108 protein-coding genes and 3 pseudogenes (2 of these 111 cut by a window edge) are annotated in these 113830 nt (G+C 64.7%); 48 read left to right on the forward strand and 63 right to left on the reverse strand.

Annotated elements, in window-relative coordinates:
* The 6 genes from FLG15_RS17835 to FLG15_RS17860 all read right to left on the reverse strand — a co-directional run.
* On the reverse strand, window positions 1-767 hold the 5' portion of the coding sequence (locus FLG15_RS17835) for an ABC transporter permease (RefSeq protein ID WP_057679552.1). Its footprint begins 52 nt before the window's first position; only the first 767 of its 819 coding nucleotides appear in the window; it begins with the start codon at window positions 765-767; its stop codon lies beyond the left edge, outside the window.
* Window positions 760-1974, reverse strand: a complete 1215-nt coding sequence (locus FLG15_RS17840) for a cystathionine gamma-synthase (protein ID WP_057679551.1) — start codon at window positions 1972-1974, stop codon at window positions 760-762. The genes FLG15_RS17835 and FLG15_RS17840 overlap by 8 nt, the downstream gene beginning before the upstream one ends.
* Before the next feature lie 99 nt (window positions 1975-2073).
* The gene (locus FLG15_RS17845; RefSeq protein WP_017157251.1) at window positions 2074-3444 is read right to left on the reverse strand and encodes a pyridoxal-phosphate dependent enzyme; all 1371 of its coding nucleotides are present in this window, start codon (window positions 3442-3444) and stop codon (window positions 2074-2076) included.
* Between the two features lie 236 nt (window positions 3445-3680).
* A complete protein-coding gene (locus tag FLG15_RS17850; protein ID WP_003484103.1) occupies window positions 3681-3899 on the reverse strand; it encodes an HP1242/YdcH family protein in 219 nt (72 codons plus the stop codon).
* Window positions 3900-4250: 351 nt separating this feature from the next.
* Complete coding sequence (locus FLG15_RS17855; protein ID WP_057679550.1) at window positions 4251-5141, reverse strand: OmpA family protein; 891 nt, start codon at window positions 5139-5141, stop codon at window positions 4251-4253.
* Window positions 5138-5521 carry a DUF4398 domain-containing protein gene (locus tag FLG15_RS17860; protein WP_057679549.1) on the reverse strand — a complete coding sequence of 128 codons (384 nt, stop codon included), beginning with the start codon at window positions 5519-5521 and terminating at the stop codon, window positions 5138-5140. The genes FLG15_RS17855 and FLG15_RS17860 overlap by 4 nt, the downstream gene beginning before the upstream one ends.
* A 98-nt stretch (window positions 5522-5619) precedes the next feature.
* Here FLG15_RS17860 and FLG15_RS17865 point away from each other — a divergent pair, with 98 nt between their 5' ends.
* The gene (locus FLG15_RS17865) at window positions 5620-6753 is read left to right on the forward strand and encodes a PilT/PilU family type 4a pilus ATPase (RefSeq protein ID WP_017157249.1); all 1134 of its coding nucleotides are present in this window, start codon (window positions 5620-5622) and stop codon (window positions 6751-6753) included.
* Window positions 6754-7197: 444 nt separating this feature from the next.
* Here FLG15_RS17865 and maiA read toward each other — a convergent pair whose 3' ends face one another.
* Together maiA and FLG15_RS17875 are read right to left on the reverse strand one after the other, a co-directional pair.
* On the reverse strand, window positions 7198-7860 hold the full coding sequence (maiA, locus tag FLG15_RS17870) for a maleylacetoacetate isomerase (RefSeq protein WP_057680005.1): 663 nt from the start codon (window positions 7858-7860) through the stop codon (window positions 7198-7200).
* A 31-nt stretch (window positions 7861-7891) separates the two neighbouring features.
* Entirely contained in the window at window positions 7892-8950 is a 1059-nt protein-coding gene (locus tag FLG15_RS17875) for a fumarylacetoacetate hydrolase family protein (protein WP_170922358.1), read from the reverse strand.
* Between the two features lie 308 nt (window positions 8951-9258).
* On the opposite strand from FLG15_RS17875, the gene FLG15_RS17885 reads away from it, so the two are divergent.
* The 3 genes from FLG15_RS17885 (at window position 9259) to FLG15_RS17895 (ending at window position 11666) form a co-directional block, all read left to right on the forward strand.
* Window positions 9259-10647, forward strand: coding sequence for a DEAD/DEAH box helicase (locus tag FLG15_RS17885; protein WP_057680004.1), 1389 nt, complete (start codon window positions 9259-9261; stop codon window positions 10645-10647).
* A 135-nt stretch (window positions 10648-10782) separates the two neighbouring features.
* Window positions 10783-11136: a 6-carboxytetrahydropterin synthase QueD gene (queD, locus tag FLG15_RS17890; protein WP_057680003.1), complete on the forward strand. Its 354-nt coding sequence runs from the start codon at window positions 10783-10785 to the stop codon at window positions 11134-11136.
* Between the two features lie 194 nt (window positions 11137-11330).
* Complete coding sequence (locus FLG15_RS17895; protein WP_017157246.1) at window positions 11331-11666, forward strand: phasin family protein; 336 nt, start codon at window positions 11331-11333, stop codon at window positions 11664-11666.
* Between the two features lie 115 nt (window positions 11667-11781).
* Here FLG15_RS17895 and bioD read toward each other — a convergent pair whose 3' ends face one another.
* The gene (gene bioD / locus FLG15_RS17900) at window positions 11782-12456 is read right to left on the reverse strand and encodes a dethiobiotin synthase (RefSeq protein WP_057687048.1); all 675 of its coding nucleotides are present in this window, start codon (window positions 12454-12456) and stop codon (window positions 11782-11784) included.
* A 119-nt stretch (window positions 12457-12575) separates the two neighbouring features.
* Between bioD and FLG15_RS17905 the strand changes: the two are divergent.
* The 3 genes and pseudogenes from FLG15_RS17905 (at window position 12576) to FLG15_RS17915 (ending at window position 13697) form a co-directional block, all read left to right on the forward strand.
* A pseudogene (locus FLG15_RS17905) lies at window positions 12576-12810 on the forward strand (hypothetical protein).
* 9 nt (window positions 12811-12819) lie between these two features.
* The gene (gene msrC, locus FLG15_RS17910; RefSeq protein ID WP_005920832.1) at window positions 12820-13302 is read left to right on the forward strand and encodes a free L-methionine (R)-S-oxide reductase MsrC; all 483 of its coding nucleotides are present in this window, start codon (window positions 12820-12822) and stop codon (window positions 13300-13302) included.
* Complete coding sequence (locus tag FLG15_RS17915; protein WP_150146946.1) at window positions 13299-13697, forward strand: TfoX/Sxy family protein; 399 nt, start codon at window positions 13299-13301, stop codon at window positions 13695-13697. The genes msrC and FLG15_RS17915 overlap by 4 nt, the downstream gene beginning before the upstream one ends.
* Before the next feature lie 291 nt (window positions 13698-13988).
* Here the strand turns inward: FLG15_RS17915 and gph are convergent, their stop codons facing one another.
* Together gph and dinB are read right to left on the reverse strand one after the other, a co-directional pair.
* Window positions 13989-14639: a phosphoglycolate phosphatase gene (gene gph, locus FLG15_RS17920; protein WP_057680000.1), complete on the reverse strand. Its 651-nt coding sequence runs from the start codon at window positions 14637-14639 to the stop codon at window positions 13989-13991.
* A 143-nt stretch (window positions 14640-14782) separates the two neighbouring features.
* Window positions 14783-15862, reverse strand: coding sequence for a DNA polymerase IV (gene dinB / locus FLG15_RS17925; protein ID WP_150146949.1), 1080 nt, complete (start codon window positions 15860-15862; stop codon window positions 14783-14785).
* Between the two features lie 346 nt (window positions 15863-16208).
* On the opposite strand from dinB, the gene fabA reads away from it, so the two are divergent.
* Complete coding sequence (fabA, locus tag FLG15_RS17930; protein WP_017174020.1) at window positions 16209-16724, forward strand: 3-hydroxyacyl-[acyl-carrier-protein] dehydratase FabA; 516 nt, start codon at window positions 16209-16211, stop codon at window positions 16722-16724.
* Window positions 16724-17932 (forward strand): beta-ketoacyl-ACP synthase I, encoded by a 1209-nt coding sequence (gene fabB, locus FLG15_RS17935; protein ID WP_057679250.1) that lies wholly within the window; start codon window positions 16724-16726, stop codon window positions 17930-17932. The genes fabA and fabB overlap by 1 nt, the downstream gene beginning before the upstream one ends.
* A gap of 215 nt (window positions 17933-18147) precedes the next feature.
* Here the strand turns inward: fabB and FLG15_RS17940 are convergent, their stop codons facing one another.
* From FLG15_RS17940 to FLG15_RS17955, 4 genes are all read right to left on the reverse strand, one after another.
* Window positions 18148-18804 carry an SH3 domain-containing protein gene (locus FLG15_RS17940; RefSeq protein WP_057679251.1) on the reverse strand — a complete coding sequence of 219 codons (657 nt, stop codon included), beginning with the start codon at window positions 18802-18804 and terminating at the stop codon, window positions 18148-18150.
* 165 nt (window positions 18805-18969) lie between these two features.
* Window positions 18970-19716 carry an SH3 domain-containing protein gene (locus FLG15_RS17945; protein WP_057679252.1) on the reverse strand — a complete coding sequence of 249 codons (747 nt, stop codon included), beginning with the start codon at window positions 19714-19716 and terminating at the stop codon, window positions 18970-18972.
* 167 nt (window positions 19717-19883) lie between these two features.
* Window positions 19884-21908: a M3 family metallopeptidase gene (locus FLG15_RS17950; protein WP_057679253.1), complete on the reverse strand. Its 2025-nt coding sequence runs from the start codon at window positions 21906-21908 to the stop codon at window positions 19884-19886.
* Between the two features lie 198 nt (window positions 21909-22106).
* Entirely contained in the window at window positions 22107-23210 is a 1104-nt protein-coding gene (locus tag FLG15_RS17955; protein WP_057679254.1) for a PLP-dependent cysteine synthase family protein, read from the reverse strand.
* Between the two features lie 91 nt (window positions 23211-23301).
* Between FLG15_RS17955 and FLG15_RS17960 the strand changes: the two genes are divergently transcribed.
* The 6 genes from FLG15_RS17960 to FLG15_RS17985 all read left to right on the forward strand — a co-directional run bounded on the left by FLG15_RS17960 (window position 23302) and on the right by FLG15_RS17985 (window position 30524).
* Complete coding sequence (locus FLG15_RS17960) at window positions 23302-23760, forward strand: CopL family metal-binding regulatory protein (RefSeq protein WP_057679255.1); 459 nt, start codon at window positions 23302-23304, stop codon at window positions 23758-23760.
* Window positions 23761-23848: 88 nt separating this feature from the next.
* Window positions 23849-25654, forward strand: coding sequence for a copper resistance system multicopper oxidase (locus FLG15_RS17965; protein WP_057679256.1), 1806 nt, complete (start codon window positions 23849-23851; stop codon window positions 25652-25654).
* Window positions 25651-26760: a copper resistance protein B gene (locus tag FLG15_RS17970; protein ID WP_057679257.1), complete on the forward strand. Its 1110-nt coding sequence runs from the start codon at window positions 25651-25653 to the stop codon at window positions 26758-26760. Before FLG15_RS17965 ends, FLG15_RS17970 begins: the two co-directional genes overlap by 4 nt.
* 163 nt (window positions 26761-26923) lie before the next feature.
* Entirely contained in the window at window positions 26924-27448 is a 525-nt protein-coding gene (gene gloA / locus FLG15_RS17975; RefSeq protein ID WP_057679258.1) for a lactoylglutathione lyase, read from the forward strand.
* A gap of 345 nt (window positions 27449-27793) precedes the next feature.
* The gene (locus tag FLG15_RS17980; protein WP_057679259.1) at window positions 27794-28552 is read left to right on the forward strand and encodes a hypothetical protein; all 759 of its coding nucleotides are present in this window, start codon (window positions 27794-27796) and stop codon (window positions 28550-28552) included.
* A gap of 106 nt (window positions 28553-28658) precedes the next feature.
* Window positions 28659-30524 (forward strand): XVIPCD domain-containing protein, encoded by a 1866-nt coding sequence (locus tag FLG15_RS17985; protein WP_150147736.1) that lies wholly within the window; start codon window positions 28659-28661, stop codon window positions 30522-30524.
* 131 nt (window positions 30525-30655) lie between these two features.
* Here FLG15_RS17985 and FLG15_RS17990 read toward each other — a convergent pair whose 3' ends face one another.
* From FLG15_RS17990 to glmS, 3 genes are all read right to left on the reverse strand, one after another.
* Window positions 30656-31795, reverse strand: coding sequence for a hypothetical protein (locus FLG15_RS17990; protein WP_057679261.1), 1140 nt, complete (start codon window positions 31793-31795; stop codon window positions 30656-30658).
* A gap of 233 nt (window positions 31796-32028) precedes the next feature.
* Window positions 32029-32502: a hypothetical protein gene (locus tag FLG15_RS17995; protein ID WP_005914723.1), complete on the reverse strand. Its 474-nt coding sequence runs from the start codon at window positions 32500-32502 to the stop codon at window positions 32029-32031.
* Between the two features lie 350 nt (window positions 32503-32852).
* On the reverse strand, window positions 32853-34682 hold the full coding sequence (gene glmS, locus FLG15_RS18000; protein ID WP_057679262.1) for a glutamine--fructose-6-phosphate transaminase (isomerizing): 1830 nt from the start codon (window positions 34680-34682) through the stop codon (window positions 32853-32855).
* A 205-nt stretch (window positions 34683-34887) separates the two neighbouring features.
* Here glmS and FLG15_RS18005 point away from each other — a divergent pair, with 205 nt between their 5' ends.
* From FLG15_RS18005 to FLG15_RS18035, 7 genes are all read left to right on the forward strand, one after another.
* Window positions 34888-36159, forward strand: a complete 1272-nt coding sequence (locus tag FLG15_RS18005) for an efflux RND transporter periplasmic adaptor subunit (RefSeq protein WP_057679263.1) — start codon at window positions 34888-34890, stop codon at window positions 36157-36159.
* A 48-nt stretch (window positions 36160-36207) separates the two neighbouring features.
* Window positions 36208-36927, forward strand: coding sequence for an ABC transporter ATP-binding protein (locus FLG15_RS18010; protein ID WP_057679264.1), 720 nt, complete (start codon window positions 36208-36210; stop codon window positions 36925-36927).
* Window positions 36928-36938: 11 nt separating this feature from the next.
* Window positions 36939-38240, forward strand: coding sequence for an ABC transporter permease (locus FLG15_RS18015; RefSeq protein ID WP_057679265.1), 1302 nt, complete (start codon window positions 36939-36941; stop codon window positions 38238-38240).
* Window positions 38241-38295: 55 nt separating this feature from the next.
* Window positions 38296-39522, forward strand: coding sequence for an ABC transporter permease (locus tag FLG15_RS18020; protein WP_017155229.1), 1227 nt, complete (start codon window positions 38296-38298; stop codon window positions 39520-39522).
* Window positions 39523-39732: 210 nt separating this feature from the next.
* Window positions 39733-40047 (forward strand): hypothetical protein, encoded by a 315-nt coding sequence (locus FLG15_RS18025; protein WP_057679266.1) that lies wholly within the window; start codon window positions 39733-39735, stop codon window positions 40045-40047.
* A gap of 164 nt (window positions 40048-40211) precedes the next feature.
* A complete protein-coding gene (locus FLG15_RS18030) occupies window positions 40212-41555 on the forward strand; it encodes a sigma-54-dependent transcriptional regulator (protein WP_033478207.1) in 1344 nt (447 codons plus the stop codon).
* Window positions 41556-41563: 8 nt separating this feature from the next.
* Window positions 41564-42910, forward strand: coding sequence for a sensor histidine kinase (locus tag FLG15_RS18035; RefSeq protein WP_057679267.1), 1347 nt, complete (start codon window positions 41564-41566; stop codon window positions 42908-42910).
* A gap of 104 nt (window positions 42911-43014) precedes the next feature.
* On the opposite strand, the gene glmU is transcribed toward FLG15_RS18035, so the two are convergent.
* On the reverse strand, window positions 43015-44385 hold the full coding sequence (gene glmU / locus FLG15_RS18040; RefSeq protein WP_150146952.1) for a bifunctional UDP-N-acetylglucosamine diphosphorylase/glucosamine-1-phosphate N-acetyltransferase GlmU: 1371 nt from the start codon (window positions 44383-44385) through the stop codon (window positions 43015-43017).
* A gap of 145 nt (window positions 44386-44530) precedes the next feature.
* On the opposite strand from glmU, the gene FLG15_RS18045 reads away from it, so the two are divergent.
* On the forward strand, window positions 44531-44914 hold the full coding sequence (locus FLG15_RS18045; RefSeq protein WP_017155234.1) for a GtrA family protein: 384 nt from the start codon (window positions 44531-44533) through the stop codon (window positions 44912-44914).
* Window positions 44915-45428: 514 nt separating this feature from the next.
* Here the strand turns inward: FLG15_RS18045 and FLG15_RS18050 are convergent.
* The 10 genes from FLG15_RS18050 to FLG15_RS18095 form a co-directional block, all read right to left on the reverse strand.
* Window positions 45429-45998 carry a chorismate mutase gene (locus FLG15_RS18050; RefSeq protein WP_150146954.1) on the reverse strand — a complete coding sequence of 190 codons (570 nt, stop codon included), beginning with the start codon at window positions 45996-45998 and terminating at the stop codon, window positions 45429-45431.
* Between the two features lie 231 nt (window positions 45999-46229).
* Entirely contained in the window at window positions 46230-46652 is a 423-nt protein-coding gene (locus FLG15_RS18055; protein WP_003484011.1) for a F0F1 ATP synthase subunit epsilon, read from the reverse strand.
* Window positions 46653-46821: 169 nt separating this feature from the next.
* The gene (gene atpD, locus FLG15_RS18060) at window positions 46822-48228 is read right to left on the reverse strand and encodes a F0F1 ATP synthase subunit beta (protein WP_017155237.1); all 1407 of its coding nucleotides are present in this window, start codon (window positions 48226-48228) and stop codon (window positions 46822-46824) included.
* Between the two features lie 144 nt (window positions 48229-48372).
* Window positions 48373-49236, reverse strand: coding sequence for a F0F1 ATP synthase subunit gamma (atpG, locus tag FLG15_RS18065; RefSeq protein WP_150146957.1), 864 nt, complete (start codon window positions 49234-49236; stop codon window positions 48373-48375).
* Between the two features lie 183 nt (window positions 49237-49419).
* Window positions 49420-50967 carry a F0F1 ATP synthase subunit alpha gene (atpA, locus tag FLG15_RS18070; RefSeq protein ID WP_057679271.1) on the reverse strand — a complete coding sequence of 516 codons (1548 nt, stop codon included), beginning with the start codon at window positions 50965-50967 and terminating at the stop codon, window positions 49420-49422.
* 47 nt (window positions 50968-51014) lie between these two features.
* A complete protein-coding gene (locus FLG15_RS18075; RefSeq protein WP_057679272.1) occupies window positions 51015-51542 on the reverse strand; it encodes a F0F1 ATP synthase subunit delta in 528 nt (175 codons plus the stop codon).
* Window positions 51543-51545: 3 nt separating this feature from the next.
* Entirely contained in the window at window positions 51546-52016 is a 471-nt protein-coding gene (locus FLG15_RS18080; protein ID WP_003483999.1) for a F0F1 ATP synthase subunit B, read from the reverse strand.
* Between the two features lie 113 nt (window positions 52017-52129).
* Window positions 52130-52432 (reverse strand): F0F1 ATP synthase subunit C, encoded by a 303-nt coding sequence (atpE, locus tag FLG15_RS18085; RefSeq protein WP_002814105.1) that lies wholly within the window; start codon window positions 52430-52432, stop codon window positions 52130-52132.
* 72 nt (window positions 52433-52504) lie between these two features.
* Entirely contained in the window at window positions 52505-53305 is an 801-nt protein-coding gene (atpB, locus tag FLG15_RS18090; RefSeq protein WP_005914709.1) for a F0F1 ATP synthase subunit A, read from the reverse strand.
* A 26-nt stretch (window positions 53306-53331) separates the two neighbouring features.
* Window positions 53332-53697: a hypothetical protein gene (locus FLG15_RS18095; protein WP_005920882.1), complete on the reverse strand. Its 366-nt coding sequence runs from the start codon at window positions 53695-53697 to the stop codon at window positions 53332-53334.
* Window positions 53698-54219: 522 nt separating this feature from the next.
* Here FLG15_RS18095 and FLG15_RS18100 point away from each other — a divergent pair.
* Complete coding sequence (locus FLG15_RS18100) at window positions 54220-55032, forward strand: hypothetical protein (protein WP_057679273.1); 813 nt, start codon at window positions 54220-54222, stop codon at window positions 55030-55032.
* Between the two features lie 138 nt (window positions 55033-55170).
* Here FLG15_RS18100 and FLG15_RS18105 read toward each other — a convergent pair whose 3' ends face one another.
* From FLG15_RS18105 to FLG15_RS18130, 6 genes are all read right to left on the reverse strand, one after another.
* Complete coding sequence (locus FLG15_RS18105; protein WP_017155243.1) at window positions 55171-55458, reverse strand: hypothetical protein; 288 nt, start codon at window positions 55456-55458, stop codon at window positions 55171-55173.
* A gap of 58 nt (window positions 55459-55516) precedes the next feature.
* Window positions 55517-57340: a dihydrolipoyl dehydrogenase gene (lpdA, locus tag FLG15_RS18110; protein ID WP_057679274.1), complete on the reverse strand. Its 1824-nt coding sequence runs from the start codon at window positions 57338-57340 to the stop codon at window positions 55517-55519.
* A 16-nt stretch (window positions 57341-57356) separates the two neighbouring features.
* Window positions 57357-58004: a hypothetical protein gene (locus FLG15_RS18115; RefSeq protein WP_017155245.1), complete on the reverse strand. Its 648-nt coding sequence runs from the start codon at window positions 58002-58004 to the stop codon at window positions 57357-57359.
* Window positions 58001-59734 (reverse strand): dihydrolipoyllysine-residue acetyltransferase, encoded by a 1734-nt coding sequence (locus tag FLG15_RS18120; protein ID WP_057679276.1) that lies wholly within the window; start codon window positions 59732-59734, stop codon window positions 58001-58003. Before FLG15_RS18120 ends, FLG15_RS18115 begins: the two co-directional genes overlap by 4 nt.
* A 129-nt stretch (window positions 59735-59863) precedes the next feature.
* Complete coding sequence (locus tag FLG15_RS18125; protein ID WP_057679277.1) at window positions 59864-60628, reverse strand: DUF2884 family protein; 765 nt, start codon at window positions 60626-60628, stop codon at window positions 59864-59866.
* 222 nt (window positions 60629-60850) lie between these two features.
* Window positions 60851-61411, reverse strand: coding sequence for a DNA-deoxyinosine glycosylase (locus tag FLG15_RS18130; RefSeq protein ID WP_057679278.1), 561 nt, complete (start codon window positions 61409-61411; stop codon window positions 60851-60853).
* Window positions 61412-61551: 140 nt separating this feature from the next.
* On the opposite strand from FLG15_RS18130, the gene FLG15_RS18135 reads away from it, so the two are divergent.
* Complete coding sequence (locus tag FLG15_RS18135; RefSeq protein WP_150146960.1) at window positions 61552-62244, forward strand: OmpW/AlkL family protein; 693 nt, start codon at window positions 61552-61554, stop codon at window positions 62242-62244.
* 277 nt (window positions 62245-62521) lie between these two features.
* Here FLG15_RS18135 and FLG15_RS18140 read toward each other — a convergent pair whose 3' ends face one another.
* Window positions 62522-63079, reverse strand: coding sequence for a CcdC protein domain-containing protein (locus tag FLG15_RS18140; RefSeq protein WP_017157469.1), 558 nt, complete (start codon window positions 63077-63079; stop codon window positions 62522-62524).
* A gap of 216 nt (window positions 63080-63295) precedes the next feature.
* The gene (locus FLG15_RS18145; protein ID WP_081022966.1) at window positions 63296-63583 is read right to left on the reverse strand and encodes a hypothetical protein; all 288 of its coding nucleotides are present in this window, start codon (window positions 63581-63583) and stop codon (window positions 63296-63298) included.
* 45 nt (window positions 63584-63628) lie between these two features.
* On the opposite strand from FLG15_RS18145, the gene xopAK reads away from it, so the two are divergent.
* Entirely contained in the window at window positions 63629-64312 is a 684-nt protein-coding gene (gene xopAK, locus FLG15_RS23575; protein WP_280514385.1) for a XopAK family type III secretion system effector, read from the forward strand.
* Between the two features lie 32 nt (window positions 64313-64344).
* On the opposite strand, the gene FLG15_RS18155 is transcribed toward xopAK, so the two are convergent.
* The 4 genes from FLG15_RS18155 to FLG15_RS18170 form a co-directional block, all read right to left on the reverse strand.
* Window positions 64345-65148 carry a MetQ/NlpA family ABC transporter substrate-binding protein gene (locus FLG15_RS18155; protein ID WP_057679279.1) on the reverse strand — a complete coding sequence of 268 codons (804 nt, stop codon included), beginning with the start codon at window positions 65146-65148 and terminating at the stop codon, window positions 64345-64347.
* A gap of 144 nt (window positions 65149-65292) precedes the next feature.
* Window positions 65293-65988, reverse strand: coding sequence for a methionine ABC transporter permease (locus FLG15_RS18160; protein ID WP_057679280.1), 696 nt, complete (start codon window positions 65986-65988; stop codon window positions 65293-65295).
* Window positions 65985-66992, reverse strand: a complete 1008-nt coding sequence (locus FLG15_RS18165; protein WP_057687050.1) for a methionine ABC transporter ATP-binding protein — start codon at window positions 66990-66992, stop codon at window positions 65985-65987. The genes FLG15_RS18160 and FLG15_RS18165 overlap by 4 nt, the downstream gene beginning before the upstream one ends.
* 132 nt (window positions 66993-67124) lie before the next feature.
* Window positions 67125-68021, reverse strand: a complete 897-nt coding sequence (locus tag FLG15_RS18170; RefSeq protein WP_057658974.1) for a DMT family transporter — start codon at window positions 68019-68021, stop codon at window positions 67125-67127.
* Between the two features lie 106 nt (window positions 68022-68127).
* On the opposite strand from FLG15_RS18170, the gene FLG15_RS18175 reads away from it, so the two are divergent.
* The 6 genes from FLG15_RS18175 to FLG15_RS18200 all read left to right on the forward strand — a co-directional run bounded on the left by FLG15_RS18175 (window position 68128) and on the right by FLG15_RS18200 (window position 73699).
* Window positions 68128-68613, forward strand: coding sequence for a YajQ family cyclic di-GMP-binding protein (locus FLG15_RS18175; protein WP_057658976.1), 486 nt, complete (start codon window positions 68128-68130; stop codon window positions 68611-68613).
* A gap of 145 nt (window positions 68614-68758) precedes the next feature.
* A complete protein-coding gene (locus FLG15_RS18180) occupies window positions 68759-69220 on the forward strand; it encodes a hypothetical protein (protein WP_057679533.1) in 462 nt (153 codons plus the stop codon).
* On the forward strand, window positions 69213-70949 hold the full coding sequence (locus FLG15_RS18185) for an ATP-binding response regulator (RefSeq protein ID WP_057679534.1): 1737 nt from the start codon (window positions 69213-69215) through the stop codon (window positions 70947-70949). The genes FLG15_RS18180 and FLG15_RS18185 overlap by 8 nt, the downstream gene beginning before the upstream one ends.
* The gene (locus FLG15_RS18190; protein ID WP_150146963.1) at window positions 70936-71763 is read left to right on the forward strand and encodes an alpha/beta hydrolase; all 828 of its coding nucleotides are present in this window, start codon (window positions 70936-70938) and stop codon (window positions 71761-71763) included. The genes FLG15_RS18185 and FLG15_RS18190 overlap by 14 nt, the downstream gene beginning before the upstream one ends.
* Before the next feature lie 155 nt (window positions 71764-71918).
* The gene (locus FLG15_RS18195) at window positions 71919-72479 is read left to right on the forward strand and encodes a DUF1415 domain-containing protein (RefSeq protein ID WP_150146967.1); all 561 of its coding nucleotides are present in this window, start codon (window positions 71919-71921) and stop codon (window positions 72477-72479) included.
* A 413-nt stretch (window positions 72480-72892) separates the two neighbouring features.
* Complete coding sequence (locus FLG15_RS18200; protein ID WP_057679537.1) at window positions 72893-73699, forward strand: SDR family oxidoreductase; 807 nt, start codon at window positions 72893-72895, stop codon at window positions 73697-73699.
* A 27-nt stretch (window positions 73700-73726) separates the two neighbouring features.
* Here the strand turns inward: FLG15_RS18200 and FLG15_RS18205 are convergent, their stop codons facing one another.
* The 6 genes from FLG15_RS18205 to FLG15_RS18230 form a co-directional block, all read right to left on the reverse strand.
* A complete protein-coding gene (locus tag FLG15_RS18205; protein ID WP_057664334.1) occupies window positions 73727-73936 on the reverse strand; it encodes a hypothetical protein in 210 nt (69 codons plus the stop codon).
* 84 nt (window positions 73937-74020) lie between these two features.
* Window positions 74021-74644, reverse strand: coding sequence for a hypothetical protein (locus FLG15_RS18210; RefSeq protein WP_057679546.1), 624 nt, complete (start codon window positions 74642-74644; stop codon window positions 74021-74023).
* A 20-nt stretch (window positions 74645-74664) separates the two neighbouring features.
* Complete coding sequence (locus FLG15_RS18215; RefSeq protein WP_209228177.1) at window positions 74665-77799, reverse strand: RHS repeat-associated core domain-containing protein; 3135 nt, start codon at window positions 77797-77799, stop codon at window positions 74665-74667.
* Complete coding sequence (locus tag FLG15_RS18220; protein ID WP_237377054.1) at window positions 77796-80594, reverse strand: RHS repeat protein; 2799 nt, start codon at window positions 80592-80594, stop codon at window positions 77796-77798. Before FLG15_RS18220 ends, FLG15_RS18215 begins: the two co-directional genes overlap by 4 nt.
* 232 nt (window positions 80595-80826) lie before the next feature.
* Entirely contained in the window at window positions 80827-81543 is a 717-nt protein-coding gene (locus tag FLG15_RS18225; RefSeq protein WP_150146970.1) for a pseudouridine synthase, read from the reverse strand.
* Entirely contained in the window at window positions 81540-82607 is a 1068-nt protein-coding gene (locus FLG15_RS18230; RefSeq protein WP_057679538.1) for a class I SAM-dependent methyltransferase, read from the reverse strand. Before FLG15_RS18230 ends, FLG15_RS18225 begins: the two co-directional genes overlap by 4 nt.
* 286 nt (window positions 82608-82893) lie before the next feature.
* Here FLG15_RS18230 and FLG15_RS18235 point away from each other — a divergent pair, with 286 nt between their 5' ends.
* Entirely contained in the window at window positions 82894-83412 is a 519-nt protein-coding gene (locus tag FLG15_RS18235) for a hypothetical protein (protein ID WP_244665205.1), read from the forward strand.
* Between the two features lie 280 nt (window positions 83413-83692).
* Window positions 83693-83953: a hypothetical protein gene (locus FLG15_RS18240; RefSeq protein ID WP_074053337.1), complete on the forward strand. Its 261-nt coding sequence runs from the start codon at window positions 83693-83695 to the stop codon at window positions 83951-83953.
* 437 nt (window positions 83954-84390) lie between these two features.
* Here FLG15_RS18240 and FLG15_RS18245 read toward each other — a convergent pair whose 3' ends face one another.
* The 5 genes from FLG15_RS18245 to FLG15_RS18265 form a co-directional block, all read right to left on the reverse strand.
* Window positions 84391-85728, reverse strand: coding sequence for a PQQ-dependent sugar dehydrogenase (locus FLG15_RS18245; RefSeq protein ID WP_150146973.1), 1338 nt, complete (start codon window positions 85726-85728; stop codon window positions 84391-84393).
* An 88-nt stretch (window positions 85729-85816) separates the two neighbouring features.
* The gene (locus tag FLG15_RS18250; RefSeq protein ID WP_057679540.1) at window positions 85817-86125 is read right to left on the reverse strand and encodes a DUF3247 family protein; all 309 of its coding nucleotides are present in this window, start codon (window positions 86123-86125) and stop codon (window positions 85817-85819) included.
* Window positions 86126-86456: 331 nt separating this feature from the next.
* Window positions 86457-88490: a PAS domain-containing hybrid sensor histidine kinase/response regulator gene (locus tag FLG15_RS18255; protein WP_057679541.1), complete on the reverse strand. Its 2034-nt coding sequence runs from the start codon at window positions 88488-88490 to the stop codon at window positions 86457-86459.
* Window positions 88491-88595: 105 nt separating this feature from the next.
* Window positions 88596-88886, reverse strand: coding sequence for a hypothetical protein (locus FLG15_RS18260; protein WP_057679542.1), 291 nt, complete (start codon window positions 88884-88886; stop codon window positions 88596-88598).
* Entirely contained in the window at window positions 88873-89319 is a 447-nt protein-coding gene (locus tag FLG15_RS18265) for a hypothetical protein (RefSeq protein ID WP_017157450.1), read from the reverse strand. Before FLG15_RS18265 ends, FLG15_RS18260 begins: the two co-directional genes overlap by 14 nt.
* Window positions 89320-89568: 249 nt before the next feature.
* Between FLG15_RS18265 and FLG15_RS18270 the strand changes: the two genes are divergently transcribed.
* Complete coding sequence (locus tag FLG15_RS18270; protein ID WP_057679543.1) at window positions 89569-90144, forward strand: DUF3016 domain-containing protein; 576 nt, start codon at window positions 89569-89571, stop codon at window positions 90142-90144.
* A gap of 219 nt (window positions 90145-90363) precedes the next feature.
* Here FLG15_RS18270 and alr read toward each other — a convergent pair whose 3' ends face one another.
* Together alr and FLG15_RS18280 are read right to left on the reverse strand one after the other, a co-directional pair.
* Window positions 90364-91461, reverse strand: a complete 1098-nt coding sequence (gene alr, locus FLG15_RS18275; protein ID WP_150146976.1) for an alanine racemase — start codon at window positions 91459-91461, stop codon at window positions 90364-90366.
* Window positions 91461-92750 carry a D-amino acid dehydrogenase gene (locus FLG15_RS18280; protein WP_057679545.1) on the reverse strand — a complete coding sequence of 430 codons (1290 nt, stop codon included), beginning with the start codon at window positions 92748-92750 and terminating at the stop codon, window positions 91461-91463. Before FLG15_RS18280 ends, alr begins: the two co-directional genes overlap by 1 nt.
* Before the next feature lie 148 nt (window positions 92751-92898).
* Between FLG15_RS18280 and FLG15_RS18285 the strand changes: the two genes are divergently transcribed.
* A complete protein-coding gene (locus tag FLG15_RS18285) occupies window positions 92899-93378 on the forward strand; it encodes an Lrp/AsnC ligand binding domain-containing protein (RefSeq protein WP_007963043.1) in 480 nt (159 codons plus the stop codon).
* Window positions 93379-93511: 133 nt separating this feature from the next.
* On the opposite strand, the gene FLG15_RS18295 is transcribed toward FLG15_RS18285, so the two are convergent.
* On the reverse strand, window positions 93512-93940 hold the full coding sequence (locus FLG15_RS18295; protein WP_017157446.1) for a hypothetical protein: 429 nt from the start codon (window positions 93938-93940) through the stop codon (window positions 93512-93514).
* Between the two features lie 240 nt (window positions 93941-94180).
* Here FLG15_RS18295 and msrB point away from each other — a divergent pair, with 240 nt between their 5' ends.
* The 6 genes from msrB (at window position 94181) to FLG15_RS18325 (ending at window position 98758) form a co-directional block, all read left to right on the forward strand.
* The gene (msrB, locus tag FLG15_RS18300; protein WP_057686955.1) at window positions 94181-94645 is read left to right on the forward strand and encodes a peptide-methionine (R)-S-oxide reductase MsrB; all 465 of its coding nucleotides are present in this window, start codon (window positions 94181-94183) and stop codon (window positions 94643-94645) included.
* Between the two features lie 346 nt (window positions 94646-94991).
* A complete protein-coding gene (locus FLG15_RS18305) occupies window positions 94992-95501 on the forward strand; it encodes an MliC family protein (RefSeq protein ID WP_150146981.1) in 510 nt (169 codons plus the stop codon).
* Between the two features lie 97 nt (window positions 95502-95598).
* On the forward strand, window positions 95599-96453 hold the full coding sequence (gene motA, locus FLG15_RS18310) for a flagellar motor stator protein MotA (RefSeq protein WP_003489127.1): 855 nt from the start codon (window positions 95599-95601) through the stop codon (window positions 96451-96453).
* A 10-nt stretch (window positions 96454-96463) separates the two neighbouring features.
* Complete coding sequence (gene motB, locus FLG15_RS18315) at window positions 96464-97621, forward strand: flagellar motor protein MotB (RefSeq protein ID WP_057679305.1); 1158 nt, start codon at window positions 96464-96466, stop codon at window positions 97619-97621.
* 241 nt (window positions 97622-97862) lie between these two features.
* A complete protein-coding gene (locus FLG15_RS18320; RefSeq protein ID WP_150146984.1) occupies window positions 97863-98465 on the forward strand; it encodes a hypothetical protein in 603 nt (200 codons plus the stop codon).
* 8 nt (window positions 98466-98473) lie between these two features.
* Complete coding sequence (locus FLG15_RS18325; RefSeq protein WP_057679307.1) at window positions 98474-98758, forward strand: DUF4031 domain-containing protein; 285 nt, start codon at window positions 98474-98476, stop codon at window positions 98756-98758.
* A 313-nt stretch (window positions 98759-99071) separates the two neighbouring features.
* On the opposite strand, the gene FLG15_RS18330 is transcribed toward FLG15_RS18325, so the two are convergent.
* Window positions 99072-99623 carry a DUF6630 family protein gene (locus FLG15_RS18330; RefSeq protein ID WP_057679308.1) on the reverse strand — a complete coding sequence of 184 codons (552 nt, stop codon included), beginning with the start codon at window positions 99621-99623 and terminating at the stop codon, window positions 99072-99074.
* A gap of 165 nt (window positions 99624-99788) precedes the next feature.
* Here FLG15_RS18330 and FLG15_RS18335 point away from each other — a divergent pair, with 165 nt between their 5' ends.
* The gene (locus FLG15_RS18335) at window positions 99789-100055 is read left to right on the forward strand and encodes a DUF3297 family protein (RefSeq protein ID WP_057679309.1); all 267 of its coding nucleotides are present in this window, start codon (window positions 99789-99791) and stop codon (window positions 100053-100055) included.
* 528 nt (window positions 100056-100583) lie between these two features.
* Here the strand turns inward: FLG15_RS18335 and FLG15_RS18350 are convergent.
* The 3 genes and pseudogenes from FLG15_RS18350 to FLG15_RS18360 all read right to left on the reverse strand — a co-directional run bounded on the left by FLG15_RS18350 (window position 100584) and on the right by FLG15_RS18360 (window position 104402).
* Complete coding sequence (locus FLG15_RS18350; protein ID WP_011348694.1) at window positions 100584-101345, reverse strand: ABC transporter permease; 762 nt, start codon at window positions 101343-101345, stop codon at window positions 100584-100586.
* Window positions 101342-102286, reverse strand: a complete 945-nt coding sequence (locus FLG15_RS18355) for an ABC transporter ATP-binding protein (RefSeq protein WP_150146987.1) — start codon at window positions 102284-102286, stop codon at window positions 101342-101344. The genes FLG15_RS18350 and FLG15_RS18355 overlap by 4 nt, the downstream gene beginning before the upstream one ends.
* Before the next feature lie 439 nt (window positions 102287-102725).
* Window positions 102726-104402: pseudogene (locus tag FLG15_RS18360) on the reverse strand (Na+/H+ antiporter).
* A 648-nt stretch (window positions 104403-105050) separates the two neighbouring features.
* Between FLG15_RS18360 and FLG15_RS18370 the strand changes: the two are divergent.
* Complete coding sequence (locus FLG15_RS18370; protein WP_017157435.1) at window positions 105051-105608, forward strand: fasciclin domain-containing protein; 558 nt, start codon at window positions 105051-105053, stop codon at window positions 105606-105608.
* Window positions 105609-106124: 516 nt separating this feature from the next.
* Here the strand turns inward: FLG15_RS18370 and FLG15_RS18375 are convergent.
* The 4 genes from FLG15_RS18375 to FLG15_RS18390 all read right to left on the reverse strand — a co-directional run bounded on the left by FLG15_RS18375 (window position 106125) and on the right by FLG15_RS18390 (window position 110768).
* The gene (locus tag FLG15_RS18375; protein ID WP_150146990.1) at window positions 106125-107561 is read right to left on the reverse strand and encodes a UdgX family uracil-DNA binding protein; all 1437 of its coding nucleotides are present in this window, start codon (window positions 107559-107561) and stop codon (window positions 106125-106127) included.
* A 497-nt stretch (window positions 107562-108058) separates the two neighbouring features.
* Complete coding sequence (locus FLG15_RS18380; RefSeq protein ID WP_057679976.1) at window positions 108059-109303, reverse strand: putative DNA modification/repair radical SAM protein; 1245 nt, start codon at window positions 109301-109303, stop codon at window positions 108059-108061.
* A 206-nt stretch (window positions 109304-109509) separates the two neighbouring features.
* Window positions 109510-110328 carry a dioxygenase family protein gene (locus FLG15_RS18385; RefSeq protein ID WP_150146993.1) on the reverse strand — a complete coding sequence of 273 codons (819 nt, stop codon included), beginning with the start codon at window positions 110326-110328 and terminating at the stop codon, window positions 109510-109512.
* A 29-nt stretch (window positions 110329-110357) separates the two neighbouring features.
* On the reverse strand, window positions 110358-110768 hold the full coding sequence (locus FLG15_RS18390; RefSeq protein WP_057679977.1) for a DoxX family protein: 411 nt from the start codon (window positions 110766-110768) through the stop codon (window positions 110358-110360).
* A 106-nt stretch (window positions 110769-110874) separates the two neighbouring features.
* On the opposite strand from FLG15_RS18390, the gene FLG15_RS18395 reads away from it, so the two are divergent.
* The 4 genes and pseudogenes from FLG15_RS18395 to FLG15_RS18410 form a co-directional block, all read left to right on the forward strand.
* A complete protein-coding gene (locus FLG15_RS18395; RefSeq protein ID WP_150146995.1) occupies window positions 110875-111771 on the forward strand; it encodes a LysR family transcriptional regulator in 897 nt (298 codons plus the stop codon).
* 230 nt (window positions 111772-112001) lie between these two features.
* The gene (locus FLG15_RS18400; protein ID WP_057679979.1) at window positions 112002-112571 is read left to right on the forward strand and encodes a flavodoxin family protein; all 570 of its coding nucleotides are present in this window, start codon (window positions 112002-112004) and stop codon (window positions 112569-112571) included.
* Between the two features lie 138 nt (window positions 112572-112709).
* Window positions 112710-113705 (forward strand): aldo/keto reductase, encoded by a 996-nt coding sequence (locus FLG15_RS18405; RefSeq protein WP_005926742.1) that lies wholly within the window; start codon window positions 112710-112712, stop codon window positions 113703-113705.
* Window positions 113706-113711: 6 nt separating this feature from the next.
* Window positions 113712-113830, forward strand: a pseudogene (locus FLG15_RS18410) (hypothetical protein) (its annotated part continues 120 nt past the right edge of the window); the annotation flags it as partial.

The raw sequence follows: 113830 nt of genomic DNA on the forward strand, positions 1-113830 counted from the left end.
AGGTAGGCGAGTACCACGCTTCCGATGAAGTACTTCAACAGCCCGGACCAATCAGGCGGCAAGCCCCACATCAGCACGTTTCGCGATTGTTCGATAATGAAAGTGAGCGGATTGAGGTAAATCAGCTTCTGCATGCTAGGCGGCAACGAAGAGACCGGATACAACGCTGGGCTCATGAACAACAACACGGTAGCCAATAGCCCAGTGATCTGCCCGATATCGCGGTAATACACGCCTAGTGCCGCAAAGAACCAAGTGACACCAGCCGAGACCAGCACCAGTGGGAAAATAACCAATGGGAAATACAGCACGGTCAGCGGCAGTCGCCCAAGCAGAAAATATTGCGCGATAAGCAAGACTGCCAAGGTAATCAGCATATGGAAGAACGCCGATGCCACTGCAGACCAAGTCAGAATTTCAAGTGGAAACACCACCTTCTTTACGTAACTCGCGTTACCGAGCACCAAATTGGGCGCCTTACTGATGCACTCGGTAAGAAAAGCATGAACCATGATGCCGGCAAACAAGACTATCGCGAACTCGGCGCGACTACCCTGCGCCGCCCCTGCCCAGCGTGCATTGAACACGTAGGAAAAGACGAAGGTGTACACGGCGAGCATCAGCAACGGATTAAAAAATGACCAAGCGAGGCCAACGATGGACCCACGGTAACGCCCAAGCACCTCACGCTTGGCCAATTGGTAGATAAGCTTTCGGTGCTGTCGCAGACTGTGAACAGCCGACAGCACGGACAAGGGATTACGCATTTTGATCCGTTCCCTCTACAGCTGCACCCAGCGCCCGCTCCAAATCCGCCCGCAAATCCCCTAAATCCTCAATTCCCACGCTCAACCGCACCAGCGCATCGCTGATGCCGAGCTGCTCGCGGCGGGGCACGGGAATGGAGGCGTGGGTCATGACGGCGGGATGGTTGACCAGGCTTTCCACGCCGCCGAGCGATTCGGCCAGGGTGAACAATTCGGTCTTTTCGCAGAAGCGCTTGGCTGCGTCGAAGCCGCCCTTGAGGACGATGGAGACGATGCCGCCGAAGCCGGACATCTGGCTCTGCGCGAGCGCATGCTGCGGGTGCGAGGCAAGGCCGGGGTAAATGACCTTTTCGATCGCAGGGTGGGTTTCCAGCCATTGCGCAAGCGCCAATGCGTTTTCGCAGTGGGCGCGCATGCGCAGCGGCAAGGTTTTCAATCCGCGTAGCGCGAGGAAACTATCGAACGGGCCTTGCACGCCCCCGATGGAGTTCTGCAGGAACGCCATCTGCTCGGCGAGCTCGGCGTTGTCACCGACCACGGCGATGCCACCGACCATGTCCGAGTGGCCATTGAGATACTTGGTAGCCGAATGCACGACGATATCGGCACCCAGGCTGAGCGGGCGCTGCAGCATCGGGGAAGCAAAGGTGTTGTCGACCACGATCAGCAGGCCGTGCTTGCGCGCGATCGCGGCAATGGCCGCGATATCGACCAGCTTGAGCATCGGGTTGGTCGGGGTTTCGATCCACACCATCTTGGTGTCGGGGCGGATCGCCGCCTCGAACGCGGCCGGGTCGGTCAGGTCCACGAAGCTGAAATCCAGGCCGGCGGTGCGACGACGCACGCGCTCGAACAGGCGGAAGGTGCCGCCGTACAGGTCGTCCATCGCCACCACGTGGCTGCCGGCATCCAGCAACTCCATCACCGTCGAGGTGGCAGCCATGCCGGAAGCGAATGCAAAGGCGCGCGTCCCGCCTTCCAGCGCGGCAACGCAACGCTCGTAGGCAAAGCGCGTGGGGTTGTGGGTGCGCGAATACTCGAAACCCTGGTGCTCGCCGGGGCTGGACTGCGCATAGGTGGACGTCGCATAGATCGGCGGCATCACCGCGCCGGTGCTTGGATCTGGCGACTGCCCTCCATGGATCGCCAGCGTTGCGAGCGACAGCGCGCGCTCGCCGTCATGGCCATGAGTGGTGCGATTGGACATGGAGGTTCCCGAAAAAGTGGGCGATTGTAACAAGCAGGTCTGAATGGCCCGTGCCGCGCGTCTCATCCGAGCGCGCGGCGGTGCCGGATGACTGCACGATCACTGCACGCGACGGCGCAGGTAGTTGAGCAGGTCGATGCGGGTGATCAAACCAAGGAATTGCGTGCCGTCCATGACGATGGCGACCTGGCCACGGTCGAACACCGGCAGCAGCGCTTCGATCGGCGACGCGACGTCCAGACGATCCAGCTTGCTGACCATGGCAGTGGAAATCGGGTCGCGGAAACGGGCTTCGTCGCCATAGACATGCAGCAGCACGTCGCTTTCGTCCACGATGCCCACCAGCTCGCCGTCGTCGATCACCGGCAACTGCGACACGTCGTACAGTTTCATGCGCTGGTAGGCGGTGGTCAGCAGATCCTTCGGGCCCACCACCACGGTGTCGCGCTTGTTGTACGGGCGCAGGATCAGGTCGCGCAGGTCGCCGTGTTGCGGACGCTCCAAAAAGCCGTTGTCGAGCATCCAGTAGTCGTTGTACATCTTCGACAAATACTTGTTGCCGGTATCGCAGACGAACACCAGCACGCGCTTGGGCGTGGTCTGCTCGCGGCAGTACTTCAGCGCCGCCGCCAGCAGGGTGCCGGTGGACGAGCCGCCGAGAATGCCTTCTTTGGCCAGCAGCTCGCGCGCGGTATGGAAGCTTTCCGCGTCGCTGATGGAATAGGCCTTCTTGACCCGCGAAAAGTCGGAGATATCCGGCAGGAAATCCTCGCCGATGCCTTCGACCAACCAACTGCCGGACTTTTCGCTGACCGTGCCCTCTTCGATGTACTGGGTCAGGATCGAGCCGACCGGGTCGGCCAGCACCAATTCGGTGTGCGGCGAGGCGCTGGCGAAAGCGCGCGACAGGCCGGTCATGGTGCCGGAGCTGCCGCAGCCGAACACGATGGCGTCCAGTTGGCCATCCATCTGCGCCAGGATTTCCGGGCCGGTACCGAATTCGTGCGCGGCCGGATTGTCCGGGTTGCCGAACTGGTTGATGAAGTAGGCGCCGGGGGTCTCGGCTGCGATCCTGGCGGCCAGGTCCTGGTAGTACTCGGGGTGGCCCTTGGCCACGTCCGAGCGGGTCAGCACCACATTGGCACCCATGGCCTTGAGATTGAAGATCTTCTCGCGACTCATCTTGTCCGGAACCACCAGGATCAGCTGGTAGCCCTTCTGCTGCGCCACCAGGGCCAGACCCAGGCCGGTATTGCCGGCGGTGCCTTCCACCAGGGTGGCGCCGGGCTTCAGGTCGCCGCGCTGCTCGGCCGCTTCGATCATCGACAGGCCGATGCGGTCCTTGATCGATCCGCCAGGATTATTCGCCTCCAGCTTGAGGAACAGCTCGCAGACGCCGGTGTCCAGGCGCTGGGCCTTGACGATCGGCGTGTTGCCAATCAGTTCGAGTACGGAGGAATGAATCGCCATCGGGATATCGTCGCTGCGCCACGCGGGCTAGACCGGTCATTATCCGACGAACCGCCGGGGAATGCTCATTCAGCATTGAACCGATTGCACAGGCCGGTGAACAAACAGGCTCAACCGGCAGCCGATCTGCCCTCCGCCAGGAACCGTGGCGCCAAATAAAGACGCGGACGGTGGCAAGCCGACGAGGAGGCCGCCACCGCCCGCGACGGTGAACTTGTTCTAGCAGTGGGGAAGGATCAGTGGGTGAGCTGGTCGTACATGCGGGTGAGCTTTTCTTTTGCCTGCAACTTCTCGCGCTTCATCTGGCCCAAGGTCACGTCGTCGATCGGGAGCACCCCGAGTTCGGCATCCATGCATTTCTTGTTCAATAGCTTGTGGCGTTGGTAGAGCTGCTTGAACTGGGGATCGGACTTCATCAATGCGTCGATTTCGGTCTGCGGTTGCCCTTCAAACATGGCGTTACCTCCTTCACTTAAAACAAGAACGCCCCGGCCAGCGAAGGCACGGGGCGCAGCTTGGGGATGGAAGACCAACGCGTTGCAAAGGCCGACACACCGGCGGAACCACCAACAACCACTCCACCAATGTGTCTCGTTGCGTGCCTCTGCATCACTGGCCCGGCCCTCCGTACTTCCCGGGCCGCGGAGTTGCTGCCCGGAGGTACGACCCTACGCCGGTCGCGAAGGGGGTTCAAGACCGAAACGGCCGCATTTGCCGTTCCCTGCCTCAATCAGTGACCGCGGTTCAACCGGGCGTCATGCACGGGTTAAAAGACCTTAACTTCCAACCACTTGCAACAATTGCAATCAGGGGGCGACAACGACCTCGGCCGCGCGGGTCTTGCTGACCGCGCCCTTGGTGCCGGTGACCTGCAGCCGCGAGGCAGACACCCCACCGGCCACCAAGGCATCGCGCAGCGCTTCGGCACGCTTCTTGGCAATGGCGGCATCGGTATCGAAGCCGACGATGCTGACCCGGCCCTTCTTGCCGATGTTCAGGTACTCGGCCAATGCCTTGGCCTGCCCGGCGGCATCCCCGGACAACGCCGCCTTGCCACCGAAGGCGCCACTGCCGAGGGAAAACACTTCGCCCCGGCTGTCGAACTTGGCGGGCGGCAGCTTGGCCCCGGCCACCAGCTCGGCCTCTTCATGCGCCAGCTGCACGGCCTTCTGCTGGGCCGCGTTGAGCTTGGCGGTCTGCTTGCCGGCCACGCTGGTCAACGCCAGCTCGGCGTCCTGGCGGGCGAGTGCTTCCTGTTCGGCAGCCTGGCGTGCCTGCTCGGCAGCCTCGGCCTGGATCTGCGCCTGTACGCGCAGGCGCTCGGCCTCCTGGCGCGCCCGCGCCGCGTCGCGGCGGCTGGCTTCGATCAGCAAGTCGTTGCGCGTGCCTTCCAGGCGGTCCAATTCGCGCCGCGCCAGCGCGGTACGGGCGGTGAGTTCGGCGATTTCGACCCGGCGGTCGGCCAGGAACACCAGCTCGTCGCGGTCGCGGCGCTTGGCCTCGGCCAGCGCAGCCACGCTTTGCTGCGCCTGCAACCGCTCAAAGCGCGCCAGATCGTTGGTCTGCGGGTCGTTCTGTAGCGCGGCCAGGCGCCGGTTGAGCGCGTCGGCCTGCGGGTCGTCCTTGGCCGCCATCGCCAGCGGCGGCAACGTCGCCAGGCTCAAGGCACCGAGATACAGCAAGGGGCGCAGGTTCATCGGCCGCCCTCCCCGGTATTGAGGGTGTTCTGCAACTGCGCCACTTCCTTCCTGCGCTGTTCCAACTGAGCAGTGATTACCGCTTCTTCGCTGCGGGCCTTGGCCAGGTCGGCGTCGGCGGCTGCACGCAAGGCGATCTGGGGCACCTGCTTGCGCTGGCGCTTGTCCAGTTGCGCCTGTTGGGCCTGCATCAATTCCTGGCGGGCCAGGTTGACCAAATCCGGTGCGTATTGGTCGGCATCGGCCTGGGTAGCGCGTTGCACGGCCTGTTCGGCGGCGGTGAGCTCCGGTGCCACCTGGGCGGCGGCCGGAGAGGAAAGAACCATGAAACAGGCGATGCCATACAGGGATCGCCGCAAGTATGCGAAGCTAGCCGTCATTAGGGGAGCCGTAGCGAGAAGTCTCGAGCACGGCCATTGTCGGAAGCCTGCGGCGGACTTGCAACGAGACGCTGCTGTTTGTTGGGGAACCATTGCGCATGGATATCGGCTACTTCCTGAAGCTGATGACCGAAAAGAATGCCTCGGACATGTTCTTGACCACCGGCGCGCCGGTGTACATCAAGATCGAGGGCAAGCTTTACCCGCTCGGCAATACGGGGTTGCCGCCGGGGATGGTCAAGAAAATCGCCTACTCATTGATGGACGAAGGCCAGGTGCCGCAGTTCGAGCGCGAGCTCGAGCTCAACATGGCCATCGCCCTGCCAGACGCCGGCCGCTTCCGCGTGAACGTGTTCAAGCAGCGCGGCGAAGTGGGCATGGTGATCCGCGCCATTCGCAGCCGGATTCCCAGCATTGAAGAGCTGAACCTGCCGCAGGTGCTCAAGGACGTCATCATGACCCCGCGCGGGCTGGTGTTGGTGGTGGGTTCGACCGGTTCGGGCAAGTCGACCTCGCTGGCCTCGATGATCGACCACCGCAACAGCACCACCACCGGGCACATCCTCACCATCGAGGACCCGATCGAATACCTGCACAAGCACAAGATGTCGATCGTGAACCAGCGCGAGGTCGGCCTGGACACCCACGCCTTCCAAAGCGCGCTGAAGAACGCCATGCGCGAGGCGCCGGACGTGATCCTGATCGGCGAAATCCTGGATGCCGAAACCATGGAGGCGGCCATTGCGTTCGCCGAAACCGGCCACCTGTGCCTGGCGACGCTGCACTCCAACAATGCCGACCAGACCATCGAGCGCATCCTCAACTTCTTCCCGGAAAGCGCGCACAAGAACGTGCTGATGAACCTGGCGCTGAACCTGCGCGCGGTCATTTCCCAACGTCTGGTCAAGGGCGTGGACGGCCGTCGCCGACCGGCCACCGAAGTGCTGCTCAACACGCCGATGATCCGCGACCTGCTGCGCCGCGGCCAGGTACACGAGGTGAAGGCAGCGATGGAAGAGTCGCTGGAAGAAGGCATGCAGACCTTCGACCAATGCCTGTTCCGGATGGTCAAGACCGGCGAGATCGAGCAGGAAGAAGCGTTGCGCGCGGCCGATTCGCGCGACGGCCTGGCGCTGAAGTTCCGCCTGTCCGAAGGCGGTTCCGGCGAACACGACCCATACGCGGACTACGAAGCGGCCGCGGCACCGAAGATCAGTCACGGGTTCATCTGATCGGTTGGGCGGCGACGACCGGCGACCTTGCGGCGCCGGGGGCTGCTGGATCCTGGTCATTCAGGGCGGGCTCTGCGGCGCGCTCCTCGATGCGACCCGCGCCCTCATCCGGCGCTGCGCGCCACCTTCTCCCGCTTGCGGGAGAAGGAAGATCGGCGGCCTCCCGCTTGCGGGAGAAGGGAGAGATCAGCGGCCTCCCGCTTGCTGAGAAGGGAGCGATCGGCGCTCGCACGGTGCTTTTAGGCCCCGGTGCCGACGCTCTCAAACTTACGTTCCGATGTCGCCTTGCGTGGCGCCATCTGCCGGATCAGGTAACTGCCTGCCTGCCCTTCTCTCGCGCCGCCGGAGAAGATGCCCAAGTGCCGCCGAGCGGTTGATTGACCTTCTCCCGTGCCTACGGGAGAAGGTGCCCGAAGGGCGGATGAGGGCCGCAACCTTTTGCCCTCACGCCACCGCATCCACCTGCATTTCCGGCCGTGCCGCATCGAAGGCCGGCAACTGCAGGCAGGCCTGCTCGATGCGCCGCAGGGTCGGATACGGCGCCAGATCCACCTCGAACCGGTGCGCGTTGTAGAGCTGGGGGATCAGCACGCAATCGGCCAGGCCCGGCGCATCGCCGTGGCAGAAGCGCCCGGTCTGCGCATCGCGCGCCAGCTGTGTTTCCAGTGCCGCAAAGCCGCGTTCCATCCAGAGCCGTGTCCACTGCTGGCGTTGCGGAGCCTCCAGTGCGAACTCGCGCTCCAGCACCTGCATGACGCGCAGATTGTTGAGCGGGTGCACATCGCAGGCGATGAGCTGCGCCAGTGCGCGCACCCGGGCGCGTTCGGCAGGCGCGCGCGGCAGCAACGCCGTGCTATCGGCGAATGCCTCTTCCAGGTACTCCAGAATCGCCAGCGACTGCGCGATCACCACATCGCCATGCCGCAACGTCGGCACCAGTTCCTGCGGATTGAGTTGCGCGTAGGCCGGCGCGTGCTGCTCGCCGCCATCACGCACCAGATGCACCGGGTGGGCGATGTAATCCAGCGCCTTCAACCCAAGACCGATGCGCACGCGATAGGCCGCGCTGGAGCGCCAGTACGAAAACAGCTCCAGGGCCGCGTTCATACGCAACCGCCCGCCGTCGCTGCGCCGCACGTCATGGCAGCGGCTGCCGCTCGACGCGCTGCTCGATCGCACCGAAGATGCTGGCGCCACTGGCATCGAACATCTCGATCCGCACCACGTCGCCGAAGGCCATGAACGGCGAGCTCGGCTTGCCGTCGCGCAGGGTCTCGACCACGCGTTGCTCGGCAAAACACGAGGCACCCAAGCTGGTGTCCTGATTGGCGATGGTGCCCGAGCCGACGATGGTGCCGGCCGACAGCGGACGGGTCTTGGCGGCGTGGGCGATCAGTTGGGCGAAGTCGAACTGCATGTCGTTGCCGGCTTCGGGAGCACCGAACCAGGCGCCGTTGACGTGCGTGACCAGCGGCAGATGCAGCTTGTTGTCGCGCCAGGCATCGTCCAGCTCGTCGAGGGTGACGAACACCGGCGACAGCGCCGAACGCGGCTTGGATTGCACGAAGCCAAAGCCCTTGGCGAGCTCGGCCGGGATCAGGTTGCGCAGCGAGACATCGTTGACCAGCCCCACCAACTGGATGTGCGCAGCTGCCTGCTCGGGCGAGGCGCCCATCGGCACATCGTCGGTGATGACCACGATCTCCGCTTCCAGGTCGATGCCGTAGTCCTCGCTGATCACCTTGATGGCATCGCGCGGGCCATAGAAGCCGGCGCTGGTGGCCTGGTACATCAGCGGGTCGGTGTAGAAGCTTTCCGGCACGTCGGCATTGCGGGCGCGGCGCACCCGTTCTACGTGCGGCAGGTAAGCGCTGCCGTCGACGAACTCATAGGCGCGTGGCAACGGCGCGGCCAAGGCGTGCATATCCAGATCGAACACGCCATCGGCACTGCCATCGTTGAGCGAGGCCGACAAGGCATTCAGGCGCGGCGCCACATTGCTCCAGTCCTCCAGCGCGCGCTGCAGCGTCGGCGCAATGCCGGTGGCGCGCACGGCGGTGCGCAGGTCGCGCGAGACCACGACCAGGCTGCCGTCGCGGCCGCCTTCCTTCAGGGAACCTAGCTTCATGACCATCCTGTGCTGTGGCTGATCGGGCGATTGTACGGCCTGCCGCAACAGTGGTTGCACCTGAAACAACTGACCGTCACCACAACCGCGAAACCGCGATTTTGTGCAGCGCGCCAAACGCGAGTACACTTGACCGGTCTGCATGCGGCCGTCCGTTTCCCTTAGGGACAGCCGGCGAGGCCAGGATCGATCGATCCGCTCGCCCGCCCCACCCGACGCCTTTCGTGGTGCCGACAAACCCATGGCTTCTTGATCGGGTTGATCCACCATCTCGCAGCGCGGTTCACGGGAACGCTCCGAGCCTCACCTTCTTGCATCTGCAATGCGTTTGCGCTCCGGGCTTGGCTTGGCGGCGACGCTTTACTTGGAGCTTCCTGATGTCGTTTGAATCCCTGGGCCTTGCGCCCTTCCTGCTGCGCGCGTTGGCCGAGCAGGGCTACGAAACCCCCACCCCGATCCAGCAGCAGGCGATCCCGTTGGTGCTGGCCGGTCACGACCTGCTGGCCGGCGCGCAGACCGGCACCGGCAAGACCGCTGCCTTCGGCCTGCCGCTGCTGCAGCACCTGGGCACCGCGCCGCAGACCGTCAACGGCCCGCGCAAGCCGCGCGCGCTGATCCTGACCCCCACCCGCGAACTGGCCACCCAGGTACACGACAGCCTGCGCGGCTACAGCAAGTACCTGCGCATCCCCAGCGCGGTGATCTATGGCGGCGTGGGCATGGGCAACCAGCTCGATGCGCTGCGTCGTGGCGTGGACCTGCTGATCGCCTGCCCGGGCCGCCTGATCGACCATATCGAGCGTCGTAGCGTGGGCCTGTCCGGCATCGAAGTGCTGATCCTGGACGAAGCCGATCGCATGCTCGACATGGGCTTCTTGCCGTCGATCAAGCGCATCCTGACCAAGCTGCCGCGCCAGGACCGCCAGACGCTGCTGTTCTCGGCAACCTTCGAAGAGAACATCAAGCAGTTGGCGCTGGAGTTCATGCGCAACCCGATGCAGATCCAGGTCACCCCGAGCAACACCGTGGCCGAGAGCATCACCCACCGCGTGCACCCGGTCGACGGCGCGCGCAAGCGCGATCTGCTGCTGCACCTGCTGGCGCAGGACAGCCGCGAGCAGACCCTGGTGTTTGCGCGTACCAAGCACGGCAGCGACAAGCTGGCGCTGTTTTTGGAGAAGTCCGGCATCAAGACTGCGGCGATCCATGGCAACAAGAGCCAGGGCCAGCGCATGCGCGCGCTGAGCGACTTCAAGGCCGGCCGCGTGACCGTGCTAGTGGCCACCGATATCGCCGCGCGCGGGATCGATATCGATCAGCTGCCGAAGGTCATCAACTACGACCTGCCGATGGTGGCCGAAGACTACGTGCACCGCATCGGCCGCACCGGCCGCAATGGCTCCACCGGCGAGGCGATTTCGCTGGTGGCGCAGGACGAAGCCAAGCTGCTGCGCCAGATCGTGCGCATGCTGGGCCGCGATGTGGAAATCCGCGACGTGCCGGGCTACGAGCCGCAGACCCCGATCCGTTGGGGCAACAGCGCGCCGGGCCGTGCCGAGCAGCCGGGTGGCGAGCGCGCCCCGCGCAAGAGCCACGCCCGTCGTCCGCACGGCGATGCACCGCGTCAGGCGCATGCGCATGCCGGCCCCAAGAAGCCGGGCGGCCAGCGCAGTGGCGGGCCGCGTCAGGCCAACGCTGGCGCGGGTGCAGGCCGCCGCGATGGTGGACGTGGCGGCAATGGCCGTCCGGCCAACCGCGGCGCCTGAGCGCTGGGTTTGCGCTGAGAACAAGGGCCGCGATGCGGCCCTTGTTCTGTCCGTCCCGGCCTGCCCGGGCTCTTGCGGGATCCTGCACTGCGCAGTCCCGCATCCTTCCCTCTTCCTGCTTGCCGAATCACCATCATGGACATCTTCAAGGTCTTCACCCTGGAAGCCGCGCACCGGCTTCCCAACGTGCCGCCTGGGCATAAATGCGCACGCCTGCACGGCCATTCGTTTCGCGTCGAGCTGCATGTCAGCGGCGAACCCGGCGCCGAGACCGGCTGGATCATGGATTTCGGCGACATCAAGGCCGCCTTCCAGCCGATCTACGACCGCCTGGACCACCATTACCTCAACGACATCGAAGGGTTGGAAAACCCCACCAGCGAACGCCTGGCGATCTGGATCTGGCAGCAGCTCAAGCCGGTGCTGCCGCAGCTGAGCGAGATCGTGGTGCATGAGACCTGCACTTCCGGCTGCCGCTATCGCGGCTGAGCGGTGGCGCAGTGGTGTGACCTGAAGCCGCCAGTTGGCGGTTTCTGTCGTTTGGGGGGGGGCTGGCTAATCTATTGATAAAAAAGCGCTTTTTCAGCCATTTGGAAAATCTTCAGGAAACGTGTTGCATCGCAGCAGCATCGGCGTATGTTGCAACGCAACAAACGGTCACGGCTTTCCCCGAGGGGTTCGCAATGTCGGCGCAGTTCGAAAACAGCTTCACCAGTCAGTTCGCGTCTGCTGCAGCACGTGCCAACCAGCTGGCGTTGGAGACGCTGGAACGCAACGTCAACGCGACCAGCAGCTTCTTCGGCGAGTTTGCGCAGGCGCGCGACCTGGGCGCCTACCAGACGCTCTGGCCGAAAGGCCTGCAGGTAGCGCGCGACAACCTGGAACGTCTGGCCTCGGTCAACCAGGAAGTAGTCGGGTTGGGACTGAAGATGTCCAGCGAGCTTGGGCAGTTTGCCAAGCAGCAGTTCGAAAACGGCAGCGATCAGGCCGGCGCATCAGGCAAGCCCCGGCGCAAGTAAGACCGCCAATCAAATTCAGCGTCTTTGCATGGGTCCCTCCCCCCGTGCAATCCGGCCCGACAGATCCCTCCCTCTGTCGGGCTTTTTTATTGCCTGCGCAGGCGCGCCGTGCGAGCTAGCGCGGCACCTGCAGCCCGTGTGCCTGGGCGGCAGCGTCGGCGCCCGGTCGCCACGGGATCCGGCCCCAGCACGGCATGGCCAGACGCTGGCGCAGCATGCCGATGTTTTCTTCGATGCGCTCCATCTGCGGATCGATTTCATTGGCGATCCACCCGATGCATTGCAGCCCATCGGCAGCGATGGCCGCTGCAGTGAGCCGCGCGTGGTTGATGCAGCCCAGCCGCACGCCCACCACCAGCACCACCGGCAGCTGCAACGCGCGCACCAGATCGGCTTGATCCAGGGTCGCGCTCAGCGGCGCGGCCCACCCGCCCACGCCCTCCACCACCACCATCTCGGCCTGCGCGCGCAATTGCGCGAATGCGTGCGCGATGGGCTCCAGCGCCAGCGTCACGCCAACATCGGCTGCCGCCAGCTCCGGTGCCAGCGGCGCCGGCAAGGCGTAGGGATTGAGCGTGGCGTAATCGGGCCGAGGGTCGCTGGCCGCCTGCAGCGCCAGCGCGTCTTCGTTACGCCAGCCCTGCGGTGTGTGCTCGCAGCCGCTGGCCACCGGCTTCATGCCGACGGCGCGATGGCCGCGTGCGCGCAAGGCGTGCAACAGCGCGGTGCTGCCCATGGTCTTGCCGATGCCGGTATCGGTGCCGGTGACATAAAAAGCTGGATGCTGCATACGCCTGATCCTGCGGCCGCGCCGCCATTGCCGTGAGGGCGCGCAGCATAACGTGCGCGCTGCGCGTGCGGCTGAGGCCGGTTGATTGGTTGTCGTTTGTCGGCCAGGCCACGCTGCCGATGTGCTCGGTCCTGGTTGCCTGGGCCGATGATGGCGATTCAACGGTGGAGTCGGTGAGAGCAGGTGCCGATGTGCGCGGTCGGGCGCGCGCGATTCGCGCGGTGTCGGACATGCCGTACCGCTTACGGCGAATTCTGCAGGTGTGTGGTGCCGGCGGCTCGGCGGCCCTGCGGATGGCAGCGCTTGCGCATTCCCTTCCCGATCGCAACCACGCTGCAAGACGGCCACTGCTAAACTTTGCCGATGTTCGCCACCTCTTCGCTGACCGGCAGCAAGCCGGAACAATATGCCCAGCTCACCGCCCAGGCCCAGGCACTGGTGCACGGCGAGCCGGACCGGATCGCCAATGCCGCCAACCTGGCCGCACTGATCTTCCATTCGTTGCCATCGCTCAACTGGGCCGGCTTCTACTTCTACGACGGCCGCGAGCTGGTGGTGGGGCCGTTCCAGGGCCTGCCGGCGTGCGTGCGCATTCCGCTGGACAAGGGCGTGTGCGGTGCGGCTGCCAGTACCCGGCAGAGCCAACGCATTGCCGATGTGGACGCGTTCCCTGGGCATATTGCCTGCGATTCGGCATCGCGCTCGGAGCTGGTGATTCCACTGGTCAAAGGCGATGCGCTGATCGGCGTGCTGGACCTGGACAGCCCGGAGCTGGACCGCTTCGATGCCGACGACCAACGTGGCCTGGAAGCCATTGCGCAACTGTTCGTAGACGCGCTGGCGTGACCACCGAGCGGATGCGCAACATCGGGCCGAAAAGCGCGGCGTGGCTGCGTCAGGTCGGGCTGCGCACGCAGCAGGACCTGCAAGCGGTGGGTGCAGTAGGCGCGTTCGTCAAGGTGCGCCGCGCCGGCTTCAAGCCCAGCCTCAATCTGCTGTATTCATTGGAAGGCGCGTTGGCCGATTGCCATTGGCAGGACGTGCCGGAAGCGCGTCGCCATGCCTTGCTCGCCGAATACGAGGCGGCCAGCGCGCTGCTGCCGGTGCGCGGCCGCGCCGTCGGCGGGCCGGTGGAAACCGTGCATTATGCGCACGCCGACAATGACGACACGCATGGCGATTCGGATACGGCGGCCGACCTCTACGACGCTGCGGATGCAGAGCGAGTACGCGACGAGTGAGTCGGCCGGCAGCGCTCGGCAATCGGCGGATCGATGCAGCTGGCGCATGCGCGCACTCATGCATGCAACTTTACGTCGCAAAATGCGTGGCCCGTTTTAGAGCCTGAAGCGCAAGGTCCTGCGACGAGACACGCACCGGTCGGCAGACGCGGCTCACCACGGTGTCACCGGTGCTGGCTGCCCAGCGGAACAGGTGGCGGTGAATAGCTATCGGCTTCAGCGCCGACGCCTGAGCATGCGGCCGTCACGCACGCTGCCGTCGCATCGGTTGAGCCATCGTGCGCTCGCAAGTCACCGCAACGCGAGCAGTTCACGCATGTCGTCGACGATGGCCACGGCACCGGCGCGTTGCACATCGAAACCGCGCAGGTAGCCGTAACGCACCATCGCCAGCGGCATGTTCGCGGCGTTTGCGGCGGCGGCATCGGTGGCCGAATCGCCGACCATCAAACACTGTTGCGGGCTGCGCTGGAAGTGACTGGCAAGCTGCAGCAGCGGTGCCGGGTCTGGCTTGCGCTGCTGCAACGAATCGCCGCCGAGCACACGGCTGAAATGCGCGGCGATACCCAGATGCTCCAGCAACGGCGCGATAAAACGCGCAGGTTTGTTGGTGCACAAGGCCAGCGTGGCGCCCGCATCGCGCAAGCCGACCAGCGCCTCGGCAACACCTGGGTACAACTGCGGGTCGTGCAGCAGGCTCGCCTGGTAATGGCGCATCATCACCGGCATTTCCGCATCGGCATCGCGCGTGCTGCCGGCTTCGCGCAATGCGGTGGCAAGCAACACCTTGACGCCTTCGCCGATCCAGCTGCGGATCGTGGCTTCGCTGAACTGCTGTAGTCCCAGCTCCTGCAAGGTACCGTTGAGCGCTTCGGCAATATTGGGTGCGCTGTCCACCAGCGTGCCATCCAGGTCGAAGATCACCAGCGGATACGGAAACATTCGGACGGCCTCGTGGGTGGGAGAGCCGCAGTGTACGCAGTGCAAGATTCAGCGCATGTCACTGCCGAACGCCGTGGATTGCTCGCCGCCTGCGCTAGATGCAGTCATCGCCGCATGCCCACACGCGGTGCAGCATGGAACGCTTACTCCAACGGCGGCATCTGACCGAACAACTGCCCCTGCACCGCGCCCTCCTCGATAGCGCTGAAACCGCTCAAACCCACACTGACCAGGCGATAGCGCGTCTGCGCGGGCAGCTCCACGCGGCGGGTCAATGCCAGGGCGATCTGCGCCAGCGCCTCCTGCGAGGTAGGCGGCTGCTCGGGCGTGTAGGACCGCGTCAGGATGCGAAAATTCGAGGTCTTCAATTTCAGCACCACCGTGCGCCCGATGCGTTCGGTGCGGCGCGTGGCGAGCCAGGTTTTTTCGGCCAGCCGCAGGATGTGCGGATCCAGTGCATCAAGCGCCAGATCTTCGCTGAAGGTGTCTTCCGAGGACACCGATTGCACTTCCTGATCCGGCTCGACCGGGCGCTCGTCGATACCGCGCGCGCGGCGATACAGGCTCTGACCGAAACTGCCGAAATGCGCCTGCAATTCTTCCAAAGGCCGCTGGCGCAGATCGGCCACGGTGACGATGCCCAGTGCCGCCAACTTGCCATCCATCACCTTGCCTACGCCGGGAATGCGATTGACCTTGAGCGGCAGCAGAAAAGCGTCCACGCGACTGGGCGCAATCACGAACTGGCCATCGGGTTTGCGCCAATCCGACGCGATCTTGGCAAGGAACTTGTTCGGCGCGATGCCGGCCGATGCGGTGAGCTGGGTTTCTTCGCGGATCTGCGTACGAATCAACTGCGCGACCTCGGTCGCCAGCTGCATGCCGGTTTTGGCGTGCGTGACGTCCAGATATGCCTCGTCCAGCGACAACTGCTCCACCAAGTCGGTGTGACGATGGAAAATCTCGCGCACTTGCCGCGACACCGCCTTGTAGCGTGCAAAATCCGGCGGCACGAAGATCGCGTCTGGGCACAGGCGCTCGGCACGCACGGCCGGCATCGCCGAGCGAATACCGAAGGTCCGCGCTTCGTAGGAGGCCGCGCACACCACCGAGCGCGCGCCGCGCCAGGCCACCACCACCGGCTTGCCGCGCAGGCCAGGGTCGTCACGCTGTTCCACGGACGCGTAGAACGCGTCCATGTCCACGTGCACGATCTTGCGCATCAAGCGGGGTTCTCTGTCGCAGGCTGATGCTCATGATAAGCCAGCGCCGTCTCACACTTTGCGTCCAGAGACATCACCGCGCATTGGCGAAGCGAGCACGAGCGCACACTGAAGGCCGAGGTTAAGCAGCCGACGACAGCGCCTGCACGGCCGACCATGCAGGCCTGCCACGCAGGTGCCGACGGCAGGCCTGAGCGGCGTGATTTCACATGCAGCAGTGCATCTGCGCACTGCGCAATCAGCGAAAAACAGCATGCATGCGTACGGATAAAACGTTTGATTGAACCGCGCGACCTCATGCACCCTTGCCCGCCTCGCCTCTCGCTCCTTGCAGGAAACGTTCGTCATGATTCGTCAAAGTACGTACTCGCGCGACCAATTGCTGGCCAGCGCGCGTGGGGAATTGTTTGCGCCCGACAGCGGCCGTCTGCCCAACGATCCGATGCTGATGTTCGACCGCATCACCGAGATCAGCGACGCCGGCGGTGCACATGGCAAGGGGCTGATTCGTGCCGAACTGGATATTCGCCCGGACTTGTGGTTTTTCGGCTGCCACTTCATCGGCGACCCGGTGATGCCAGGCTGCCTGGGCCTGGATGCGATGTGGCAGCTGACCGGCTTTTTCCTGACCTGGATCGGCGCGCCGGGCCGTGGTCGCGCGTTGGGCTGCGGCGAGGTCAAGTTCACCGGCCAGGTGCTGCCCAGCGCCACGCTGGTGCGCTACGAGATCGATGTCAGCCGCGTCATCAACCGCAAGCTGGTGATGGCGCAGACCGATGCACGCATGCTGGTGGATGGGCGCGAGATCTACACCGCCAAGGATCTGCGTGTGGGCATGTTCACTTCAACGGAGAATTTCTGATGCGTCGCGTCGTCATTACCGGCATGGGCATCACCTCATGCCTGGGCAACGATCTGGACACCGTCTCCAGCGCACTGCGCGAGAGCCGCTCCGGTATCACCGCGCTACCCGATCACGCCGAAGCAGGCCTGCGTAGCCAGGTCGGCGGCGCGGTAGCGCTGGATCTGGACAGCCTGATCGACCGCAAGCTCAAGCGCTTCATGGGCGATGCCTCGGCCTATGCATACCTGGCAATGCGCGAGGCGATCGTCGATGCGGGCCTGGATGCCGAGCAGGTCAGCGGCCTGCGTACCGGCGTGATTGCCGGCTCCGGTGGCGGCTCCAGCCAATGGCAGGTGGAAACCGCCGATCTGCTGCGCAACCGTGGCGTGCGCAAGGTGGGCCCGTACATGGTGCCGCGCACGATGTGTTCGTCGGTGTCCGCATCGCTGGCCACCGCGTTCAAGATGCGCGGGCTGAGCTACTCGCTGTCGGCCGCGTGCGCGACTTCTGCGCACTGCATCGGTGCGGCGGCAGATCTGATCCGGCATGGCGCGCAGGACGTGATGTTCGCCGGTGGCGGCGAAGAACTGCACTGGACCATGAGCGTGATGTTCGATGCGATGGGTGCGCTGTCCACCGGTTTCAATGATCGCCCCGCCGTGGCCTCGCGCCCGTACGATGCGCAGCGCGATGGCTTCGTCATCGGCAGCGGCGGCGGCATGCTGGTGCTGGAGGACTACGACCACGCCATCGCACGCGGTGCGCGCATCCATGCCGAACTGCTCGGCTATGGCGTGACCTCCGACGGTGCCGACATGGTCGCGCCCAGCGGCGAAGGCGCCGTGCGCTGCATGCACATGGCCATGCAGGGGCTGGATCGCCCGATCGATTACCTCAACACGCATGGCACTTCCACGCCGTTGGGCGATGTCACCGAACTGGGCGCGGTGCGCGAGGTCTTCGGCGACAACGTGCCGCCGCTGTCGTCGACCAAGGGGCTCTCCGGGCACTCGCTGGGTGCGGCCAGCGTGCACGAGGCGATCTACAGCCTGCTGATGCTGCGCGATGGCTTCATGGCCGGCTCGGCGCATATCGAAGAACTCGACCCGCGTGCCGAAGGCTTTCCCATCCTGCGGCAGACACAGGACGCGACCTTGAACACGGTGATGTCCAACAGCTTCGGCTTTGGTGGCACCAACGCGGCACTGGTGTTCGGCCGGGTGTGACGGCAGCCCGTCATCGCCACCGCACGGCGGCCGTCGTGTGGCGGCGATGACGACAACGCAGTACCAACTAGCGCAACGACAGCCATGGCCTGGTGTTCAGGCTGCTCGGACGGTATGCCACTGCGGCACGCACATGGTGTGCGATGGACGCCCGGCACATGCCGTGTTCCAGGCGTATGTGTTCCGGCAGCCTAGCGGTCGTCCCGGGCACGAGACTATCGGCCGCGCATCCTGTGTTCGTATTCGGCACGAGACTCTCGCTCCCGAATTGCTGCGTCGTAATCTCTCTGTGCGCCGGAGATACAACTCTGCACATCACTGGACTGACGTCCAGAACGTTCGCATCTTTTTATCTTATCGTCCCGCCTGTCGCGGTCTAGCCGATTGAACGCGGCGCGATCAATCTCGGCCGTTTCACGTTTGATGCGCTCGTTCTCTGCACGTATGTGCTCATTGCGACGGGGCTCCATCATCTCCCGGCTCAGGGAATCGCCGGGCGAATGCTGGCGCCACAGCACACGTTCGCTTTCGACCGTCCATTCCCGGCCCCGATAATGCGCGTCCCAATACGCATCCAGCGCGAACGTGACCTTCGGGACCAACCTTGTCACTGCACCACGACCGGACACGATTGCCTGCGCCGGTATCCAGCCGCGCGCATCGGGCCCGCGCACATCGCACCACCTGCCGCCCTCCACGCAGCCATAGACGGTGACCGGATTGCCGGCCTTGGCCTCGCCCACCAGCCGGTATTCATCGCCCGGGCCGGCGCGCAGACGGGCCAGGCTGTCGACGTGCCCGGTTTGCTGCGCCGCGACCGGCGTGGCCATTGCGATCAACACCATCAAGCTCAGTGACTGAATTGCCGGCATTGCACTCTCCTTGACGTGCCGACTCCCTGCGCAGCCGGCCGCTGCAGTGATCGCACTGCTGCGCTTGGAACTTGAGTCGGCCTGCCTCACTGCGCGGCGAACGCGGCGCCGCTATGCCACCGCAATCCGTCGATGCTGGCTGCACTACCACCGGGGAGCGGCCGGCTAGCGATCGTCACGGGCACGAGACTCTCGCTCCCGAATCGCGGCGTCGTACTCTCGCTGCGCGCCGGAGAGACAACTCGTAGCGCTACTGTCCTGGCTTTGTGCGCTATTGCACCTGCTCCGAACCGAGTCGTAGTAATCCCGTTTTGCACTGAGGACGCAATCCTGTACGGCATCGCCTTCGCCTCCTGCGCGTTTGCACCCGTTTATCCTATCGTCCCGCGTGTTGCGGTCCCGCCGACTCAGCTCGAAACTTGTTTTTTCGCGCCATTGCCGTTCGGTGCGTTCGTTCTCTGAACGTGTGTCGTCCTTCAGACGCTTGGCGATGGTGGGCTCGCCCACCGACGGACCATTACCAGGTGCCATCAGGTCCAGGCTCAGGGATTCGCCGGGCACATGCGCGCGCCAGAGCGCACGTTCGCTTTCGGCAGTCCATTCGCGGCCACGATAATGGGCGTCCCAGTACGCATCCAGGGCAAACGTGACCTTCGGGACCAGTGTCGTCACGCCGCCACGACCGGACGCGATTGCCTGTGCACGCATCCAGCCGCGTCCATCGGACCCGCGCACATCGCACCAACTGCCGTTCTCCAGGCAGCCATATACGGTGACCGGATTGCCGGCATGGGCTTCGCCCACCAGCCGGTATTCATCACCCGGCCCGGCACGCAGACGGGCAAGGCTGTTGACGTGACCGGCTTGCTGCGCCGCAAGCGGCGCGGCCACCACCATCAGCAACCACGCCACCTTCCATGCGAGAACTCGCCGCATTGCCTGCTCCTTCCGAGTGACGATCCAGTCGCGCGATCGCCTTCCTGCAACGCGCGCGCCGGATTCCTTGCTAAGGCAGCCCGGCTGAATGCATGCAAAAGCAGCGCGCGTTTCCATGCGGCTGCTGGCAGACAGACTGCGCCTTATCCGGCCATGCCGTTATGTCGCAGCAGCGCATCGATGGTCGGGGCGCGACCGCGAAAAGCGCGGAAGTTCTCCGCCGCCGGACGACTGCCGCCACGCGCAAGCACCTCGGCGCGGAAGCGTGCGCCGGTCTGCTCCAGTTGGTCGGGCGCTTCTTCGAATGCGGCGTAAGCATCGGCGCTGAGCACTTCGGCCCACTTGTAGCTGTAATAGCCGGCCGCATAGCCGCCGGCAAAAATATGGCTGAATTGATGCGGGAAGCGATTCCATGCCGGCGGCCGATTGACCGCCACTTCGTCGCGCACGCGCTCGATCAAGTGCAGCACGCTGTCCTGTGCCGGGTCGTAGGTGCTGTGCAGTTGCATGTCGAACAAGGCAAATTCCAGCTGACGCACGGTGAACATGCCGCTCTGGAAATTGCGCGCCGCCAGCAGGCGGTCGAACAGGTTACGCGGCAACGGTTCGCCGGTCTGCACGTGCGCGGTCATCGCCTGCACCCGCTCCCATTCCCAGCAGAAGTTTTCCATGAACTGGCTGGGCAGCTCCACCGCGTCCCATTCCACGCCATTGATGCCGGCCACGCCCAGCTCGCCAATGCGCGTGAGCAACTGATGCAGGCCGTGGCCCATTTCATGGAACAGCGTGGTGACTTCGCCGTGGCGGAAGGTGGCCGGTGCATCGCCGCTGCCGCGGCCGAAGTTGCACACCAGATACACCAGCGGCGTCTGCACGCCGTTGGCGGTGTTGCGGCGATTGCGGCAATCGTCCATCCACGCGCCCCCGCGTTTGCCTTCGCGCGCGTACAAGTCCAGATAGAACTGGCCAACCAGGGCGCCTTGCGCATCTTCCAACCGGTAAAACCGCACATCCGGGTGCCACACCGGCGCGCTGTCGGGTTTGACGGTGAGCCCGTACAAGCGATGGATCACATCGAACAGGCCGGCCAGCACCTTCGGCTCGGTAAAATACTGCTTCACCTCCTGCTCGGAAAAGCTGTAACGCGCCTGCTTGAGTTTTTCCGAGGCATAGGCCAGATCCCAGGCCTGCAGTTCATACAGGCCCAACTCGTCGCGCGCAAAGGCTTCCAGTTCGGCGCGGTCGCGCTGTGCATGCGGCCTGGCACGCGCGGCCAGGTCGCGCAGGAAGCCCATCACCTCGTCGGGGCTCTGCGCCATCTTGGTGGCAACCGAATAGTCGGCGTAACTGGCAAAGCCGAGCAGCTGTGCCAACTCGGCGCGCAGGGCCAGGATGCGATCGATGTTGGCACTGTTGTCCAGCGCGGCATCGCCGAATTCGGACGCGCGCTCGGCATTGGCGCGATACAGCCGCGCGCGCAGGTCGCGGCTGTCGGCATCGCTCTGCACCGGCAGATAGCACGGCATCTGCAAGGTGAATTTCCAGCCCGATACGCCGTCCTTTTCGGCAGCCGCGCGCGCGGCGGCAATCACTTCGGCCGGCAGCCCCGACAGCTGGGTTTGGTCTTCGGTCACGTACGACCATGCATCGGTGGCGTCGAGCACGTTCTGCGAGAACTTGGCTGCCAACGCCGAGAGTTCTTCCTGGATCTGCGCGAACCGCGCCTTGGCGGCATCATCGAGTTCGGCGCCGCCCAAGCGGAAATCGCGTAGCGCATTTTCCAGCACCTTGCGACGCGCCTCATCGAAGTGTGCGGCTTCCGGCGATTGCGCCAGCGCCTTGTATTGCGCATACAGCGCCAGATTCTGCGCCAGCGCGCTGCCGAAGCGGCTCACCTTGGGCAGGTTGCTGTTGTAGGCCTCGCGCAGTTCGGGCGTGTTGACCACCGCCTGCAGATGCCCCACCTGCCCCCACGCACGCCATAGCCGCTCGGTGGCATCGTCCAGCGGGGTGACGAAGCTGTCCCAACGCACCGGGCTGACCTGCTCGGCTGCCTTCACCGCCGCCTCGGCCTCGGCGAGCAATTGGTCGATCGCCGGGCCCACGTGTTCGGGGCGGATCGCATCGAAGGACGGCAGTCCGGACAGATCGAGCAGCGGGTTGGTCATGGAGCGCTCCGGCAATGGACTGGATGAGTGGATTCAAAGATCGGCAAACGTGGCAGGCACACCGTGGCGCGCAACCGTCAGCAGGGTGAGCCCGCAACCGAGGCACGGTGCCCACCTGTACCTGCCGACTGCGGACACCGAACGCACCGGCGTGGCGGTGGGCGCAGCGCCTTGATGCCTACGTCGTGGATATGGCGATCATTCCAGCGCCGCACAAGGCAGGGCAGGCAGATCGCCGCCGTTCACGGCCAGCGCAATGGCGGCATCGCTGTCGCTGACATCGATCGCGCGCGCCTCGTACCAGGCCGGGTCGTAATAACTGTGCGCGTAGCGTTCGCCGGCATCGCACAGGATGGTGACGATGGAGCCCTGCCGGCCTTTGTCGCGCATGCGCCGGGCAGCCTGCAGCACGCCGACGAAGTTGGTGCCGGTGGAGCCGCCGACGCGGCGGCCCAGCGTGGCGCTGACGTGGCGCATCGCCGCCAGGCTCAGCGCATCGGGCACCTTGATCATCACATCCACGCAGCTGGCGATGAAGCTCGATTCCACCCGCGGGCGGCCGATGCCTTCGATGCGCGAGCCGCCGGTGATGGCCAGCTCCTTGGGGCATTGGCCGTCCACCGCGCGGCAATAGCCGTCGAAGAACACCGACACTTCCGGATCGGCGCACAGGATGCGGGTGGCATGGCGCCGATAGCGCACATAGCGGCCCAAGGTGGCGCTGGTACCGCCGGTGCCGGGGCTGCACACGATCCAGTCCGGGATCGGGTGCGGCTCCTCGGCCAGTTGCTTGAAGATCGATTCGGCGATGTTGTTGTTGGCGCGCCAGTCGGTGGCACGCTCGGCGTAGGTGAACTGGTCCATGAAGTGCCCGCCGGTCTCGCGTGCGAGCTGGTGCGAGGCGCTGTCCAGATCGCAGGCGCGCTCGACCAGGTGGCAGCGGCCGCCCTGGAATTCGATCGCGGCGATCTTCTCCGGCGAGGTCGAGGCCGGCATCACCGCGATGAAGGGCACGCCGAGCAAACGCGCGAAATACGCTTCGGAGATGGCCGTGGAGCCACTGGACGCCTCGATCACCGGGCGCCCGGCGCGCAGCCAGCCATTGGTCAGCGCGTACAGAAACAGCGAGCGCGCCAGGCGGTGCTTGAGGCTACCGGTCGGGTGGCTGGACTCGTCCTTGAAGTACAGGTCGATACCCGGATAGCCCGGCAGTTCCATCGGAATCAGGTGGGTGTCGGCCGAACGATTGAAATCGGCCTCGATCTTCTGGATGGCGGCGGCCACCCACTGGCGCTGCGACATGGCAGGACTTGGCTGCAAAAGTAGCCTTGATTCTACCGCCCTCGCCTGCCCGCCTACGCAGCCCGTGCATCCGGCGGACAGCCGGGGGCCGATGCTATGCTCGCTGCACCTGTCACTGCCTCGACTGTCCGTGCTGCATCGCCTGCTCCGCCTGCTGCTATGCCTGTGCCTGGTTGCCAATACGGCCACCGGCGCGTGGGCGTCGGTGGGCATGGCCATGCCGGCAATGACGACGGGCGCGATGCCTGCCGCGGCCATGGCAGCAGGCACCGCCGCAACCACGCACAGCGAGTCACCGGCAGCGCTGCCGTGCCATCAGGCCATGCATCCGCCCACTGCCATGCAGTTGCACGACAAGGCCACGCATGCGCACGCGCCCGACTGCTGCAAGCTGGGCAGCTGCGATTGCCTGCAGCACGCCAGCCTCGCCTTGTTGACCTTGCCTGGCGTCGCCGCGGGCCTGCCCGGCCACCCGGCGTTGCCGGACACCTTGACCGAGGGGCGCGGCAGCCCGCTGCCCGACCAACCGGTACGACCTCCCATCGCCTGAGCGCCGACGGCCCTGCCTTGGCTGTCCTCGGCCCTGCGCGTGCTTGCGCGGGATCTCTTACGTTGTGCGCTGCGCCCATCTCTTGCCGATGGAGCGCGCAGGAGATGTCATGTCTTTCGATTCCTCGTTTTCCCACGGCTCGACCGCCAGCGGCCTGAGCCGGCGCCGTTTCGTTCAGGGCCTGGCCCTGGGCGGCGTCGCTGCCGCCAGCGGCCTGTGGCGCAACGATGCGTGCGCCGCCGCCCAGGCCAACCCGCCTGTGCTGCGCGGAAGCAGCCAGTCGCTGCAGATCGGCCGCCTGCCGGTGAACTTCACCGGCCGCCCCCGCTCCGCAATCACGGTCAACCAGAGCCTGCCGGCGCCCACCCTGCGCTGGCGCGAGGGCGACACGGTAAGCGTGCGCGTGCGCAACGCGCTGACCGACCAACCCACGTCGGTGCATTGGCATGGCCTGTTGCTGCCGGCCAATATGGACGGTGTGCCGGGCATGAGTTTCGACGGAATCGCGCCGGGCCAGGAGTATCACTACCGCTTTGCGCTGCGCCAGTCCGGCACCTACTGGTACCACAGCCATTCGATGTTTCAGGAGCAGTCCGGGCTGTATGGCGCCATCGTCATCGACCCGCTGACGCCGCCGCCGTACCGGCACGATCGCGAACATGTGGTGCTGCTCTCGGACTGGACCGATCTGGACCCGGCCGCCCTGTTCCGCCGGCTCAAGCAGATGCCCAGCCACGACAACTACGCACAGCGCACCGTCGGCGATTTTCTACGCGATGCGCGAGAAGACGGCCTGCGTGCCACCCTGGCCGACCGCGGCATGTGGGGGCGCATGCGCATGACCCCGACCGATCTGTCCGACGTCAACGCCAACACCTATACCTACCTGCTCAACGGCGTCGCCCCGGCCGGCAACTGGACCGGGTTGTTCAAGCCAGGCGAAAAGGTGTTGCTGCGCTTCATCAACGGCGCGTCGATGACCTATTTCGACATCCGTATTCCTGGCCTGCGCATGACGGTGGTGGCCGCCGACGGGCAGTACGTGCATCCGGTCAGCGTGGACGAACTGCGCATCGCCGCGGCCGAGACCTTCGACGTGATTGTCGAACCGCTCGGCCAGGATGCGTTTACGTTGTTCGCGCAGGACATGGGCCGCACCGGCTTTGCCTGCGGTACGCTGGCAGTGCAACCCGGCTTGCAGGCGCCGATTCCCGCACTGGATCGGCGCGCCATCCTGACCATGCAGGACATGGGGCATGGCGAGGGGATGCACCACGCGCTGCCCGCAATGCACGGCGTGCCCGGGATGCTGGCGGCGCATGGGATGCACACCATGCACTCGCACGACGATGCCCAGGCGCCCGACAAGGCGCCGCATCATCCGGCCAGCGAAACCGGCAACCCGCTGATCGACATGCGCAGCAATGCCACTGCACCGCGCCTGGACGACCCCGGCGTGGGCCTGCGCGACAACGGCCGCCGCGTGCTGTGCTACGCCGATCTGCATAGCCTGTTCGAGGATCCGGATGGACGCGAACCCGGGCGCGACATCGAGTTGCATCTGACCGGGCACATGGAAAAATTCGCCTGGTCCTTCGATGGCATCGCGTTCGCTTCCGCGCAGCCCTTGCGGCTGCAATACGGCGAGCGGCTGCGCATCGTGCTGGTCAACGACACCATGATGCAGCACCCCATCCATTTGCATGGCATGTGGAGCGACCTGGAGGATGCGCGCGGCAACTTCCAGGTACGCAAGCACACCATCGACATGCCGCCGGGCACCCGCCGCACCTACCGCGTGCGTGCCGATGCGCTCGGCCGCTGGGCGTATCACTGCCATCTGCTGTACCACATGGAAGCGGGGATGATGCGCGAAGTGCGGGTGGAGGCATGAGCCGCTTTCGCACAACGGCCTGGTTGGCTGCTGCGTTCCTGGCGAGCGCATCTGCGGTTGCACAGGAGCATCAGCACGATGCGATGGAGGACGCATCGCGGGACATGCAGGACCAGGCGATGCAAATGACCGATGGCGCGCATACGAGCCCTGCGTCATCTCAGGCCGCCCACATGGACCACGCTCACATGTCGCACGCTGACATGGGCACTGGCGCCATGGACGATGAATCGATGAAGCATGGGTCCATGGGCGATGGATCGATGGGCGCTGCGGCCACGCACCACCAAGCGATGGATCACGCTTCGATGGATCACTCGAAGATGCACCACACGCAGTCCACACACCCTGCACAACCTCCTGCATCACCCACCGGGATACCCAATCACCCACTTCCACGCGACCCCATTCCCCCACCCACGGCGGACGACATCGCCGCTGCATTCGCACCATTGCACACGCATGCGATGCACTCGGCAGGGATCAACCACTATGTCCTGCTCGATCGGCTGGAGGCTTCCAACACCGATCGCGGTAGCGGCCAGGCCTGGGAGTCACGTGCATGGATCGGCGGCGACATCGACCGGCTCTGGCTGCACAGCGAGGGCGAACGACACGACGGACGCACCGAATCCGGCTCGCTGGAAGCGTTCTATGGCCATGCCATGTCACCATGGTGGGATCTGCTTGTGGGCGCGCGCCAGGACATCGGCGCAGGCGCACATCGCAGCTGGGCGGCTTTCGGCGTGCAAGGCCTGGCGCCCTACAAGTTCGAAACCGAAGCAACGCTGTATGTAGGCACTGGCAGCCGCGCGGCGTTGCGGCTGGAAGGCGAATACGAGGTCCTGCTGACCAACCGCCTGATCCTGCAGCCGCGTGCGGAAGCCGACATCGCGCTCACCGACGACAACCGCCGCGGCATTGGCAGCGGCCTGGAAGAGGTGGAACTTGGCTTGCGCCTGCGCTACGAGATCACCCGCCGCTTCGCGCCGTACATCGGCTGGGTGCACAGCCGCAGCTTTGGCGATAGCGCACAGCGCGCCGCGATGGACGCTGCCCCCGCACGCGACAGCCGCTTCGTTGCCGGTGTGCGCGTGTGGTTTTGAGACAGTGGCATCGTGCACGGGCAGCTGCAGGTGGCGCCCTCCTTCAACGCCGGCGCATTCAAACCGCTGCCATTGGCCCATGACACGCCGACAACCCTGCCCTGGCTAACATCGCCCATTCGCGCAACACGCCGCATCCGCAATTCACACTCAGGAGACCGCCATGCCTTTGAACGATCTGCAACACGTACCAGGCGCCAATGCCGCGCCCGCCGACACGCACGGCTTCGTGTTCAACCACACCATGTTGCGCGTCAAGGACGCAGCACGGTCGCTGGATTTCTATACGCGCGTCCTGGGCTTCCGCCTGCTCGACGCACGCGATTTTGCCGACGCAAAATTCAGCCTGTATTTTCTCGCGCTGCTGCCCGAAGGCACGGCCATTCCCGATGACGACGCACAGCGTCGCCTGTGGATGGCCGGCATCCCCGGCGTGCTCGAACTCACCCACAACCACGGCACCGAAACCCAGGACGGCCCGGTCTACCACGACGGCAACAGCGACCCGCGCGGCTTCGGCCATATCTGTATTTCGGTGCCGGATATCCATGCTGCCTGTGCACGCTTCGACAGCCTCGACGTGCCATACCAAAAACGCCTGGAAGACGGCCGCATGAAGCACCTGGCCTTCATCAAGGACCCGGACGGTTACTGGGTGGAGATCATTTCCAACACGCCGTTGGCGTAAGTCCGCCGCCCAGCGGCAAGCTGGGCGTCGACGGGCACGGCAATGGCAACCGGCGGATGCGCAGGCCGAACGCAACGCATCCGCGACGTCAAAGCCCCGCGCCACGACGGCGTACGGGGAACCGCCGGTCCCGGTGCGACGACTGGACACAACGGCTGGCTGGAGTAGACTTTCGCCGCCCTCCGCAATGGATGCACCCCAATGCTCGTCAGGAAGATTTCACTGGTCCTTGCGCTAGCAACGATCGCCGCCTGCACGCAGGCGCCACCGGACGCCACCGCTCCGAAGACCGCCGCGGCCGCGGCCGGCACTCCCCAAAAACCGTCACAAAAGGATGCATCTCCCATGCAGGACGCAACCCAGGGATCGACCCAGCAATTGCAACCGCCGCGGACCGACAGCGTGTTGTATTTCATCAGCAACGTGGACGGCGATGGCGCAACCTCCTACGAGGTCGCCAACGGCAGCTGGATCCATTATTGGTACGGCTTTCAGTTCGAACTCGGCGGTACGCGGTATTACACCGGCTTCGCCTGGGAAACGCCCGAGCGCTTCGGCACAGAAAGCGAGGACCACTCTCCCGCGCCCGGCACCAAGGTGACGTTGGCCCATGCCACTTTCGTGACCAGCGAACCGGGGAGCAAGACGCCATGGAAGCTGCTCGGCGCAGAGCCCTACATCGGCGAATTCGGTGGCATGGAACAGGGCAACACGGTCGACACGACGCGTCAACCGCAGACCTTTGTCACCGACGACAGCCGGCTGGTGCTGGCCGTGCCGACCTGGAGCCTGCAGTCGGGCGTACGCATCCTTTCCTACGACGCACTCGTGTTCAACCCCAAGGAAACCGAGAACGTCAACGACAAGCATTGGACCTATATCGGCAACATTCCCGCGGGTGAGGACAACAGCGCCAACTGTGGCGAAGATGCACCCGGGAAGATTGCCTGCGTCAAGAACAGCAGCACGCTTGCGTTCGTCAAGCAGCCGGGCCTGCCCGCGCTGCGGGTCACCGTCTCTGCCAATCCGCCGACCAGCGGGGGTGACGCGACGGTCGAATATCGCTACGATGCGGCCAGCAAATCGTATTTGCCGACCCCTTAATACAGGACCAAAGGAATTGGTTCGGGCGGCGTACCGCTGCAGCCGCGTGGCTGCAGCACTCAATCAAGGACCTTGAGCGATGCCGACGAACTACTCACGAGCCCAAGTGCTCGACATCATCGAACGCGAAGCGGCCGAGCGGAATATTCCGCGTGACGACTTCCTGCGTTTTGCCCACGTAGAGACTGGCGGCGCCTTCGACGAGTTGGCCAACCGCGGCCCCGGTGGTGCGAAAGGACTGTTCCAGTTCACGCCGCCAACCGCCCAGCAGTACGGTATTGCCGGACGCGAGCTGGACGCAGTGGTCAACACCGATGCAGCAGCGCGGCTGTATCTGGATAACCGGACGAGCCTGGTCAATCGACACGAACGCGATGGGCGGCCGTATCTTTCGGGCAAGCCGGAACCCGATGGCCTGGATATGTACCTGGCCCATCAGCAGGGCGCCGGTGGCTACCGCTCTCTGCAGACCGCGATCGCCACGGGATCTTTTGGCCTGGACAGCACGCGCGCCAACATTCTCAACAATGTCGGCGAGAAAGAGCTGAAGTCCTTGACCGGCGTCGATGCGGCGACGTTCCGGCGCATGTCCGACAAGGACATGGCACAGACCTTCGTGCAGTACTGGGATACGAAGATGGACCGTATCCGTATTCCTGAAAAAGGCATCGAGCCGATTTCGGCCGCGCAGCAGGCCCCCTCGCACGCTGCTCCGGCGCATTCCGCACCTGCCCAGCCGGAAAAACCTGCGGCGCAAGGCATCGCGCTCCACGCGGCGTATGACCTCACCAATAAATACGACCACGTCAAATACGGCCTGGGCGCGAAAGATCCGGATAAAGGCAGGGTCGATTGTTCTGGTTGGGTGGTCGAGATGCAGAACGCGACCATGGACGAGATCAACAAGGGCGCCGGCAAGGCCATCTTCACCAAGGACGAAAAGTTCAGCCCCGGTTTCGACAGTGCATCCGAACTGCTGCGCAAGGCGGAGCTGCGCTCCGGCGTGCTGATCCAGGGCAAGGACGTCACTGCCCAGAGCCTCAAAGAAGGCATGATCATCGGCGAGGACAATGGCCCGCAGAGTTGGGACAAGGGGCGCTACAAGGGCATCGACCACATCACGATGGTGGTGCGCGACCCCAAGGATGGTCAGCTCAAAATCAGCCAATCTCGTGGCGGCGAGGGTGTTGAGCTCAGTTCGCTGGATTCCTACCTCGAGCGCAAGCACGCCAAGGGCGTCAAGCTGTATGCGAGCGACCCGCTGTCCGAGGCGCGCGACCTGCTGCAGGAGCGCAGCCAGGACAAGCAGCAATCTCATGCAGCGACCGAGCACAAACCCAGCCAGGCACACGCCGCCGCGGAAGCGCCAGGTGTCCTGCGCGAAAATGCGCGTGGCGCAGAAGTGCGCACGTTGCAGCAGACGCTGCAGCAGCTGGGGTACAAGGACGCAGGCGGTCACGAACTCAAGGCTGACGGTGCCTATGGCCAACGGACCAGCGACGCGGTCAAGGCATTCCAACGAGCGCATGGCTTGCAGGACGATGGCGTGGTGGGCCGCGATACGCAGGCTGCGTTGAAGCAGGCGGAAAAGACGCCACTGCTGTCGGAGAAAACCAACCCCGACCACCCGCTGTTCAATCAGACCGTCAACAAGCTGGAACAGCTCGGTCCGAATGCCTTCGCCAATCGGCAGCAGTTGGTAAATGCGGCCGGCCACATGACCTTCGAAGCCAAGGTCAGCGGCATGCAACGCATCGACATGGTGGCGCAGAGCAAGGATGGCAACGGATTGTTCGCCGTGCAGGGTCAGCCAACCGACCCGGCGCATCAGCGGATCTATACCGAAAAGGCAACCGCTGCGGAACGGCCGCTGGAGCAGAGCAGCAATGCGGTGCGCCAGGAAGCGCAAACGCAAACCCAGGTTCAAGATCAGCACGAGCAGCAACGCAGCCAGGCACGCAGCGTCGGTTGATCTTGGTGCAATAGAAACCCAGAAGGGGCACCGATCGATGGATCGGTGCCCCTTCTGGTTTACGCCTGCATGACTGGATTTTCTCGGATCACCTCAGGCGACGGATATCCGGCACTTACAGGGCTGATCCGTCAGTTGGACGTCGCAACAGCTTCTCTGTCAGGGAACCACTGCGGCAATTGCTCGGCGAATTTCGCTGCGCATTCGTCGCTGTAGGCTTGCGCGGCTTGCTTGACCAGTGCGTAGTCGTTGGCCTCCCATTCTTCCAGCGAGGCGGTGCGCGGTGTCGGCGCACAGTCCATGCTGACCGGGCTCGCCTTGCGCTTCAAAAAGCCGCTGCGCTCCCCACCGATGGTCACCGCGTAGCGCAGTTCGTAAGGCGACTTGGTATCGGCCAGGCTCTGATATACCAGCAGCCAGTCCGACATCAGCACCTGCAAGGGGAACGGTTCTGCCGGTACGGCCCGCGGATGCCCGGTGAAGTAGGTCTTCAAATGCGCGTTGACCGCATCGCGCTGCAATTGATAGCCAGGATTTCCCAAGGCCTGCATTTTTTCGCCTTTTAGCTGATCTTTTCCGAAGGCAGAGACCGCAACACCGCGCGCGAACAGGCTGGTGGCGATCTGCAAGCCGACGACCATCCCGGTATGTCCGCGGCGCACCACACGCAGCATCTCATCACCGTTGGGCAGGCCGTTCGAGCCCACGCGCATGCTGGAATGCAATGGGAGCTGCAGGGCCCAATCTGCCGAGGGCGCCACGACAACGCCTGCATCGGACTGCGTGCTCGGTTGCGCATCTGTTGCGGCGACCGCCACAGTACCTGCAACTGCAGCAGCCGCATACGCAGTTGCAGTGGAGAAATCCCCGCCTGCAAACGCAGGCACCACCGCAGTGGCTTCGCTCACGCGCGCAGCGGTACAGAACGTACCAGCAGCCCGCATCTGCGCTTCATGGAAGCCAATGCCGTTGATCTGGTGCACTACGGCATCCTTGCCGTACTGCTCGACCAGCTTGCCGATCAATGCATCGGACGGCGATTGCTGTGCGCAGACCTTGGCGGCGGCGATGCGCGACCAGGCGAATTGCAGCGCAGGATCCCAGCCCAGCGCATCTTCGCCCACGAATCCGTGGTCGTAGTGATACGCATAAATGGCAGGGTCGATCTCCTGCAGCGTCATTCCGCCCTGGCCGGCATAGCCCAGCGGCACGTCTTGCGCAACAGCAAGCCCCGGCAGTGCCAATAGCACCGCCGCGATACACGTCTTCATGAATCCCTGTCCCTATGGATAAGTACGACGCGCTGCATGTCCCCCATGCAGCGCGACCGATGCGCCACCGCTCGCACACGACGGCTTCCAACATGCAGGGCGCTGATCGACGGGTAATGGCACAACACACCCGGCCGATCGTCCTGCAGGGATAGTGTGCCCGCACACGGCAGCCATCGCAGTCGGGGCGGTCCCCACGCATGTGTGGGGACCGCCCCTCAGATGCTCACTGCTTAGGCATGCAGGATTCCGCCTGGGCCTGGTTGCCAGTCGCGTGGCGTGCGCAAAGCGGCCAATATCCGCACCAGCTCGCGATAGCTCTGGGCCAGTTGCGCGAACAGGCCTGCATCGCTGCAGCGGGTGTCGGCCACTTCGGAATACGCGCCCCTGCCCAGGTCGATGAAGTAATCCACACTCAGGCGCCGGCGTTGCGCCACGCCGGGAAACAGGCCTGCAATCAGCAGGCAGCCGTCGCCCACGTCACGCAATGCGTCGGCCCGCACGCTACCGATCTGGTCCTGCGCATGCAGCCATGCCAGCGCCTGCGTGCGCGAAAGCAGATGCGCATCGCGCTGGAAGCGCAGCAACACGAACACCAGATAGTGCTCGCGCGATTCGTCCAGCGGACGCGCGATCCGCTGCCCCGCCTCGCGCACCAACGCCTGCCACAACTCGGCCGGCGCCCCCTGTTTGAAAGACTCGTGCATACGTCCTCCTGCGTGGTGTGGACCCTCACCAGGAGCTTATGCATAACTTGGGCCACTGCGGCGGCAGAGGCTGTGGTGGAGCGCCAAGGAGCGGCCGCTGGCAGTGCTGTTAACCTTTGCCGGAGGGATACGGCCATTTCGTGGAAGCGGCATCGCTACGTGCAAAGGCACGATGCCGGCAACCGCTTGGCGAGGGACTGAACCTCGCGCATTGCGCACCAGCGCGGCCAGCACGAGGGTGCCAGCAATCGCCATCCTGGAACATGACAGCGACAGAGTGGAATTTGCACTGCGTGCGTGCACCGACTGCACGTAGCTGGCGATGCGTGCAGCTGGCAGTGCGGCTGCGCTTATTCCACCGTCACCGACTTGGCCAGATTGCGCGGCTTGTCCACATCGGTGCCCCGGGCCAGGGCGGTGTGGTAGGCCAGCAACTGCACCGGGATGGTGTGGATCACCGGCGACAGCACGCCGGCATGGCGTGGGGTGCGAATGACATGCACGCCTTCGGAGTCGCTGAAGTGGCTGTCCTGGTCGGCGAACACGAACAACTCCCCGCCACGTGCGCGCACTTCCTGCATGTTGGATTTGACCTTCTCCAGCAGGCGGTCATTCGGTGCGATCACCACCACTGGCATCGCCGCGTCCACCAATGCCAACGGCCCATGCTTCAACTCGCCGGCCGGATACGCTTCGGCGTGGATATAGGAGATTTCCTTGAGCTTGAGCGCGCCTTCCAATGCAATCGGATAATGCAGGCCGCGACCGAGGAACAGCGCATTCTGCTTGGGCGAGAATCGTTCGGCCCAGGCCATGATCTGCGGTTCAAGATTCAACGCATGCTGCACGCTGCCGGGCAAGAAGCGCAGCTGCTCCAGGTACTGCGCTTCTTCGGCGTCACTGATGCGGCCCTGCAATCTGCCCAGCACCATGGTGAGCTGGAACAACACCGCCAGCTGGGTGGTGAAGGCCTTGGTCGAGGCCACGCCGATCTCGGCACCGGCACGTGTGTAGCAGACCAGCTCGCTGGCGCGCGGGATCGCACTTTCCGGCACATTGCAGATCGACAGCGTGTGCAAATGCCCCAGCGATTTGGCGTATTTCAGCGCTTCCATCGTGTCCAGCGTTTCGCCCGACTGAGAGATGGTCACGATCAGATGCTTCGGGTTGGCATACGCGGCGCGGTAGCGGTATTCGCTGGCGATCTCCACGCTGCACGGCAGCCCGGCAATGGCTTCGATCCAGTAACGTGCGGTCATGCCGGCGTAGTAGCTGGTACCGCAGGCCAGGATCTGCACGCCTTCGATGTCGCGCAGCACCGCTTCTGCGTTGTCGCCGAACAGCGATGCCGGGAACCCCTTGGCATCGATCGCCGCCTCGATGGTGTCGGCCAAGGCGCGCGGCTGCTCGTGGATTTCCTTCTGCATGAAATGCCGGAACGGGCCCAGTTCCAGCGAGGCCAGCGACACGTCCGACAGGTGCAACGGGCGCTCCACCGGCGCATCGTTGCCATCGAAGATGCGCACGCCATCGCGGTGCAATTCGGCGGTGTCGCCTTCTTCGAGAAAGATCACCTGGCGCGTGGCCTGCACGATCGCCGACACGTCGGAGGCGACGAAGTTCTCGCCCTCGCCTACCCCGATCAGCAACGGGCAGCCCATCCGCGCGCAAACGAAGCGTTGCGGCTCGGCCTGGCTCATCACCGCCAGCGCGTAGGCACCGGTGAGTTCCTTGACGGTGCGCTGCAACGCGGTGAGCAGGTCGCCGGCGCTGCCCAGATGATGATGGATCAGATGCGCGATGACTTCGGTGTCGGTCTGCGACTCGAAGGTGTAGCCCAGCGCGCGCAATTTTTCGCGCTGCTCCTCGTGGTTTTCGATGATGCCGTTATGCACCAGCGCCACGCCGGCGCTGATGTGCGGGTGCGCGTTGGCTTCGGTGACGCCGCCATGGGTGGCCCAGCGGGTGTGGCCGATGCCCAGCGTGGCGCCCAGCTGTTCGGCCTGCGCGGCCTGTTCCATCTCGGCCACCCGCCCGGTGCGACGCACCCGGCGCACCTGCGCGCCGTCGAGCACTGCAATGCCGGAAGAGTCATAGCCGCGATATTCCAGCCGCTTGAGTCCTTCGATCAGGACCGGGACCACGTCGCGCCCGGCGATCGCTCCGACAATGCCGCACATAAGACAGCTCTCGCAAAAGAAGTCGGACATTTTAGCGTGTCCGCTCTTGTCCGCTGCATGACCATGCCCGGACAGCGTGTCCGCCCGCAGTGTCCGCGGACACTGCGGACACTGGCGATCACGCCGTAAAAACCATATCCATCAATGACTTGAACGTTGGCACGGGTCCTGCTTTATCGCAGTGACGCCACCGAGCCAGCCGACCATGATTCGCGATACCTCTGCCCAGGACCAGGTTCTCCGTACACCCGCCCAGCGCGCGCCGTGGCGCCGCTGGCTGTGGCCTGGCACCGCTGCGGTGGCGGTACTGGCCGGCATCGGCTGGGCCGTGACTGCATGGAGCGCCGGCAGCCGCTCGTTCGACGCCGGCCGCGTGCGCATTGCCACGGTCACCCAGGGCGACCTGGTCCGCGACATCGCCGCCGACGGCCGCGTGATCGCCGCCAACAGCCCGGTGCTGTACGCCATCTCGGCCGGCACGGTGACGCTGAGCGTGGTGGCCGGCGACGTGGTCAAGCAGGGCCAGGAGCTGGCGCGCATCGACAGCCCCGAGCTGCGCAGCAAGCTGGCGCAGGAGCAGGCCACCCTGGCCGGCCTGGAGGCCGAATCCAGCCGCGCCGCCCTGGATGCCACCCTGGCGCGTGCCAACGCCAGCAAACTCACCGACCAGGCCCGGATCGACAAGCAGGCCGCCGCGCGCGACCTGGAGCGCTACCAGCGCGGCTTCGATGGTGGCGCGGTGCCGCAGGTGGAGCTGGCCAAGGCGCAGGACACCTTGAAGAAGACCGACATCGACCTGCAGCACGCCCAGCGCGATGCCGCGTTGAAGAGCCAGGGCGCGGACCTGGATTCGCGCAACAAGCGCCTGCTGGCAGACCGCCAACGCGCCGTGGTGGCCGAGGTGCAGCGCCAGGTGGACGCGCTCACGCTGCGCTCGCCCTTCGATGGCCAGGTTGGCCAGGTGCAGGCGGTGCAGCACACCCAGGTGGCTGCGAACGCGCCGATTCTGGGCGTGGTGGATCTGTCCAAGTTCGAAGTGGAGATCAAGGTGCCGGAAAGTTTCGCCCGCGATCTGGCGATCGGCATGCCGGCCCAGCTCACCAGCGGCAGCGGCGAGCCGTTCGCCGGCGCCATCTCGGCGGTGTCGCCGGAAGTGGTCAACGGCGAAGTCACCGCGCGCATCCGCTTTACCGACAAGCAGCCGCCGGGCCTGCGCCAGAGCCAGCGCATGAGCGCACGCGTGCTGATGGACACGCGCCGCAACGTGCTCAAGGTCGAACGCGGCCCCTTCGTCGAACAATCCGGCGGCAGCTATGCCTACGTAATGGATGGCAACACCGCCGCGCGGCGCCCGGTCACGCTCGGTGTCAGCAGCCTGGGCGAAGTGCAGGTGCTGTCCGGGCTGCAGGTCGGCGACCGCGTGGTGGTCTCCGGCGCAGACAACTTTGGCGACGCGCCGCGCGTCACCGTGCACTGATTCACTCATTCCCACCCGTCGCACACTCTCTTCGCAAAGGAATCGGCAATGCTCAAGATGCAAGCGGTCTCCAAGGTCTTCCGCACCGAACAGGTGGAAACGCATGCGCTGCGGTCGCTGGACCTGCATGTGCGCGAAGGCGAGTTCGTCGCGGTCACCGGCCCCTCCGGTTCGGGCAAGACCACCTTCCTCAACCTGGCCGGGCTACTGGAAACCTTCACCAGCGGGCAGTATTTGCTCGATGGCGAAGACGTCAGCCATCTCTCCGACGACGCGCGTTCGCGTCTGCGCAACCGGAAGATCGGCTTCATCTTCCAGGGCTTCAATCTGATTCCCGACCTCAACCTGTTCGACAACGTCGATGTTCCGCTGCGTTATCGCGGCATGGCGGCAGCCGAGCGCACGCAGCGTATCGAAGAGGCACTGACCAAGGTCGGCCTGGGCTCGCGCCTGCGTCACTACCCCACCGAACTCTCCGGTGGGCAACAGCAGCGTGCTGCGATTGCGCGCGCGCTGGCAGGCAGTCCACGCCTGCTGCTGGCCGACGAACCCACCGGCAACCTCGATTCGCAAATGGCGCGCGGGGTGATGGAACTGCTGGAAGAGATCAACAGCCAGGGCACCACCATCGTCATGGTCACCCACGACCCGGAACTGGCCGCACGCGCGCAGCGCAACGTGCATATCGTCGACGGCCAAGCCACCGACCTGGAACGCAATCCCAGCCTGCTGCGCGCTCCTGCCGCCATTGCAACCCTGGCCGACTGAGGAGCTCACCCATGTTCGGCTACTACTTCAATCTTGCGGTGCGCAGCTTCCGTCGCAACAAGGTCCTCACCGCATTGATGGTGCTGGCCATTGCGCTGGGCATCGGCGCCAGCATGACCACGTTGACAGTGTTCCATGTCTTGTCGGGCGACCCGATTCCGCAGAAGAGCGATCGGTTGTTCTATGTGCAGGTCGATGCGCAACCGAAGTCCGGCTATCAACCGGGAGACGAGCCCGATTACCAGTCCACCCGCTTCGACGCCGAGGCGCTGCTGCGTGGGAAGCGCGCCATGCGTCAGGCGATGATGTCAGGCGGCAGTGTCGCGATCGAGCCACAGCGCAGCGGATTGAGTCCTTTCAAGCTGAACGCTCGTTTCACTTCGGCCGATTTCCTTACGATGTTCGATGTGCCCTTGCTCTACGGCCAAGCGTGGTCCAGCACCAGCGACGAGCGGCACGAACGTGTTGCGGTGATCAGCAAGTCGCTGAACGAAAAGCTGTTCGACGGTGGCAACAGCGTCGGGCGCGACGTGCGCGTGGACAAGAACACCTTCCGTATCGTCGGCGTCCTGGATACCTGGAAGATCAACCCACGCTTCTACGACATCACAGACACCTACGGCTCGAACGAACAGCTGTATGTGCCGTTCAGTACGGCGATGGATCTGAAATTGAGCCACTACGGCGGAACCAACTGTTCCGGCAAGGTCGAAGCAGGCGACACCACCGCGCTGAATGCACCCTGCAACTGGGTGCAGTACTGGGTGGAGCTGGAGAGCGCCAAGCAGGCAAGCGATTACAAGGCCTACCTCGAAAATTATTCCGATCAACAACGTGCCGCCGGGCGCTTTACCCGGCCCAACAATGTGCGCCTGCGCAACGTGATGCAGTGGCTGGACTACAACAAGGTGGTTCCCAGCGACGTCCGCCTGCAGCTGTGGCTGGCCATGGGCTTTCTGCTGGTGTGCCTGCTCAACACGGTCGGCCTGTTGCTGGCGAAATTCCTGCGCCGCAGCGGAGAAATTGGTGTGCGGCGCGCGCTTGGAGCCTCGCGCGGCGCAATCTTTGCGCAGTGCCTGGTGGAGGCAGGGACCATCGGCCTGGCCGGCGGCATCGGCGGACTTGTGCTGGCATGGCTGGGGCTGTGGGCCGTGCGTCAGCAACCGGTGGATTACGCCGCGCTGGCGCACCTGGATCTCACGATGCTGCTGCTGACGTTCGCCATTGCGATCGCGGCGAGCCTGCTCGCCGGCATCCTGCCTTCCTGGCGCGCCATCCAGGTCGCACCGGCGCTGCAGTTGAAGTCGTCCTGAACCTCCTGCCCGCCGCACCGCGGTGAGCCACGCTTCCTATCTTCAAGGTCAGCCCATGGACATCCGACCCATCATCTCCACCTTGCGCCGCCACAAGACGGCCGCCGCACTGATCGTGCTCGAGATCGCACTGGCTTGCGCCATCATCTGCAATTCGCTGTTCCTGATCGGCAATCGCCTGGACACGCTCCAGACTCCCAGCGGCATCGCCGAACAGGAGCTGCTCAGCATCCAGCTGGACGGCATCGGCCCGCAGGCCAATGCCGACGCACGTACTCGGGAGGATCTGGCAGCGCTACGCGCGGTACCCGGCGTACGCAATGCGGTCATCACCAATCAGATCCCCTTCGTCGATTACTCGTCCAACACCGGGCTGACCCTGACCCCGGAGCAGGAACGCCCCACGCTCAATGCCGCGCAGTATCTGGTCAGCGAAGGCAGCCTGGACGCACTTGGCCTGCAATTAAATGCCGGTCGCGACTTCAGCCCCGACGAATACATCAGCCAGGAAAAAGCAGATAACGACGATGAGGTCCGCAAGAAGGGTGCGGCGGTCATTCTGACGCAGGCCGCTGCCGACAAGCTGTTCCCCGACCACGGTGCGCTCGGCAAGACCATCTACTCCGGCGATGTCCCGTTGCGTATCGTCGGAATCGTGCGCACCCTGGCGCGGCCGAACAATGTCAATGGACTGTCGGCAAAGGAATATTCGATGCTGCTGCCTATCCGTCCACCGTATACCGATGGGCAATACGTCGTACGTGTCACCGATCCGTTGCGTCGGGCGGAAGTGCTGAAGGCGGCAGTGGCGGCCTTGATGAAAGTGGACAACAGCCGGCTGGTGCTGAAACAACAGACCTACACCGAAATCCGCGAAAAGTATTTCCGTAATGACCGCGCCATGATTTGGCTGCTTGGAGCGGTGTGCATCGCCCTGTTGATCGTCACTGCGCTAGGCATCGTTGGTCTCGCCAGCTTCTGGGTGCAGCAACGCACCAAGCAGATCGGTATCCGCCGTGCGCTGGGTGCAACGCGCAGCCAGATCCTGCGCTACTTCCAGATCGAGAATTTCCTGCTCGCCTCGATCGGCATCGTGCTCGGCATGCTGATGGCCTACTCGATCAACGTCTGGCTGATGGCACGCTATGAATTGCCGCGACTGCCGGCAATCTACCTGCCGATCGGCGCGCTGCTGCTGTGGATGCTCGGCCAGCTGGCGGTGTTCTGGCCGGCCCGGCGCGCAGCCGCAGTGCCACCGGCTGTTGCCACCCGCAGTGCATGATGGCCGCTTCCCTGTCACTCGGCGGCGGGGAAGCAGCCACGCTCGCCATCCACCGTGCGTTTCCACCATCGTTACGAACCGGATTCCCTCATGCCTTGCTCTCTTGCGACATCCGCACTGATCGCCCTGACGGCCTGCTGTCTCTTTCACCCCGGCCAGGCCCATGCGACAACGCAGGCGCACGCGGCGTCGGCCTCGTCCAGCGCTTCGGTGCAAGAGGCGCTCGCCATCGACGACACCCGGCTGAACTGGCGCCATAACGACCAGATCCTGGAGCTCGTCGCCAGCAGCGACGGATTGCTGGTGACCCAGGCCAGCGCTTCGCTACGCCTGCAGTTGCAACGCGGCGACCGCGTGCGCACGGTGGGCCGGACCCCGATCACCGCAGTCGCAACACTGCTGGCGGCGCTGCACGCCGCGGCAGGCAACCCCATCGCCGTGGATGTCATGCGCGATGGTGTGCAGGTGCATCTGATCTGGACCGCGGCCATGTACACACCACTGTTGCCGCCCACGGCTCCATAACCAAGCGCCCTGCCGGCACACAGCCGGCTCACCCTGCATCGGGCGCTTGAGTCCGCCGCCGTTGCCGCCCGACGATCTGGCCGCGCCCCTGCCTAGCGGCGCGTTGTCGCTGCGTGTTGCCAGTATTCTGTGCCGATCCCTCCCGCGCCCTCTTGAGCAATGCGATGCCGCACATCCTGATCATCGACGACAACACGGCCGTTGCCACTGCGTTGGAGGTGCTGTTTTCGCTGCACGACATCGAGGCGCGGCACGCCCATTCGCCGCAGGCCGGGCTGGCGCTGCTGGACGAGCAGGCGTTCGATCTGGTGATCCAGGACATGAACTTCACCGCCGACACCACCTCCGGCGAAGAAGGCGAGGCGTTGTTTACCCAACTGCGTCAGCGTCACCCGGACCTGCCGGTGATCCTGCTCACCGCCTGGACGCATCTGGGCAGCGCGGTGGGCCTGGTCAAGGCCGGTGCGGCCGATTACATCGCCAAGCCCTGGGACGACACCAAGCTGCTGACCACGGTCAACAACCTGCTGGAATTGTCCGAGGCGCGGCGCGAGCTGGAACGTCGTCGCGAACGCGAATGGCGTGGCCGCGAGCAGCTGACCCAGCGCTACGACCTGCGCGGCGCGGTGTTCGCCGATCCGGCCAGCGAGCGCGCGATCGCCCTCGCCTGTCAGGTCGCACGCTCGGACTTGCCGGTACTGATCACCGGCCCCAATGGCAGCGGCAAGGAAAAGATTGCCGAGATCATCCAGGCCAATTCGACCACCAAACATGGCCCGTTCATTGCACTCAACTGCGGCGCCTTGCCAGGCGAATTGATCGAAGCCGAATTATTCGGTGCCGAAGCCGGCGCCTACACCGGCGCCAACAAGGCGCGCGAAGGCAAGTTCGAAGCGGCCGATGGCGGCACCCTGTTTCTCGACGAGATCGGCAACCTGCCCCTGGCAGGGCAAATGAAGTTGCTGCGCGTGCTGGAAACCGGCCGTTACGAGCGGCTGGGTTCCAACCGCGAACGCCATGCCAAGGTGCGCGTGATCAGCGCCACCAATGCCGATCTGCCGGCGATGATCCGCGACGGCAGTTTTCGCGAGGATCTGTATTACCGGCTCAACACGGTGGAAATCGCATTGCCCGCACTGGCCGAACGCCCCGGCGACATCGGCCCGCTGGCCGAGCACTTCCTTGCCGGTGAAAAGCCGCTGTCGCCGCAGGCGCGCGATGCATTGCAACGGCATGCCTGGCCCGGCAACGTGCGCGAGCTACGCAATGTGCTGCAGCGCGCCGCCTTGCTTGCGCAGGGCGCGCGTATCGAAGCGGGCGATCTGAATCTGCCACGTGCACCCGCGCCACGGCTGGCGGCGCCGGCGGCAGGCGAGCCGGATCGCGCACGTATCGAACAGGCGCTGGCACGCGCGCAAGGTGTGATCGCGCAAGCGGCCGCCGAGCTGGGATTGAGCCGGCAGGCGCTGTATCGGCGCATGGACCGCTACGGCATCAGCTCGGAATGAACCTTCGTATGCGGAACCGCTCTTTCACGTTTTCGCTGTTTCTACGCTTGCTGCCGGTGCTTGCGCTGGCCGCTGCATTCCCATGGTTCATGGCGTACTGGCTGGACCGCGGCTGGCAGGTGGCGGCGATTTCGGTCCTCGTCCTGCTGGCAGCGATGTGGTTCAGCCTCACCCGCGCCACTGCGCCGATGCGCTCGCTGTTTCGCGCGCTGGCCGGCACCACCAGCAGCTACCGCGATGGCGAATACAACTTCGGCGTGTATTGGCGCGGCAACGACGAACTGGCGCAACTGGTGCAGGCGCATGCCGAACTTGGCGATGTGCTGCGTGCCCAGCGTAGCCATTTGGTACAGCGCGAGCTGATGCTCGACACCATGCTGCAGAACACGCCGGTGGCCATGCTGCTGGTGGTCGCTGGCGGCGATGGCCTGCGGCGGATCGGGTTTTCCAACAATGCCGCACGCAAACTGCTGTACGACGGACGCAAGCTGGAAGGCCAGCACCTGGACGATGTGCTCGACCGCATGCCGGCCGAATTGCGCGACGCCCTGGCGCGTGGCGGGGACTGCCTGTTCGCGGTACGCGAAGATGGCGACGACGAAGAAGACGAGCAGATCTATCACCTGTCGCGGCGTAGCTTTCACATCAACGGACGCGGGCACGAGCTGTTGTTGATCCGCACCTTGACCACCGAATTACGCCGCCAGGAAGTGCAGACCTGGAAAAAAGTCATCCGCGTGATCAGCCATGAATTGAACAATTCGCTGGCACCGATCGCCTCGCTGGCGCATTCGGGTGCCGAGCTGCTGCGCCGCGAACGCACCGATCGCCTGGGCACGGTATTCGAGACCATCGAAGAACGCGCGCGTCACCTGGAAGGCTTTATCCGCGGCTATGCGCGCTTTGCCAAATTGCCGCAACCGCAGCTGCAGACCATCGAATGGGCGCCATTTCTGCAGCGCTTGCAGCAACAGATTCCGTTCCAGGTGCAGGGCATGCTCACCGATGTCTCCAGCCGCATCGATGCAGCGCAGATCGAGCAGGCGCTGCTGAATCTGCTGAAAAACGCCCACGAAGCCTGCAGCGAAGCGCAGCCACCCAACAGCGATGTCGCCCTGCGCGTCACGCGCGTGCCGCAATGGCTACGCATCGAAGTGCTCGACCGCGGCAACGGCATGAACGAAGCGGTACTGCACAACGCGCTGATGCCGTTCTATTCGACCAAGCGCAATGGCACAGGTCTTGGCCTTGCCCTGACGCGCGAAATCGCCGAAGCGCACGGCGGCCGCATCTCGCTGCACAACCGCGAACACGGCGGACTGTGCGTGACCTTGCTGTTGCCGCTGGCGGCGTGAACACGGCGGGACCGGCGCCTTCCTTCAAGGGTGCGTGACATCCGGCGCGTGGGCAAATGCTGCGCACGCGCGCCAGATTGCACCACGCAGCACACCCCGCGGCACTACGGCGACTTCTTGGTCGGCCGCTTCCAGCCTTCGATCACGGTCTGACGCGCACGCGTCACGGTGAGTTGGCCCGCTGGCGCATCGCTGGTGACCACCGACCCGGCGCCGATGGTGGAATTGGCGCCAATCTCGATCGGCGCCACTAGTGCGCTGTTGGAGCCGACAAACGCACCATCGCCGATGGTGGTCTGCGACTTGTTCACCCCGTCGTAGTTGCAGGTGATGGTGCCGGCGCCGATGTTGACCTTGCTGCCGATCACCGCATCGCCCAGATAGGTCAGATGGTTGGCCTTGCTGCCGACGCCCATGGTGACCTTTTTGGTCTCCACGAAATTGCCGATATGCACGCCATCAGCCAACACGGTGCCGGGGCGCAGACGCGCGAACGGACCGATCTGCACCGCGCCTTCGGTGACCACGCCTTCCAGATCGCTGTGCGCACGCACATGCGTGCCGGCACCGAGCGTCACGTCGCGCAAGCGCACGAACGGCCCGATCACCACGTCATCGCCCAAGGTGACCTCGCCCTCCAGGATCACGTCGATATCCAGCTGCACATCGCGGCCCACCTGCACGCTGCCACGCTGCTCCACACGCGCCGGGTCGGCCATGCGCACGCCTTGCAGGCAAAGCGTGTGCGCGGCGCGCAGCTGCCAGGCACGTTCGAGCTGGGCGAGTTGCCACGGGTCGTTGGCACCTTCCACCTCCTGCGGGTCGGCCACGTGCACCATGTCGGCCGGCGTGAAATCGGCTGCGGCGCTGGCGAACACGTCGGTGAGATAAAACTCGCCCTGCGCATTGTCGTTGGACAAGCCGGCCAGCCAACGGCGCAGTGCGGTGGATTCAGCGGTGAGGATGCCGGTATTGATGGTGCGAATGCGGCGCTGCTCGTCATTGGCATCCTTCTGCTCGACGATCGCGGCCACCTTGCCCTCCGCGTCGCGCAGGATGCGCCCATAGCCGGTGGGATTGGCCAGTTCGGCGACCAGCACCGCCATGCGGCCCGGTGCATGCAGCAACTGCAACAGGCTCTCGCTGCGGATCAGCGGCACATCGCCATACAACACCAGTACCGTTGCCGCATCGGGAATCGCAGGCATGGCCTGCTGCACGGCGTGTCCGGTGCCCAACTGCTCGCGCTGTTCGGCCCACTGCAGATCGTCTTGATCGGCGAAGGCTGCCTGCACCTGATCGCCGCCATGCCCGTACACGACATGGATCGCCGCCGGCTGCAGCTGCCGTGCAGTGGCGATCACATGCGCCAGCATCGGCTGGCCCGACAGCGGCTGCAGCACCTTGGGCAGGGACGAGCGCATGCGCTTGCCTTCGCCCGCGGCCAGGATCACAACGTGCAGGGGCAGGGTCATCAAGACATTCCAGGCAGAGAGATGTCCAAATTCTAGTCGCTGCGCCAGCGTCGCGTCGTTGTCCGGATGCCGCGTTCGCCCGCGCTAACGACGTTTGCGCCTGGCAGCCGCTAGGATGGGCGCCCCGTTCCCGTCCCCTGCACGCATGAGTCTGTTCCGCCAAGGCAGCCAGTTCATGATCATTGGCGCGCTGCAACTGGCCGTGGATTGCGGCATCTTCATCGCCGCCACCGCCGCAGGCATGCCTGCAGTGCCCGCCAATCTGCTTGGGCGCATCGGCGGCGCCATGCTCGGCTTCTGGCTCAACGGCCGCTATACCTTCGCCCAGCAAGGCGATGCGCGGCTGGGTTGGCGACGCTTCCGCCGCTTCGCGGTGATGTGGCTGACGCTCACGCTGATCAGCACCTGGCTGCTCGCGACCACGGTCGACCTACTCGGCCTGCGTCAGGCATGGCTGGCAAAACCGCTGGTCGAAGGCGGCCTGGCGATCGTGTCGTTCTTCCTGGGTCGGCACGTGGTGTATCGCTGATCGATGCATGCGCAGGCGCCGAGCGATTGCTCGGTCGTATGACGATATGACGCAGAAAGACACCGCTTGCGTGCAGACATGCGCAGCACAGTCACGGCCTCTTCTCCCGTGCTGATCGATCGCGCGGACATCCTTATGGCTCTTCCGCGGCATCCATGCCGCGCCGGGTCCGCGCCGGTCGGCGGGCATGCAGCAGTCGCGTTGGCAGCGTACGTGGCCTTCAACCAGGCTGCCAGCGACCTTTCGGGTGCGGCAACCTCGCCGGTTGCATGACCGTTGACGGGACGGATGCCGCGCCATCGCTTCCACGGCACGGGATGACGGCGCGTCCCGCTAGCGCCGAGGCCACCGCGCCTTGGACACGCCCAGCGTTCGATCTGGACGTCTGACTGCATCCACCAGGATGCGGCGACAAAACCGCGGCCGTCACCACCAGGCGAATGCGCAAACGTTTTGTCGACCGCTCTCACCGCCCGACAGCGCGTTGGTCTCGCAGACACGTGAGCGTTGTGGATCAGTGGCAAAAATCGCCCAGGCCACGCACCAGTGCCGCGCGATGCAGCGCATCCAGCTGCCACTGCTCTGCGTAATGCGCCGCAGCGCGCGCGGTGCTGGCCGGGCAGCCGGGCGCGCTGCGTGCCGACGCCACATCGGCCAGCGCATCGAGCAGTTCGCCCTGCAGTTGATCCAGGCGAGTGCGCAGCGCCGCGAGATCCGGACGTGCGGTGTTCGGCGCGCGTCCGCGTTCGTGCCAACGGTTCAGCAGCGCGTACTGCACTGACTTGTTGGCCTCGATTTGCGCCCCAAAGAAGCGTGCCGCATCGTCGGCATCCAGCCCATGCGCGGGCGCCTGATCGCGCACGCTTTGCAGCACCGCCGCCTCGCGCGCCTGATCGAGCACCGGCTTGCCGCTGTCCCACTTGCTTAGCGCTACCGCGTCGCCAATGGCATTGCGCTGCACGATCCGGTCCATCAACAGATCCAGCGGCGGCTGGCTGCGCGCCGGCAATGCGCATCCCAGCAGTCCGGCGGCCAACAGGCCGCTCACCATGTAAGCGCGAATGCCATCGATCGAACGGGTCATGCCATCTTCCTCAACGTGCCGGAATAACGTTGCCATGCACCGCTGCGGTGCAGCGGTGCGCCAAGGCACGCAGTGTGCCTGCCGCGCGCTGCGGCGGATTCACGCAGCCGCACGCGGGGCTCCAAAAACGAAAACGCCGACACGACGGTCGGCGTTTCGAACTTCTGAGCTGCAGACGAAGGCGCAGCTGCCTGACGTGCACGCCCACCTTGAAGGCGGGCAGACCACCGCTTAGTGCTTGAGGTTGCGACGCAAGCGCTCCAGCGCCTGCAACTGCACTGTCGCCTCGGCCAGCTGACGCTGTGCCTCGGCCACGTCCACCGTGTTGCCACGGTTGGCCAGCAGCCGCTCGGCCTCTTCCTTGACCTTGCGCACGGCCGCTTCGTCGATGTCCTGCGCACGCACTGCGGTGTCGACCAGGATGGTCACCACCTGCGGCTGCACTTCCAGGATGCCGCCGGAAATGGCGAAATCCAGCTGTTCGCCATTGGCGGTGGTCACCACCACCTTGCCCGGCTTCAGGCGGGTGATCAGCGGCGCGTGCTTGGGCGCAATGCCCAGCTCGCCCAACTCGCCGGTGGCCACGACCAGCGTCGCCTCACCGTGGAAGATTTCCTTCTCGGCGCTGACGATGTCGCAACGGATAGTGCTCATGGTGCCTCACTGTAGTGAGGCGGGGAATCGGGAGTCGGGAATCGGGAATGGGAAGAGCGGCTGGCTGCACGCTTTTCCGATTCCGTTCAATTCCAGTCCACCGATGACCCGCCTTTACGATTCCCGATTCCCGATTCCCGATTCCAGCCGCGTAGCGGCTGGGATCGCATCAGGCCTTGGCGCTCATCTTGTTGGCTTTCTCGACGGCTTCTTCGATGCTGCCGACCATGTAGAACGCCTGCTCCGGCAGGTGGTCGTATTCGCCGTCGCAGATTGCCTTGAAGCCGCGGATGGTGTCCTTCAGCGAGACGTACTTGCCCGGCGAGCCGGTGAACACTTCGGCCACGTGGAAGGGCTGGCTGAAGAAGCGCTCGATCTTGCGCGCGCGCGACACCGACTGCTTGTCTTCTTCGCTCAGCTCGTCCATGCCCAGGATGGCGATGATGTCCTTCAGTTCCTTGTACTTCTGCAAGGTCTGCTGGACGCGCTGGGCGGTGTCGTAATGCTCGTGGCCGATCACCAGCGGATCCATCTGGCGGCTGGTGGAGTCCAGCGGATCCACGGCCGGGTAGATACCCAGCGAGGCGATGTTACGGCTCAGCGTGACGGTCGAGTCCAGGTGGGCGAAGGTGGTCGCCGGCGACGGGTCGGTCAGGTCGTCCGCAGGCACGTACACGGCCTGGATCGAGGTGATCGAACCGCTCTTGGTCGAGGTGATGCGCTCCTGCAGCACGCCCATTTCCTCGGCCAGGGTCGGCTGGTAACCCACCGCCGACGGCATACGGCCGAGCAGCGCGGACACTTCGGTACCGGCCAGCGTGTAGCGGTAGATGTTGTCCACGAACAGCAGCACGTCCTTACCCTTGCCGCTGGCGTCCTTCTCGTCACGGAAGTACTCGGCCATGGTCAGGCCGGTCAGCGCCACGCGCAGACGGTTGCCCGGCGGCTCGTTCATCTGGCCGTACACCATCGCGACCTTGTCCAGGACGTTGGAGTCCTTCATCTCGTGGTAGAAGTCGTTGCCCTCGCGGGTACGCTCGCCCACGCCGGCGAACACGGACAGACCCGAGTGCGCCTTGGCGATGTTGTTGATCAGCTCCATCATGTTGACGGTCTTGCCGACGCCGGCGCCGCCGAACAGGCCGACCTTGCCGCCCTTGGCGAACGGACACATCAGGTCGATGACCTTGATGCCGGTTTCCAGCAATTCGGTGCTGGAGGACTGGTCTTCGTACGACGGTGCGCCGCGATGGATTTCCCAATGGTCCGAGGCCTGCACGTCGCCGGCTTCGTCGATGGGGCGGCCCAGCACGTCCATGATGCGACCCAGCGTACCGGCACCGACCGGCACCGAAATCGCGCGTTCGGTGTTGGTGGCGACCAGGTTGCGCTTCAGGCCATCGGTGGAGCCGAGCGCAATCGTGCGCACGACGCCGTCGCCGAGCTGCTGCTGCACTTCCAGGGTGATGTCGGTGCCGTCGACCTTCAGCGCGTGATACACCTTCGGCACTTCATTGCGCGGGAATTCGACGTCGACGACCGCGCCGATGATCTGAACGATCTTGCCCTGACTCATTTTGCTGCTCCGGTTAGCTTTGTTCTGTCCGAGTGGCAGATGCCATCTCGTGGAATTTTGTGATTTGGGATTCGTGATTGGGGATTTGCAAAGGCGCAGTCCGCTGCGCTCCTACCAATCCCGAATCCCCAATCCCGGCGGTGCTTATACGGCGGCCGCGCCGCTGACGATTTCCGAAATTTCCTGGGTGATCGCCGCCTGACGTGCCTTGTTGTAGACCAATTGCAAGGTGCCGATCATCTTGTTGGCGTTGTCGCTGGCGGCCTTCATCGCCACCATGCGCGCGGCATGTTCGGAGGCCACGTTTTCCAGCACGGCCTGGTACACCAGCGACTCGATGTAACGCGTCATCACGTGCTCCAGCACGGTGGCGGCATCGGGTTCGTACAGGTAATCCCAATCGTGGTGTGCCACCTTGTGCTCGGCGGCGGGCAGCGGCAGCAGCTGATCGAAGCTGGCCTTCTGCGTCATGGTATTCACGAAGCGGTTGTAGACCAGGTAAACGCGGTCCACCTTGCCTTCGATAAAGGCATCGATCATCACCTTGATCACACCGATCAGCTGTTCCACCTGCGGGCCGTCGCCCAGGTGGGTCACGCTGCCGACCATATTGACCTTGATGCGACGGAAAAACGCCGAGGCTTTCTGACCGATGGTCACCACGTCGACCTCGGCGCCCTTGTCCTGCCACGGGAGCACTTCGCCCAGCATCTTGCGGAACAGGTTGTTGTTCAGACCGCCGGCCAGGCCGCGGTCGGACGAGATCACGATGTAGCCGACCCGCTTGACCTGCTCGCGCTCGATCAGGAACGGATGCTGGAAATCGGTGCTGGCCTGCGCCAGATGCCCGATCACCTGCTTCATCGCCTGCGCATACGGACGCGAGGTCTTCATGCGCTCTTGCGCCTTGCGGATCTTGGAGGCCGAGACCATTTCGAGCGCGCGCGTCACCTTGCGGGTGTTCTGCACGCTCTTGATCTTGGTTTTGATTTCGCGTCCGCCTGCCATTGCTCGCTCGCTTCGCTCGTGGGAATCGGGAATCGGGATTCGGGAATGGCCAAAGCCTCCCACGTCCCGCACCACGACTTCCGAATACCTAATTTGGAGACTCGAAACGATGGTCGAGGATCAACAGACCTCGATCCACCATTCTTACAAATCCCGAATGCCCAATCCCGAATCCCGGCGCCTTTACCAGGTGCCCGTGGTCTTGAACTCTTCGATGCCCTTCTTGAAGCTGGCTTCGATGTCGTTGTCCCAACCGCCGGTGCTGTTGATCTTGGAGACCAGCTCGCCCTGGGTGTTGGCGAAGTGCGCGTGCAGGCCTTCTTCGAACGCCAGCAGCTTGTTGACCGGCACGTCGTCCAGGTAGCCCTCGTTGACGGCGTAGATCGACAGCGCCTGGTTGGCGATGGACATCGGCGCGTACTGCTTCTGCTTCATCAGCTCGGTGACGCGCTGACCGCGCTCGAGCTGTTTGCGGGTGGCTTCGTCCAGGTCCGAGGCGAACTGCGCGAACGCCGCCAGCTCACGGTACTGCGCCAGCGAAATGCGGATGCCGCCGGACAGCTTCTTGATGATCTTGGTCTGGGCCGCACCACCGACGCGCGACACCGAGATGCCGGCGTTGACCGCCGGACGGATACCGGCGTTGAACAGGTCGGTTTCCAGGAAGATCTGGCCGTCGGTGATCGAGATCACGTTGGTCGGCACGAACGCAGACACGTCGCCGGCCTGCGTTTCGATGATCGGCAGCGCGGTCAGCGAACCGGTCTTGCCGGTCACCGCACCATTGGTGAACTTCTCCACGTACTCCTCGGACACGCGCGCGGCGCGCTCCAGCAGGCGGGAGTGCAGGTAGAACACGTCGCCCGGATAGGCTTCGCGGCCCGGCGGGCGCTTGAGCAGCAGCGAGATCTGGCGATAGGCCACGGCCTGCTTGGACAGATCGTCGTACACGATCAGCGCGTCTTCGCCGCGGTCCATGAAGTACTCGCCCATCGTGCAGCCGGCGTAGGGGCTGATGTACTGCATCGCGGCCGATTCGGAGGCGGTCGCAGCCACCACCACGGTGTGCGCCAGCGCGCCGTTTTCTTCCAGCTTGCGCACGATGTTGGCAACGGTGGAGGCCTTCTGGCCGATCGCCACGTACACGCACTTGATGCCGGTGCCCTTCTGGTTGATCACCGCGTCGATCGCCAGCGCGGTCTTGCCTGTCTGACGGTCGCCGATGACCAGCTCGCGCTGGCCACGACCGATCGGGATCATCGCGTCGACCGACTTGTAACCGGTCTGCACCGGCTGGTCGACCGACTTACGCCAGATCACGCCGGGCGCAACGCGCTCCACCGGTGCGGTCTGGGTGGCGCCCAGTGGGCCCTTGCCGTCGATCGGCTCGCCCAGTGCGTTGACCACGCGACCCAGCAGTTCCGGACCGACCGGCACTTCCAGGATGCGGCCGGTGGTCTTGGCCACGTCGCCTTCGCGCAGGTTCTCGTAATCGCCCAACACCACGGCGCCGACCGAATCGCGCTCCAGGTTCAGTGCCAGCGCGAAGGTGTTGTTCGGCAGTTCGATCATTTCGCCCTGCATCACGTCGGCCAGGCCGAAGATGCGCACGATGCCGTCGGACACGCTGGTCACGGAGCCTTCGTTGCGCGACTCTGCGGACAGCTTGACCGCCTCGATGCGGGTCTTGATCAGGTCGCTGATTTCGGAGGGGTTGAGCGTGGTTGCCATCGTTCAGTCCTAGGTGCCGGCCGCAAGGGCCATGCGTTTATGTGAATTCAGTGGGCGAGCGAGCTTTGCAGACGCGCAAGCTTGCCTTTCAGCGAGCCGTCGATGACCACGTCGCCGGTGTCGATCACCGCGCCGCCGATCAGCGACGCATCGACTGCGGTGGTGATGTCCACGTCGCGGCCGAAGCGCTTCTTAAGCGCAGCCGCGATCGTGTCGAGTTCGGTCTGGCTCATTGCAGCGGCCGAGGTCACCGTCGCCTTGACGACATGTTCGGCCTCGGCACGCAGTTGTTCGTACAAGCCTGCCACTTCCGGCAGCAGCGACAGCCGCTGCGCATCGGCAAGCACGCCGAGGAAACGCAGATAGTCCTCGCCCGCCTGCGGCGGGGCCAGCAGCGTCACTGCCTGGTCCTGGCCCAGGGCCGGATTGAGCAGCAATGCGGCCACGCGCGGGTCGCCGGCCACCTGCGCCGAAAACGCCAGCGCATCGGACCAGGGCGCGAAGTTGCCGCCCTCACGCGCGATCGCAAACGCGGCACGGCCGTAGGGACGGGCAAGGGTGAGGGCCTGACTCATCGCTTAAATCTCCGCCGCCAGCTCGTCGAGCAGCGCCTTGTGGGCGTTGGCGTCGATTTCGCGCTTGAGCAGCTTTTCTGCACCGCTGACGGCCAGCACCGAGACCTGCTTGCGCAGCTCCTCGCGGGCACGCGTGGCGGATGCGTCGATTTCGGTCTGCGCCAGATCCTTCTGACGGTTGGCTTCGGCAATTGCCTCCAGCTTGGCCGCTTCGATGATCTGGTTGGCGCGCGCATGGGCCTGATCGATGATCTCGTTGGCCTTGGTGCGTGCGTCCTTGAGTGCTTCGTTGACCTTTTCCTGCGCCTGCGCCAGATCCTTCTGACTACGGTCGGCCGCAGCCAGACCTTCAGCGATCTTTTGCTGACGCTCTTCGATCGCCTGCAGCAGCGGCGGCCAGATTTTGGTCGCGACGATCCAGATCAGACCGGCGAAGGCCAGCGCCTGGGCAAAGATGGTAAGGGTGATATCCATGGGTCGCTCAATCGCTGTTTAGGGGTGAAAGCGCCACCGCACGGCGGCGCTTTCCGACCTTCATCCGCGGATGCAACCGCCAAGGGCTGCATCCACATCCTGCTACCGCTGGATCAGCCGGCAGCCTGCGACAGACGCTCGATGAACACCTGGGCCAGCGGGTTGGCGAAGGCGAACAGCAGGCCGACAGCGACGCTGATGATGAACGCGGCGTCGATCAGGCCGGCGGTGATGAACATACGCACCTGCAGCACCGGGATCAGTTCCGGCTGGCGCGCAGCCGATTCCAGGAACTTGCCAGCCATGATGGCCAGACCGAGGCCGGCACCCAGCGCGGCCAGGCCGATCATGATGCCGACGGCGAGGACGGTGGAGCTCTGGACTTGAGCGAGGTTGGTCAGGACGGCGAGGTACATGGTGATCTCCGAACGAAAGTTTCTAAGGGTGATGGATGAAGCGGAATAAAGCAGATGAAGGGTGACGCAAACTCAGTGACTGTCTTCAGCCAGGCTCAGATACACGATCGACAGCATCATGAAAATGAAGGCCTGCAGCGGAATCACCAGCAGGTGGAACAGCATCCAGCCCAGGCCGAATGCGCCGCCAGCGACCATGCCGGCGATGCCCGCACCGCCCAGCACCCAGATCAGCAGGAAGACGATCTCGCCGCCGAACATGTTGCCGAACAGTCGCATCGCCAACGAAATCGGCTTGCTCAGCCACTCGACGATGTTCAAGAGCAGGTTGAACGGCATCATCCATTTGCCGAACGGCGCCGTCAGGAATTCCTTGGTCATGCCGCCCACGCCCTTGGAGCGCAGCGAGAACACGATCATCAGGAAGAACACGCTGATCGACATGCCCAAGGTGGCGTTGACGTCGGCGGTCGGCACCGGCTTCCAGGCGTGCACGCCGGCCCAGCCCAGCGGGATGGCGATGAAATCGGCCGGGATCATCTTGATGAGGTTCATCAACAGGATCCAGAAGAAGATGGTGATCGCGATCGGGGTCACCAGCTTGCTGCTGCCGTGGTAGGTGTCCTTGGCCTGGCGATCGACGAACTCCAGGCAGATCTCAACGAATGCCTGCCACTTGCCCGGCACACCGGCCGTGGCATTGCGGGTCGCCGTCCAGAACGCCAGGACCATGACCAGACCCATCAACACCGCCATGATCAGGGTGTCGAGGTGGATGGTCCAAAACGTGCCGCCACCATCGCGAACCGGAACGATCAGGTTCTGCAAGTGATGCTGGATATAGGAGGTAGGTGTTGCTGCCTCGCCCGCCATGTGTCCGGAGCCCTTTTAAGTTCGAATCAACGCCTGGCCAGAGCCAGAACCTGAAAAATCAGCCCGATGGCGATACCTGCCAGCAAAGCCAGAGGAGGCAGCCGCCACAGGCCGAAGCCCAGCGCCAGCGCCACGAAAACCAACACCCACTTCAGCACCATCGCCAGGATCAGCCGCACCATGGCGATGCCCGCTGCCTGGATACCGCCGCCTAGCGCGGTACGTGCCGCAACCCAACCGCCCAGCACCGTCGCAAATCCGGTCAATGCCAGACCGGCAGCGTAACGGGGACCGACCAACAGCAACCCCAGACTGGTTATAGCTACGGCGGCAAGCGGATATACCGCAGCGCGCAGCATCAACCGCCGACCCGCGTCAACGGAGTTCAGCACTACGGTTACCTTACGTGTGAATGAGTGGGAAGCGCAGTTGCGCCTCGTCGAGCCGCGAAAGTATAGCAATGGGACAAATTGCGAGACAACCGGCAGAGGTCATCGCTTGCTGCGATGCACCACGCGGCGGCCGCCGCAGCGGGTGGGAACTTTGCCACAAACTGGCGGTCATAACTTGTGAGGCCTGCACATCCTCGTCGAAAGGTACCGCCGCAGGCCGCGTCTAGGAGCCCTGGGAGACCGGGGCTCCTGCTTTTGTACGCATTTTGTCGCACCCCGCGACCTTCCCATCCGCGGTCCAATCGAACGCTTGGTTTGCCTGGCTCCTGGACGACCGTGGCAGTGACGTTGCACGCGTTCCATGACTCGACCAAAGGACTAGCGAAGCGGACCGTTTTGTCCGATTGCTACGGCCGCCTTCACGCTGATTGGACGGCCCCTTCACTTTTGAAAGACGCGCGCTTATCGACTATGCGCTGCACAGGCCGAACCGCCTGACCATTCCAAGAATTCGGAGCTCCCATGAAACACCTCCTCGCACTGGCGATCCCGTGCGTCCTGGCCGTCGCCTATATCGCGCCCGCACACGCCGAAGACACCGATGATCGCTTCCAGCTCCGCCTCGGCGCGATGAATGTCGACAACGACAACACCATCCGCGGCAACACGCTGCTGGCCGGCAACAATGTCTCGGTCAACGAAGACTTCAAGCTGGGCGGCAAGGAATGGGAGCCGCGCGTGGATGGCGTGTTCCGCATCAGCACCCGCCAGCGCCTGATCTTCGACTACTTCAAGTACGACAAGGATCGTCGCGAGACCCTGAGCCAGGACCTGAGCGCCGGTGGCGTGACCGTGCCGTCGGGCAGCTTCATCAAGGGCGAGCTGAAGTACCAGGTCGCCACTTTCGTGTACGACTACTCGGTGATCGATTCTCCGGAATTCAGCCTGGGCCTGCAGATCGGCGCCGAGTACGCCAAGGTCGAGGCCAATGCCTACGCCGATCTGGGTACGTTGTTCAGTGGCGATGTCCTGGATGAAAGCGAAGACGGCGTTGCGCCGGTCGTCGGCATCCGCTTCACCGCGCGTCCCAGCGAACATTGGCTGTTCAACGTGCAGGGCCAGTACCTCAACACCAGTTGGGGCGACTTCGGCGACTACGACGGCGACCTGAGCCGCGCCAACGCCATTGCCGAATACCGCTTCACCAAGAACTTCGGCATTTTCGCCGGCTACGACTGGTTCAAGCTGGACGTGGACCGCGAGGGCAGCGACGGCCTGGTCGGCCTGAAGCAGGAGTTCAAGGGCCCGGTGGCAGGCGTGACGCTCGCGTTCTGATTCTTTCCGGCCCCGGGACCCGGGATCCGAAAAGCAGCTTCATGCAGAACCCCGCAGCGATGCGGGGTTTTGTCGTTTAACCGGTGCGTGGCAGGTAACCGACCCGGCAGCAGCCACCTGGCAGCTGGGTGCACACGCTCACGGGGGCTTGGTCGCACCGGCCACCAACAGATGCTGGTGCGTGGTGCAGTAGCACTCGTCATGCCAACCGTAGTGCGGATCGGTGCAGATCGCATGCTGCACCGTCGCCGGCAGCGACGCCACGTCGCTGCGCAAGTCGCGCTTCAACGAGACGAACACCGAGCCCGGATGTGGCCAGTCGGTCCGCTGCGGCGGCTCGGCGATGCGGTTGCCGCTGGCCAGTTCGCGCTGCAGCAGCGCCTGCAGTTCGGGACACAGATTGCCCTGCCCCACGGCGACCTCCATGCGTCGCGTCACTACCGCGGCGACCGTGCCACACGTAGCACGGTCGTGCGGAGCGGCATCACTTCTTCTTGGGGATGTACAGATCGGTGATGGTGCCGTCGTAGACCTCGGCGGCCATGCCGACCGATTCGCTCAGGGTCGGATGCGCGTGGATGGTGTGGCCGATGTCTTCGGCCTCGGCACCCATCTCGATCGCCAGGCCGATCTCGGCCAGCAGGTCGCCAGCATGCACGCCGACGATGGCGCCACCGATCACGCGATGGGTCTCTTCGTCGAAGATCAGCTTGGTGAAGCCCTCGGTACGGCCGATGCCGATCGCGCGGCCGCTGGCGGCCCACGGGAACTTGGCAACGCCGACCTTCAGGCCCTTGGCCTTGGCTTCGGTTTCGGTGACGCCGACCCAGGCGATTTCCGGGTTGGTGTAGGCCACCGACGGGATCACCCGCGCCACCCATTCCTTCTTCTCGCCGGCAGCCACTTCGGCGGCCAGCTTGCCTTCGTGGGTGGCCTTGTGGGCCAGCATCGGGTTACCGACGATGTCGCCGATGGCGAAGATGTGCGGCACGTTGGTGCGCATCTGCCGGTCGACCGGAATGAAGCCGCGCTCGGTGATGGTGACGCCGGCCTTGTCCGCGCCGATCTTCTTGCCGTTGGGGCTGCGGCCCACGGCGACCAGCACACGGTCGTACGTGGTGGCCTGCAGACCGGGCTTTTCGCCTTCCGCGGCCGCTTCGAAGGACACGGTGATGCCGCTCTTGTCGGCGGTGACGTCGGTGGCCTTGGTCTTGAGATGGACCTCGACGCCCTGCTTCTTCAAGCGATCGGCCAGCGGCTTGACCAGGTCCTTGTCGGCACCCGGCATCAGCTGGTCCATGAACTCGACCACGGTGACCTTGCTGCCGAGCGCGCTGTACACCGTGGCCATTTCCAGGCCGATGATGCCGCCGCCGACCACCAGCAGGGTCTTGGGGATGTCGTGCAGTTCCAGCGCGTCGGTGGAGTCCATCACGCGCTTGTCGTCCCACGGGAAGTTGGGCAGCTTCACCGCCTGCGAGCCGGCGGCGATGATGCAGTGCTCGAAGCGCAGCAGCTGGGTGGTGCCGTCGGCGCCGACGATCTCCAGTTCGTTGGGCGAGACGAAGCTGGCCACGCCGGTGACGGTGCGTACCTTGCGCTGCTTGGCCATGCTGGCCAGCCCGCCGGTGAGCTTGCCGACCACTTTTTCCTTGTACTCGCGCAGCTTGTCCAGGGTGATCTTGGGCTGGCCGAAGTCCACGCCGAAGTCGCCGGCATGGGCCACTTCATCGATCACCGCGGCGGCATGCAGCAGCGCCTTGGACGGGATGCAGCCGACGTTGAGGCAGACACCGCCCAGGCTGGCATAGCGCTCGACCAGCACCGTGTCCAGGCCCAGGTCGGCCGCGCGGAAGGCAGCGGTGTAGCCGCCGGGGCCGGCGCCGAGCACCACCATCTTGCATTCGATGTCGGCCGGCTTGCCGCTGGCCAGCGCCGGCTTGGGCGCAGCCGGCTCGGCTGGAGCGCCGTGCGACGGCGTCACCGGCGGCTTGCTGCCCGGTGCGGGGGCAGGCGCTGCAGCGGCCGGGGCAGCCTTGGGTTCAGCCTTGGCCGGCGCGGCGGCCTCGCCTTCGGTTTCCAGCAGCAGCACCACCGCCCCTTCGGACAGGGTATCGCCAACCTTGACCTTGAGCTCCTTGACCACGCCGGCAGCCGAGGACGGCACTTCCAGCGTGGCCTTGTCCGACTCCAGCGTCACCAGGCCCTGGTCCTTGGCCACGCTGTCGCCAACGGCGACCAGCACTTCGATGACGGGGACATCGCTGTAATCGCCGATGTCGGGAACCTTGATTTCAATGACCGCCATTTGCTTCTCCTGTAGCTCAACCGGCCGTGCCGGCAAGCGTCTGCTGGAGTTCATCCAGCGACGATTCGATTTGGGTCCAGCGCTTGTCGCGCTTCTTTTCCTTGCCTTCGCTGGCTTCGATCAGCAGCGCGGCCTGTTTCAGCAGCAACTCGCCGGCACCGCAGCTGGGGCGAGCGCCGCTGTAGCGCACGCCATCGACCTGGAACGAGAGCACTTCGCCCTCGCTCACCGGCGCGGTGCGTCCGTTCGGCGCGAGCTGGGTCAGCGTGTTGGTCCAGTTGCTGACCAGACGCTTGGCCAACGGCGCCGGTATCGGGATCTCGACCGTTTCCGGGGTCTGCTCAGTGCGGAACTGCACGCTGCCGCGGTCGGTCTGGCTGACCCAGCTGTAGACGCGCTCCTCGGCGCGGCTATGCCGCAGGGTCCAGTCGGCGCCCTCCTTGCCCGGCACCAGCGACACCGCGCTCTCCACGCCCCGCGTGGGCAGGGTCAGCAACGACAAGGCCGGCTTGGTGCCGCCATCCAGCAACGTGGTGACCGCAGTGCCGTAGTTGCCCACGGCCGGCGGCCAGCCGCGGCCGAGCGTGCTCTCGCATTCGCGTGCGGCCACGTTTGTCCACGGCAGCAGGCCGAGCGCGGCGATGGTCAGCAGCGCGGCCCTCACAGCAGGACGCGACGCATGTCGGCCAGCACCTGGCTGAGGTAGGTGGTGAAACGGGCTGCCAAGGCGCCGTCGATGACGCGGTGGTCGTAGCTCAGCGACAACGGCAGCATCAGCTTGGGCGCGAAGTCCTTGCCGTTCCAGACCGGCTGCATCGCCGACTTGGACACACCCAGGATCGCCACTTCCGGCGCATTGATGATCGGCGTGAACGCGGTGCCGCCGATACCGCCGAGCGAACTGATCGAGAAACAACCGCCGCTCATGTCGGCCGGACCCAGCTTGCCGTCGCGGGCCTTCTTGGCCAGCTCGCCGCTTTCCTGCGCAATCTGCAGCACGCCCTTCTTGTCGACATCGCGGATCACCGGCACGACCAGGCCGTTGGGCGTATCGGCCGCAAACCCGATGTGGAAGTACTTCTTCAGGGTGAGGTTTTCGCCGGCCGCATCCAGCGAGGCGTTGAACTCGGGAAACTTCTTCAGTGCCGCGGCGCTGGCCTTGATCAGGAACGCGAGCATGGTCAGCTTAATGCCGGCCTTCTCGTTCTCCTTGTTGAGCGCCACGCGCAGGGCTTCCAGGTCGGTGATGTCGGCCGACTCGAACTGGGTGACGTGCGGAATCATGGCCCAGTTGCGCGCCAGGTTGGCACCGGCAATCTTCTTGATGCGCGACAGCGGCTGGGTCTCGGTCTCGCCGAACTTGCTGAAGTCCACCTTCGGCCAGGCCAGCAGGTTCAGACCGTTGCCGCCACCGGCCGGCGCCGCGCCGGCTGCGGCAGGTACGCCACCGCTGAGTGCGGCCTTGACGAAGCGCTGCACGTCTTCACGGGTGATGCGGCCGCCCTTTTCGCTGCCCTTGAGCTGGTTCAGGTCCACGCCCAGTTCGCGTGCGAACACGCGCACCACCGGGCTGGCATACGGCACCTTGGACGGCAGCACGCTGTCCGCATCGAAGGTCACCGGCGGGCTGCTCGGGTTGCCCGCGGACGGCTGGCCGCCCTGCGCTGCCTGCGTGCCAGCGCCGGAACGGCCGCCCTGCACCTGCGCGATCTCGCGCTGGGCCAGCTTGTCCGGCTCGGCCGGGACGGCAACCGGCTCGACCTTGCCCGCGGTTTCGGCGGTGTCGGTGGTGGGCTTGGCCGGCGACTGCGCCGCACCGGTGCCGCCATCGCTGGCGGCAATGATCGCCACCACATTGCCCTGCGAGAGCGTGTCGCCGACCTTGACCTTGAGTTCCTTGACCACGCCGGCGGCCGAGGACGGGACTTCCATCGTGGCCTTGTCCGATTCCAGCGTGACCAGGCTCTGGTCCTTGGCGACGGTATCGCCCACGGCCACCAGCACTTCGATCACCGGGATGTCGGTGTAGTCGCCGATATCGGGCACGCGCGCCTCGATCAGGCCGCCATTCGAGGAGGCGGCAGGCGCGGCAGGTTCGGCCTTGGCGGCCGGTGCCGGGGCAGCGGCGGGCTTGGCGGTCTCGGCGCCGGCATCGGCCACTTCGATCAACGCCACCAGCGCGCCCTGCGAGAGCGCATCGCCGACCTTGACCTTGATCTCCTTGACCACGCCGGCCACCGACGAGGGCACTTCCATGGTGGCCTTGTCCGATTCCAGCGTGACCAGGCTCTGGTCCTTGCTGACCGTATCGCCGACGGACACCAGCACCTCGATTACCGGGACGTCGCTGTAGTCACCGATATCGGGGACAAGTGCTTCCTTGATTTCGGCCATACGGGGAACTCCGGCAACAGAATGGGGAAACCCCTATTGTGGCCGGCTGCGGGCCGCAGCGCCAACCATTGCCGTGCAAAAAATCGCACGCCCGGCGGGATGCAGCGTCCGCATGCGCGCGTGCGCCGATCATTTCGCCGCGGGCCGATCGACCCGCAACAGTTGCAGTGGCTCGCCCGACGGCAAACGATACGCCAGCGCATTGTCCAGCGCATCGAGTGCCTCCAGGCGCTGGCACAACTGCTGCGCGCGCGGCCGCAATGCACGCGCCTGCGGCTCGACCAGGCGCTCGATGCGCGCCTCCATGCCATCGAGCGAACGCAGCTGCACGTCATTTCCGGTCATTGCCGACTGCACCGCACCGGCCACCACATCGCCGATCAGCTGCGGCAGCATCTCGGCCACCAGCGCACCGATGTCGTCGTCGATATCGACCGGGGTCAACTGGCTTTTGCTGAAGCTCTGCTTCAAGCGCGCATCGATCTTCGCGCGCACGTTCGCCAGCTGCGCGCGCGTGGCGTCCGGGCTGCGACTGAAGCCGGCGGCCACCTCACCCAATGCGGTGACTGCGATATCGGCCGCTTCGCGCCCGACGTCCTGCGCCAGCGGCACCACATCGCGGGTCTGGCGTTCGAACTGGATCAGGCGGGCGCGATCGTCAGCGCTCACTGCCACCCAGCGGTCGTCGACGAACAGCGCGCCCTGGCGCATCACCAGCCGCTGCGGCGTGCCTGATTCGCGGATCAGGATCAGGCTGCGTGGGTTGAGCGTGAGGTCGTAACCGCTGCTGACCTCGCAGTGCAGGTCCTGGTCCTTGGCAGCGGCCACCCCTGCGCCGCTCAACAGCCCGAACAACGCAGCTGCTGCCATCGTGATTGCGTGCTTGATCGCCATCTCGCCACTCCGTTGCGGGCTGGCTGCAGCATGCCTGCAACGCTGGCACGCAGACCCGTGCCGGAGGCTGGCATGACTTCTGGCCAATGGCCGCGACACGCAGCGCGGGTGTCGACAGCGGTGCGGCAGCGTGCATCGACAATCGGTGCGGGGCACCGCGACCGCAGCGCGGTTCGCAGCGACGCTCGCATTCCACACTCACCTTGCGTTGTCCCCCACCGGCTAGCGCACCGCATCGCACAGCGGCTGCCAGGCGGCCGCCAGCCGCGGTAGCGACCAGGCGGCATTGGCCGGGCTGGTGGATGGCAACGCAAGGACTGGGAGCGCGCACAGCTGCGCCGATAGCAGCGGCTGTACGTGCCGGCGCCAGGTCTGTGCTGCCGCAGTGCCATTGCAAGCCACCATGCGCAGCTGCGGCAGCGTGGCCAGCAACGCGGGCAGCGGATTGACCACGATGCTCGCTGCCACAATGGAAGTATCCAGACTGCCGCGCCGCTCGCATTGGCCGATGACATCCCACAGGCCCACGCGATGGTCGAGCAATGCTTGCAGGCGCAGGGCATAGCCTGCGGTCGTATCAATGCCCAATAAGGCATGCATCAGCGGCCAGAAACGATTGCGTGGATGCGCGTAGTAACGCGCGGCTTGCAGTGACGCGACACCGGGCATCGAACCAAGCAGCAACACCCTGCAATCGCTGCGAATGTGCGCTGGCAAGCCTTGGCTGAGGTGTTTTTTCGTCACGGCAATCGCATCTGCGTGAATGTCTTTTTCAGACTGCATGACGTAACGGCGGCCTTCTTGGGGGAATTCCTGAACAAACGAAATTTTAGCGGGCCGCAGGTGGGCGTGGATTCAGATTTTTGGGAATAGTTTTGGCGCGGCCCACTCCACGGGCCCAACAACAAGACGAGGAGACCCTCATGCGTTCCATTTCCATCCTGAGCCTGGCTGCTGTATCTGCACTTGCGATTGCACCGTCCGCGTTCGCGCAGGACACCACCTATACCGGCGACACCTCCTCGACTTCTTCCAGCACGCTGTCCACCGGCGGCGATACCGCCTCCGCCTCCGGCAAGCATTGGGCCGTGGTCGGTGGCGTGGCGCTGCTGAACCCCAAGAACAACCCGGCTCCGGGCCTTGACGTCGATGGCGGCCCGGCACCGACGCTGAGCGCCAGCTACTACATCAACGACAACTGGGCCGTCGAACTGTGGGGTGCAGCCGACAAGTTCAATCACCGTGTCAACGCCGATGGCGTGGGCAAGGTCGGTACCGTCGAGCAGCAGCCGATCGCCATCAGCGGTCAGTACCACTTCGGCGAAGCCGACAACGTGTTCCGTCCGTTCGTGGGCGTGGGCTACTACGAGTCGAACTTCAGCAACGAGAAGATCGACGCGGCCTCGACCACCGGCGATCACGTGGGCCTGAGCACTGCCAAGGGCGTCATCGGCACCGTTGGTGTGGACATGAACATCAACTCCACTTGGTTCGCACGTGCCGACGCCCGCTACATGCGTTCGCGTCCGGAACTGCGCGTGGGTGGCCAGGGTACCGGCAGCGAGCTGGAACTGGATCCGTGGACCGTTGGCTTCGGCATCGGTGCGCGCTTCTAAGCACGCCACTGCCCACCAGGGCGTTGGTTGAAGAAAAACGGGCCGAAAGGCCCGTTTTTTGTGCGTGGAGCGTGAGATGTGCAACCTGCAGGCCGCTCCGACGCGATCTGAGGTGCAGCGTTTGCTCTCCACACGCAACTGCAGACAGCGGTGTGCCTAGGTGTACCCGGCCCTGCTTTGGCGCGCCTAGTGCATCTGTGACGCCGGGCACCTGCATGCGTCGATGCAGCCGTTTGCATGGGTCAAACCGAATCGCCTGGCGCACTCTCAAACGCACTCACCGCCAATACACGCTGCCGCGCAGACGTGCGCTGCGCCAGCGCCACCACAGCAAGGTGGCATAGGCGAGCGCATAACCGAGCAAGACGCCGGCGGCGCCGAGCAGGCTGGCATGACTGAGCCACCCCTCGGTCGGCCAGACGACACCCTGCCAGGCGCTGCGCCAGCCCTGCACCATCCCGGCGATCACCCGCACCACGACCAACGCGGTCAAGCCCATGACCAGCCAGACGTTGGGCCGGTAAAACAGGCCTTGCGTGGTGCGTTCGAAGCGGGTCAGGCGCAGGGCCAACGCACCGAGCGCCAACCCGCAGGCCCAGCCGAATGCGGCGTGGCTGATCGCGCCGGGCCAGAACGCCGCCGCGATCAGGCTGAAGATCGCAAACAGCACGCTGGAGATGCCCGCCGACACCAGGTTGATCATCAGCAGCCAGCCGCGTGCCTGACGACGTGCAGTGCCCATGCGGAAGCGCTGCAGCAGCGACAACGGGAACACCACCACGAATACTGCCAGGGCAATGATCACAGCCAGCGGAATGGCAAGCAGCAAAGGCATCGGGAGACTGCCGAAGAAAGATGGCCGATGACGCTACTACGCAGACGTGCAGCGGCGCGTGTTTGGCGCCATCTGCCGCGCCGCGAACGCACCCGGCTGGGCGAACGCGGCAGCGTGCACCGCGCAGGAAAGGATCGAGCGCACCCTGCCCAGATCGGCAACGACCATACCGACATCACTGGCACGCCAATGCACCGCTGCGATGCGGGCACCGTTTTAGCAAGGACCCAACACCCGCCTGACGAGCTGAAACCGGATCGGCGGACGGTTGAGCTTGGGATCGGCGCGCACCTCCACGCGATCAAAGCCAGAGGTGCGATGAAACAGGTCCTGCGCATCCGTCTCGTCGATGCAGAACACTTCGTTTTCCAGCGCCATCGGTTCGGCAGCGGGCGCCTCTCCACGCAGGGGCGATGCGAGGATCCGGACGTGTATCGCGGACGGTCCTGACTCCATGAAGCCGGCTTCCATCAGACCCGCCACATCCACCGGCGCCGCCGACACCGCCGAGCCGCCGCCTTCGGCCGATCCAGCCGACGAGACTGCGCAATGGCCAGCGCCCCACCCCGACTGCCAGGGGTTGTCACGCCCAAGACCGAGAAAGCGTGTTGCCGACACGCGGGCAATTGCGATCACGCACCGGCGTCCAGCCGCGCGCGGCCATCCGGCAGCGACGCATTCCCCATCCCGGACGGCTTTACCCGGGAGCAGATTCAGCCATTTCACGATCTGGAACGGCAATACGCCGCACTCTTCGACACATCCCATATCTTCGCAGTCCAGTCCGCACGCGACATCCAGGCCAGCCGGACACTGGATGTGGATAGGGACGACTGTATCGTCATCAATCTGGCGCAAGATGGATTCGATTCGATCGGCACGCACGGCTTGTCGTCATGCGTGTGCATTTGCGCGAAGGGAACCAATTCTCGCGGCCACGGCATCCTGGGCCTGCTGCATTATTCCGGGATACAGGATGCGCTTTCCGAAATCCGCAACGACATGCGCGAAGAAGGCGTGGAGGAACCCGACATATTCCTGGTAGGCGGCATGATCTCCAACCAGGACGAGCTGGGCAGCTTCGAAATCGAGAGAGACCTGCTGGCGCTCGGGCACGACTTCAATATCGTGGGCGCCAAGCTTCACCCCAGCACGAGCGATCGCAATGGCGAGGGAAATGCCATCAAACTCGTCATGACGGCCGATGGCATCTATTACTACAAGTCATGGTAAGACGCCTGGTGTCTTGCCGTCGCTGCCTGCGCTTAAAACGCCGGCAGCACCGCGCCTTTGTACTTCTGCTCGATAAAGGCCTTCACTTCCGGGCTGGTCAGCGCCTTGGCCAGTTTCTGCACGCGCGCATCGTCCTTGTTGTCGGCGCGCGCCACCAGGAAATTGACGTAGGGCGAGTCCTTGCTTTCGATCGCCAGCGCATCGCGGGTGGGATTGAGCCCGGCATCGAGCGCGTAGTTGGTGTTGATCAGCGCCAGGTCGACCTGGTCCAGGACGCGCGGCAGCATGGCCGAATCGAGTTCGCGAAATTTGAGTTGCTTGGGGTTTTCGACGATGTCGCGCTGGCTGGACAGCGCATTGCTCGGGTCCTTGAGTTTGATCACCCCGGCCTTGTCGAGCAGGATCAGCGCACGGCTGTTGTTGCTCGGGTCGTTGGGGATCACCACGTCGGCACCGGTAGGCAGATCGGCCAGGGCCTTGAAGCGGCGCGAATAGGCACCGAACGGCTCGATATGCACGCCCACGACGGTGACCAGCTGGCTCTTGCGGTCGCGGTTGTACGCATCCAGATAGGGCTCGGTCTGGAAGTAGTTGACGTTGATCTGCTTCTGCACGACCTGGTCGTTGGGCTGCACGTAGTCGTTGAACACCCGCACATCGAGCTTGACGCCCTGCTTGGCCAGCAGCGGTTCGACCACTTCCAGGATTTCGGCATGCGGCACGGCCGTGGCGGCCACGGTCAGGGTGTCGCCGCCGCTACTGCCACCGCCGCCGCCACAGGAGGCCAATGCCAGCGTGGCTGCCGCCAGGAGGGAACGAAACGCGAATGTGCTCATGTAGGGATCCGTGGGAGGAGGAATGCGGGCCTGCCGCAGGTCATCAACCTACCAGACGCGGCGTGTGGCAGCGATGCACCGCGCGGTGCGGACGGGGCGCTGCAGCGGTTGGGGTCACACGCGCCCCAACGGCCGCATACCGGCTCAACGCCGGCTGTAATGCGCCACCAGGCGGTCGCCCAGCATCTGCAGCACCTGCACCAGTACCAGCAAGGCGATGACCGTGATCAGTGCCACGTCCGAGTGCGAGCGCAGGTAGCCCTCGCGATAGGCCACATCGCCCAGGCCGCCGGAACCGATCGCACCGCCCATCGCGGTGAAACCGATCAGCGCGATGGTGGTCACGGTGGCGCCGGCGATCAGGCCGGGGCGCGCTTCGGGCAACAGCACCCGCAGCACCAGTTGCCGGGTGGTGGCGCCCATTGCCTGGCTGGCTTCGATGATCCCGCGGTCGACCTCGCGCAGCGCGGTTTCCACCAGGCGCGCGTAGAACGGCGCGGCGCCGACCACCAGCGGCAGGATCGCGCCGCGGACGCCAAGCGAGGTGCCCATCAGCATCAGCGTGAGCGGGATCATCGCGATCATCAAAATGATGAAGGGCACCGAGCGCAACAGGTTGATCAGCGCCGCCAGCACGCCGTACAGCACCGGGCGCCGGCGTAACTGCGGCGCGCCGCACAGGAACAGCGCAACGCCCAGCGGCAGGCCGATCAGCAAGGTCAGCGGCAACGCGCCGGCCAGCATCAGCAAGGTATCGAGGGTGGCCTGGCCGATATCGCCCCACTTGGCGGCATCGAGATTGCGGAAGAAGCCGCTGGCGGCAGCAACGATCGGGGTCATACGCGCAGATCCTCCACCTCTACGCCGGCGGCGACGAAACCGGCGCGTGCAGCGTTCTGGTCGCCGCCGGTCAGGGCGACGATGAGCTGGCCGTAGGGCGTGTCCTTGATGCGATCCACCCGCCCGGACAGGATGTTGTAGTCCACACCGGTTTCGCGGGCGATGCGGCCCAACACAGGTTCGTAGGTGCCGTTGCCCAGGAAGGTCAGCCGCACGATGCGCCCGCCCACCGCGGCGAAATCGCGATGCAGCTCGGCTTCGTCCACATGCTCGGCTTCGGACACGAAGCGCCGGGTGGTGGCGTGCTTGGGATGCAGGAAGACCTCGGTCACCGGGCCGGTCTCCACCAGCTTGCCGGCGTCCAGCACCGCCACGCGGTCGCAGACCCGGCGGATCACGTCCATCTCGTGGGTGATCAGCACGATGGTCAGACTGAGCTCGCGATTGATCTGCGCCAGCAGCTGCAACACCGAGGCGGTGGTCTGCGGGTCCAGCGCGCTGGTGGCTTCGTCGCACAGCAGGATCTGCGGGCGGGTGGCCAGCGCGCGCGCAATGCCCACGCGCTGCTTCTGCCCGCCCGATAGTTGCGCCGGATACTTGTTGGCGTGTTCCTGCAGCCCGACCCGGGCCAGCAGCTCGGCCACGCGCGCATCGATCTCGGCACGCGGCGTGCCGGCCAGTTCCAGCGGGAAGGCGACATTGCCGGCCACAGTGCGCGAGGACAGCAGGTTGAAGTGCTGGAAGATCATGCCGATACGGCGGCGCAAGCCACGCAGGCCCTGGCTGTCCAGCTCGGTAACGTCCTCGTCGCCGATCAGCAGACGGCCGCCACTGGGCTCTTCCAGCCGGTTGATCAGCCGGATCAGCGTGGATTTGCCGGCGCCGGAATGGCCGATGATGCCGAACACCTCACCGGGGCCGATCCGCAGATCGAGCGGGTGCAGCGCCACGATCTGGCGACCGTCGACGGAATAGGACTTGTGCAGGCGCTGAAACTGGATCACCGCGCGTGGCCGGTTGGGGGGTCGTGAAGCCTACCAGTCAATGTTTGTTGCCGGGAGTCGGGATTGGGGATTGGGGATTCGAAAGGGCCACGGCGGCCCCGCTGTTGCCAATCCCGAATGCCGAATCCCGAATCACGGCCGCTCAAGCGGCAACGGCCTGTCAGCCTGGCGTATCCGCTCCCGGCGCAACAAATACAGCCCGCTGGCGACGATGATGCCGGCCCCGGTCCAGGTCCAGTTGTCGGGCAGGGTCTGCCACAGCAGCCAGTCCCAGCCGATCACCCAGACCAGGCCGGTGTATTCCAGCGGGGCGATCATCGAGGCCTCGCCGCGCATGAAGGCCTGGGTCAGCGCAACCTGGCCCAGCGCACCAGCCAGGCCCATGCCGGCAATCAGCCCGGCGTGCCCGGCCTGTAGCGGCACCCAGCCGGGGATGGCCAGCAACCCGGCGCCGATGGCCATGAACAGCAAGAACCACACCACCATGGCCTGCGGGGTGTCGGTGCGGGTGAGAAGGCTCACGGTGATCGCCGCGACGGCATAGGCGGTGGCGGCCAGCAACACCATCAGCCCCGGCAACGAGATCAGCCCGTCCACGCCCGGGCGCAGCACCACGATCACCCCGACCAAGCCAATGCCAATGGCGGTCCAGCGGCGCGGGCCGACATGCTCGCCCAGCAATGGCACCGACAGCGCGGCCACCAGCAGCGGCGCCACGAAATACAGCGTGTAGGCGGTGGACAACGGCATGCGTTTGATGCCGAAGACGAAGCAGCCGATCATCACCATGCCCAGCACCCCGCGCAACAGATGCAGGCCCCAGCGTACCGGCACGATCGCGCGCGGCCCGGCAGTGGCGAACACCCACACCAGCACGAACGGCAACGAGGCGGCGCCGCGCAACAAGGTGACCTGCAGCGGCGGGTAATGCGCCGAGAGCAGCTTCATTCCCGCATCCATCAGCGAGAAACAGGCCACGGCGGCCACCATCCAGGCGATGGCGGGAAGCGGGGAGCGGGTGGTGGGCATGCGCGCATTATCGCCGCGGCGCTGTCATGCCCGCCAATGTCCGCATGACGGCCGGCGCGGCACGATGGCCTAGAATGGCGGCTGTTTTCAATTGCAGGAGCTTTGCATGCCTTCCTTCGACGTTGTGTCCGAAGTGGACAAGCACGAACTGACCAATGCGGTGGATCAGGCCAACCGCGAGCTGGACACACGGTTCGACTTCAAGGGCGTCCAAGCCAGGTTCGAGCTGGAAGACGGCAAGGTGATCAACCAGTCCGCGCCCAGCGATTTCCAGATCAAGCAGATGACCGACATCCTGCGCGCGCGGCTGCTGGCGCGCGGCATCGACATCCGCTGCCTGGAATTTGGCGACATGGAAACCAACCTGGCCGGCGCGCGGCAGAAAGTGACCGTCAAGCAAGGCATCGAGCAGAAGCAGGCCAAGCAGCTGGTGGCCAAGTTGAAGGAAGCCAAGCTCAAGGTCGAAGCGCAGATCAATGGCGACAAGCTGCGCGTCACCGGCAAGAAGCGCGACGATCTGCAGGACGCGATCGCGCTGCTCAAAAAGGCCGACTTCGAACTGCCGCTGCAGTTCGACAACTTCCGCGATTGAGTGCGGCGGGGTGATCGCGCCGATCGGGACGGCACCGCCCGTGCGTGCAGTGCAGCCGTGTGAGCCGAAGTGGCGCCTGCGGCCTGCGCGCCGCACGCGGGGCGGTTGCGCCCCTCACCTGGCCGCACTGGCCTAGCCTGCGAGCATGCGCGGCCTGTTCGCCAGCCTGTTGCACCGCCTGCGCATGCACGGGCCGGCCAACGCAGCGGGCGAACATGCCCGGCACGCCGCCGCCCATGCGCAACCACGCATCGAGGCCGGCTCGACGCTGCACACCATGGCCGGCCTGGATCCGGCGGCGGCAGCGGCGTTTGCCGATGCCTTCCTGGTGGAGATCGAACAGGCCATCGCCACCTGTACGCTCGACGATGCGGCCACGCCGCAGGCGCAGGCGCTGCAGCAGATCCATTCGTTGAAAAACACCATCTCGCTGACCGGCTCGCAGCAACTGCTGAAAGCCTGCGACCAGTTGCGCGATGCCGCAAGCCACGGTGCGCTGGGCGAGACGCTTGCGCCGCGTTTCACCGCGGTGGCGAACGCGGCTGGCCTGCTGGTCAAGCAGTACCGGCGTACCCTCCCTTCCGACGATGCGGACCCTCATGCGTAGCACTCCCAATCGCGCAGCGCCCGGCCTGATCCTGGCCGCCAGGCAATTGCGTAACGACAGACTGGTGCGGCTGTTCGAGTCGTTCCTGGAATATCGCGCCTGCGTCGGCCGCGTGATCGTGCAGAGCATCGTCACCGCGTGGTGCCTGGGCTGGCTGTACGGGCCGCAACCGGTGCTGGTGGCCGACGCGCACCATGTCTTTCCCACCGCGGTCGGCCTGTGGGTGCTGTCGGTGGTGTGGATGCTGCTGGTACGCCGCCGTGTCATTGCGCCCAGCGAATGGCTCGATGCGATGGGCTTTGCGATGAACCTGCTGTTCATCGGCATCCAGACCTACCTGGCCTTCATCCTGTTGATGTCGTTGAACGCATTTCTGCCGTTCATCACCATCGCTGCGGTGGCGCGTTATGGGCAACGCGCGATATTTCCGGTGTTGCTCAGCACCTTCGTGCTGATGCTGTTGACCGCACCGTCAGGCTATTGGCTGTCGCGCCCGGCGTATTTCGTCTATGCCGTGGCGCTGATCATCGTGCTGCCGTTGCTGGTGGCGCGGATCGTGCTTGCGATGCAGGAAGTGGCGCTGCAGGCGCTGGCCTCGCGCGATGCGCAAAGCCGTTTCATCAGCACCATGAGTCACGAATTACGTACGCCGCTCAATGCGGTGATCAACTGCGCCCAGTTGATCGAAACCGAGCAAATGCCGGCACAGCAACGCGAGCTGCTGCAGTCGGTGACCGTCAATGCGACCGCGCTGCGCCATCGTGTCAACGAGGTGCTGGATGTGGCCAGCATCGATGGCGGACGCCTGCAGCTGCATCGCAAGCCGTTGAACCTGCTGGACGTGGTCACCACGGTGAAAGCGGTCTGCGCCGATGCGGCGTCCAGCAAGGGCGTCACGCTCGATGTGCGTGTCGATAGCCCGCAGGCACCGCATGTGATGGGCGACGAGGGCCGCATCGAGCAGGTGATCAGCAATTTGGTGATCAACGCGATCAAGTTCACCCCGGCCGGCGGCACGGTGGATCTGCTGATCGATGCGACCCAGGTGCAGGAGCGCTGGAGCATCGCGGTGACCGTCACCGACACCGGTATTGGCGTACCGGACGATCAGAAGGCCTACATCTTCACTCCGTTCACCCAGCTCAGTACCGGCTTCAGTCGCGTCGAAGGCGGCGTGGGCCTGGGGCTGTACATCGCGCTGTCGGTTTCCGATGCGATGGGCGGCAGCCTGACCGTGAGCGACAACCCCGCTGGCGGCAGCATCTTCCGCTGGATCTTCGAACTGCCCGGTGCCGCGGCCGGCAGCAATACGCTCGCGCTGCGCGATGCGTTGGCCCAGCACGCGCAGAACGTGCCCTCCCTGCATTGCCTGGTCTTTGAAGACATGGATACCAATCGTCTGGTGATCGGCAATCTGCTGACCCGCGCCGGGCATCGGGTGAGTTTCCAGGTCGATGGCACCGATGCGGTGCAGCGTATCCGCGAGGCAGCGCCGGACCTGGTGTTCCTGGATCTGCACATGCCCGGTACCTCCGGCTGGGATGCGCTGCGCGAAGCGCGCGATGCGATGTCGGCGCTGCCGCCGATCATCGTGCTGACCGCCGACACGCGGACCGATTCGATGCGCGACGCCAGCGCGGCGGGCGTGGCCGGCTATCTGCCCAAGCCGATCAATGCGCACGAATTGCTGGCATTGCTCGCCCAGCACGCCAGCCATGCACGCCCCTGAGCCCAAGCCGGGCAACGCCGCACGCATCTATTGGCAGCACGGCGCACACGCCGGCACGCCGCTGGTGGTGCTGTACCTGCACGGCTTCAGCGCCAGCCCGGGCGAAGCAGGCGCGCTACCCGAACAGATGGCCGATGCGCTGGCGGCCAACGGCTATGTGCATCGCTGGCCCGGGCACGGGCTCGCCGCCGCCGATGCAATGCAGGGGCTCAGCCCGGCGGTATTGCAGGCCTCGGCGCTGGAGGCAATGGCCCAGGCGCAACGCATGGGCGAGCGGGTCGTGATTGTCGGCTCGTCGATGGGCGCCACGCTGGGTTTGTGGCTGGCCGCGCAGTACCCGGACGCGGCGGCCGCTGTGGTTGCCTGGTCGCCGGGCATCCGGCCTGCCGACCCGGCACTGCTTGAGCAGATCTGCGCCGCGCAGGCGCCGTTGATCGACCCGCGCACGCGCACGCCTGCCGCGCGTGCGTTCTGGTCGGAGACGATCCATCCGGACGGATTTCGCGCCCTGCGTGGCCTGTTCGAGCGCATTGCCGCCGACCCGCCGTGGCCGCGCGTGCGCTGCCCGGTGTTTCTAGGCTACTACCGCGCTGCCGATGGCCGCGAAGATGGCATTGCCTCGGTGCCGGCGATGCTGCAGATGTTCGCAGCGCTGGGCACTGCGCCGGCACACAGGCAGGCGATGGCCTTCGACACCGGCGCGCATGCGATCGGGTCGCCGCACAAGACGCCGATGGCCGGTGCCGTCGCGCAGGCGTCCATCGCGTTCTTGCAGGCGCAACTCCGTGCTGCGCCGCGCGGCCGGGATGGGTGAGCGCAAGCGGGTATGCGCGCAGGGTCGAAAAACCCTGCCGCCTTGTTGGCAGCGTCGTGATGTTGCCCGCTTGCGCCCGCTGCTGCCCGCAACCCGGCGCGCGGCTCGCTACTTGGCGATCGCATACACTGGCGCGCCATCTTGCTGCCGCCACGATGACCACCACGCCCACGCCATCCGATCCGATCGCCGACACCCGCAAGTGGATCGAACGTGCGGTGATCGGATTGAACCTGTGCCCGTTCGCCAAGGCGGTGTACGTCAAGGAACAGGTGCGGCTGGTGCTCAGCGATGCCAGCACGCCCGAAGCCTTGCTGGAAGAGCTGGCCGAGGAACTGGTGCTGCTGCGCGATACGCCAGCCGAACAGATCGACACCACGCTGATCGTGCACCCGGACGTGCTCACCGATTTCCTGGACTACAACGACTTTCTCGACAACGCCGATGCGGCGGTGGAAGCGCTGGACCTGCAAGGCGTGTTGCAGGTGGCCAGCTTCCATCCGGATTACCAGTTCGCAGGCGCGGCGCCGGACGATGTGGCCAACTTTACCAACCGCTCGCCCTTCCCCACCTTGCACCTGTTGCGCGAAGACAGCGTGGAGCGTGCAGTGGCGGCGTTCCCGGATCCGGATGTGATCGTCGAACGCAATATCCAGACGCTCGAACGCCTGGGCAGCGATGGCTTCGCGCGCGTGCTCAACGGTGCAAAGCACTGAGTGCTGCCCCAAGCGCGCGGGACGGCAAGAACGCGGCTCTCGCTCATCTGCGCTCCTAGCGCGTCGGCACAAAACGCCATAGAAGCTCTTCAGCTGCGTGCGGATCACGTGCTCGGCGTCGACCTAGTCGAGTGACGCACGCCGCCGGCCGCCCTGCACACGCGTGGCATCGGGCAATCATGTGATCGTGTGATCGAGGGCCCGCGCGGCAGCACTGGCGGCACCGGGACCTTGCGCAACGCCTATCGCCCGTGCACCTGCTCAGATCAACCCGCATCCGTCAGGTTCAAGGTGGATGACGTCGAGCGCGTGCGTCGGCACATGCGCTGAGTGCTCACATGCGCGCCCTTTTGCTGCGACGACGACAGCCCGCACGCTACAGTGCCGCCACTCTCACCCACGTGCCGCCTACCATGGCCTTGATCCCCGCAATTTCCGCATGGAACCCGTCGCCGCTGCAGGACCGCGTGGTGGTGATCACCGGTGGCGCGCAAGGCATCGGCCGCGGCATTGCGCAGGCGGTGCTGGGCGCGGGCGGCAGCGTGGTGATTGGCGATCTGGATGCCGATGCCGGCAAGGCCTGCCTGCAGGAATGGGCGCTGCCCCGCCGCAGCGCTTTCGTCCGCTGCGATGCCGCGCGCCAAGCGCAGGCCACGCGCCTGATCGAGGCGGCGCTCAAGCGCTTCGGGCGCATCGATGGCCTGGTCAACAATGCCGGCGTGCCCGATCCGCATATCGCAGCACTGCCGCAACTGGACTGGGACACGTGGAACAGCCGGCTGTCCAGCCTGCACGGCGCCTTCCTGTGCAGCAAGCAGGCGCTGCCCGCGCTCAGGCAGGCGCCAGAAGGCGGCGCGATCATCAACATCGCCTCCACCCGCGCCTGGCAATCGGAGCCGCATAGCGAAGCGTACGCCGCAGCCAAGGGCGGCCTGGTGGCTTTTACCCACGCGCTGGCGCTGAGCGAGGGGCCGCATGTGCGCGTCAACAGCATCAGCCCGGGGTGGATCAGCACCGAGGCGTGGCGCGCGCCGCAGCGCCGGCGGGCCCCGAAATTGTCGCGTCGGGACCATGCGCAGCATCCGGCCGGGCGCGTGGGCACGCCCGAAGACATCGCGCAGCTGGCGGTCTATCTGCTCGCGCCGCAGCTCTCCGGTTTCGTCACCGGGCAGGATTTCATCGTCGACGGGGGCATGTCGCGCAAGATGCAATACGCCTGAACCGGGCGAATTCGAGCTGGCGGCCTGTCAGCAGCGCTCCAACAGCACCTGGAACCAATCGCACCATCCCGCTGCGTTGAGGGCTGCCAACGGGTTGCCCGGGGTATCGCTGTACTGGCAGGTCGCCGCACCGTTGCTGCGGGTGGCCAGCAGGCTGCCGGACAGATAGACGTACTCGACGGTGCCTTGCCCGCACTGTTCCTCGTACAACAGCTGATCGGCCCTGCTGTAGGGCACCTCACCCGAGCATCGCTTGAGTTTGAAACTACCGAATCAAAAACGCCCAGCCCCCGTACACAGGTGGACATTCAAATCTTTGCGCTATTCGGGATGTGAGGGGACACGGCTTGCCTTCTGGTGCCTTTCCAGGCGTCGGAACGTCTTGATCTGTTTGCCAAGATCAGGATCATCCCGCAACTCCAGCAGTTTCATCTTCGCCTTAGGCGACTTGGAGCGGATCAAGGCGATCAACAGCGGAGCGCGATCCAGCCCGAGACTCTTGTCGCCCAACAACCGGATCACATCGTCCAGCACCGTATCGTCCGCTGCGCCGCTCAAGGCAAGCGCTGCCACGTAACGGATTTCCGGCGCAAGGCTGAGGGTGTTGTTCTCGAAGATCTCTACAAGTTGACCCCAGTATTTGCGTGCATGGGGCGTTGCCAATTCTCGGAGCATTCCTTCTCGCACATCATCCGAATAAGAATACGCCAAGTGTTCAAGTAGCACAGGGACGGCCTCTGGATAAGACTTGCCATCCTCGCCGAGCTCGCCGATTGAATTTACATCAATACCAGCCTGCCTTAATGCAGCAACCACAGGAGCACATTGTTCTGCATATTCCTTTATCGCCTTCTGACGAGCATCCTCCTTGGCCGCCCTCATTGCAAGATAATCGTCCCATTTACCATCAGCCTTAAGTTGCGCGTGATGCTCCTCAAGAGTCATCCAGCCGGATTTATCTTTTTTCATGGAATATCCTTTATCACAATATCGCCTGCCGCTTCCGCTTGACGAAGTGGGGCCGAAAGTTTTGCGCCGGGCCTCACGTAGAGATGAAAATCAAATCCCTTGAGCTTTGCGTAATCAACATAGTCTCTTAGCTGCCTAGTATAGTCTAGGGACTGCGTGTTCTTAACTTCGCTGATTGTCCTGAGATCTTTATTCAAGCCGTCAGCTATTCGAAGCCTTCCATTTACGACAAAAAATCCTTTCCCACCAATATTGTATGTGGCTCGTACGGCATCCTCGCCCATCCTACCAAGCCTGACCGCCATCAAGCCGCCGCCCGCCAGCTTGAAACCAGCCCCTTCCGGCATATCGAGCAACGGGTACCAGAGATCGTGCGCAATGGCACCAAAATCTGTGACACTTCCATCACCCGTCAGCCAGTTCCTGTCGGTGAAGGCGGAGATAAATCCATTGCCTGCGTTCGTCGATTGGTGGCTTCCCGCTGATGCACGCTGTGTGCCGCCACCCGAACTTCCGGAATAGGCGCAGATATTCGAGCCTGTTGGCTTTTCACAACGTCCATCCGGGTCGGTGAATCTGTAGGGATTGTTGGCCGCATACCAATAGCGATTGAAGTTGCCTGCACTTGCCGCGTCGACAGCCATCGCGTCCACCGACAAAAACCGCGGAATCGTCGGATCATAGAACCGCTGCTGCATATAGATCAGTCCGGTCCCCCCATCCATCGCATGGCCGGTATAGCCAATGCCATCGACCGTCTTGCCGATCGCCGCGCCGTAGGGTTCGTACTGCGTGCGCTCGACGACCTGCCCGGCCGCGTTGGTGGTCGCTACCGGGCTGCCTAGTGCATCGGTGTGCCGGTAGGTCACGGCGCCGTTGCTGCGGGTGGCCAGCAGGCTGCCGGACAGATAGATGTACTCGACAGCGCCCTGCCCGCGCCGTTCCTCGTACAGCAGCTGTCCGGCCTTGCCGTAGAGCGCCTTCAACCGGCTTCCGGCCGTATCCAGTGCATTGGTCCGCAGGCCCTGGGCGTCGTAGCGATAGGTTTCCTTGCCCTGCACCTCGCGCAAGCGGTTGCCATAGTCGAATGTATAGGCCTGCGCATTCTTCTGGCGCAAGTTGCCTTGGGCGTCGTAGCTCAGCCCGACGATGGTCGCTCCGGCATCGTCGAGGACATTGGTCAGCCGCTGGTTGGCGTCGTACCAGTAGTTGTGCTGACGCACCCCGGCCAGCTTGGCCGAGGTGATGTTGTCCAGACCATCGTAGGTGTACCGATAGGTCTGGCCACCACCGAAATTCGGCGAGGTCGCCGAGATCAATCGGTCCAGGCCGTCATAGCTCATGCTGCGGCTATAGCCGTCGCCCTGTTGCTGGTCGAGGATGGCCGTCACGTTGCCGACTTCGTCGTAACGATACTCGTAGGCGCTGACGTTGGCATCACGGACGTGGAACGGCATCTGTCGCGCGTTCAATTCCAGCGAGTGGATGACGCCATTGCCGTAGGTGAACTGGCGCAACGCACCATTGGCGGCGTATTGCAGGCCACTGGCATAGAGCGTGCCGGACGAGTCGCGCACGGAGGTTGGCTGCCCCAACGCATTGGGAGCGTAGCTGACCCCGAGGCCGGTCGGATAGGTCTGGCTGGCCAATTGTCCATTGGCATCGTGGCCGTAGCCAATACTCCAGGTGTAATCCGGTTGCTCAACCGATTCGCTGGTCAGCAGGCGTCGCTTGTTGTAGGCATAACGATTGGTCACCAAGACCGTACCGCCAGCATTCGAGGTGGTGACCTGCAGCGGGACGCCATCAGCCGCGTAATGCAGTTCCTGGTCACCATTGCGATCGGGAAATTTCAGCGTGGTCATGCGCCCCAGCGCGTCGTAGCCGCGGTCGACACGCCGCCCGCTGGAATAGGCCGCGTCACGGTCGCACGAACCAGGGTCGGGGAGGTTCAATCCGGTCGCCGACCAACTGAGATTGCCGACGCTGTCGTACCCGATAACGGTGGCGCCGGTTTCCGGCTCAATGGTCTTGCACAAGCGCTGCTGTGCGTCGTACACGTAGCGACGTGTCTCCGACAACGGCGGCGGCATCCGCGGGATCAGGAACTTGCCCGAGTTACCGAGCAAATCGTTCGAACCGCCCACGGGCGACAAGCCATAGATGAAGATCGCCTGCTCGGGATGGGACGCACGCACGGTATCGCTGATCGGAATCGCGAAACGGGAGGCGCTGCCCGACGTCTGACACGCCGAGGCGACGGCGGGTTCGCTGGCGAGATTGGACGTCGCCGCGACGATGAACGTGCCCGATTGCCATTCTCCCCCAGCGTACAGATGCACGCCGATGGACGGCGCCCAGCCACTGGAACATGCCCAGCCTAGGATCTTGTAGCTTCCGTCACCAACTCTCGACAATCCGTCGATACTCCCACGGATGACCGATTGCGTGATCGAAACCGAGACAGCCTGGGAGTTTCCGGTATTGCCATTATTGTCTGTGGCGACCGCGGTGATCGTATAGGTCCCTGGCCCGACGTTGCCCCAGGTGACCGTATACGGTGCAGACGTGGAGGCACCGACCGAACTGCCATTGGCGAAGTATTCCACTCTCGCTACGCTACCATCGCTACCATCGCTACCATCGCTACCATCGCTATCAGCGGCATCGGCGGTCAAGGTGACCGTCGCCGGGCCGATGAAGGGCGCGCCCGTCGGCGAGCGCAGTTGCACGGTGGGCCGCAAATTCCCGGGGGCCACGACATGGACGGTACGCACAGGCGTGGACTGGGTTGTCCTCTTATCGGTGCGCACTGCGGTGGCACGGAACTGATAGTCCCCGGCAGGAAGGTTGGAAACCACCTTGGAGATCTGCCCGGCACCGGAACTATAGGCGATCGCCCTGCCGTCATGGTAAAGCGTGACCTGACCGATCGGCAAGATGTCCAACGCCTCGGCAACGACGTTGATGGATGCAGGCGCCGTGAAGCTGGCGTTGTTGCCTGGCGACTGCATGCTGATGTAGGTCTGCGCCAGGACAGGCCCGATCACGAAGGCGAGTAGCACACCAAGCCAGCGACTGGTCCGGTGAGCCATCCGCGGCATGCGCGACTGCGATATCTGCTGGCTCATTGCGCCGGCCCTCCGCGGTCGATTTCGGTGGGTTTGCCGAACGCGTCCCTGACAATGCTTGTGGAGACTCCCTCGGGCCGATCGATCCGTACTGGCCAGTCGTAGCTAGGGGCATCGTAAGCCTGGAACCATTCGGTTTGTTGCCGCCCCTTGGGGTCGCTGGTTTGTCGCTTGAAACCATCAAGGTAGGCGATGCGGGTGACAAGCAAGCCTAGCTCGGAATCCTGCGAAACCGATGTCTGCCGCCCAAGCGCGTCGTACTCGAGCCAGGTTCCGCTAGCGATGCTGCTAGCATTCGCTGGGTAGGACGTGAACACCGTCCTACCCTCGGTGTCGTAGCCGAATCGCTGGAAGCGCTGGGTTCCCGCCTGATCTGAGACATCGTATTCAAGCACCAGCGATGGTCGCCACAGGGCATCCAAGTAGGTCAACTTGCGTTGGTTACCGGTACTGGTGGTCTGCCGCCAATGTCCGGCGCCGATGCCGTATTCCTCGCTCCCCACCTGCTCCATTAGCTGCCGGGTGGCATTCCAGGCCACCGTGTCGCCGTCGGGATAGGTCTGCAGGATCATCCGCCCCATTACGTCGTAGTCGAAGGTACTGGCGACTCCATTGACGTCGATGGATGTGCGAATCCATCCATTGTCGTCAACGCTTGCCGTTTCCACTGAGCCGCTCGGCTGATCGGTGGTTGCAGGGTGCTGGATGCGTTGTGGTACACCGCGCTTCCAGTTGGACATGAGCGTCGTAGCGCCGTTTGCATCGGCAAAAAATGCCAGGGTGCCGTCGGTATTCCAGGCCAGCCGGTGCTTCAAGGCGCCAAAAACATATTCCTCTGACGGCAACGCGTTGGCATCGTAGGATGCGGTGTACATCGAGACCGCGTTAGGTGTTCGCTGCGTCAGCGACGCAGTCTTGCCAATCACCCATAGCGCTGGCTGATCGAAATAAGTCGTGTCCTCGCTTCTGGAATAGCCTAGCGAGCTGGTCTTTTCCGTACGAAGCGGTCGGGCGAATGCATCCAGGCAGTAAGGACCTGTGCCGCAGCCCGTGGCGACCTGCCAGGTGAAGGATGCTCCGTCCTGCGTCACGGTCTTTCTGATCATGGGACGCACGTAGGCAGCCGACGGCTCATCCCCGCCCGGAAGAATCCCGTAACTGGACGGGAACGTATGGCCTGCTACTTCCTCTTCTCCCAGAAAATCGCGCCGCTCTTGCCGCAGCACCGTCGTACCGTTTGCTGCAAGAGTTGTGACGGCAAGCATTCGGCCTTCATTGAGCCCCCAAAGGACACCGAACTCATATGCGTCGTACTGACCGCCAGGCTGCAACACCCGGACAATCTTGGATCGAGGACAGGTCTCGGCTGGGCAATGGCCGGCGACGGGCTGACGGGTGCCCCAGAGGGGATAAGCCTTTTGTCCATAGTCGTACTTCCAGGTCATGGCCTGGGCGATGCCCGGACCGCTGATGGTCTTTGAGACGAGGCTGAAAACATCGTGGAAATTAGCCAGTAGCAGCTGGTAATTGACGCTTTCACCGGAGCTTGCCGGAAGTGGCTGACAGTTGCTCAAACGAACGCCGCTGCGGTAGTGGCGTAAATGCGAGAAGGAGAATGTCGCCACAGCCGACGACGGATGCGTGACCGTGACAGCGTATTGGCCGTCAGCAACATCGGGCCCGCCACAGTTGGCAGTGATCGCAGCGTCCCAAGCTTGGTACAGGATGGTCCGGCTTCCACCGTACTGATACTGCCAGCGCGCCTGATCCGGCTGCAGGACAGCGGCCAGATCGCCGTTTGCATCGTAGTGATACGTCCAATCCCTACCGTTGGTTGATGCGCGGATCAGGCGCTCGCCATCATAGGCAAGGATAATCGCTCGGCCGTCGCTTGCCGAGATCGATGTGGGGTGGCCGTTACCGTTGTAGGTGAAGGATACGTAGTTGCCGAATCGATCCTCAATTCGGCTAGCCAACAGGTAGACAGTGACCCGCGGCACCAGTGCGCTGCCAGCGCTAATCACACCGGAACTGCGTTCGACTCCCACGTCGAAGGTGTACTTGATGCCGGCTGCAGTAGTCATCACGAAGCCCTCGCCGGGATAGCCATTTGCAGTGGCGCCTTTGCATGAAAAAGCATCCGTGGCCGATGTGGTCCACAGATGTGCGCCCCCGTCAGATGGTGCGAGCGGCGAACCGTCGAGAATCAGCAGCTCGTGATCGCCACGCCCGGGAATATGTACCGAGTTTCCATGCCAAACATCGCGATACTTGACGCTGGACCGGACAGCCGGGTAGAAGACCGCCGAGCAGCGGGCCTTCGGACGATTCAGGATATCCGTGTCCCACTTATAGGCCGCATCGAACGTACCACTGATGGAGGGCACATCTATTTCCCAATTTCCCAAGCCGGCGTATTCCTTGGAGAAGTCGCCCTGCGGTTTGGGCTTGACGATAAGCCGGCGAGCTAGCTCCACTGGCAAAGCATCGTTGCCTCTCAGCTGGATATCGACGTTGCGAAACGCAGTCTGCCCGTCAAACAGACTGACGCTATCTCCCATCAAATCGTCGCCCAGCGCGGGCGTCTTCTCTGTCGCTCTGACGAGCTTGGCGTACTCGACATAGGGCTCGATCGCATTTTGCGCCCTGGCGGTACCTGCAACGCTGCCCAAGACCATTCCCACGAATACCAATCCAATGCGCATCGCCCACGATGACGCGCAGCAAAATCCATATTGCATAGCCGCCCGATCCTGAATGTTGAGGTCCCGCACGGCCCCCTGAAGGAAACTCACGCCGTATCGGTGGCGAATTATTATCAGATCAGTCGAACAAAGTCATCTCGGCTCAATCGACGTGGTGACAGGCATTACTCACGAAAGATAAAGACCATAAAAATCATAGCCATACTCGCGCACTGCCTTTATAGGCAAGCAACGGAGAAGGGTATCGAAAAAATACCTGGTCCCTGGACCACCCATCCAGAGATGGCATTACAGAACTGTACGCCCCGAGCGAGAACTGTCACTATTGCTGAACTAGTTGCCAGCCACACAATATCTCCAGGTCGCCAGCTTCCAGCGCACGCCATTGCCCCGACGGCAAGCCCTCCAGCGACAGGCCACCGATGCGGCTGCGGTGCAGCGCGACCACATGGTTGCCGGCGGCAGCGAACATGCGCCGCACCTGGTGATAGCGACCTTCGTGCAGGGTCAGCCGCGCCTGGCGTGGGCCAAGCACCTCCAGTTCGGCCGGCAGCAGCGGCTTGGTTTCGCCCTCCAGCAGCAGGCTGCCGCTGGCGAACAGCGTGGCCTCCTCGCCACGCAGGTCCTCGGCCAGGGTGATGTCGTACACCTTGTCCAGCGCGGATTTGGGCGAAATGATCCGATGCAGCAGCGCGCCGTCGTCGGTCATCAACAACAGGCCGCTGGTCTCGCGGTCCAGCCGCCCCACCGGCGCCAACACCGGCGCACGCAGGCGGAAACGTGGCGGCAGCAATTCGTAGATCAGCCGGCCGGTGTCATTGGTCGAGCAGGTGTAGCCGCCGGGTTTATGCAGCAACAGGCTCAAGCCCGCCGGCGGATCGAGCGGTTCGCCATCGATGCGGATGGCGTCGTGCTCCACCTGGTCGTCGGCATACAGCACCTCGCCTTGCGCATCGGTGATCGCGCCCTGCCGGAACAGCTGGGTGACTTGCTTGCGGCTGCCGTAGCCGAGATTGGCGATGTGTTTGACCAGCTTCATGGGCGCGCCCCGCGGCCGCGGGTCGCCGCGATCAGCTTGAATCCATCGCGTTCGGCAGCCACGCGCACCTGCCCGAAACTGTCGTTGAGCACCTGTTCGTAGGGTAGATGCCGGTTGGCGACCAGCAGCAGTTGCCCGCCCGGGCACAGCGCCTGTGCGGCCACTGCAATGAAGCGCTGCCCGATGTCCGGGCGGTCGGCACGCGACGGCGTATGGAACGGCGGGTTGCTGACGATGAAATCGTATTGCCCCACCAGCCCGGCCGTGACATCGAGCCAGTGGTAGTGCAGCTGCGCCGGATGCGTGATGTCCTGCAGATTGCGCCGCGCCAGCGTCAACGCGCGCGCCTCGGCTTCGTACAGATCCAGCGCGGCGACCTTGGGACAACGCGCCAGCACTTCGGCCGACAGATACCCGAAACCCGCGCCCAGATCGGCGCCATGGCCGGCCAGCGTGGTGGGCAGATGCTCGACCAGCAACGCAGAAGCGGGGTCGATGCGATCCCAGGCAAAGACCCCGGGACGGCTGACAAAGCGGCCGTCCAGAATCTTGCGTGGCGCATCCAGCGCGGCCCAGCGGGCCTGCAGCGTGGCATCGGTGCCAGCCGGCAGCGGCGCGCTCCAATAGGTGCGGCAGTGGTACTTGGTCAGGCTACCGGCCAGCCCGGTGAGCTGGCGCAGATCCGCTTCCCCCGAGCGTGCGCCTTCGTTGTTGGACTGGCAGGCGACCACGCGGCCACCGGGTGCAGTCAACGCCACCGCACGTGCGAACAGCGCACGCGCCTCTTCGCGCTGCCGCGGGGGCAGTACCAGCACCAGGGCATAGCGCGTGCTGTCGGCCTCGATCTCGCTTTCTTCGCGCACCGTCCACCCGTTGCGCTCCAGCGCTTCGGCAAACGGACGGAAGCTCTGCTCGCAGGTCAGCGTCTGGGTAGTTGCCCGCTCGCGCAGCGGAAAACCGTCGCGCGCGCGCAGGAACAAGACCGGTCCTTCCGGCCATGGCAGCGCGCCTTGAGCAAAGGGCAGAAACAGCGCTTGAAGCGGGGCGTCGTGCGGGCCAGCCATCGGATCATCGGGTCAGGGACAGGCCGTCATTGTAAAGGGAGCGGTGGGATCACACCGCCTGCTGGGATTGCGTACTGACTGTCCGGCCTGAAAGGGGAGCTTTGCGAAGCATCCAAAACAATCCCATTGGATGCCAATTGACAAACGATGGTGCTGCGCGGAGCGCAATAATGCGATAGGCATCTCCTGATTCAATCTCACCCACAGGCTGCGCTCGAATGGCTGACCGACGCGTGGAAGGCATCTTCAATCAGTGCATTGACAGCGCCAAATCAAAACCCCACGCTTGAGCTCGCAGGAAGACCGTCGATCATCAACAGGAATGCTGGATATGAGATATAGGAAATATTTCGGACTGTTTTCCATGGCACTACTTTTGGGGACATCCGCGCATGGTCAGAATTATCGTGCGGCGACGGCGCCATCCAGCTCGATGACAACAACGCAGAAAAGTTTATATCGCGCCGGATCTAACGAATCGCAATCCATCATCGCTTGGATCAAGCAGCACTCACCAAAGTATCCGCCGCTGTTACCGGCAAGTAGCTTGAGTGTCTCCCGCAGCATCGTCTCGACCGGATTGATGCGTATTCAGTCCGGGCCGGATGGTCCACCGGTTCCTTTGCCCGCCAGCGGCGTCCCCGGCGAAAAAATCACCATCCGCAACGAATTTCCTGGCGGAGCATTTGAACAATGGGATTACGAATGGGCTGGTCAGTCGGGTGGATCATGGCAACTGACAGGCTACCAATTCAGTGCACCGACAAATAAAGGCGACAACGACAATCCGCGGCAGCCTTTCTGATTTCTTGTACTCCGCATAATCGTCAGCCAGCTCCTCTGGCTTGTTTGAAGAGAGGGGCTTGGGGATATTGGCAGACGCTCAGTTGAGGTCGAGCATTGCGCCCAGAGTCTGCGCTTTAGTCAACTCCGCAACTTGAAAATCGGCCGTCTTGCTTCCCCCGCCATTGCAGGGAGCGCCGTGGTCATATTGCCTGCTGGTCGCCGCGTCTACACAGGTTATTGATGCGCACGCAACATTCGCCCGCCTAGGCTGGCATCCAAGCCCACAGCGGAGAGACGCGATGCGAGCCTTGTTCGTAGGAGGAGTTGTCGACAACAGCGAGATGGATCTGGACGACACCCCGCCACCGATGCACTACCCCGAAAACACTGGCGCCGGCAGACCCCGCTACCGCCTGCACCAGATTGGCGAACGTGGCGATGGCACGGTGGCCTACGCGGTGTATGGCGCCCCGGAAATGGCCGACGAGGACATCACTCGCATTACCGAAGAGCGTGGCTACGCGCGGCGCTTCAGTGCCTCGCCGGAGGCACCCCGTTAAGGGCGAGGTACTCGATGCGGGCGCCTGGAACCTGCTCTGCCGCACGCGATGGAGCATGCGTCAGGCGCCCTCGATCAAAGCGCGCATAGGTCACTGCCGACAGGCTGCACGTGAATTGACCAGACGCTTGCTCGGTTTTGCGTCTATCGGATGGGGTCAGCCCGACCACTGATATGGGTTCGCTTGCGGGCAACCGTACTTTCCGGCAATACCCCGGTGCTGCGCTTCCGACGCCGCGTGTTTCGAGTTGCAGCCTGCAGCGCAGGGCAGCGGCGCGGTTGAGTGGTTTTCAGCACGGTGAACGCAGGCTGCGCACGGCACCCTCAGCTACTTTCGGGGCCCCCACTACAAGACACCCAGGATAATTCGTGGGAGAGGTGTGTCTCCCACCGCAGCTGGGATTGCCTGCTCTCCTGCGCAAGCGGTCGCATGCGGGCTCAGCGCGCCTTCGGCGTCACCCGCCAGATCACATTGCCTACATCGTCGGCCACCAACAATGCGCCGCGACTGTCCGGCGCCACGCCCACCGGGCGGCCCTGTGCATTGCCTTCGGCATCCAGGAATCCGTCCAGCACCGTGATCGGCGGGCCGTTGGGCTTGCCGTCGGCGAACGGGACAAACAGCACCTTGTAGCCGCTGGGCGGGTCGCGATTCCACGAGCCGTGCTGGCCGATGAAGGCGCCCTGGCGGAAACGCTCGGGCAGCAGGCTGCCGCTGGCGAAGCTCAGGCCAAGTGATGCGGTGTGCGGGCCGAGCGCGTAATCGGGCTTGATCGCCTTGGCCACCAGGTCGGCATTCTGCGGTTTGACCCGCTCGTCCACATGCTGGCCGTAGTAGCTGTAAGGCCAGCCGTAGAAGCCGCCGTCGCGCACCGAGGTCAGGTAGTCCGGCACCAGGTCGCTGCCGATTTCGTCGCGCTCGTTGACCACCACCCACAGCGATTTGCTCTGCGGCTCCCACGCGGTGCCCACCGGATTGCGCAAGCCGCCGGCGAAGACGCGGCTGCTGCCGGTGGCCGGGTCGATCTCCAGGATCGCCGCACGATTGAGCTCGGCTTCCATGCCATTCTCGGCCACGTTGCTGTTGGAACCGACGCCGACATAGAGCTTGCTGCCGTCCGGGCTGGCCAGCAGCGACTTGGTCCAGTGATGGTTGATTCCACCGGGCAGATTGGCGACGAAGGTCGGCTTGGCGGTGAGATGCGTATCGCCGGGCTTGTACGGAAAACTCACCAGCGCATCGGCGTTGGCGACATAGAAACGGTCGCCGATCAGCGCCATGCCGAACGGCGAAAACAGGCCGCTGACGAATTGCGTGCGCACCTCTGCCACGCCGTCGCCATCGGCATCGCGCAACAAGGTGATGCGGTTGGCGCTCGCTACCGCAGCGCCGGCCTTTTTCATCATCGCGCCCTGCACTTTCTTGCGCAGCCCGCCGCCCGCTTCGGCATCCTCGGGCTTGGGCGGCTCGGCGGTCTCGGCCACCAGCACATCGCCGTTGGGCAGCACGTAGATCCAGCGCGGGTGATCCAGATCGCGCGCAAACGCGGCAACCTGCAGATCGTCGGCCGCGATGGGCTTGGCATTGGCTGCCCAGCGTTTGACCGGCGCCACCTTGACGGTGGGAATCAGGCGCTTCACCGGCTCGGGCAATTGCGGGTCCGGCCCGGTCCCCTGTTCGATCGCCAATGTTGCCGTATCGCCGCACGCGGCGAGGACGGCCAGCGCCATCAGCGACAGCGGCCAGCGAGCGAACTTCAATCGGGATGCATTCATTGCGGCCAAGTCCTGGACGGTTGCGTCAGCCAGCGATCATGCCGCCAACGCGAGGGTGAGAAGTAAACACACCGTCAACACGCCGCCGTCACGGCATGACTTGCGGATCGGCGCCCAGCAACAACGGGTGCACCGCCACGATCCGGTCCATCCAGATCCACTGCGGCTCCTGCGATGCATCCAGCTGGTCCAGCCGCAGCTGACCGTTCAATCCTTCATTGTCGTGTTCGTCCAGATAGGTCTGCAGGCTTGGGCGCACGGCGACCGTGCCGCTGATCATGCTGCCGTCGTCGAGCTCGATCCGCACACGCTCCTGACCATCGAGCAGGGACACCCAATGTTCGAGTGTGGCGATCTGGACATGTTCGGAATAGACGTGCGGGGCGTACTTGGGCATTGCGCGATCTCCATGAGCTGAGCGCACCACGCTAGGCCAGCATGCGTGAAAGAGGCAGAAAGCGCGTCGTGTGACGGGTGATCGGCATCGGCGCGGCAGTGTCGCCACGCATGCGTACGCATCGGTCTTCTACCGCGACCATGCTGCGCCCGTGGTGAACGGCGCATCCACCACACCATCGTGTTGGTCGCAGGAGGATCGGGTGTCTTGGGCAGATCAGCGGCTCATGGAACGAGGCCGGGTAGGTCATCCACACACGCTGCTGCGTCGCCAACGCATTGCCTCACCAGCCTGCAGTCACCCGATACGCGGCGGTGCCACCGCGCATCGGTTACTCCACCGCCTGGCGCGCGGCACGCACGGCCGTGACCAGTTGCGCCACGCTGTAGGGCTTGGCCAGATGTTCCTGGAACCCGGACTCCAGCGCGCGCTTGCGGTCGTCTTCGCGGGCCAGGGCGGTCACTGCCACTGCCGGCAATGCGGTGGCATCCAGCCCGAGGTTTTCACGCACCGTGCGGATCAAGCCATAACCGTCCATGCCCGGCATACCGATATCGGTCAGCATCAGATCGAAGCGTGCGTGGCCACGATGATCGATCAATGCCAGCGCATCGGTGGCGCTGCCGGCGGTGACCACTTCTGCGCCCTGCTCTTCCAGCAGACGCCGCAGATAATCGAGCATGTCCGGTTGGTCTTCGACCGCCAGCAGGCGCAGGCCGTTGAGCGCACGCGCTTCAACGATCTGTTCGGACAACAGACGCCGCCGCAATTCGCGGCGGGGGCGCTTGGCCTGGTCGGGAATGTGTTCCGGCAACCGCACGGTGAAGGTCGCGCCCTGGCCACGGCCGCCACTGGTGGCACCAACCTGGCCGCCGTGCATTTCCACCAGCTGTTGCACGATGGCCAGGCCCAGGCCCAGGCCGCCATGCTGGCGCGTGGTGGTGCCGTCGGCCTGGCGGAACCGACCGAACAGATGCGGCAGGAATTCGGCTGCGATGCCATCGCCGGAGTCGCAGACCGATACCACCAGGTGCCCGTCGTCGCGCTCGATTTTGACGTCGATACGACCATGTGCCGGGGTGAACTTGATCGCGTTGGACAGCAGGTTCCACAACACCTGCTGCAGGCGCGTGGCATCGCCAAGCACCAGGCAGGGCGTGGGCGGCACCTGCAGCTCCAGTACCTGGTCCTTGCCTTCGGCAGCCAGTTCCTGGGTGTTCAAGGCTTCGCGCACCTGCTCGACCAGATCCAGCGATTCGACTTCCAGCTGTACCTTGCCCAGCAACATGCTGCTGAGATCGAGCATGTCGGAAATCAACCACTTCTGCGCACGTGCGCTGCTGGCGATCACCGACAGCCCCTTGTAAAACGGCTGGCCTTCTTCGACCCGCTGCAGCAGCAACTCGCTCCAGCCCAGGATGGTGGTCAGCGGGGTACGCAGTTCGTGCGAGAGCGTGGCCAGGAACTCGTCCTTCAGCCGCGCCATGCTTTCGGCCTCGTTGCGCGCGCTGCGCTCGGATTCCAGCAATTGTTCGCGCGCCAGTTCGATCTCGCGCTGCTCGGTCACGTCCGGGCTGCTGCCGGCCAGGCCGATGAAACGGCCATCGGCCGAATAGCGCGGCGTGGCGGTCATTTCGATCCAGCGCCACTGCCCATCATGGCGGCGCGCACGCACCAGCGCGCGCAGCCCGCGCTGCTCCTGCAGCGATGCCACCAGCTCGAACTGGAAGGTCGGCAAGTCGTCCGGATGCAGCAGTTCGCTCCACGCCGACACCGTACCGCTGGAAATATCCAGGCCAAAAAATTCGCCATACGCACTGTTGACGAAGCGCACGACGCCCTGCGCGTCCAGCACCCAGACCGGCATCGGCAAGCCGTCGGCCAGGGCACTGAAGCGCGCCTCGCTCTCGGCCAGTTCGCGCTCGACGCGTTTGCGCTCGGTGATGTCCATGAACAGGACCGCCACCCGCGCCTGCTCCGGCTGGCCGACCCGGAACGCATCCACCGAATACCAGCGCTTGAGCGCCTTGGCCTGCATTTCGAAGTGGATGCGGTTGCCGGTACGCGCAACATGGCCGTAGCGGTCGAACCATTCCTGCTCGTGCTCCGGGAGCATGCCGCGGACGGAGACGTTGAGCGCGTTGGACAAACCGGTGTAGCGCTCGAAGGCGCCATTGGTGGTGCGGATCACATAGTCCACCGCCTGCTCGCCGTCGAACACCATGTCGATGACGCAAAAGCCAGCATCGATGTTGTGGAAAATCTCGTGATACATCGCCGGGTCCAGAAACGGCTCGGCGATGGCGGCCGGCAGGGCGGCAGCAAGCGTTGGGTTGGAAGGAGGAGTGCTCAAATCGGAAACCACGGATGCTGCCGGAGCGGATGACGGGCAGATGAAACCACGCCCGATGTCGTCAGCGGGTGCACGCCCGGCCGGGCAAGTTCACGCTTTCGTTGCGCAGCCCCGGGTTCACCACAAGGTGGTGGCAGCGAATCCGATGCAGGCTGCCAGCACCACGATGCCGGCGATCACGCCGCGGAACACCCATTCGCCCTCGCGACGCAGCTGTGCGTCCATCCAGCGTTGCGCTTCTTCCCGCCAGGCGGTGGACCGTGCGTAATCGGAATCCAGCAGCAACAGACGCACCCGCGCCACCCCCAATTTCGCGCATTCCGCGCGGCAGCGCTGGGTGAAGCCGTCTTCCCCGCTGGCAATCTCCGCGCCGACCGGCAATTGCAATTCGAGTTCATGCCTGGACATAACGGGGACGCTCCTGATCAAGCTCATGTTCCAGCGCCATGCGCGCCAGTTGGGTGTAGTTGGCACGCGGACCTTGTCCACGGCCGGTGAGCATTCCCTGGTAGTCCAGGTCATGCCAGACCCGGCCGGTCCACTCCACGCAGTCTTCGGCAATGACCAGCATCAACGAGTAGCGGTACTCCAGGCCATTGGCCGCGGTGTAGGTGTAGACCGGGGGGAACTGCACGGCCACATCCACCTGGCGCGCCAACGCGGCCAGATGCTCGCGCAGCGCCGCGCGCGGGTCGTCATTCGGCTCCAGCTGCAGCGCGCGCGTGGCCAGGTCCAGGTCGACCTCGCTCTGCAGTGCCACGAAGGCAGCCGCACCGGAAGCGGGGTTGTGACCGTGCTGCTTGGCCCAGTCGATGAATTGCAGTCGCACGTCCGACGGCATGTGTGCCGGCGCCGAAGACGCTGATTTTGTGCGGTAAGAGTGGGTGTCCATGCTGGCGATCTTCCTGGCTGTGCCGTGAAGCGCGGGCGCAGGCGCAGTGAACCCACCGTCATGGCGTTTGGCAGCCGGATTAACCGCGCGGCAACGTGGTCGCAAGCCCAGGCGTGCAGCGCGTTGCGGGCGCTGCTAGGCACCCCCACACTGCGGGAACAGCCGGTACACAACGTACCTTCCGCTTGGAGGCTTTCGATGAAACTTTCCAATCTCTCCGGCGCCAGCCTGCTGCTGGCTGGCTTGCTTGCCGCGACCGGTGTGCAGGCGGGGGTGCGCAACGTCACCGACCCCGATGCACCGCGCGCGCTCAGCAGCGATGGCAAGGTGGACGTGCGCTGGACCGACCCTGCGCAGTTCTCCGAGATGCGCTTCAGCGGCAACCGCTGGGAGGCGCAACGCGGCGATTGGGTGACCCAGCTGGCAACCCACTTCCAGCAGAGCGCAGCGCGCCAGTTGCCCGATGGCCAGCACCTGAGCGTGACCATCACCGATATCCGCCGCGCCGGCCAGTACGAGCCCTGGCACGGGCCGCGCCTGCAGGACGTGCGCGTGGTCAAGGACATCTACCCGCCGCGCCTGAGCTTCACCTACACGCTCACCGGCGCCGATGGCCGCGTGATCGACCAGGGCGAACGCAAGCTGGTGGATTCGGCCTTCCTGATGAGCGGACCGCGCCTGACCGACAGCGACCCGCTGCGCTTCGAGAAGGCGATGATCGACGACTGGGTGCGCAAGCAGTTCCGCGGCGATCGCAATACCGCCGGGTTGTGAGTTACCGCTGAAAACCCCTTTCCGGTCGGGAGAAAGCGGTTGGGGCGAGGGTATGGCGCGAAGGTTGTGAGCCGCCGCTAAAGTCTCTCCCCCTGTGGGAGAGGGATTGGGATGAGGGTACGGGGGCGCAGCACACGTGGCATTCAAACTGCACGCAGCTTTGCTCGCCCCTCATCCGGCACTACGCGCCACCTTCCCGCGATGGGAGAAGAGATGCCGCTATGCTGAAATCTTGCCCACTGCCGCCTCACCCACATAGATCCGCGGCACCCGCTTGAGCCCGCACAGCAACTGATACGCGCTGACGTTGCATTGCGCCGCCAGCGCGCTGACCTGCGGCGCATCGCCCCATAGCTGCACAGGCGTGCCGATGTCGGCCTGCGGGTGGTCGGTGAGGTCCACGGTGAGCATGTCCATCGAAACGCGACCGATCAACGGGCAGATCTGCCCGTCCACCAAGACCGGGGTGCCGTTGGGCGCGAATTGCGGGTAGCCGTCGGCATAGCCCATCGCCACCACGCCCACGCGCGTCGGCCGCTGCGCAACGAAGCGGGCGCCGTAGCCCACCGGCTCGCCGGCCGGCAGATCGCGGACCGAAATGATGCGCGAGCGCAGCGTCATGACCGGACGCAGTTGCGCGGTGTGCTCGGTGTGCTGCGGAAAGGGATTGGCGCCATACAGCATCAACCCGGGACGCGACCAGTCGTTGCGCAGCGCTGGCCAGCCGAGCAGGCCGGGCGAATTGCGAATGCTGGTTTCCGCACGCATGCCGCCAGCGGTGAGCGCGAAGGCCACCGCTTGCTCGTCGGTGCGACTGCAGTCCAGCTCGTCGGCACGTGCCAAGTGGGTCATCAGCACCAGCGAGGCGATCTGCGGCAGTCCGCGCAGGCGCAGCCAGGCGGCGCGGAAGTCCTCCGGCGACAGGCCCAGCCGATGCATGCCGCTGTCCATCTTCAACCACACGCGCAACGGCCGCGGGCTCTGGAACTCGGCCAGCGCGCGCACCTGCTGCGGCGTGGCCGCCACCGTCCACAGATCGTGCTCGGCGATCAGGCGCAGCTCGTCGTGTTCGAAAAACCCTTCCAGCAACAGGATCGGCGCGCGGATGCCGGCCTGGCGCAGTTCCAGCGCCTCTTCGATGCAGGCCACTGCGAAGCCGTCGGCTTCCGGCTCCAGCGCCTGCGCGCAGCGCACCGCACCGTGCCCGTACGCGTCGGCCTTGACCACCGCCAGCGCCTTGCTGCCGCCGAGGCGCTTGGCCAGGCGGTAGTTGTGGCGCAATGCCTCCAGATCGATCGACGCTTGCGCAGGACGCACTACGCGGCCTCCCGCTGCGGGCGCGCGCTGCGCGGCGACAGGTAGCGGAACACATCCAGGCCTTCGGTATCGATCTCGGGCGTGCGGCCCTGCATGAGGTCGGCCAGGTAGCGCCCCGAACCGCAGGCCATGGTCCAGCCCAGCGTGCCATGCCCGGTATTGAGGAACAGGTTGGCGTACGGGGTGGCGCCCACCACCGGGGTGCCATCCGGGGTGGCCGGGCGCAGGCCGGTCCAGAACTCGGCCTGGGCCAGATCGCCGCCGCCGGGGAACAGATCGTTGACGACCATTTCCAGGGTGGCGCGACGACGCGGATTCAGCGACAGATCGAAGCCGGCCACCTCGGCCATGCCGCCGACGCGGATACGGTCGTCGAAGTGGGTCAGCGCGATCTTGTAGCTCTCGTCCAGCACGGTGGAGGTCGGCGCGCGCTGCGCATCGACGATCGGGATGGTCAACGAATAGCCCTTGAGCGGGTACACCGGCAGATGCAGGCCGAGCGAGAGCAGCAAATCGGCCGAATAGCTGCCCAGCGCCAGCACGTAGCGGTCGGCAGTTTCCATGCGGCCATCGATCTGCACGCCGCTGACCTGGCCGCCGGCATGCTCCAGCCGCTCGATCTGCTGCCCGTAGCGGAAGCTGACACCTGCCTGCACGGCCAGTTCGGCCAGCCGCTGGGTAAACAGGCGGCAGTCGCCAGTCTGGTCTTCGGGCAGGCGCAGCGCGCCGGCCATCTGTGCGCCACCGCCGGCCAGGCCGGGTTCGAACTGCGCAATCTGCGCCGGGCTCAGCAGCTCGTACGGCACGCCGTACTGGGCCAGCACCTCGATGTCCTGCGCGGCCGCATCGAGCTGCTGCTGGGTGCGGAACAACTGCGTGGTGCCAAGCTGGCGGCCTTCGAATTCGATGCCGGTCTCGGCGCGCAAGGCGTTGAGGCAATCGCGGCTGTAGTCGGACATGCGCACCATGCGCGCCTTGTTCACCGCATAGCGCTCGGCGGTGCAGTTGCGCAGCATCTGGCTCAGCCACGCCAGCTGGCGCAGGTCGCGGGTGGGGCGGATCGACAGCGGCGCGTGCTGCTCGAACAGCCACTTGACCGCCTTGCCGGGCACGCCGGGCGCGGCCCAGGGGGAGGTGTAGCCGAACGACAGCTGGCCGGCGTTGGCGTAGCTGGTCTCCAGCGCCGCCGCCGGCTGACGGTCGACCACGGTCACCTCGCAACCGGCCTGCGCCAGGTACCACGCACTGGTCACGCCGATGACGCCGCTACCGAGAATGAGCACACGCATGTCGTTCTCCTGAAAAGGGCATTCCCCCACAACCACGCGCCGAGGGGGATAGTTAGACGCAGTATATTGCGAGCCAGGCAGTGCCATTTCTGGAATCGGCACGGCTTTGCAGTGAAACTTCCTGTCAAACCCTGCCGAGGCAAACCCCATGAGCACCCGCGCCCGCGAGCTGGACAAGATCGACCGCAAGATCCTGCGCATCCTGCAGCAGGAGGGGCGGATTTCATTCACCGAACTGGGCGAACGGGTAGGCCTGTCGACCACGCCCTGCACCGAGCGCGTGCGCCGGCTGGAGCGCGACGGCGCCATCACCGGCTACTACGCGCGGCTGGACCCGCACTACCTCAAGGCCAGCCTGCTGGTGTTCGTGGAGATCAGCCTGGCCTACAAGTCCGGCGACATCTTCGAAGAATTCCGCCGCGCCGCGTTGAAGCTGCCCAACGTGCTGGAATGCCATCTGGTCTCCGGCGATTTCGACTACCTGCTCAAGGCGCGCATCAGCGAGATGGCGTCCTACCGCAAGTTGCTCGGCAGCACCCTGCTGACCATGCCGCATGTGCGCGAATCCAAGAGCTACATCGTGATGGAAGAGGTCAAGGAGACGCTAGCCTTGCCGATCGCCGATTGAGCGGGGATTTGGGATTTGGGATTTGGGATTTGGGATTTGGGATTTGGGATTTGGGATTTGGGATTTGGGATTTGGGATTTGGGATTGGGGATTGGGGATTGGCGGTTGGCGCCAGCAGATCGCGCCGCTGCTGTCAGCGCACCACGCGCATGCCATCGCCCGCCGGTACAGCGTCGTAGTAGCGGCCGGTCTTGGTATCCAGCACCCGGTTGGCGCCGGCCGGCTGCATGCCCTGCAGCAGGCGGCCATTGCGGTCGTAGACCATCGGCTTGGTCGGCGCCACCTGGCTGCCGGCAGGCGCGACCGGCGTTTGTGCCGGCCCATGCGTGGGGATGCTCGGCGCGACCGGGCGTTGCCCCAGTTGCGAGGGCACGGGTGCGGCGGCAGGCGCCGGCTGCAGCGCGCGCGGCGGCGTCACCGTGGGCTGGACGGGCGTTGGCGTGGTGATGGGCTGCAAGCTCGTGGATGAGCGCGTGGTGGTGGCCGACTGCGCCGCCACCGCGCCGGTCATCGTCAGTAGGACGCACAGCAGAACGCGGCGGCTTGATGCGTGGATCGCCATGACAGGCACCTTGCATGTTCGAGGGTCATGCAGTGATTGGGGCGAGGTGGCGCTGCGGCAATGCATGCGACCGGCCGGGGGATGAACGCTTTTGCAAGGTGGTTGCAGTGCGAAGAAAGGCCGACCCTCCGCCGCAGTGGCGGGCCATTGGCTGCGTCTTAGCGGTTGAACCACCCCGACACTGCCCACATCACGGAAGCAGGCGCCGGCACCCCGCTGGCGAGCGCATGCGAGAGCCCCATGAGCCAGTTCGATCTGACCCCTCCCTCCCCCGCCCAACGCGATGCCCTGATCGCCGGGCTCAGCGGCGAGGAACAGCGCGTGCTGCTGCACCATGGCACCGAAGCGCCGTTCTGCGGGGTGTTTCTGGACAACAAGCTGGACGGCGTCTACACCTGCCGGCTGTGCGGCCTGCCGTTGTTCCGTTCCAGCGCCAAATTCGAATCCGGCACCGGCTGGCCGAGCTTCTTTGCGCCCTACGCCCCGGCCCATGTGCGCGAGATCCGCGACACCAGCTACGGCATGATCCGCACCGAAATCGTCTGCGCGCGCTGCGACAGCCACCTGGGCCATGTGTTCCCGGACGGCCCGCCGCCCACCGGCGAGCGCCACTGCCTGAACTCGGTCTCGCTGGGCTTCACCGAAAACGGCCAGGCGCTGCCGAATCCGCTGCAGCGCCAAGGCGCCGAAGCGCAAGCGGCCTGATGGCGCCGCGTCTGGGCCACTGCCGCTGCGGTGCCTGGGAGGTAGTCGACAACGCCTGCCTGCGTTCTTGCACGTCATGACAGGCACCGGGTGCAAGCGGTTCGCGCCGGCATGCCGATGTTCAGATCGCTTGCCGGCGCGAGAACCTCAGCCAAGGCTTGATCTGCACACGAGCGGCCACATGCAGGCGACGTCCCAGCCGTAAAGCGGTCGCGTGTTTAGTCGTAGGCAGGCCTTCCCGGCCCCGACGCGCCCGATGCAAGCGCTCGGGCGGCGCCAGGACTGGCACCCCAGGTCCAGCCCGCCGCAGACACGGCGGCCATCCGAACCAGGCAGGAGTACGCAGATGCACACGTCCTCATCCCTGATGCTCACCGGCCTGCTGGCGGCCGCACTCGCCGGCTGCAGCGCAGGTAGCCCTCCCTCGTCAACGCAGACGGCCAAGCCCGCACAAGCGCAGCCAGCCGGCCTCCGACCCGACGCGCGCCCGCTCGCCACCGGCACTGGCACTGGCACTGGCACTGGCACCGATGCCAGCGTGACCGGCCCGCTGCCGCGTCCGGCCAGGACACCCCCTCCAGCGGCGGCGGCCGACCCCACGCTTGCCGCGCAGACGGTGGCCTGGCGCTGCGGCCCGCGCATGGTCGCGACACGTTTCGACGCGGCCACCGATGCCCTGCAGCTGACTCTCGAAGGCCGCAGGCTGGTGCTGCTCAGTGCCCAGGCGGCATCCGGGGCGCGCTTTGCCGATGCGCAGGGCAACCAATTCTGGGAACACGCCGGCGAAGCGACACTGTCGCTGGCAGGCGGCGAGGCCATCAGATGCGTGCATGAGACCGCCATTACAATCGGCTAGACATTCAGCTACAGCGCACGTCTTCGCGCCGTGCGCTTCAAGAATCGGCCGCGCAAGCCGAAACCACTAGCAACCCCAGTTTGCTTCCGGCTGCGCCATGCTCATCATCGTTGGCTTCATCGTCGTCATCGTCAGCGTCCTCGGCGGCTACGTGCTGTCGCACGGAAAGCTGGGCGCGTTGTGGCAGCCGTACGAGCTGATGATCATCGGTGGCGCGGCCTTGGGCGCGTTCCTGGTCAGCACGCCGGGCAAGATCGTCAAGGAAACCCTCAGCGGCATCATGGGCGTGTTCAAGGGCCCGCAATACAAGTCCGACGACTACAAGGACACCCTGAGCCTGATCTACGAACTGTTGAACAAGGCCCGCCGCGACGGCTTCATGGCGCTGGAAGACCACGTCGAAAAGCCGCAGGACAGCACCATCTTCGGCAACTATCCCAAGGTGGTGGCCGACCATCACCTGCTGGACTTCATCACCGACTGCCTGCGCCTGATGATCGGCAGCAACATCGAGCCGCACGAGCTGGAACCGCTGCTCGAACTGGAACTGGAAAAACACCATCACGAAGCCCTGGCGCCATCGCATGCGCTGAGCAAGGTCTCCGACGGCCTGCCCGGCTTCGGCATCGTGGCCGCGGTGCTCGGCATCGTGATCACCATGGGCTCGATCGGCGGGCCGATCGAAGAGATCGGCCACCACGTCGGCGCCGCGCTGGTGGGTACCTTTCTCGGCATCCTGCTGGCCTACGGCTTCGTCTCGCCGTTGTCGGCGGCGATGGAAGCGCGTGCCGAGCAGGACGGACGCATCTACGAAGCGGTCAAGACCGCGCTGCTGGCGTGCCTGCGTGGCTACAACCCGAAGATTGCGCTGGAGTTCGCGCGCAAGACCCTGCCCTCCAATGTGCGTCCGAGCTTCGGCGATTTCGAAACGCACCTGAAGACGATCAAGTAGGGCCGCGGTCATGGCCGAGGCCAAATCCACCGTCATCATCCGACGGGTCAAGAAGGTACAGGGCGGCGGCCACCATGGCGGCGCCTGGAAGGTGGCGTTTGCCGACTTCGTGACCGCGATGATGGCGTTCTTCCTGGTGCTGTGGCTGATGGCGGCCACCACCAAGGAACAGCGCGCGGCGATCTCCGAATACTTTCGCAACCCCAGCCCGCTGTCCGGCAAGTCGCCGGCGCCCTCGCCCGGCATGAACGGCCCCGGCGGCGCCAGCACCTCGATGATCAAGCTCGGCGGTACCGCCGACATGGCCAAGGGGCAGAAGGACGAAATGGGCCGCAAGCGCGACAACGCGGCCGACACCGACGTGGACAGCCGTGCCAAGGACAAGCGGCGCCTGGAAGCGCTGATGCAGGACCTGAAGGAGGCCATCGACAAGAGCCAGGCGCTGGAGCCGTTCAAGGACCAGTTGCTGCTGGACCTCACGCCCGATGGTCTGCGGATCCAGATCGTGGACAAGCAGAACCGCCCGATGTTCGACATCGGCCGCGACCAGCTCAAGCCGTATACGGTGGCGATCCTGCGCGAGCTGTCCAGCTTCATCAACCAGGTGCCCAACCACATCAGCATCACCGGTCATACCGACACCACCGCCTACAGCAGTGATGCCGGCTACACCAACTGGGAACTCAGCGCCGACCGCGCCAATGCCGCGCGCCGCGCCCTGGTGGCCGGGGGCATGTCCGATGCCAAGGTGACGCGTGTGGTAGGGCTGTCCTCGTCGGTGCTGTTCGACAAGACCGATCCGCAGAACCCGATCAACCGCCGCATCAGTATCGTGGTGATGACCCAGGACGCCGAAAACGCAGCCCTGGCCGGCGCCGGACAAGGCGTGGCGTTGGGCAAATCGCTGCACGATGCCGACACCCAGGTGCCGGACCTGAGCGGCGCCGCGGCCACCGGCACCGCCACCGTGGGGACGCCTGTCGAAGGCGCAAAGCCAGACGCGGCCCCGCCAGTCGCCGCTGCCGCGGCTGCGCCCCCGGCTCCGGCCCTGGCATCGGCAGGCACTGCTGCTGCGCGTCCGGCAGGGCCACGCATCTCGTCCAGCGCGCAGGTGGCCTCTGCCACCGCGCTCGCCAAGGCCGCTGAGGCGGCGGTGGAGAAGCGGTAACCCAGGCCGGCAGGCTTGGTGGCGCTGGCCGGGATTTTCCGGATTCGCCAGGCAATCGACACCGGGCGATGGCCTGCGGCGGTTCGGGCTTGGGGCGTCCTGGTGGCGGCTCTGAGGTCGGTGCCTGCCAAGACGATGCGGCTCCGGCGGCCCGGTCGCATCCACGGGCCAACTCCGCCACGCATCGCATCGTGCGGCGCACGCTCTAGAATGGCCGGCCATTCCCAGCGTCGAGAATACCGTGTCCCGCAATTCCAAGGCCAAGCGCGACAAGCGCAAGAAGCAGCAGCCCAAGCGCCCCTTCGTCCGTCTGGGCCAGGCGCCCCAGGTCATCAATCATGCCGTGCTGCAGGACGCCGAAGGGCGCGTGGTGGCCGCGATCGGCCTGCAGGGTGGCAGCGAGTGGATGCTGTCGATCGGCGGCCAGACCATGGGCAGCGCCGACAACCCGGTCCCGATGCTGGCCATGCTCAAGCACCTGGCCAACCTGCAGGAAGCCGAAGGCAAGACCATCTCGCTGGAATATTCGACCCAGCTGCAGCAGATGATCGACGACCTGGCCGCCGACGAAGGCCAAACCGCCGAGGAATACCTGACCAAGCTGGTGGCCGAGTTCCAGAACGCCGATGCCGACGAAGACGGCGACGCGGAAGACGCGGCATCGGACGCCGGCACCGGCACCGGGGCCGATGCCGGCGACGCTGCGGCTGACGGCGACACTGGCAGCGCCACCGACAGTGCTGCATATACCAGCGACGAGGCTTCCGACACTGCCGAGGAAGCGACAGACGAGGCAAGCGGCGACAGCGCCGGCAAGAAGCCGAAGAAGTCCAAGAAGGCCTGACCCGGCCGATGGCCGTCTACGTCGACGATGCGGTGCACCTGTGGCGCGATCAGCGTTGGGCGCACCTGCTCGGCGATACGCTGGACGAGCTGCATGCCATGGCGGCGCGGCTGGGCATTCCCCGCCGCGCCTTCCAGAACAAACTCAGCGGTGCGCACTACGACGTGCCTGCACCGCTCCGCCTTGAGGCCATTGCCCTGGGCGCCATCCCCATCTCCCGCCACACCGACCGCGCCCTGCTCAAGGCCTTGATCGCCAATGCGCGGGCGCAGGCGCGGGGCGAGGTGGCGTGAATCGGGAATCGGGAATCGGGAATCGTAAGAGCGGGGTCGTCGTGGGCTGCGCGCTCGTCAAGGGCGCTTGCATGCGCTGCGGTATGCTCGAGAAAGCCCGATACAAAGCGCTTTTACGCAAGAACGTCTTGGTGTAGCAGCCCCTTTCGTTTCACGTTCCGTCTTTCAAACCAATGCGATGCAGCTGCGGCAAAAAACTGCGTCAGTTGCAGTGACGGCGCATTGCACACAAAAAGCCACCCTCATACAGCAAATGGCTCGGGACCCGCTCTTGCGATTCCCGATTCCCGATTCCCCACTCCCGATTCCCACCTCAGAACGCCTCGTTGCCCAGCCGCACTTCCACCCCCAGCAGCGAGGTCAGCGCCAGCATGGCGTCGTCGTCGCGACTGAGGGCGACCCAGCCGGCGTAGGCGTCGCCGCCGGTGTTCCAGTTCCACAGCGAGTAGCCGTGCTCGCGCAGGCGATCGAACGCCACCGCCATCAAGTCGGGGACCTCCAGGTTGCCGGCGAAATCTTCGTCGTCCAGGTCGCCGCCCCAATCGATGCGCAGGTTCCAGCGCGCACTGAGTTCGTCGATGGCGGCGATGAACGAATCGGTGTCCTTCCAGTCGACATAGAAGCCCGAGCGCCAGTCGATCACGTCCTTCAGCGCCCACAGCCAGGCGTCGTCGCCTTCGTCGCCATCGGTGCCGGCCTGCGTTTCGCGCCAGGCGTCGAATTGGGCCAGCGCGGTGTCTTCGTCGCCGGGGTTGATCAGCACCAGCAGGTTCCACACCCGCGCCGGATGGTCATCCACATCGTCTTCGTCGCCCTCGGGCTGCAGGCCTTCGTCGTCTTCGTAGTCGGCACTGTTGTCAGGCATTGCGGTCTCGTTTGCTGGAGTGCAGGGTCGGAAGTGTGAGGCCTGACGGCGCGCAAGCAAACCGATGCGCGCACGTCGCTGCGTCGCCGGGGCTGGTCTTCCCGGCGCAGGCCCGTATCCTGTGCGGCCGAAGACGGCTATCCCGGCCGCCATGACGCCTTTCCCATGAGCGATACCCCTCCCGATCACCTGGCCATCGACGCACGCAGCCCGTTCCATAACGCCGATGCCCTCAACCGCGGCGTCGGCGTGCGCTTCAACGGCATCGAACGCGACAACGTGGAGGAATACTCGGTCAGCGAAGGCTGGATCAAGGTGCAGGTCGGCAAGGCGCGCGACCGTCGTGGCAACCCGATGACGATGAAGATCAAGGGCGAAGTGGTGGCCTACTTCCTGGACACCAAGCACGACGCCAAGCCTGCTGCCGAGTAAGAGCGGCTGACCAGACGACTTTACGCTGTCCCATGGCAGAGCTGCTGAGCGACGAGCTTGCTGCAGGGGCCTTGCCCGCCCACCATTGCCGGACACGCTGCAGGTATGTCGTTGTGAGCTCTGGCGCGGCATCCGTGCCACTCAAGGTCCCGCAACGGTGAGCGGGCAAGGCCTGTCACGTTGCTCGTTGCGCAGAGCTTCAATAAAACAGCCAGCCAACTGTCTGGCGCGGTGTCCTCGCCGATTGCGGGACCGTTGGCGGCATGGATGCCGCCATCGAGCCCCCATGGACGGGTTAACGGCGTGTCCCGCAAGCGGTGAGGGCACCGCGCACTCGACGCTGCGCCTTTGCTTCAGCCCACCATCGCAGGACACGCTGCAAGTACGGCCTTGTAAGCTCTGGCGCGGCATCCATGCCGCTCACGATCCCGCGACGGTGAGCGGGCAAGGACCAGTCACGTTGGTCGGTGCGCATGGCTTTCGATCAGACAGCCAGCAAGCAGTGAGGACACCGCACACGCTCCCCACTCACGCCTTGAGCCGATAACCGCTGCGGAAGATCGCCGCCACCACGCCCAGGCACACCAGCAGGAACAGGAACGTCATGCCGGTGCTCACCGCGATGTGCACGTCGGCCTTGCCGTAGAAACTCCAGCGGAAGCCGCTGATCAGGTACACCACCGGGTTGAACAGCGTGACCTTCTGCCACAACGGCGGCAGCATGTTGATCGAATAGAAACTGCCGCCCAGGAAGGTCAGCGGCGTCACCACCATCAGCGGAATCACCTGCAGTTTTTCGAAGCCATCGGCCCAGATGCCGATGATGAAACCGAACAAGCTGAAGGTCAGCGCGGTGAGCACCAGAAAGCCCAGCATCCACACCGGGTGGGCGATCTCGTACGGCACGAACAGCCGCGCGGTGAGCAGGATCAATAGCCCCAGCATCACCGACTTGGTCGCCGCCGCGCCCACGTAGCCGATCACGATTTCCCACCACGCCACCGGCGCGGACAGCACCTCGTAGATGGTGCCGGCCCAGCGCGGCATGTAGATGCCGAACGAGGCGTTGGAAATGCTTTCGTTGAGCAGCGACAACATCACCAGGCCGGGAATGATGAAGGCGCCGTAGCTGATGCCGTCGATATCGCCCATGCGCGAACCGATCGCCGCGCCGAACACCACGAAGTACAGCGAGGTCGACAACACCGGCGAGGCGATCGACTGGGTCAGCGTGCGGAAGGCGCGCGCCATCTCGAAACGGTAGATCGCCGCAATCGCATGCAGGTTCATGCGCGCACCTCCTGCTGACGTGCGCCATGCACCAGGTTGACGAAGATTTCTTCCAGCGAACTCTCGCTGGAATGCAGGTCCTTGAAGTCGATGCCGTGCTCGTTGAGCCGGCGCAGCAGCGCACCGATGCCGGTCTGCTCGGCCTGGGTGTCGAAGGTGTAGATCAGGCTGTTGCCATCGGCCGACAGTTCCAGCGGCAGGTCCGCCAGCGTGGCAGGCAATGCCTGCAACGGCGATTGCAGGCTCAGTGTCAGCTGCTTCTTGCCGAGCTTGCGCATCAGGGTATGCTTGTCTTCCACCAGCACCAGCTCGCCGCGATTGATGACACCGACGCGGTCGGCCATGTCTTCGGCCTCTTCGATGTAATGGGTGGTCAGGATGATGGTGGTGCCCTGCTCGCGCAGGCGACGCACCATCTGCCACATGTCGTGGCGCAGCTCCACGTCCACACCGGCCGTGGGCTCGTCCAGGAACAGGATGCGCGGCTCGTGGGCGAGCGCCTTGGCGATCAGCACACGCCGCTTCATGCCGCCGGAGAGCGTGGAAATCTTGTTGTTGCGCTTCTCCCACAGCGACAGCTCGCGCAGGATGGTTTCCAGGTACTGCGGATTGGCCGGCTTGCCGAACAGGCCGCGGCTGAAACGCACCGTGGCCCACACCGTTTCGAACGCATCGGTGGCCAGCTCCTGCGGCACCAGGCCGATGCTGGCGCGCGCGGCACGGTAGTCGCGCACGATGTCGTGGCCATCGGCCAGCACGGTGCCGGTGCTGGGGTTGATCAAGCCGCAGATGATGCTGATCAAGGTGGTCTTGCCGGCGCCGTTGGGGCCGAGCAGCGCGAAGATCTCCCCGCGCTGGATCTGCAGATCCACCTGCTTGAGTGCCTGGAAACCGCCGGCGTAGGTCTTGCTCAATCCCTGGATGGAAACGATGGGCGTCATGGGCTGTGCACGGCAACGATGAGCGCCACAGGGTAGGCCGCGTGCCGTGACGATGGGAGGGGGTCTGGTGGGATGGTGTCTCCCGACCCATTGGTTTGCCTGCTGCCTGCTGCTAACGGACAAGACCCGCAGCTTGCGCATAGCGTCCGCTCAAGGGCCGCGCTGCTTGCATCCTAGCGGCGCGGTGTCATCGCAGCGCACCTTGGCGCAACGGGGCCACCCATAGAACACCTCTCGCGCCTGGATCAGCCGCTACCGCAGCCGTGGTCATAGCCCCGGCCGCTAAGAGTTCCGATTCCCGAGCCGGCCGCCCCTGGACGCGTATCGAGACAGCCCGGTCGCGCCCAGGCGCGCTCCTACGACAGCCGCTGTCATCGCCCAGGCTTTTGCTTCTACGATTCCCGATTCCCGAATCCCGAATCCCCGCGCCTAAGCGCGCTCAAGCGCGCTTGCGCGACTCGATCAGATCCAGATTGCGCACCAGCCGTCGCGACAGGTCGTCGGAAATCTCGCGCCGTCGCGCCAGCTTGAACAGCTCATTGCGCTCGGCCACCAGGGCTGCATGGCGAAACTGGCGCAGCGCCTTTTCGTAGGCCACCGCCTCTTCCGGATCGGTCTCGGCCATGTCCACCGCGCCGAGCTTGCGCTGATAGCGCTGGCTCACCTGGTTGGCCGCCGCGTTGTAGCGCTCGGCATACTTGCTGTCTTCCACCAGCCGCTGGCGCAGCTTTTCCACTGCATCCAGCGCCGCCTGCGAAGCGGCTTTGACGGCCAGGTCTTCCTTGAGCTGCTCGTCTTCTTCTTCGGGCAGCTCCAGCCCGCGCAACAGTCACGGCAAGGCCACGCTGGCCACCAGCAACGACACCAGGATGACCGAGGCCGCCAGGAAGATCGCCAACTGGCGGGCCGGAAAGGGCGAGCCGTCTTCGAGCATCAACGGCAGCGTGAGCACGCCGGCCAGGGTGATCGCACCGCGCACGCCGGCCAGCGACACCGCCACCACGATGCGCCACGGCGGGCTGACATGCGCTTCGCCACGCCGCTGCGCCTTGAAGATGTTCCAGCGCAACGACAGGAACACCCACACAAAACGTAAGGCCATCAGGCTGAGACTGATGGTGGCCACATACACCGCCAGCCACCACGGATTGAGGTGCCCGGCCTCCTGCACGCTGCGCACCGCACCGTCCAGGATGCCCGGCAACTGCTCGCCCAGCAGCACGAAGATGATGCCGTTGAAGGTGAACTGCACCGTGTCCCACACCGCCGAACGCTGCAGGCGCATATTGCCCGGCGCATTGCCGGCCATTTCCACGTAGCTCATGGTGATGCCGGCAGCCACTGCGGCCAGGATGCCGGAGGCGTGGAATGCTTCGGCCAGCAGATACGCGGCAAATGGGGTGAGCAGGTTGACCAGGATCGCCGAACCGGGCTCCTCGCCGAAATGCCGCCAGATCCATGCCTGGATGCGGCTCAACCCGAAGGTCGTCGCCACGCCCAGGGCCAGGCCGGCCAGCGCCACCCACAGGAAGGTCAGCGAAGCGGCCGCCACCGAGAAGGTGCCGGTCAGCACCGCCGCCACCGCGAACTGGAAACACACCAGGCCCGAGGCGTCGTTGAGCAGCGACTCGCCTTCCAGGATGTGCATCAGGCGCTTGGGGATCGGCACCTTGGAAGCGATCGAGGACACCGCCACCGGGTCGGTCGGCGAAATGATCGCCGCCAGCGCGAATGCCACCGCCAGCGGCATCGCCGGTATCAGCCAATGAATGAAGAAGCCGGCACCAATCACGGTGAAGATGACCAGCCCCAGCGCCAGTTCCAGAATGGCCGCCTTGTCGCGGAACAGGCCTTGTTTGGGAATGCGCCAGCCATCCAGAAACAGCAGTGGCGGCAGGAACAACAGGAAGAACAGCTCCGGTTCCAGCTCGTGCCCCGCATCGAACACGCCGGAGACCACCGCGCCCAGCGCGATCTGCACCAACGGCAACGGCAGCGAAAACGGCAGGATGCGGATCAGGTAACCGCTGGCCGCGACCGCCAGCAACATGGCGAGGACGACATCGATCGAATGCATGAAGAACCCGGAATGAAAGAACGGCCGCACGTGCGGCATCGCATATTGCGACGCACAACAACGTACCTACCGGACCATACCGTGTTGCACCCGGTGATGAAAACCACTGCATTGCCTCGCACCTTGGCAAGTGAGGCGATGCGATACGACTGTTGCGGTTCGGTTCAATTGCCCGGCGTCCGATACGCTGGCGAATGGAGACAGGCGCAGTGACGCGCTTCAGGCGCGCGTCCTGCGGCAAACCGATAGCGCATCGGCGCAATGAGAGCTGCTACGGCCCGATCGATGACGAAACGCTGCGACAACGCACAGGTGGCTCCGCAACCACGCCCAGCGTTTTGGACACAGGCTGTCTGCGTCGGCCGGAGGGTGCATGGTCACCGGATCCGATCGAGCCGAGGGCATGGATGGGCGTTGCGCATCGCCCTGCTGTTCGCTTGAACGCCACGCGCCATCGCTGTGTCCACGGGTGATGCACCAGCGCATGCCGGATGCCGGATGCCACGACCGGTGTCGTATGCGTCGTTCGTGGCCAGTCGTGCACCCGTCACCTATGACGCCACCCTCACCACGCCAAACGCGGTGATGAATGTCAAAACAGCGTGATGCATCCGGTCGTTTCGCAGGCGCGTATTGACGCTACGGTTGCCATCCAGGCGATCGCTAACCCAAAAGGATCGATGCCTCATGAAGACTTCATTCCAGTCGCTTGCCGTTGCCACCGCCATTGCCCTGAGCAGCGCCTTGGCCCCCGCCTATGCGGCGTCCAATCCGACCGTTGGCGGCGCGCCGATGCTGGCGACCAAGGACATTGTCGACAACGCGGTCAACTCCAAGGACCACACCACGCTGGTCGCTGCCGTCAAAGCCGCCGGCCTGGTCGACACGCTGAAGGGCCCGGGCCCGTTCACCGTGTTCGCACCGACCAACGCGGCCTTCTCGGCACTGCCGGCCGGCACCGTCGATACCTTGCTGAAGCCCGAATCCAAGGCGACGCTGACCAAGGTGCTGACCTATCACGTGGTGCCGGGCAAGGTGGATGCCGCCTCGCTGATCGCCAAGATCAAGGCCGGCGGCGGCAGCGCCACGCTGACCACCGTGCAAGGCGAGCCGCTGACCGCAAAGCTCAACGGCAAAAAGGTCACCATCACCGACGTCAAGGGCAATACCGCCAACGTCACCATCGCCGACGTCATGCAGAGCAATGGCGTGATCCACGTGGTGGACAAGGTGCTGATGCCGTAATGGCCTGCAGTCGCGCCGTGACGCGTCGTTGCTGACGCACACATGCTGCCATCGGCGGAATGCGGTCGTTCTGCCGATGGCGCAGCGCTTTCATGCAACGTCATGGCCTCAGACGCGCTGTCTTGAAGAAGTTTCCGTCGATGAGGCGACCGTTTAGCAAGCGCAGACTTGCGCGACATCGACACACAAGATGCCTCGGCTAGTGCGGTATCGGGCAAGCAGAGGCACCGCATGACGGCTGCCCTGTGGATTCTGTTTGTCGCTAGTGGATCAGCAACTCCAAGCCACCGATCGACGGTGGAGGGCAGTGGATCTGCGAACCTCCTACCGACGGCAGGGCTTGGTTCAACATGCTGTGCGGCGCGCGCGCCAGCTTCCAGCGACCGCCATCGAACCGCGAAGCGGCGGTGATGGAGCGACCGGCGTGCCGGTGGCTCCGCTTGGTGTCCTGATTCTCCGACACCGTACGCGTGCCCTTGCACGCGTATTTTTTTGCCCCTGCGGCACGCGCGTTCTCTAGCGCGAGTGATCGCTGGACGGCGGCGGTGGATCCAGCAACCGACGGAGATCTTCGACAAATCCGCGATACCCTTCTTCGCGCGCATCCGTCGATGGCTGGCGCAATACCCAGGACGGATGCACCGTGGCCAACACCGGCGTGCCGTCGTCCAGGCGCTGCCACTGCCCGCGCTCGCGCATCAATCGGAAGCGACTTCCCAACACCGCTTGCGCCGCAGTCGCGCCCAGGCAGACGATCTGCGCCGGACGCAATTGCGCCCGTTCGGCCTGCAGCCATCCGCTGCAGGCCTGCACATGGGTGCGCTCGGGATTGCGATGCAGACGCCGTTTGCCGCGTTGCTCGAAACGGAAATGCTTGACCGCATTGGTGACGTAGAACTTTTCGCGGTCCACACCCAGCTCGCCCAACGCCATGTTGAACAGGCGCCCGGCGGGCCCGACAAACGGACGACCGCTCAAGTCCTCTTCATCGCCAGGCTGCTCGCCGATGACCATCACCGACGCATCGTCGGGTCCTTCGCCGAACACCGTTTGCGTTGCCGGCTGCCACAGTTCGCAACGCCGGCAATCGCGTGCAGCAGTGCGTAACTGCGCCAGGCTCTGGGTTGCCACTTCCGGCACTGGCGCAGGCGCCGCCGGCACCCGTCGCCGTACCGGCTCGGGCGCGCGCTCGGCCATCTCGCGCACGCGCACGCCGGCGTCGCGGATCAGCTCCGGCAACAGCGTGGCTTCGGGCAGGTTCTTCCAGTACTTCTGCGGCATTTCCTGCCGCATCATGGTCGGGTTGAGCCGCGCCGGATTGAAGATATGCGCGTAATACGTGCGCCAGAACGTCTCCTGGGCATCGTCGGCGGGCACCTGGGTGCGCACCGCACCGTCGCCAAAGGTCAAGGCCTGCCCATCCCAACGCACGCTGCGGTACGGGGTCAGGATGGCCCAGCGCATGCCGGCAAACCGGCGCGCAAAAAACGGCGCTACGCGATCCACGATCCAGTGCTCGGGCTCGAACCAGGACACGAAGTCTTCTTCTTCCCCGGGCAGACGGCGAAAGCGCACGAAGGCCTTCATCTTGTGCGTATCGCGCTGCACCGCTTTTTGCCATTGCCGTAGCCGGTGCACATCCACATCGGTGGCGCGTTCCAGCAAGGCTTTTTCGCCGGAGGCAACGCGCCACAGCAGGCGATACAACACGGCATGCCGTTGCGAGTCGCGGTGACACAGCACCGAGGCCGCCAGCTGCATGAACTCTGCAGAGACCCGTGGCGGCGGCACCACGGCCGGCAACGCCAACAGGCCCTGCCCCATCAACAACCCGCCCTGCGCCCCGCCATTCCAGGCCACATCGTCCGGCTCCACCTGCGCGCACCAGCCTGCCCGCGCCAATGCACGCCATGCCTCAAAACTCCACGCAGGTTCCACCTCGGCGCTGAACATCGCTCCACCACACTCCCACAAAGACGAACACCACCACCGTCACTACCGTCTTACGACTGCTATCGATCCTACTGGAGGTATTACTGCTGCTGTTTCGATGGGTGCTTTTACCGCCCCGCCCTGCTTGCGGCAGCTGCAGCTGCAGCTGGCAAAATTTGCCACTGTTGCTGTTGCTCCTGCTTCACCCTGTCGCCTCAAAGCGAGCCGAACACCGCAGTCATGCACGGCCGAAGAGGCACCTTGTCTGAGCGAAGCGAGTTTGGGCGCCGTGCCGCGCGTGGCGAAGAGCGCAGGGAACCGGTGCGACTGTATCGCACCGGATCGCGTCGGCGACGACGGTGTTGGTGACTTTTGCCAAGACAAGGTCACTCGCGCCGAAGGTGCGAAAGCCTTGCACTTGTTGTGCCCTGCGCTTGTTGTGCCCTGTGCTCAGCACCCACTCCCTTCAACCGCAGCAAGCATCACGCGCAACATCGCACGCTCATCCTGCCCACACCTCAGTCAAACAGACTCGCCTGCCGTGGTGCGGGCGCCAATTGCGCACGCAACCTGACCGGATCGTCCAGGCGCTGACGCGGATGATGATCCAGCACACTCACAAACGGCAGCAACTTCTTCATTGGCACCCGCAAACGGGCCAGATCCCCAACCCGCAAGCGCGCATGCCGCCGCGACAACAACAGACGCTCCACGTTACGCGTGCCCAGGCCCGGGACGCGCAGCAGCATTTCGCGCGGTGCCGCATTCAGATCCACCGGAAACCGCTCCGGGTTGCGCAATGCCCAGGCCAGCTTGGGGTCCACGTCCAGATCGAGCATGCCGCTGGATTGCGCCGGCGCAATTTCGTCCACGCTGAACTCGTAGAAACGCAGCAACCAGTCGGCCTGGTACAGCCGGTGCTCGCGCTGCAGGGGCGGTGCCTGCAACGGCAGCTTGGACGAGGCATCCGGGATCGGGCTAAAGGCCGAGTAGTACACCCGGCGCATGCGGTAATTGCCGTAGAGGTTGTGGCTGGTGTCCAGAATGCTGCGGTCGTTGGCATTGTCGGCGCCAACGATCATCTGCGTGCTCTGCCCGGCCGGTGCGAAGCGCGGCGGCTTGGCACGGCGCACCGTTTCCGCCTTGCGTTCGAGCTGGTTTTCTTCGATGCGCCAGCGCAGCTCGCCCATCGCCGAGCGGATGCCGCCCACGCTTTTTTCCGGCGCCAGCAGCGTCAGGCCCTGCTCGGTGGGCAACTCCACATTGATGCTCAAGCGATCGGCATAGCGTCCGGCCGCTGCCAGCAACTCCGGGGCCGCATCCGGGATGGTCTTGAGATGGATATAGCCGGCGAAATGGTGCACCTCGCGCAACTGCCGCGCCACTTCCACCAGTTGCTCCATGGTGTAGTCGGAATTGCGGATGATGCCGCTGGACAGGAACAGGCCTTCGATGTAGTTGCGCTTGTAGAAGTCCAGCGTGAGCGTGACCACTTCTTCCGGCGTGAAGCGCGCACGGCGCACGTTGCTGGACACGCGATTGACGCAGTACGCGCAGTCGAAGATGCAAAAATTGGTCAGCAGGATCTTCAACAGCGACACGCATCTGCCATCGGGGGTGTACGAATGGCAGATGCCCATGCCCTCGGTGCTGCCAATGCCGCCGGTGCCCAGCGAGTTGCGCTTGTTGGCGCCACTGGAAGCACAGGAGGCATCGTATTTGGCGGCGTCGGCGAGGACGGCGAGCTTGTCGAGGATTTTCACGCGGGCAGCATGCAGCGTTGGCGTCTCAGCCTATGAGACTGGCCTGCACCCGATCGTGAATGCTTCAGAGCGCTGCGGATTGGCGTGCTCCGGCCGCTCGCAACCGCAGATGCCCCGCCCCTGCCGACCATGCGACTGCACTCTCCCCACTCGGCATCGCAGCACGTGGTCCACACCTGCCGATGCGCCCACGTCCGCATTCGACGCTATACCGCAACCGGCTCCGCCACCGCTGCAGGGCCGTCGAAGCGATACAGGTCCATGGCCAGGAAACCCGCATCGATGCCGGCGTCGATGCGCTGCGCACCGAGCCGGTCATCACCGGCCGCACCCATCGCCACGTACAGCGGCAGCCGGTGCTCGTCGCTGGGATGCGCGCGTGCGGCATGCGGCGCCTGGCGGCGGTAGTCCAGCAGCGCGGGGATGTCGTCGTCCAGCAGCTTGCGTTCGGTCCATTCGATGAAGGGCCGCACGTACGGCGCTTGCCGCTCGGTGCTGTAGCCGTGGCGGAAGTCATGCAGGTTGTGGGTGATGCTGCCCGAGCCGATCACCAACACACCGTCATCGCGCAATGGCGCCAACGCACGGCCCACCGCGAACTGGTGCGCCGGCCCCAGCTCGGGCTGGATCGACAGCGACACCACCGGGATGTCGGCGTCCGGATACAGCAGGCGCAGCGGCACCCAGACGCCGTGATCGAAGCCGCGCTGCGGATCCAGGTGCGGATGCAGGCCGGCCTGCTCCAGCCGGCGCACGATCTGCTGCGCCAATGCCGGCTCGCCGGGCGCCGGATAGTCCAGCGCATACAACGGCGCCGGGAAGCCGCCGAAGTCGTGAATGGTCGGCGGCCGCAACGCACCGCTGACCAGCGGGCGACGGCCCAGCCAGTGCGCGCTCGCCACCACGATGGCACGCGGCCGCGGCAGCGCGTGCCGCAGGTCGGCCAGGCGCTCGCCGACCTGCCCCGGCTGCAGCGCAGTCATCGGCGAGCCATGCGAGATATACAGGGAGGGCAGGCGGGTCATGGACAGCTCCTTGATCGATGAAAACCGCATCAGCGCGACGGCTTCAACGCAAACGCGCCGTCGCCGAGCAATGCTTGGACAACCAGCAACACCGTCCATAACGCCGGGTATTCCCAGCCGCCGCCCGGGTTGGAGAAACCGAACCCATTGGCACCATGCACGGCGACAATCGTGCCCAGCAGCAGCGGCACGCCCAGCAAGGCGAGCCAGCGCGCATAGGTGCCTAGCACCAAGCACACGCCAAGGCCGAGTTCCAGCGTCATGCTGACGTACGCCAGCGCGGCGGGCAGGCCGAGCGTCTGGAAATACGCCACGGTGCCGGCGGGCGTGAAGACCATCAGCTTGGTCACACCATGCACCAGGAACAGCCCGCCCAGGCTGATGCGCAGCAAGGCAGTGCCATAGGCGGCAGTACGTGGAGATGGGAAGGCGCTGGTCATGGGAAGGATTCGGTAGAGGACCGCCACAGGCTATCCTTCCAAAGATTCTGATAAATCCTTTTATTTCAGATAAATTATTTCTTTTGATGTAACAATCGGAATTGTCATGGATACCCTCGATGCGATGCGCGTGTTCGCAGCCGTGGCCGAGCGCAGCGGCTTCAGTGCTGCCGCCGATGCGATGGACCGCTCCACTGCCAGCGTTACCCGCCAGGTCGCCGCGCTTGAACAGCGGCTCGGCACCCGCCTGCTCAACCGCACCACCCGCCGGGTCAGCCTGACCAGTGCCGGTAGCGCCTACTACCAACGCTGCCTGCAGCTGCTGGCCGATCTGGACGACCTGGAAGCCACTATTGGCGCGCAATCGCTGGAGCCGGCCGGCGTGCTGCGAGTGAACGCGCCGGTGAGCCACGGGATCGAGCGCCTGGGCGCCTTGCTGCCGGGCTTTCGCGCACGCTACCCGCAGGTGGAACTGGACCTGTCGCTGTCCGATCGTCTGGTCGACATGGTCGAAGAAGGCTTCGACGTCGCCATCCGCATCACCCGCCAGCCGGCACCGATGCTGATCGCCCGGAAGCTGGGCACGGTCCGCCTCCTGGCATGCGCATCGCCGGCCTATCTGGCGCGTGCGGGTACGCCGCAACATCCCTCCGATCTGGCCGGCCACGAATGCCTGCTCTATCACTACTCGCCTAGCGGCGATGAAGTGCGCTTTCAGGGCCCGGAAGGCGATATCGACGTGCGCCTGCATGGCGGCCTGCGCGCCAACAACGGGCATGTGCTGAACGCTGCCGCGCTGGCCGGGCAAGGCATCGTGATGCAGCCGGATTTCCTGGCCGAGCCGCATCTGTCCGCCGGGCGTCTGCTGCGCATTCTTCCGGACTACGCACTGGGTGAAGTCGGCATCTTTTCGGTCTATACCAGCCGCAGCCACCTGGCACCGAAGGTGCGCAGCTTCATCGATTACCTGATCGAATGCATGGCCGAGCCCGAACAGGGTTGAGCCAGCAGCGACACCAAGAGACCTGTCGCCGATCCGGCGCGTGTGCCCTTGCGGCCGGGGATCGGGGAATTGGGGAACTGGACGCGCAAGCACGCGCAAAATTTCGGCAGGCGCATCACGGTTGACCCGCTGCGGCAACCGGCCGCGGCAACAGTTCGTCCCGTGCGTGGTCATTCTGCTGTCGCGACCGGTGTGCGCACAATCCGGCTCCCCATTCAACAGGAGTGCCCATGACCAAGATCGCCATTGTGTATTTCAGCGGCTACGGCCACACCGTCAAGCAGGCCGAAGCCGTGCATGCGGGCGCAGCCAGTGTCGGCGAAGCCACGCTGTACCGTATCGACCAGGACGGCAACCTGCCCGACGACGCCTGGGACGCCATCAGTGCCGCCGACGCCATCATCTACGGCAGCCCCACTTACATGGGCGGCCCGGCCTGGCAGTTCAAGAAATTTGCCGATGCCAGCTCCAAGCCGTGGTTTGCGCAGGCCTGGAAGGACAAGGTCGCTGCCGGCTTCACCAATTCGGCATCGGCGAACGGCGACAAGGTCACCACCATCCAGTATTTGTGGACCCTGTCGCAGCAGCATGGCCAGATCTGGGTGGGCACCGGGCTGCCGCCAGCCAACACCAAGGCGCATGGGCCGCATGACGTGAACTGGACGGGTGGCTGGGGCGGTGCGCTGGCGATCTCGCCATCGGACGCGTCGCCGGACGAAGCGCCGCGGAGCGGCGACCTGGAAACGGCCAAGCTGTTCGGCAAGCGCGTGGCCGAAGTGGCCGCCAAGCTCAAGGGCTGATTGCACCGCACACCAGCCCGTGCAGATCGCAGCATGCCTGCCGATCTGCGCGGGCTGCGCGTTAGCGCGTGGGCCACATCGCGCTAACGCCTTTCACGCCATTGTTCCCCGACCTTTTGCTGCACGGAGTCCCCCACCATGCAAACCCGCACGCTTGGCCGTTCCGGCCCCACCGTTTCGGCCCTGGGCCTAGGCTGCATGGGGATGAGCGCATTCTATGGCGACCGCAGCGACGAGGCCGCCTCGATCGCGGTGATCCACCGCGCGCTCGATCGTGGCATCAGCCTGCTCGACACCGCCGACATGTACGGCCCGCACACCAATGAAGTGCTGGTCGGCAAGGCGATTGCCTCGCGCCGGCATGAAGTGTTTCTGGCCACCAAATTCGGTATCAAGCTCGACCCCAACGACCCGTCGGTGCGCGGCATCGATGGCAGCCCGGCGTACGTGCAGTCCGCGTGCGAAGCCAGCCTGCGTCGGCTGGGCGTGGAGCATATCGACCTCTACTACCAACACCGCGTCGACCCCAACGTGCCCATCGAAGACACCGTGGGCGCGATGGCGCGTCTGGTCGAACAGGGCAAGGTGCGCTTTCTCGGTTTATCGGAAGCGGCCGCAGCCACCATTCGGCGTGCGCATGCGGTGCACCCCATCACGGCGGTGCAGACCGAATATTCGCTGTGGTCGCGCGAGCCGGAAGACAACGGCGTGTTCGCCGCGGTGCGCGAACTCGGCATCGGGTTCGTACCGTACTCGCCGCTGGGGCGCGGTTTTTTGACCGGTGCGTTTTCGTCGCCGGACGATTTCGACGCCGACGATTACCGCCGCCATTCGCCGCGTTTCCAGGGCGAAAACTTCACCCGCAACCTGCAGCTGGTGGAGCAGGTCAAGGCCATCGCTGCCGACAAGGGCATCACGCCCGGGCAACTGGCGCTGGCCTGGGTGCTGGCGCAGGGCCAGGACCTGGTTCCGATCCCGGGCACCAAGCGGTTGGCCTATCTGGAAGAAAACATCGCTGCGCTGGATGTGGCCCTGATGCCGGACGAACTGGCCCGCATCGATGCCATCTTCCCGCCGCAAGCGGCGGCAGGCACGCGCTACCCGGAAGCGATGATGGGCGCGGTCAACCGCTGAGCCGTGCTGCCCGGCCCCGGGCGGCCACCTCGCAACGGGCGCTGCCAGGGGGGTGCGGACGGCGCACTGGCAACCGGCGTGTGCGACTGCGGCACCTGCCGATTCCACGCAAGGCCGCGCCCGCA

It is taken from the genome of Xanthomonas phaseoli pv. dieffenbachiae, assembly GCF_008639345.1.
Taxonomy (GTDB): domain Bacteria; phylum Pseudomonadota; class Gammaproteobacteria; order Xanthomonadales; family Xanthomonadaceae; genus Xanthomonas; species Xanthomonas phaseoli.

Bases quoted from the DNA above. Each gene is read 5' to 3' on its own strand.
- FLG15_RS17840 (WP_057679551.1), bottom strand. From the start codon at position 1,974: ATGTCCAATCGCACCACTCATGGCCATGACGGCGAGCGCGCGCTGTCG.
- FLG15_RS17845 (WP_017157251.1), bottom strand. From the start codon at position 3,444: ATGGCGATTCATTCCTCCGTACTCGAACTGATTGGCAACACGCCGATC.
- FLG15_RS17850 (WP_003484103.1), bottom strand. From the start codon at position 3,899: ATGTTTGAAGGGCAACCGCAGACCGAAATCGACGCATTGATGAAGTCC.
- FLG15_RS17855 (WP_057679550.1), bottom strand. From the start codon at position 5,141: ATGAACCTGCGCCCCTTGCTGTATCTCGGTGCCTTGAGCCTGGCGACG.
- FLG15_RS17860 (WP_057679549.1), bottom strand. From the start codon at position 5,521: ATGACGGCTAGCTTCGCATACTTGCGGCGATCCCTGTATGGCATCGCC.
- FLG15_RS17865 (WP_017157249.1), top strand. From the start codon at position 5,620: ATGGATATCGGCTACTTCCTGAAGCTGATGACCGAAAAGAATGCCTCG.
- maiA (WP_057680005.1), bottom strand. From the start codon at position 7,860: ATGAACGCGGCCCTGGAGCTGTTTTCGTACTGGCGCTCCAGCGCGGCC.
- FLG15_RS17885 (WP_057680004.1), top strand. From the start codon at position 9,259: ATGTCGTTTGAATCCCTGGGCCTTGCGCCCTTCCTGCTGCGCGCGTTG.
- queD (WP_057680003.1), top strand. From the start codon at position 10,783: ATGGACATCTTCAAGGTCTTCACCCTGGAAGCCGCGCACCGGCTTCCC.
- FLG15_RS17895 (WP_017157246.1), top strand. From the start codon at position 11,331: ATGTCGGCGCAGTTCGAAAACAGCTTCACCAGTCAGTTCGCGTCTGCT.
- bioD (WP_057687048.1), bottom strand. From the start codon at position 12,456: ATGCAGCATCCAGCTTTTTATGTCACCGGCACCGATACCGGCATCGGC.
- msrC (WP_005920832.1), top strand. From the start codon at position 12,820: ATGTTCGCCACCTCTTCGCTGACCGGCAGCAAGCCGGAACAATATGCC.
- gph (WP_057680000.1), bottom strand. From the start codon at position 14,639: ATGTTTCCGTATCCGCTGGTGATCTTCGACCTGGATGGCACGCTGGTG.
- dinB (WP_150146949.1), bottom strand. From the start codon at position 15,862: ATGCGCAAGATCGTGCACGTGGACATGGACGCGTTCTACGCGTCCGTG.
- fabA (WP_017174020.1), top strand. From the start codon at position 16,209: ATGATTCGTCAAAGTACGTACTCGCGCGACCAATTGCTGGCCAGCGCG.
- fabB (WP_057679250.1), top strand. From the start codon at position 16,724: ATGCGTCGCGTCGTCATTACCGGCATGGGCATCACCTCATGCCTGGGC.
- FLG15_RS17940 (WP_057679251.1), bottom strand. From the start codon at position 18,804: ATGCCGGCAATTCAGTCACTGAGCTTGATGGTGTTGATCGCAATGGCC.
- FLG15_RS17950 (WP_057679253.1), bottom strand. From the start codon at position 21,908: ATGACCAACCCGCTGCTCGATCTGTCCGGACTGCCGTCCTTCGATGCG.
- FLG15_RS17955 (WP_057679254.1), bottom strand. From the start codon at position 23,210: ATGTCGCAGCGCCAGTGGGTGGCCGCCGCCATCCAGAAGATCGAGGCC.
- FLG15_RS17960 (WP_057679255.1), top strand. From the start codon at position 23,302: ATGCTATGCTCGCTGCACCTGTCACTGCCTCGACTGTCCGTGCTGCAT.
- FLG15_RS17965 (WP_057679256.1), top strand. From the start codon at position 23,849: ATGGAGCGCGCAGGAGATGTCATGTCTTTCGATTCCTCGTTTTCCCAC.
- FLG15_RS17970 (WP_057679257.1), top strand. From the start codon at position 25,651: ATGAGCCGCTTTCGCACAACGGCCTGGTTGGCTGCTGCGTTCCTGGCG.
- gloA (WP_057679258.1), top strand. From the start codon at position 26,924: ATGCCTTTGAACGATCTGCAACACGTACCAGGCGCCAATGCCGCGCCC.
- FLG15_RS17980 (WP_057679259.1), top strand. From the start codon at position 27,794: ATGCAGGACGCAACCCAGGGATCGACCCAGCAATTGCAACCGCCGCGG.
- FLG15_RS17990 (WP_057679261.1), bottom strand. From the start codon at position 31,795: ATGAAGACGTGTATCGCGGCGGTGCTATTGGCACTGCCGGGGCTTGCT.
- FLG15_RS17995 (WP_005914723.1), bottom strand. From the start codon at position 32,502: ATGCACGAGTCTTTCAAACAGGGGGCGCCGGCCGAGTTGTGGCAGGCG.
- glmS (WP_057679262.1), bottom strand. From the start codon at position 34,682: ATGTGCGGCATTGTCGGAGCGATCGCCGGGCGCGACGTGGTCCCGGTC.
- FLG15_RS18005 (WP_057679263.1), top strand. From the start codon at position 34,888: ATGATTCGCGATACCTCTGCCCAGGACCAGGTTCTCCGTACACCCGCC.
- FLG15_RS18010 (WP_057679264.1), top strand. From the start codon at position 36,208: ATGCTCAAGATGCAAGCGGTCTCCAAGGTCTTCCGCACCGAACAGGTG.
- FLG15_RS18015 (WP_057679265.1), top strand. From the start codon at position 36,939: ATGTTCGGCTACTACTTCAATCTTGCGGTGCGCAGCTTCCGTCGCAAC.
- FLG15_RS18020 (WP_017155229.1), top strand. From the start codon at position 38,296: ATGGACATCCGACCCATCATCTCCACCTTGCGCCGCCACAAGACGGCC.
- FLG15_RS18030 (WP_033478207.1), top strand. From the start codon at position 40,212: ATGCCGCACATCCTGATCATCGACGACAACACGGCCGTTGCCACTGCG.
- FLG15_RS18035 (WP_057679267.1), top strand. From the start codon at position 41,564: ATGCGGAACCGCTCTTTCACGTTTTCGCTGTTTCTACGCTTGCTGCCG.
- glmU (WP_150146952.1), bottom strand. From the start codon at position 44,385: ATGACCCTGCCCCTGCACGTTGTGATCCTGGCCGCGGGCGAAGGCAAG.
- FLG15_RS18045 (WP_017155234.1), top strand. From the start codon at position 44,531: ATGAGTCTGTTCCGCCAAGGCAGCCAGTTCATGATCATTGGCGCGCTG.
- FLG15_RS18050 (WP_150146954.1), bottom strand. From the start codon at position 45,998: ATGACCCGTTCGATCGATGGCATTCGCGCTTACATGGTGAGCGGCCTG.
- FLG15_RS18055 (WP_003484011.1), bottom strand. From the start codon at position 46,652: ATGAGCACTATCCGTTGCGACATCGTCAGCGCCGAGAAGGAAATCTTC.
- atpD (WP_017155237.1), bottom strand. From the start codon at position 48,228: ATGAGTCAGGGCAAGATCGTTCAGATCATCGGCGCGGTCGTCGACGTC.
- atpG (WP_150146957.1), bottom strand. From the start codon at position 49,236: ATGGCAGGCGGACGCGAAATCAAAACCAAGATCAAGAGCGTGCAGAAC.
- atpA (WP_057679271.1), bottom strand. From the start codon at position 50,967: ATGGCAACCACGCTCAACCCCTCCGAAATCAGCGACCTGATCAAGACC.
- FLG15_RS18075 (WP_057679272.1), bottom strand. From the start codon at position 51,542: ATGAGTCAGGCCCTCACCCTTGCCCGTCCCTACGGCCGTGCCGCGTTT.
- FLG15_RS18080 (WP_003483999.1), bottom strand. From the start codon at position 52,016: ATGGATATCACCCTTACCATCTTTGCCCAGGCGCTGGCCTTCGCCGGT.
- atpE (WP_002814105.1), bottom strand. From the start codon at position 52,432: ATGTACCTCGCCGTCCTGACCAACCTCGCTCAAGTCCAGAGCTCCACC.
- atpB (WP_005914709.1), bottom strand. From the start codon at position 53,305: ATGGCGGGCGAGGCAGCAACACCTACCTCCTATATCCAGCATCACTTG.
- FLG15_RS18100 (WP_057679273.1), top strand. From the start codon at position 54,220: ATGAAACACCTCCTCGCACTGGCGATCCCGTGCGTCCTGGCCGTCGCC.
- FLG15_RS18105 (WP_017155243.1), bottom strand. From the start codon at position 55,458: ATGGAGGTCGCCGTGGGGCAGGGCAATCTGTGTCCCGAACTGCAGGCG.
- lpdA (WP_057679274.1), bottom strand. From the start codon at position 57,340: ATGGCGGTCATTGAAATCAAGGTTCCCGACATCGGCGATTACAGCGAT.
- FLG15_RS18120 (WP_057679276.1), bottom strand. From the start codon at position 59,734: ATGGCCGAAATCAAGGAAGCACTTGTCCCCGATATCGGTGACTACAGC.
- FLG15_RS18125 (WP_057679277.1), bottom strand. From the start codon at position 60,628: ATGGCGATCAAGCACGCAATCACGATGGCAGCAGCTGCGTTGTTCGGG.
- FLG15_RS18130 (WP_057679278.1), bottom strand. From the start codon at position 61,411: ATGCAGTCTGAAAAAGACATTCACGCAGATGCGATTGCCGTGACGAAA.
- FLG15_RS18135 (WP_150146960.1), top strand. From the start codon at position 61,552: ATGCGTTCCATTTCCATCCTGAGCCTGGCTGCTGTATCTGCACTTGCG.
- FLG15_RS18140 (WP_017157469.1), bottom strand. From the start codon at position 63,079: ATGCCTTTGCTGCTTGCCATTCCGCTGGCTGTGATCATTGCCCTGGCA.
- xopAK (WP_280514385.1), top strand. From the start codon at position 63,629: ATGGCCAGCGCCCCACCCCGACTGCCAGGGGTTGTCACGCCCAAGACC.
- FLG15_RS18155 (WP_057679279.1), bottom strand. From the start codon at position 65,148: ATGAGCACATTCGCGTTTCGTTCCCTCCTGGCGGCAGCCACGCTGGCA.
- FLG15_RS18160 (WP_057679280.1), bottom strand. From the start codon at position 65,988: ATGACCCCGATCGTTGCTGCCGCCAGCGGCTTCTTCCGCAATCTCGAT.
- FLG15_RS18170 (WP_057658974.1), bottom strand. From the start codon at position 68,021: ATGCCCACCACCCGCTCCCCGCTTCCCGCCATCGCCTGGATGGTGGCC.
- FLG15_RS18175 (WP_057658976.1), top strand. From the start codon at position 68,128: ATGCCTTCCTTCGACGTTGTGTCCGAAGTGGACAAGCACGAACTGACC.
- FLG15_RS18180 (WP_057679533.1), top strand. From the start codon at position 68,759: ATGCGCGGCCTGTTCGCCAGCCTGTTGCACCGCCTGCGCATGCACGGG.
- FLG15_RS18185 (WP_057679534.1), top strand. From the start codon at position 69,213: ATGCGTAGCACTCCCAATCGCGCAGCGCCCGGCCTGATCCTGGCCGCC.
- FLG15_RS18190 (WP_150146963.1), top strand. From the start codon at position 70,936: ATGCACGCCCCTGAGCCCAAGCCGGGCAACGCCGCACGCATCTATTGG.
- FLG15_RS18195 (WP_150146967.1), top strand. From the start codon at position 71,919: ATGACCACCACGCCCACGCCATCCGATCCGATCGCCGACACCCGCAAG.
- FLG15_RS18200 (WP_057679537.1), top strand. From the start codon at position 72,893: ATGGCCTTGATCCCCGCAATTTCCGCATGGAACCCGTCGCCGCTGCAG.
- FLG15_RS18210 (WP_057679546.1), bottom strand. From the start codon at position 74,644: ATGACTCTTGAGGAGCATCACGCGCAACTTAAGGCTGATGGTAAATGG.
- FLG15_RS18215 (WP_209228177.1), bottom strand. From the start codon at position 77,799: ATGAGCCAGCAGATATCGCAGTCGCGCATGCCGCGGATGGCTCACCGG.
- FLG15_RS18225 (WP_150146970.1), bottom strand. From the start codon at position 81,543: ATGAAGCTGGTCAAACACATCGCCAATCTCGGCTACGGCAGCCGCAAG.
- FLG15_RS18230 (WP_057679538.1), bottom strand. From the start codon at position 82,607: ATGGCTGGCCCGCACGACGCCCCGCTTCAAGCGCTGTTTCTGCCCTTT.
- FLG15_RS18240 (WP_074053337.1), top strand. From the start codon at position 83,693: ATGCGAGCCTTGTTCGTAGGAGGAGTTGTCGACAACAGCGAGATGGAT.
- FLG15_RS18245 (WP_150146973.1), bottom strand. From the start codon at position 85,728: ATGAATGCATCCCGATTGAAGTTCGCTCGCTGGCCGCTGTCGCTGATG.
- FLG15_RS18250 (WP_057679540.1), bottom strand. From the start codon at position 86,125: ATGCCCAAGTACGCCCCGCACGTCTATTCCGAACATGTCCAGATCGCC.
- FLG15_RS18260 (WP_057679542.1), bottom strand. From the start codon at position 88,886: ATGTCCAGGCATGAACTCGAATTGCAATTGCCGGTCGGCGCGGAGATT.
- FLG15_RS18265 (WP_017157450.1), bottom strand. From the start codon at position 89,319: ATGCCGTCGGACGTGCGACTGCAATTCATCGACTGGGCCAAGCAGCAC.
- FLG15_RS18270 (WP_057679543.1), top strand. From the start codon at position 89,569: ATGAAACTTTCCAATCTCTCCGGCGCCAGCCTGCTGCTGGCTGGCTTG.
- FLG15_RS18280 (WP_057679545.1), bottom strand. From the start codon at position 92,750: ATGCGTGTGCTCATTCTCGGTAGCGGCGTCATCGGCGTGACCAGTGCG.
- FLG15_RS18285 (WP_007963043.1), top strand. From the start codon at position 92,899: ATGAGCACCCGCGCCCGCGAGCTGGACAAGATCGACCGCAAGATCCTG.
- FLG15_RS18295 (WP_017157446.1), bottom strand. From the start codon at position 93,940: ATGGCGATCCACGCATCAAGCCGCCGCGTTCTGCTGTGCGTCCTACTG.
- msrB (WP_057686955.1), top strand. From the start codon at position 94,181: ATGAGCCAGTTCGATCTGACCCCTCCCTCCCCCGCCCAACGCGATGCC.
- FLG15_RS18305 (WP_150146981.1), top strand. From the start codon at position 94,992: ATGCACACGTCCTCATCCCTGATGCTCACCGGCCTGCTGGCGGCCGCA.
- motA (WP_003489127.1), top strand. From the start codon at position 95,599: ATGCTCATCATCGTTGGCTTCATCGTCGTCATCGTCAGCGTCCTCGGC.
- motB (WP_057679305.1), top strand. From the start codon at position 96,464: ATGGCCGAGGCCAAATCCACCGTCATCATCCGACGGGTCAAGAAGGTA.
- FLG15_RS18325 (WP_057679307.1), top strand. From the start codon at position 98,474: ATGGCCGTCTACGTCGACGATGCGGTGCACCTGTGGCGCGATCAGCGT.
- FLG15_RS18330 (WP_057679308.1), bottom strand. From the start codon at position 99,623: ATGCCTGACAACAGTGCCGACTACGAAGACGACGAAGGCCTGCAGCCC.
- FLG15_RS18335 (WP_057679309.1), top strand. From the start codon at position 99,789: ATGAGCGATACCCCTCCCGATCACCTGGCCATCGACGCACGCAGCCCG.
- FLG15_RS18350 (WP_011348694.1), bottom strand. From the start codon at position 101,345: ATGAACCTGCATGCGATTGCGGCGATCTACCGTTTCGAGATGGCGCGC.
- FLG15_RS18355 (WP_150146987.1), bottom strand. From the start codon at position 102,286: ATGACGCCCATCGTTTCCATCCAGGGATTGAGCAAGACCTACGCCGGC.
- FLG15_RS18370 (WP_017157435.1), top strand. From the start codon at position 105,051: ATGAAGACTTCATTCCAGTCGCTTGCCGTTGCCACCGCCATTGCCCTG.
- FLG15_RS18375 (WP_150146990.1), bottom strand. From the start codon at position 107,561: ATGTTCAGCGCCGAGGTGGAACCTGCGTGGAGTTTTGAGGCATGGCGT.
- FLG15_RS18385 (WP_150146993.1), bottom strand. From the start codon at position 110,328: ATGACCCGCCTGCCCTCCCTGTATATCTCGCATGGCTCGCCGATGACT.
- FLG15_RS18390 (WP_057679977.1), bottom strand. From the start codon at position 110,768: ATGACCAGCGCCTTCCCATCTCCACGTACTGCCGCCTATGGCACTGCC.
- FLG15_RS18395 (WP_150146995.1), top strand. From the start codon at position 110,875: ATGGATACCCTCGATGCGATGCGCGTGTTCGCAGCCGTGGCCGAGCGC.
- FLG15_RS18400 (WP_057679979.1), top strand. From the start codon at position 112,002: ATGACCAAGATCGCCATTGTGTATTTCAGCGGCTACGGCCACACCGTC.
- FLG15_RS18405 (WP_005926742.1), top strand. From the start codon at position 112,710: ATGCAAACCCGCACGCTTGGCCGTTCCGGCCCCACCGTTTCGGCCCTG.